Consider the following 92,967-nt stretch of genomic DNA (forward strand, 5'->3'; position numbering starts at 1 on the left):
TGCCGCTTGCGCCGCGCTTTTGCGTGAACAGGGGCTGGCGGCAGTCGCCAGGCTGGCGATTTACGCGCACAAAGACGATTGCGGTAGCCTGCTGGCGCAAATCAACCATCCGCAGGTTATTCGCCTGCTGCTGCTGGTGGCGGATAAAAACAAGCCCAGCCAGCTGCGCGTGGCAAAATATGCCAGACACTTTCCCGCCTCGACGCTGGCGGCGCTGGCAGAGCTGCTGGCGCTACCGGAGCCGCCCGCGCGTCCGGGCTATCCGCATATTGAAGCGAAAAAGCTCCCGCAGCAGCAGAAAAAACGCGCAGAGGGCTGGCGAATGCTGCTCCGGACGCTGCTGAATACGCATCCGCCGCTGGCCGAACAGGTTAGTCCCTGGCTAAGCGCGCAGGCGCGGGAACTTCTGGCGACGTTCCAACAATCGCTGCCTGCAGGCGTCACGGTGGCCGTCGATAACCCCGGCCTGCCGGAAATTCTGCTCTCGCCGCCGTGGCGCAGTAAAAAGAAAAAAGCCGCCGCGCCGCGTTTTGCGCTATCGCCGCTGAAGCTTGCGCCGCAGGAGTACTGGCAGCCTGGAGAGCGGGAGGCGCTGGCCGCCGGCAAACCGGCCTGCTTCTTTAACAACCTGCCGTTGCATGAGCGCATTAGCCGCAAAGGTGAGGTGGTATTAGAGGAGCTGGGCTTTCAGGATATGGATTATCTTTTTCATCAATATACTTTGAATGGACAGCAAGGGCATTTAGGGTCGCCGTGGCACAGCGCATACAGGACTAAAACAGGCTGGGATAAAGCCGCTATCAGAGCGCTGCACAGCGGCGATAACGAAGCGCTTCTCAAAGCCTGGCGAGACTATCTCGAAGAAAGCTATCACCCCAACGAGTGCTGGAATCTTTATCTGCTTATGCAGCTCCCCCGCAAGCAGGCGGTAACGCTCTGGCAGCGCATTAATGAAGAAAATTTCAAATTTGTCGGCGCTGAATACCTGTTGAGCATCCTCGGGACTGACGCCCTGCCCGGCCTGCTGCTGGCGCTCCGGCATCGGCCAAAAGAGATCTTTCCGCTGCTGATGCATCTCGGCGCAACGGAGCTGGCGCTGCCGGTGGCCCGCGTCTGGCGGCGCTTTCAGGCACAGAGCCATCTCGCCCGCCAGTGGCTACTGCGATGGCCGGAACACGCCGCCGCCGCGTTAATTCCGCTGGCGTTCGATAAAGCAGGCGATAGCCGCGAAGCGGCCATTAACGCCCTGCGTCTGCTGTATCAGGAAGGCCATCACGCGCAGCTGCAAACGGTGGCGCAACGCTGGCACGAACCGAGGCTATGGCCAGCGCTGGAGCAGCTGCTGACGCAAGATCCGCTGGATAATTATCCGGCCCGCACGCCGAAAGCGCCGGATTTCTGGCAGCCCGCGCTCTGGCGCAGGCCGCGGCTTCTCAGCAACGATCAGCCGCTGACCGACGATGCGCTGGAAATTCTCGGCGATATGCTGCGCTTCGCCCAGGGCGGCCACTTTTACTGCGGGCTGGATTTAGTCAAAGCCGCCTGTCAGCCCCAATCGCTGGCCGCTTTCGCCTGGGATCTCTTCAAAGCCTGGCAGAATGCCGGTGCGCCCGGCAAAGAGAACTGGGCTTTTCAGACGCTGGGGATCTTTGGCGATGAGAGCACGGTGCGTGATTTAACCCTGCTTATTCTCGCCTGGCCGCAGGAAGGGAAATCTGCCCGCGCCGCCAGCGGCCTGCATCTTCTGACCCGCATCGGCAGCGATATGTCGCTGCTGCAGCTGGACCATATTTCGCAACGGGCAAAATCCCGCCCGCTGCGCGACAGCGCGGAACGTTGTCTGCAAGAGATTGCCGAAGCGCGCGATTTGAGCGAAGAGCAGCTGCAGGATCGGCTTACGCCGACGCTGGGGCTGGATAACCCCGGTGCGCTGACCTTTGATTTCGGTACCCGCAGCTTTAGCGTGCGCTTTGATGAAAATCTGCAGCCGGTGATTTATGACCAGCAGGGAGCGCGGCAAAAGAGCCTCCCACGCCTGCGCGCCGAAGATGACCAGACAAAAGCCGCGGAAGCGCTGCTCCGGCTGAAAGGATTGAAAAAAGATGCCGCTCGCGTGGCGAAACGCCTGCTACCGCATCTGGAAAATGCCCTGCGGCTGGCGCGGCGTTGGACGCGCGCGGAGTTTCAGTCGCTGTTCGTCGACCACCCGCTGACCCACAATGTGACCCGCCGCCTGGTATGGGGAGTGTACGCCGCTAATGAGCCTCGTCGCCTGCTCGCCGCTTTTCGCATCGCGGCCGAGGGGGAGTTCTGCGACGGCCAGGATGAGCCCATCACGCTGCCGGAAGATGCACTATTCGGCATCGTTCATCCGCTGGAAATGGACGACCTGACGCGGGCGGCGTTTGAACAACTCTTTGCCGATTACCAGCTATTGCCGCCGTTCCGTCAGCTGACCCGCCATACTCTCCTGCTGCTGCCGGAAGAAACTTCAGTCAGCAAGCTAACGCGCTGGCAGGGCAAATCAACCACCTGCGGACAGCTGTTGGGGATCCGCCGCCGGGGCTGGTGGCAAGGTAGCGAAAGCTATTTCTGTTACGATGTTGCTCAGCATCGGCTGATACTGGAAATCACGCCGGGATTTGTTCACTACAGCATAGACGCTAAAGCTCCTCAGCAGTTTGGCGCGATAACGCTCTATTACGGCGAACAACCCGTTGCGTTTTCCCGGCTCGATCCTCAGGATCTCAGCGAAGCGCTAAGCACAATAGAGATTATTTCCCGCTAGTGCGACAAACGAGGTGAGTCAATTAGCAACAATATTCGACTCACCGCATGAGTCGAATATTGGCTTTTTAGCCCCACGAACCTAATGTGCCTTTTTAACTACAAGATACGCAGGAAGATGTTGCGTTAAACATAATCCGATATATCAAGCTCAGAAATAAAGCACCTCACGCAATCTGCTGCGCATAAATAAAGGTCTAACGATTACCGCTGTCTCTTTAAGGAAGAAACGATGATACAACAGGAAAAACATCTTCAGCGCCCCCCAGCCGCCGTGCTCTACGCCGATGAACTCGCGCGGCTGCAACAGAATGACCCTTTCCCCTGCCCGCCCGGCTGGCAGTTAAGCCTGCCTGCGGCGCGCGCGTTTATCCTCGGCGATAGCGCTCGCGACATCAGCCGTAAAGTGGTTATCAGCCCCGCCGCCGTCGAGCGGATGCTGGTCACGCTGGCGACCGGACGCGGCCTGATGCTGGTCGGTGAGCCGGGCACGGCAAAATCGCTGCTCTCAGAGCTGCTGGCCACCGCCGTCTGCGGCGATGCCGGGCTCACCATTCAGGGCGGTGCGTCGATTACCGAAGATCAAATCAAGTACGCCTGGAACTATGCGCTGTTGATCAACCAGGGACCCTCGACCCAGGCGCTGGTGCCCGCACCGCTGTATCAAGGCATGCGCGACGGGAAAATCGTCCGCTTCGAAGAGATAACCCGCACGCCGCTGGAGGTTCAGGACTGCCTGCTGGGGATGCTTTCCGACCGGGTAATGGCGATCCCGGAGCTGAGCGGTGAGGATAGCCTGCTCTATGCCCGCGCCGGGTTTAATATCATTGCGACCGCCAATACCCGCGATCGCGGGGTCAACGAAATGAGCGCGGCGCTCAAACGTCGCTTCGACTTCGAAACCGTCTTTCCAATCATGGATTTTCAGCAGGAGCTGGAGCTGGTGGCTAACGCGTCGGCCCGCCTGCTGGCGCATAGCGGCATTCCGCATAAAGTGCCCGATGCCGTACTGGAACTGCTGGTCCAGACCTTCCGCGATCTGCGCGCCGAGGGCGGAAAGAAAACCTCAATGGATACTCTCAACGCGATTATGTCCACCGCCGAAGCGGTTAACGTCGCCCACGCCGTCGGCGTGCGTGCCTGGTTTCTGGCCGCTCGCGCCGGAGAGCCCGCCGACCTGGTAGACTGCATCGCCGGTACAATCGTCAAAGATAACGAGGACGACCGCGCCCGCCTGCGCCGCTATTTTGAGCAGCGCGTCGGCACGCATAAAGAAGCCCACTGGCAGGCCTATTATCAGGCCCGCCACCGCCTGCCGTGAGGGAACACGCATGCCAGAGCAGCCGTTAATTATCGGCGTTCGACACCACAGCCCGGCCTGCGCCAGGCTGGTAAAAGAACGCATCGAACAAACGCGTCCGCGCTACGTTCTGATTGAAGGTCCGGTGGACTTTAATCAGCGCCTGGATGAGCTGTTTTTACCCCATCAATTGCCCATCGCCATCTACAGCTACTGCCAGTCTCAGGAGGGCGGCGCGGCGGGACGCGGTGCCTGGACGCCGTTTGCCGAATTCTCCCCCGAGTGGCAGGCGCTGCTGAGCGCCCGGGCGACGGGCGCGCATATTCGCTTTATCGATTTACCGGTCTGGGCGCAAAGAGAGGATGACAGCGATGCCTCTGACGCTCGCCGCGCCGATGACCAGCAGCGCCTGTTTGCCGCCAGCGGAATGGAGAATACCGACGCGCTGTGGGACCATCTGTTCGAAGATGAAACCCAGCGCGCCGGACTGGAGCAGGCGCTGGAAACGTACTTTATCCAGCTGCGCGGCGATAGCAGCGGCGGAGAAAACAGCCGGCAGCGGGAAGCCTGGATGGCCCGCTGGGTGGCATGGGCCATGCAGCAAAATGACGGCCCGGTCGTGGTGGTCTGCGGCGGCTGGCACGCCCCGGCGCTGGCTACCCTGTGGCGGAATTGCCGGGCGCCAGCGCAGGAACCTGAATCCCCGCCGCCACCGACGCCCGACGCCGTCACCGGCTGCTACCTCACCCCCTATAGCGAAAAACGGCTGGACGTTCTGGCGGGCTATCTTTCCGGGATGCCGGCGCCGGTCTGGCAAAATTGGTGCTGGCAGTTGGGCCTGCGTCAGGCCGGGGAACGGCTGCTGAAAACTATCCTCGCCCGCCTGCGCCAGCATCGCCTTCCCGCCTCAACGGCCGATTTCGCTGCCGCCCACCTGCGCGCAATGGCGCTGGCGCAGATACGCGGCCATACCCAGCCGCTGCGCTGCGACTGGCTTGACGCGCTGGCGGGCTCGTTAATCAAAGAAGCGCTCAATGCCCCGCTACCGTGGAGCTATCGCGGCGTGATTCATCCGCAAACCGATCCGATTCTGCTGACCATCGTGGATGCGCTGGCGGGAGCCGGTTTCGGCAAGCTCGCTCAGGGAACGCCGCTGCCGCCGCTGCCGCAGGACGTCGATCGCGAGCTGGCGCGCGTCGGGATCGCCGTACCGGCAAACCTGAACATCAATCGCTATACGCCCGAGGGATTAGCAAAAAGTCAGGTCTTACACCGGTTGGCCATCCTTGACATTCCCGGTTTCCAGCAGCAAACGGGCAGCGCGGTGACGCTTTCCGGCGATGGCGAAGAGCGCTGGCGACTATTTCCAACCCTGGAGCAGCACGCGGTCCTGATCGAGGCCTCCCGCTACGGCGCTTCCCTGGCGGAGGCCGCGCGCCAGCGGCTGGAAGCGGCTATTCTGGCCTCCGGGGGGATCAAAAGCCTGGCCGCCAGCCTGAATCAGGCCGCGCTGGCGGGTCTCTCCACCTTCAGCCAGCAGATGCTGGAACAGCTGGCGCAGCTGATTGCCGAAGAGAGCCAGTTTGCCGAAATGGGGCCAGCGCTGGAGGTGCTTTACGCCCTCTGGCAGCAAGATGAGAGCAGCGGTATGCAAAACGCCGCGGTGCTGGAAATCACGCTTTGCGCGGCGCTTGACCGGACGCTGTGGCTTTGCGAATCCAGCGGCGTTGCCGACGAGCAGCAGTTTCACGCCCATCTGCATAGCTGGCGCACCCTGTGCCACATCCTGCGCGATCTCCACAGCGGCAGCGTTTTACCGGGAGTTTCGCTCAGCGCCGCCCTGGCGCTGCTTGAACGGCGAATTCACGCCGCAGATGCCGCACCGCTCGACCGCGGCGCGGCGCTCGGCGCGCTGATTCGTCTTGAGCATCCCGCGGCAACCGCTGAAGCAGCGCTGACCCTGCTGACGCAGCTCTCTCCGCAGCGTCTGGGAGAGGCGGTCCACGGTATGCTGGCGCTGGCGCGCCATCAGCTCGCCTGTCAGCCCGCTTTTATCGCGGGATTCAGCGCGCTGCTCGCCCGGCTGGCGGACGATGAGTTTATTCTCGCGCTGCCGGATCTGCGGGCGGCGATGGCGTGGCTGCCGCCTCGGGAACGCGGCGAGCTGGCCCGCCAGGTGCTCGATCACTATCACATGTCCATGCTACCGACCTCTGCGCTACAGGCGCCGGTTGCCTGCTCGCCGGAGCAGTTAATCTATCATCAGCAGCTGGAACAGCAGGCGCTGGCCGCGCTACGCCATTGGGGAGTACGCTAATGAACAGGTTATCCGATATTCTGGCAACCCAGGAGCTCCAGCGCTGGCGGCTGATTCTGGGCGAGGCCGCCGAAAACAGCCTCGGCGGCCTTGATGAGCATGCCCGTCAGGTAGACCATGCGCTGGAGTGGCTCTACGGCCGCGATCCGGAGCGACTACGGCGAGGCGAGCGCCAGGGTGGACTGGAGGATTCCAGCCTGACGACGCCGGAATGGATCAACGCTATCCACTCGCTTTTTCCGCAGCCGGTTATCGAGCGGCTGGAGAGCGATGCGGTACTGCGCTACGGCATCGATGAGGTGGTGACCAATCTGGAAGTGCTTGAACGTATCGAGCCTTCCGAAAGCCTGCTGCGAGCGGTACTGCATACTAAACATCTGATGAATCCAGACGTGCTGAACGCCGCCCGCAAGCTGGTGCGCCAGGTGGTAGAGCAAATTATGGCCCGGCTGGCGACAGAGGTGCGCCAGGCTTTTTCCGGCGCGCGCGATCGGCGCCGCCCCTCGCGTATCCCGCTGGCGCGCAACTTCGACTTCAAGAATACCCTGCGCGCCAACCTCAAGCACTGGGACCCGCAGCGCAGCAAGCTGTACATTGAATCGCCTAAGTTTATCAGCCGTATTAAACGCCACAGCGAAAAATGGCAGCTGATTTTGCTGGTCGATCAGAGCGGTTCGATGGTGGATTCCGTTATCCATTCGGCGGTTATGGCGGCCTGCTTATGGCAGCTGCCCGGCATTCGTACGCACCTCGTGGCGTTTGATACCAGCGTGGTGGATCTCACGGACGACGTTGCCGACCCGGTAGAGCTGCTGATGAAAGTTCAGCTCGGCGGCGGGACCAATATCGCCCAGGCCGTTGAATATGCGCGACAGCTGATTGAACAACCGCAAAAAAGCGTCATCGTGCTGGTGAGCGACTTTTTCGAAGGCGGGGCGAACTCGCTACTGATTAATCAGGTCAAGCTGAGCGTGCAAAGCGGCGCTAAAGTCCTCGGGCTGGCGGCGTTAGACAGTTCGGCATCCCCCTGTTATGACCACGATATGGCCCAGGCGCTGGTTAACGTCGGGGCGCAAATCGCCGCCATGACGCCCGGCGAGCTGGCCTCCTGGCTGGCGGAGAATTTACAATCATGATGCCTTTACGCCCCGAATTACTGGAACTCACCCCGCAGGCGCTCATGGCGCTAAGCAACGCCGGATTCGTAAAACGCAGCCAGAAAGAGCTGGATAACGGCAATATCCCCGAGCTTGCGCAGGATGAAGACGGCACCCTGACCGCCGTATTTCACGACGGCACCCGCACCCGGCTGGCAAAAGGCCAGGCGCTCAAAGAATCCAGCTGTACCTGCGGCGCCAGCGGCATGTGTCGTCATCGTGTGATGCTGATCCTCAGCTACCAGCGCGCCAATACCGGTGATGAGCATCCCGAAGGGGAACCGGAGAGCGGCGAACGCTGGCATCCGGGACTGTGGCAAGCGGAACTGGCCGCTCTCCCCGAGTCCGTTCTGAAGCGGGCGCAGCAGCTTGCGGATAAAGGCGTCGCGGTGGAGCTATTCTGCCGACCTAACGAAACGCCTTCGGCAAAGCTGCCGATGAGCGATGTGCGTTTTTATTCCCGCAGCAGCATCCGTTTTGCCCGCTGCGACTGCGTCGACGGCTCGCTGTGCGAACACGTGGCGCTGGCGGTTCAGGCTTTTACCGATGCCGAAGCCCAGCAGCCTGGCTTTACGCACCTGGTCTGGCAAACGCGCAGCCGCAAGGCCGCCGCCCGCGGAGGGCCTTTTGATACCCCTGACGGCGAGGCCTGTCGACAAAGCCTCCGCCAGCTCAGCCAACTGCTGTGGCAAAGCGGCGTCAGCCAGCCGCCTATTGGCTTCGAGGCTGCGTTCACCCGGGCGCAGCGCGCGGCGCAGACGGTAAACTGGCGCTGGGTCGTCGGCGCGCTTGCTCAGCTTCGTGAAGGCGTCGAGGCCCTTCAGCAGCGCGCCAGTCATTACCATCCTGAACAGCTTCTCAGCCAGCTGGCAGGACTTAACGCCCGCCTTGAGAGCGCCGACAGAATGGCGCAGCTTGCCGATGCCGACCAGACGCCGCCCCTGCCGTGGCGCACCGTGGTGGGCCAGGGTATCGCCGGTGAAGCGCTGCTCGATCATTTGCGACTTATCTCCCTGGGAATGCGCAGCTGGCAGGATAATCACCGCTACGGTTTACGCATCTGGTTTAGCGACCCGGATACCGGCAGCATTATGCATCTGTCGCGCAGCTGGCCGCTGGCGGAACGGGCGCAAAGCCCGCTGTGGCAGCGCCGCCTGTTTAGCTTCCAGGCCGGCGCGCTGGCGGGCGGGCAGATAATTACTCAATCAGCGAGCCGCAACGCCAGCGGCGAACTGCTGCTGAGCGCGCGCCACCGCCTGAGCAGCAACATTCCGCTCAGTGAAGAGGCCTGGCTTTTGCTCAGCGCGCCGCTGCGCCAGCCGGGGGTTGCGGCGCTGCGTGAGTATCTGCGCCAGCGCCCTCCGGCGTGGGTGCGTCCGCTTAATCAGGTGGATAATCTGTTTATTTTGCCGGTGGATGCCTGTCTTGCCGTCGGATGGGACGCCGCCCGGCAAACGCTGGATGCGCAGGTTCTCAGCGGCGAAGGGCAAGACAACGTTTTGCTGCTGTCCCTTCCCGCCGCCGCCAGCGCGCCCTATGCCGTTGAGCGAATGGCGGCGCTGCTCAGCCAGGCGGACGATCCGGTAGTGATGGTGTCCGGGATGGTCACCTTTAGCCGCGGGCAGCTTAGCCTGGAGCCGCTGGTAATGATGACCCGCACCCGCGGCTGGGCGCTGAACGCGGAACCGCTTCCCGTTGGGCCGCTGCCTGCCGGCGATATCCTGCCGCCGCGGTCGCTGGCCCTGACGCTGTTGCAGCGCACCCGGGCGCTGCTGATCCAGATTATGCACAACGGCCTGCGCTATCAGCAAAAGGGCCTTTTTCGCGAAGCGATGACGCTGAGCGACGATTTAACCAACGGCGGATTTAATCATCTCGCGCGCCTGCTCCACCAGTTGGCCGAGCGCGAAACGGCGACTTCCGAGGAGACGCTCAGCGCTATCGCCCAACTCTGTATACAATTAGAGATGATGATTGATTAACAAGGAATGATAATGAAATTTAACCGCAGGATTACCGCCGCTCTGGGCGCAACGTTAATGATGGCCGCGCTCGTCGGCTGCGATAACAACAAAGATGAGGTCAAGACGTTTCACAACACGATGAACGGCGTAGACCTGACCTATACCTATCACTACAAAGACGATGTCGTTACCCGCCAGGACGCGGAGAATACTATTCCCTATACATCACTCGGGGTGAGTAACGAAGAGCAGGCGCGCAAGATCATCGATCCTATCGGCGTGGCCTACAGCAAAATCAAAGGCGTCTCCCACAGCGTCGACTATAAAGAGAGCGCCGCGCAGGAACACCTCTCCATCGACTTTAATCAGGCTAAAATCAGCGAGCTGTGTCAATTACCCGGGGCCAGCTTTACCGACTGTTCGCAAAAGTTTATTTCGCTGAGCGAGTCGGAAAAAATGTTGAAATCACAGGGTTTTAAAGAAGTGAAATAACCCAGACTGGCGCGGAGAACTCCCGGCTTACGCTACGCTTAGCCGGGCTACCCCGGTCAGGCTACAGGGCCGTACATTCGGGGAGCCTGGCTCTGGCGTTAACGCCGCAAGCCGGGGAGGCATATCAGGATTTCGCGTGTTCGCGCTCGGTCAGCCCGCGCAGGAAATAGCGCAGAAACTGGTCGCCGCATTCGCGGAAATTTTTATGCTCCGGGGCGCGCATCATGGCGGTGATTTCCGGCATCGAGACGCGGAATTTCTGCTGGGTGAGGATAGCGAGAATGTCATCCGTCTTCAGGGAAAAGGCAATACGCAGTTTTTTCAGCACGATATTATTATTCACCCGGCGTTCGACCGCCAGCGGCGGCGCCGACGCATCTTTACCGCGTTTGTCGTAAATCAGGCCGTTGAGAAAATTCGACAGCACGACATCCGGGCAGCGCACAAACCCCTCTTCGTCTTCTTTTTTCAGCCAGGGTACCAACTGTTCGGCGCTGACCGGCGCATCCGCCAGCGCAAAAATACGTACCAGGCCGCTGTTATTGGTTTTCAGGGTGTAGCGCAGGCTACGGAGAATATCGTTACTGATCATATTGCCTTCATGATGAAAAATTCTGCCGCACAGTTTATCACGATTCCGCCGTTTTACAGACCAATCGCCTCTTTCAGGCTTTTCAGATAACGGCGGCTCACCGGCACCGTTTGCCCGGCTCGCATCAGCAGCTCCGCCTGGCCGTTTTCCTCAAAGCGGATCTCCTTGAGATGGGACATGTTAACCAGGTACTGGCGATGGCAGCGCAGCAGCGGCGTTCGGCTCTCAAGGGTGCGTAAGGTGAGCTCGGTAAAACCCTCCTTTCCTTCGCGGTCGGTCACGTAAATCCCGCTCATCCGGCTGCTGACGAAGGCCACGTCTTCCATCTGCAGTAGCCAGATGCGGCTGTGGCCGGTGCAGGGAATATACTTTAGCGCCTGCTGGGTATCGTCGAGGGCGGTCATATCCTGCAGGCTGCGCTCCTGGCGCAGTCGAGCCAGCGTTTTTTCCAGCCTGGCGGACTCTATTGGCTTCAGCAAATAATCAAACGCGTGCTCTTCAAAGGCTTTCACCGCGTACTCGTCAAATGCGGTGAGAAAGACGATATAGGGCCGATGCTCCGGGTCAAGCATGCCAACCATCTCAAGACCGCTGATACGCGGCATCTGGATATCCAGAAACAGCACGTCCGGGTGCAGCTTGTGTACCGCGCCAATCGCCTCTACGGCATTTCCGCATTCGCCCACGATCTCGATATCCGGCTGGGTCTCCAGCAAAATACGCAGGTTTTCACGCGCCAGCGGCTCGTCGTCGACAATTAATACTTTTAACATGCGTTTTCCTCCAGAGGCAGTCTCAGCGTGACGCGGGTAAAACATTCCGGCTCGCAGGTGACGGTGATCCCGCAATCGGCGCCGAAGCGCGCCCGCAGACGGCGATCAACCAGATTCATGCCCAGTCCGCTGGCGCTGGGTTTGTCCTGGTATAACCCGGCGTTATCTTCAATATCCAGCTGCAGCCAGCGCTGGTACTGGCTGGCGCGAATGGTGATTTCCCCCACCCCAAGGTGCTGCGAAGTCCCGTGCTTAATGGCGTTTTCGACTATCGGCTGTAGGGTAAAAGCCGGCAGTTGATGCTGGGCCAGCGCTTCCGGCACCAGCATGTGGATCTGTAGGTTGGCCTGAAAGCGCGCTTTCTCAATCTGCAAATAGGCGTTTACATGTTCGATCTCATCCGCCAGGGTCACGATCTCCGCTGGCCGTTTCAGGTTTTTGCGGAAAAAGGTCGACAGATACTGCACCAGTTGCCCCGCCTGGTCGCTATCGCGGCGAATCACCGCTTTCAGGGTATTCAGCGCGTTGAACAGGAAGTGCGGATTCACCTGGGCGTGCAGCAGCTTGATTTCCGACTGCGTTAGCAACGCCTTTTGCCGCTCATACTGTCCGGCCAGGATCTGCGCGGATAACAGCTGGGCAATCCCCTCCCCCAGCGTGCGGTTGATGGAGCTGAACAGGCGGTTTTTCGCTTCATAAAGTTTTATCGTGCCAATCACCCGCTGATTCTCGCCGCGCAGCGGAATAACCAGCGTGGAGCCCAGCTTACAGTTAGGATGAATCGAGCAGCGGTAGGGCACCTCGTTACCGTCGGCATAGACCACCTCGCCGGTATCGATCGCCTTTTGGGTATAGAGCGAAGAAATAGGCTTACCGGGCAGATGGTGATCGTCACCGATCCCGGTAAACGCCAGCAGCTTGTCGCGATCGGTGATCGCCACCGCGCCGATATCCAGCTCCTGGATCAGTACCTGCGCGACCTTCATGCTGTTCTCTTCGTTAAACCCCTGGCGCAGGATCCCCTCCGTCGACGCCGCCACCTTCAGCGCGGTGGCCGAGAAAGCCGAGGTATATTTTTCAAACATCGCCCGCTTATCCAGCAGGATACGCATAAACAGCGCCGCCCCGACGGTATTAGTCACCATCATGGGGGCAGCGATGCTTTGTACCAGATGCAGGGCATCTTCGAACGGGCGAGCGATCAGCAAAATGATCAACATCTGCACCATTTCAGCAAAAAAGGTAATCGCACCGGCCGTGAGCGGGCTGAAGACTTTATCCGGTCGCCCGCGTTTAACCAGAATGCTGTGCACCAGCCCGCCGAGCAGTCCTTCAACGATGGTGGAAACCATACAGCTCAGCGCGGTCATGCCGCCCAGCGAGTAGCGATGAAGGCCGCCGGTCAGTCCCACCAGGCCGCCGACCACCGGCCCGCCTAGCAGGCCGCCCATCACCGCGCCGATGGCTCGCGTATTGGCGATCGAATCTTCGATATGCAGGCCAAAGTAGGTGCCGAGGATGCAGAAAATAGAGAAGGTTACGTAGCACAAGAGCTTATGCGGCAAACGGACGGTGACCTGCATTAACGGGATGAACAGACGCGTTTTGCTCATCAGCCACGCGATGACCAAAAACACGCACATCTGCTGAAGCAGCAGCAACACCAGATCAAACTCGTACATACCCGCAGACCACACTTCATTTGAAAGCGCGTAACATACACTGCTTGCTTATAACTTTCTTTGAAGCAATACATGAAAATGATAATTCATGTTCAGGATCACACTTCTTAGCGCCTCGACGATCCGTTTTTGTACAAAAAAAAGACAAAAATCTCCGCTTCGGCAAACAGCTTCTACAGTTAATAGAGGAGAACACAGCGGGAGGAGAAAATGGCGCTTTATACAATTGGCGAAGTTGCCCAGCTTTGCGATATCAATCCCGTGACGTTACGCGCCTGGCAGCGGCGCTACGGATTACTGAAACCTCAGCGTACCGACGGCGGCCACCGCCTGTTTAATGAATATGAGATAGACCGTATTCGCGAAATCAAACGCTGGATTGACTCCGGCGTGCAGGTCGGGAAAGTGAAAACGCTGCTGATGGATAATGAGCAGGAGAGGGTCGACGGCTGGCGCGATCGGCAGGAGATGCTGCTCGGCTATCTGCAAAACGGAAGTTATCATCGCCTGCGGATGTGGCTGAAGGAGCGTAACCACACCGACTCTGCGCAAACCCTGGTGAAGCACCTGGTTAACCCCTTACGCCAGCGCCTGCTCAGCCCGCAGCCAACGTTGCTGGCAATGCGGGGCATCCTGGACGGCATTCTGATTAATCATATCGCCCGATGCCTGTCCTCGACGGCAAAATATCCCGGCGACCATGCGCTGATTATGGGCTGGAATGTGAACGATATCACCCGGCTATGGCTGGAGGGCTGGATAGCCAGCGAACAGGGCTGGCGGGTGGATATTCTCGCCCATTCGCTGAACCAGATCCGACCGGAGCTTTTCCCCGACAGTACGCTAATGGTCTGGTGCGGAGAGGCGCCCTGTAGCGCCCAGGTGAATCAAATGCGTCAATGGGAGCAGCAGGGCCAGATTATCTGGCTGAATCACGCCACCGCAACGTCTCCCGGAGGCGGCGCCTGAGGCGCCTGTCCGGGCTACGGGTTACCGGCAATCTGTGGCCCGGTAGCCCGGCTAAGCGCAGCGCAAGCCGGGAAGAAGCCGCAGCAATACTACATCACGGCACATTCCCCGGGTTGCGGCGTAAACGCCTTACCCGGGCTACGGGTTATCGGCAATCTGTGGCCCGGTAGCCCGGCTAAGCGCAGCGCAAGCCGGGGGGCTGTCGTAGCTAAACCGCAATTAATGTTTCATTAACACCTGCGCTTCACCGTATAATCCTTGCGTTAACATCAGGAGCCTATTATGAAGCCAGCGAAAATTGCGGTTATTACTCTGTTCTTATTTATGGCCATCAGCGGCATCGGCGGCGTGATGCTGGCTGGCTATTCATTTATTGTTCGCGGCGGTGTCGGCTGATTAGCCGGGTCAGCCGTTCAAAGCCGCGATCGACGATAATCGCTGCCAGCGCCACCAGCAGCGCCCCCTGAATGACATAAGCGGTATTAAATCCGCTCAGGCCGATAACAATCGGCGTGCCGAGCGTATTCGCGCCGACGGTTGACGCAATGGTCGCCGTCCCCATATTCACGATGGTCGAGGTACGAATGCCAGCGAGCATCACCGGCGCCGCCAGCGGCAGCTCCACCTTTATCAATCTCTGCCAGCCGGTCATTCCCATCCCCTGAGCGATAGATAATACGCCGGACGGTACCGCCCCCAATCCCGCCAGCGTACCCTGTAAAACCGGCAATATGCCGTACAGCGCCAGCGCGATCAGCGCGGGCTGCCAGCCGAATCCCATCACCGGAACCGCAATCGCCAGCACCGCAACCGGTGGAAACGTCTGTCCCATCGCGGCGATCGTCTCTACCAGGGGGCGAAACTCATGGCCGGAAGGCCGGGTGACCGCAATCCCTGCCCCGACGCCCACCACCGTAGCCGCGAGGCTGGAGAGTGCCACCAGCCAACAGTGCGCCAGGGTCAGCGAAATAAAACTCTCCTGCTGATAAACCGGGCGCGGCAGCTCGGGAAACAGCGCGCTGAATAGCGGCGCGCTGTAGGGCAACGCCAGCAGCAGCGCGACAAACATTGCGCTCAGCCACAGCAGCGGATCACGTAGCACCTTCACGCCGGGCCTCCTCGCGCAGCAGGTCGGCAAAATGCAACGTCCCGCAGGACTCTCCCCGCTCATCCACTACCGGCAATACCTCGCAGCGATGAGCAATAAACTGCGATAGCGCCTCGCGCAGGGTCATCGCCACGTTTAACGCATCTCCCGCCAGGCGCTCATCGCGGCGCAGATAATCACTCACGCCGCGCAGCGACAGCAGGCGCACGCCCAGTTCGCTGCGGCCAAAGAAGGTCTGCACAAAGGTATTTTTTGGCTCCAGCAACATCTGCAGCGGCTCGCCCTGCTGCACTACTTCGCCGCCGTCCATCAACACCAGATGATCCGCCAGCCGCAGCGCCTCATCGATATCGTGGGTCACCAGCACAATCGTGCGTCCCAGCAGGCGATGAATGCGGATCATCTCCTGTTGCAGAGCTTCCCGCGTCACCGGATCGAGCGCGCCAAAGGGTTCGTCCATGAGCAACACCTGCGGATTCGCCGCCAGCGCGCGCGCCACGCCGACGCGCTGCTGCTGGCCGCCGGAAAGCTGATGGGGATAACGTTCGCGCAGCACCGGCTCGAGCCCCAGCAAGGCCATCAATTCATCAACCCGCGCCTGCGTTTTTTGCCGCGACCACTTTTGCAGCTGCGGAACGGTGGCAATGTTTTGCGCCACCGTCCAGTGGGGAAACAAACCGATGGACTGGATGGCGTAGCCCATTCTGCGGCGCAGTTCGAGCACCGGCTGCTGGCGGATATCCTGCCCGGCGAAACGGATCGTCCCGCTATCATGCTCCACCAGGCGATTGATCATCTTCAGCGTGGTCGATTTCCCCGAACCTGAGGTGCCAATCAGCACCGAAAATGCCCCCTCGCGCAGATGCAGATTGAGGTTTTTCACCGCAGGCTGTCCGGCAAAGGCTTTATTGACGCCGTCGAACTCAATCACGGACCTCTCCTTTGAGTAATGCGCCCCACAGCGCGAATAGCGCATCCACCACCACCGCCAGCGCGATGGTCGGGATCACCCCAAGCAGCACCAGATCCAGCGCGCTGCTGAGTAGCCCCTGGAAAACCAGCGCGCCAAAGCCGCCTGCACCAATCAGCGCTGCGACGACCGCCATACCGACGGTTTGTACGCTAACCACCCGCAGGCTGCGCAACAATACGGGCAATGCCAGCGGCAGCTGTACCTGACGAAACCGCTGTCCGCCGCTCATCCCCATCGCCACTGCGCTCTCCAGCGCTTCACGCGGAACCTGCTGCAGGCCGACCGTCACCCCGCGTACCAGCGGCAACAGCGCATACAGCACCAGCGCAATCAGCGCAGGCGTAATGCCGGTTCCGGAAACGCCGAGCTGGGCAAGCGAAGGAAACTGGCGCGCCAGCCCCGCCAGCGGCGCAATAAGCAGGCCGAACAGCGCCACGGAGGGAACGGTCTGAATCACATTGAGAACCGCAAAAACCGGCGATTGCCAGCGTGGGAAGCGCCAGAGCCAAACGCCAATGGGCAGCCCAATCAGCAGCCCCGGCAGCAGGGTACCGAGCAGCAGAGTCACATGCTGCGACAGCGCATCGTCAAACACTTCCCGGCGATTGAAATACTCTTTCAGCAGAGAGAGTTCATCGAGGCTCCCCAGTCCCAGCAGCAGCGCGGGCAGCAGCCAGATTTGCGCATTGAGCAACCAGCGCCACAGGGCACGGGAAGTCAGACGGCGAACGGCATCGCTGGCGATAAGCAGACAGAACGCCAGCGCCAGCCACAGGCCGCTGCCCGGCGAGGTACGGGCCAGCGACGAACCGTTCTGCGCCAGCTGCACCGCCGCCCCACCGGCCCCCCAAAGCAGCGCAGGCAGCAGCAGATCCGCCAGCAGGAAGATGACCAGCAGCGGGAAGCGCCCCGGCCGCCAGCACAGCAGCGCGATTAACAGCGCCGCCCCCGCCTGCACGCCCGCCAGCCATGGCCAGACCTGCCATAGCCAACGGCCCTCGCCGGATAACAGCCGGTTAGGCGCATAATTGATAAACGGCAGCGCCATCGCCAGCAGCAGTAATAATGCCAGCAGCAGCGCAACGCGGTTACAGCAACGAATCGTCACGCGAACTCTACTTCAGCAGCCCTTTTTGTTGCAGATAGTCGGCGGCGACTTTCTTCGCATCCAGGCCCTCTACCGCAATACTGGCGTTCAGCTTTTGCAGGGTCTTTTCATCCAGGCTGGCAAAGACCGGCTGTAGCCAGTCGGCTATCTGCGGGTATTCTTTCAGCACCGCTTCACGCACGACCGGGGCCGGGGCGTAAATTGGCTGCACGCCCTTCGGGTCGCTCAGGGTTTGCAGGCCCAGCGCGGCGACCGGGCCATCGGTGCCGTAGGCCATCGCCGCATTTACACCGGAGGTCTGCTGCGCCGCCGCTTTAATGGTGACCGCCGTATCGCCGCCCGCCAGCGACAGCAGCTGGTTCTGTTTGAGCGTAAAGTCGTAGGCTTTTTCAAATGCCGGCAGCGCGTCCGGCCGTTCAATAAATTCCGCCGAAGCGGCCAGCTTAAAGTCGCCGCCCTTTTGCAGATATCCGGCAAGGTCGCTTAACGAGGCGAGGTTATTTTTTTCTGCCAGATCCTGACGAACGGCGATGGTCCAGGTGTTGTTGGCCGGAGCCGGGGTAAGCCACACGAGCTTATTCTTTTCCGCGTCCAGCTTTTTGACTTTCTCGTAGCCCTGCTGCGCGTTTTTCCACGCTGGGTCGTTCTCCGCTTTAAAGAAGAAGGCGCCGTTACCGGTATATTCCGGATAGATATCCAGTTCACCGGCGGTTATCGCTCCGCGCACCACCGGCGTGGTGCCGAGCTGGATTTTATTGACGGTTTTCACTCCGTGGCTTTCCAGCACCTGCAAAATAATATTGCCGAGCAGCGCCCCTTCGGTATCGATTTTTGAGCCGACTTTAACCGGCTCCGCCGCCTGCAGCGGCAGACTTATCAGGGCCGCCAGCGCCAGCGTGCCGGACCACATACTTGCCTTTATCATTCTCGCGTCCCTCTTTAATTTGCGCTCCATTAACAGGAGCTTAAGCCAAAAGCGTAGTTCATTTGGGGCGGAGCGGAAAAAGAAAAGGCCGATAAATTGGCCTTTGGGATAAGGAATGCGTGTTCCCGTGCGGCGGCTACAGCCTTACCCGGGCGACAAAGCGCAATTACAGCAGTTCGAACTCGCCCTGCTTCACGCGGGCGGAATCGACGCCGATAAAGACGTTGAATTTGCCCGGCTCGGCGTCGTACTTCATCTGCTGGTTCCAGAACTTCAGCGCCTCAATGTCAATCGGGAAGCTGACGGTTTGCGTCTCACCCGGCTTGAGGGTCACCTTCTTAAAGCCGCGCAGCATTTTCACCGGCCGGCTCAGGGAAGCGGTGACGTCCTGCAGATAAAGCTGAATCACCGTCGCCCCTTCACGCTTGCCGGTATTGGTCACCTGCACGCTGGCGGTTACGCTACCGTCACGCTGCAGGGTCGGCGCCGACATTTTCACATCGGAAACGCTAAAGGTGGTATAGCTCAGGCCGTAGCCAAAGGGATAGAGCGGGCCGTTGGCCTCGTCAAAGTAGCGCGAGGTGTACTTGTTCGGCTTATCTGCATTGTACGGGCGACCGGTATTGAGATGGCTGTAGTAGGTTGGGATCTGTCCGACCGAACGCGGGAAGGACATCGGCAGTTTGCCCGACGGGTTGTAGTCGCCGAACAACACGTCGGCAATGGCGTTGCCGCCTTCGGTACCGGCGAACCAGGTTTCGAGTATCGCATCGGCCTGCTGATCCTCTTTCACCAGCGCCAGCGGACGGCCGTTCATCAGCACCAGCACCAGCGGTTTACCGGTCGCTTTCAGCGCGCTAATGAGGGCGCGCTGGCTCTGCGGCAGGGTGATGTCGGTGCGGCTGGAGGCTTCATGCGCCATACCCTGCGCTTCGCCCACCACGGCAACCACCACGTCGGACTGCTTCGCCGCTGCCACCGCTTCATCAATCATCTCCTGCGGCGAGCGTGGATCAACCTGCACCGCTTTCTCGTACAGATTAAGGAAGTCGACGATACCTTTATCATCAGTGACGTTGGCGCCTTTGGCATAGATGATTTTGCCCTGATCGCCCAGCGCCTTTTGCATTCCGGCCAGCACGGTGACCGACTGATCGGCCACGCCCGCCGCTGACCAGCTGCCCATCATGTCGCGCTTGCTGTCGGCCAGCGCGCCGATTACCGCGATAGTGCCCGATTTTTTCAGCGGCAGCGTGTCGAGACGGTTTTTCAGCAACACCAGGCTTTCGCGCGCCACTTCACGCGCTTCTTTACGATGCAGACGGCTTTCGGCGTTGGTATCCTGCGGATCGGAATCTTTCGGCCCCAGGTGGCTATAGGGATCGTTAAACAGCCCCATATCGTATTTGACGTTCAGCACGTGGCGGGTTGCGTCATCGAGCTCCGCCATCGTCACCTTGCCGGACTTCACCAGCCCGGGCAGATACTTACTGTAGTATTCATCGCTCATGCTCATGTTGATGCCTGACTTCAGCGCCACGCGCACCGCGTCTTCCGGGTCCGCGGCCACGCCGTGTTTGATCAACTCCTTTATGGCCCCATGGTCGGACACGGTGATGCCTTTGAAGCCCCACTGGTCGCGCAGCACGTCCTTCAGCAGCCAGGAATCCGAGGTTGCCGGAGTACCGTTAAGCGAGTTGAGCGCGACCATTACCGCGCCGCTGCCTGCGTCCAGCCCCGCTTTATACGGCGGCATATAGTCGTTAAACAGGCGCTGCGGGCTCATATCGACGGTGTTGTACTCTTTGCCGCCTTCGACCGCGCCGTAGGCGGCAAAGTGCTTAACGCTGGTCATCACCGAGTAGCGGTCCGCCGGGCTTTTGCCCTGCATGGATTTCACCATCTCTTCCCCCATGATGGTGGTGAGATAAGTGTCTTCGCCAAAGCCTTCCGAGGCGCGGCCCCAGCGCGGGTCGCGGGAGACGTCGACCATCGGCGCCCAGGTCATGTTCAGGCCATCGTCGGCCGCTTCGTAAGCTGAAATCCGCCCGACGGTATTCACCGCATCGAGGTTGAAAGAGGAAGCCAGGCCAAGAGATATCGGAAATACCGTGCGCTGGCCGTGCAGCACGTCAAAAGCGAAAAATAGCGGGATTTTCAGGCGGCTGAGCGCCATCACCTGATCCTGCATAGCGCGGATATCATGGCGGGTCACGGTGTTAAAAATCGCCCCTACCTGCCCCTCTTTTATCATTTCGCGGATGGCTTCTTTCGGGTTATCCGGACCGACGCTAATCAAGCGCAGCTGACCGATTTTTTCGTCCACCGTCATTTTCGTCAGCAGTTCGGTCACAAACGCATCCCGCGCCTGCGGCGTTAAGGGATGATTGCCGAACAATTCATCCGCCAGCGCGGGTTGCAGCGCCAGGCTCACAGCGACGCCTACAGTACAAAGCCATTTCATTTTTATCCCTCATTGTTCCAGTCGGCCAGATCGGCGAAAAGATAGCAAAAATCGAAGTCTGCCATAAACATAAACGAGACGCCTGAAGAAAGCGCGCGTTGTTCTCTGATTTTTCGAAACATTGATGCATCAAATTGTCATACAAAGGGCTATTCTTATTTTTGATAATTTTGTACCGCCACAAGGAGTGGAACATGTCATCTGCAACAACTCATAACAACGCTTTTCTGGCTGAACTCGCTCGCCTGGTTGGCTCCTCCCATCTGTTGACCGACCCGGCCAAAACTCAGCGCTATCGCAAAGGCTTCCGCTCCGGCCAGGGGGAAGCGCTGGCGGTGGTCTTTCCCGGCACGCTGCTGGAACTGTGGCGCGTGCTGAACGCCTGCGTCAACGCCGATAAAATCATTCTGATGCAGGCGGCAAATACCGGCCTGACCGAAGGCTCAACGCCGAACGGCAATGATTACGATCGCGACATCGTCATTATCAGCACCCTGCGCCTGGATAAACTGCACCTGCTGGATAAAGGCGAACAGGTACTGGCTTATCCCGGCACAACGCTCTATTCGCTGGAAAAAGCGCTGAAGCCGCTGGGTCGCGAACCGCACTCCGTCATTGGCTCATCCTGCATCGGGGCATCGGTGGTCGGCGGGATCTGCAACAACTCCGGCGGCTCGCTGGTACAGCGTGGCCCGGCGTATACCGAAATGTCGCTGTACGCGCAAATTGATGAAAACGGCAAGCTGACGCTGGTGAACCACCTCGGCATCGACCTCGGCACCACGCCGGAGCAGATCCTCAGCCGCCTCGACGACGAGCGGGTTAAAGATGAAGATGTCCGCCACGATGGCCGCCACGCTCACGATCATGATTACGTCACCCGCGTGCGCGACGTGAATGCCGATACCCCGGCGCGCTACAACGCCGACCCGGACCGCCTGTTTGAATCCTCGGGTTGCGCCGGCAAGCTGGCGGTGTTCGCCGTGCGCCTCGATACTTTCCCGGCGGAAAAACGCCAGCAGGTGTTCTACATCGGCACCAACCAGCCGGAAGTGCTGACCGAAATTCGCCGCCATATTCTCGCCGAATTCAGCCATCTGCCGGTTGCGGGCGAGTACATGCACCGCGATATTTACGACATCGCCGAGCAGTACGGAAAAGATACCTTCCTGATGATCGACAAGCTCGGCACCGATAAAATGCCGTTCTTCTTTACCATGAAGGGCCGCACCGACGCGATGCTGGAGAAAGTCTCTCTGTTTAAGCCGCACTTCACCGACCGCTTTATGCAGAAGCTGGGTCACGTCTTCCCGGCGCACCTGCCGGAGCGAATGAAAACCTGGCGCGATAAATATGAACACCATCTGCTGCTGAAAATGGCGGGCGATGGCATCGAAGAGGCCCAGGCATGGCTTGGAGAGTATTTCCAGAATGCCGAAGGGGATTTCTTCGTCTGCACCGCGGAAGAAGGCAGCAAAGCCTTCCTGCACCGCTTTGCCGCTGCGGGTGCGGCGATCCGCTATCAGGCGGTTCACGCCGATGAGGTGGAAGATATTCTGGCGCTGGATATCGCCCTGCGCCGTAACGATACCGAATGGTTTGAGCATCTTCCCGCCGATATTGACAGCCAACTGGTGCATAAGCTCTATTACGGTCACTTTATGTGTCACGTTTTCCATCAGGATTACATCGTGAAAAAAGGCGTCGATGCCCACGAACTGAAGGAGAAAATGCTGGTGCTGCTGAAGGAGCGCGGCGCTCAGTATCCCGCCGAGCATAACGTCGGCCATCTCTATGAGGCGCCGGAAAGCTTAAAACGTTTCTATCGTGAGAACGATCCAACCAACAGTATGAACCCGGGGATCGGCAAAACCAGCAAGCAAAAATACTGGGGAGAAACGCCGGATAACGCGGCAAGCCCTACCGACCCGCAATAATCCCCACGAGGGGCTGTTCAGCCGCGGGGCTTCTGTATTACGCTGCACGCCGGAGAAATCTCCTCTCCGGCAAACCCGCTTAAGGAACCCAACATGTCCGCAGTGGATAAATTACACGACGCTGACTTAGAGATCCGCGAGGCGCTGCCCGATGACGCCCACGCCATCGCCGCGCTGTACGTCTGGCACGTGCTCAATGGACGCGCCTCTTTTGAAGAGATCCCGCCGACCGTCGACGAGATGCGCAAGCGTATTAAAACCGTGCGCGATAGCGGGCTGCCGTGGCTGGTTGCCCTGTGGCGCGGAACCATCGTCGGCTACTGCTACGCCACGTTTTATCGCCCTCGCCCGGCCTACCGCTACACTCTCGAAGAGTCCATTTACGTGGAGGCGGGAATGGGCGGACGCGGCATCGGCAGCGCGCTGCTCTCCCGGTTAATAGAGAAATGCGAACAGGGACCGTGGCGACAGATGTTGGCCATTATCGGCGACGGCCACAGTAACGCCGCGTCGATTGCGATTCATAAAAAGTTCGGTTTTAGCGTGGCGGGCCAGCTGCGCAGCGTTGGTTATAAGATGGGCGACTGGCGCGACACCTTGATTATGCAGCGCCCGCTCGGCGATGGCGACTGGACGCTGCCGGAGTAACCCCTCGGGGTCGCGGGTAAGCGGTAGCCCGGACAGGCGCGCCAGCGCTGCCTCCGGGAAAATCCCCCGGCTCGCACTGCGCTTAGCCAGGCTACGGTTCAGCGCGGTTCTGTAGCCCGGATAAGGCGTTTACGCCGTAATCCGGGGAAATGGGGGTTAATCGTTCTGCGCGGTCTGCGCGCCGCCTTTCAGCATCGCATCGGCCATCTGCGCTTCGCGCTGTTTTTTATAGCTGAGCGCGGAAGCCGGAACCGGCATCACTTTCCCGGTTTCAATCCACGTTCTCAGACGGCTGGCATCGGCAAAGTGGGTATATTTGCCAAAAGCATCCATCACCACCAGCGCTACCGGGCGCTGATTAATCACCGTACGCATAATCAGGCAGTGGCCCGCAGCATTAGTAAAACCGGTTTTGGTCAGCTGAATATTCCAGTTATCACGATAGACCAGATGATTGGTGTTACGGAACGGCAGCGTGTAGGCGGGATGGGCGAAAGTCGCCATATCTTCCTTCGTGGTGCTCAGCTGGCCAATCAGCGGATACTGCTCGCTGGCGATCAGCAGCTTAGTCAGATCGCGCGCGGTGGAAACGTTATGAATCGACAGGCCAGTGGGCTCAACGTAACGGGTGCGGGTCATTCCCAGCGCCTGCGCTTTGGCGTTCATCGCGCGAATAAAGGCGTTATAGCCGCCGGGATAATGGTGCGCCAGGCTGGCGGCGGCGCGGTTTTCCGACGACATGAGCGCCAGCAGCAGCATATTGCGGCGGCTGATTTGGCTGTTCAGGCGAACGCGTGAATAGATCCCTTTCATTTCAGGCGTCTGGCTGATATCAACGGTCAGCATCTCATCAAGCGGCAGATGGGCATCCAGCACCACCATCGCGGTCATCACCTTGGTGATCGACGCCATCGGACGAACCAGATCCGGCTGGCTGGCATAGATGATCTTTTTGCTGGCAAGGTCGACGATCATCGCGCTGCCGGACGCAATATCCGGCTGGGAAGCGGACACCGCCGCGGGGGATTTAGCCATCGCCTGGGGCGCAAAAGGCACAGCCAGCAGCAACGTCAGGCTGAGCAAAGAAACTCGAAATTTGGTCATCGTGAACATTCTGAAAAGTATTTTTGCACGTTATGAACGTACGCCGCGGCGCTGGGGATAACACCGCTGGCAAAAATCATCATACCCTGTCAGAACGCGCGCTGGCTAATAAGAATCGTGAACAAATGCTGCATTGCCGACATAAAAAACTATTTATGCCGGCAATGAGTTAATCAGAAGAGTCGATAGCCGTAGCCCCAGAGGATCACGGTGATGGCGAGCAGCACTTCCAGCACCAGCACGCCAATCGCCAGGGTCGAGCTGGCGAAACTTAGCCCCTCTTCTTTATTGATGCCAAGGAAAGTCGGGATCCCGAGATACAGCAGATAGCCGGTATAGAGCAGCGCGACGGTTCCCACCAGCGCGCATAGCCACACCAGCGGATAGAGCGCCACGATCCCGCTCAGGAATAGCGGCGTGGCGACATAGCCGGCGAAAACCATACAGCGTTTAAGGGAAGGCCGCTGCGGATAGCTTCGTGCCATCCACCAGATAACCCGCCCCATCACCGCGACCCCGGCGAGCATCACGGCATAAAACAGCACCGCCAGCGCCAGGCCGGTCATCAGCGACAGTTTTATCACCGTGCCGTCGCCGAAGTTCCAGCCCAGCTGCGTGGTGCCGATAAAGGCGCAGATAACCGGAACCGCTGCCATAACCAGCACATGATGCGTGTAGTGATGCGAAACGGTTTCGTTTTCGCTTTTAATAACGCTCATCTCTTGATTAGGATGCGAGAAGAGCCCCCAGACATGGTTCATAGCGTCCCCCTTGTCACGGCGTGGTACAGCACTGATCCAAGTATAATTCACCTTGTAGATTATTTTGTGTACAGCAAGAAAAATGCGCTTCCCCGGCATTTTTATCATCAGGGTGTATGATTAAGGGACTGACGTTTTATGGAGTTTATCTTTATATGGATATCAATAACCTGATTACCCAGTACGGCTACGCGGCGCTGGTCATTGGCAGCATGGCGGAAGGCGAAACCATCACGCTGCTCGGCGGCGTGGCGGCACATCAGGGATTATTGAAGTTCTGGCTGGTGGTTATCTCGGTCGCCCTCGGGGGAATGATTGGCGATCAATTGCTTTATTTGCTCGGCAGACGCTTTGGCGGACGCATCCTGCGCCGGTTTTCCCGGCAGAAGAAGCGGATCCAGAAAGCCCAGCGCATGATCCAGCGTCGCCCCTACCTGTTTGTCATCGGCACCCGCTTTATGTACGGCTTCCGGGTTATCGGCCCGCTGCTGATTGGCGCCAGTCGACTGCCGCCGAAGGTGTTTCTGCCGCTGAATATTCTCGGCGCGATTATCTGGGCGTTAATTTTTACCACGCTCGGCTATCTCGGCGGCGAAGCGATAGGCCCGTGGCTGCACCATCTGGACGCGCATTTGAAACACTGGATCTGGCTGATTCTGGCGGTGGTGCTGGTGGTTGCGGCGCACTGGTGGCTAAAGCGCCGCGAGGCAAAGAAGAAAGAGTGATGAGAGTGCCCGGATGGCGGCATCAACACCTTATCCGGGCGACAGACCCACAGACCATGCGATCTGCAGCCCGGCTAATCGCAGCGCAAGACGGGGAAACCGAACTACTTCGCCGCCTGATGATACCCGCCGCCCAGCGCGGAGGTTAGCTGGATGCTGGCATCAAGCCACTGGCCGCGCAGACGCAGAGCGGTAATGCGCTCCTGCAAAGCGGGCAGCTTCGCCAGGCTGACGCGCGAACCGGAAATAATCCCGGCATTCATCCGCGCCTGCGCCAGAGCGACCATCCGCAGAGCATCCTTTTCAACCTGCTGCTGCTGCTGATTTTTCGCCATCAGCGTCTCAACCTGGCTGGCGGTTTTCGCCACCTGATTAACCGCATCGACCACCGCTTTGTTGTACTTCGCTATCGACAGGCCATTTTGCGCGCTGGCGATATCCAGATTCGCGTTCAGCCGACCGCTATCAAAGATCGGCAGGGTCAGCCCGGCAGTGACGCCCATCTGCTGGGCAGAGTGGCGGAACAGATCGCTGAGATGCAGAGCATCCTGTTGCAGGAAGGCCATCAGGTTGATATCCGGATAAAACGCGGCTTTCGCGGCATCAATTTCGCTTAAGGAAGCTTCGATATACCAGTGGGCGACCTGCAGATCAGGACGTCGCGCCAGCAGCTCATAGCCCAGCTCATTGGGCATTTGCGCGCTGACGGCAGGCAAATCCGCCGGATGCAGATTCAGCGCCTGGCTCTGATTGTTGGTCAGCGCCATCAGCCGCGCTTCAATCTCTTTCATACTGCCGGCAACGTCGGCAAGATGCTGATCGGTTTTACTGACGTTAATGTCGTTCTCCGCCCCTTCGGCCGAGTTGGTGATCCCACGTTGATACAGCGCAGTATCCACGGTAACGACGTTATTCTGTTCGCGCTTCATCTGCGTCAGCACGTTTTTAATGGCCGCCTCGGTCTGCCACTGCCAGTAAAGACGGGCGACGCTGCTGGCCAGCAGTTCACGGGTCTGGGCTTCTTCAGCGACCTGAGCTTTGACTTCACCGATTCGCGCTTGTAACAGCGCGCGGTTTTTACCCCACAGATCCAGGTCCCATCCGGCGGTCAGCCCGAAGGTACCGTTGGTGTACCACGGCCCGGTATTGCCGTCGGTATCGGTGGCAAACGGTCCCATCAGCCCCTCGGAAGACATTTTCTGCCGTTCAATATCGGCGGAAAAATCCAGATTCGGTCCCAGGGTGGATTGCGACATCCGCGCCTGCGCTTCCGCCAGTTTGATGCGCTGCCCGGCAATCTGCATGTCCGGCGCATTGGCTAAGGCACGCTGAATCAGGCTATTGAGCTGAGGGTCATGATAATCCTGCCACCAGTTGCTTTGCGGCCAGCCGTTTTTCACGGCGGCGGGCAGTTCCATTGCGATGTGGGATGCCGGGGTTTGCTGCTGGAGCGGATTGCCAATATCGTGCGATGGCGCGCAGCCCGCCAGCGCGATGGCCAGTGGCAGGCCAGCCAACGCGCGTTTGCTCAAAGTCAGGTTCATGAAATCGGTCAGGTGATTAAATAAGGTCGGGTATATTAAGCTAATTGCATCATAGCCGTTTAGTAAAGCGTGTGCCGTAACTATTAGCAGGCTAAAAATAAACTTCTCATGGAGTGAAAATGAGTCAGAACATCTATGACGATCCCGCTTTTTTTGCCGGATACGCCACCCTCGACCGTTCAGTTAAGGGGCTGGAAGGCGCGCCTGAGTGGCCAATCATACAGCAAATGCTTCCGCCGTTATCCGGTTTACGCGTCGTCGATCTTGGCTGCGGCTACGGCTGGTTTTGCCGCTGGGCCCGCGATCGGGGCGCCGCGCAGGTCGAGGGACTGGATCTCTCCAGCCGGATGCTGGAGCGCGCCCGCGAAATGACCCGCGGCGAAGGTATCCGCTACCGCTGTGAAAACCTGGAGAACCTGACCCTGCCCGCAAATAGCTGCGAGCTGGTCTATAGCTCGCTGGCGCTACACTATCTGCCCGATGTGGCGCCGCTGTTCGCTACCGTTTACCAGGCGCTGACGCCCGGCGGTACGCTGCTGTTCTCCGCCGAGCATCCCATCTATACCGCCCCGCCGCAGCAGAGCTGGCTGGAAGATGAGAACGGACAGAAGCGCTGGCCGGTGAGCCACTACCAGCAGGAGGGCGAACGTATCAGCAACTGGTTTGCCGACGGGGTGAAGAAGCAGCACCGCAAGCTGTCCACCTGGATAAACCTGCTGGTGGCCGCCGGTTTTATCATCGAGCATCTGGATGAATGGGGGCCAACGGCGGAGCAGATTGCCGCCCAGCCAGCGCTGGATGAAGAAAAAGAGCGGCCGATGATTTTTCTGCTGCGCGCGCGCAAGCCGGCGTAATACGCAAAATGGCCCGGAGGTTATCCGGGCCATATGGATGATGTTACTTTCGTGCTCAGGGCATTACTCTTTTAAGCTGCCGCCGTTAGTGGCAATCACCTCTTTATACCACCAGAAGCTCTTCTTGCGGCTGCGCGCCAGGGTGCCGTTGCCTTCATCATCGCGATCGACGTAGATAAAGCCATAGCGTTTGGACATCTCCGCTTTCGAAGCACTCACCAGATCGATAGGTCCCCAGCTGGTGTAGCCCATCACCTCAACGCCGTCTTCAATTGCCTCACGAACCTGCACCAGATGGTCGTTAAGGTAGCTGATCCGGTAATCGTCGTTGATGCTGCCGTCAGCTTCCACTTTATCTTTCGCGCCGAGGCCGTTTTCCACGATAAACAGCGGCTTCTGATAGCGATCCCACAGCACGTTCAGCAGCGTGCGCAGACCGAGCGGGTCAATCTGCCAGCCCCACTCCGAACTTGCCAGATGCGGGTTTGGCACCATGCTGAGAATATTGCCGCGCGATTTTTTGTTCAGCTCTTCGTCGGCGGTCACGCAGCCGGTCATATAGTAGCTAAAAGAGATAAAATCGACGGTCTCTCTCAGGGCTTCGCGATCGGCATCGGTGATCTCAAGGCTAATGCCGTTGTCGCGGAAATAGCGCAGCATATAGCCCGGATAAGCGCCGCGGCACTGGACATCGCCAAAGAACTGCCAGCTGCGGTTCTGCTGCAGCGTTTCAAAAATATCGTCCGGTTTGCAGCTCAGCGGATACATCAGGCCGCCGAGCAGCATATTGCCTATTTTGCCCTCAGGCACGATGTCATGGCAGGCTTTAACCGCCAGCGCGCTCGCCACCAGCTGATGGTGAATGGCCTGGTAAACGTCCGCTTTGCTGCTGTCAGCCGGCAGACCAACGCCGGTCATCGGCGCGTGCAGGGACATATTGATTTCATTGAAGGTCAGCCACAGCTTGACCTTCGTCTTGTAGCGCTCAAACACCGTACGGGCATAGCGTTCGAAGAAGCCAATCACTTTGCGATTGCCCCAGCCGCCGTAGTTTTTCACCAGCGCCCACGGCATCTCATAGTGCGACAGCGTCACCAGCGGAGTGATATTATGCTTCGCCATTTCGTCAAACAACTTGTCGTAAAAGGCCAGTCCGGCTTCGTTGGGCTGCGTTTCGTCGCCCTCAGGGAAAATACGCGCCCAGGCAATCGATACGCGCAGGCAGTTAAAACCCATTTCGGCAAAGAGGCTGATATCTTCCGGGTAACGATGATAGAAATCGATGGCGACGTCTTTTATGCCGCTATCGCCAGGTACGCGTTCTACCACATCGCCAAATACGCCGCGCGGTTGGACGTCAGAAGTGGTTAATCCTTTCCCCTCTTCCAGATAAGCGCCTTCGACCTGGTTTGCCGCGGTCGCGCCGCCCCATAAAAACGCCTGTGGGAATGTCTTCATTCATCTCTCTCCTGTGATTAACGGCTTACGGACAACAGCGGCTGACCGGCATCCACCGCGCTGGCGGAAACAATGTCGAGAGCACGGTAATCGTCGCTGTTGCTGATAATAATGGGCGTCGCCAGATCGTAACCGGCGTTCAGAATCGCCTGACGGTCAAACTCCAGCAGCAGATCACCCGCTTTAATTTTGTCGCCCTCTTTAACATGGGCGGTGAACGGCGCGCCATCGAGCTTGACGGTGTCGATGCCCACATGGATAAGCAGTTCAATTCCGCTATCGCTCAGCAGGCCGATAGCATGTTTCGTCTGGAAAATCGAGGCGACTTCCCCCGAGAACGGCGCAATAACTTTGCCTACTGAAGGGATAATCGCCACACCCTGGCCAAGTAAACCGCTGGCGAAGGTGCTATCTGGAACCTGATCGAGCGCCAGCACGCTGCCGGTCATCGGCGCCAGAATATCGTTTTCCGAGGCCGGGGCCACGACAACGGCCGCCTGTTCGGCGGCGCTGCGCGGCAGCCCGGCGACTAACGTGAGCACGCAGGCGATGATTAATGCGCTAATCGTTCCCAGCGCGCCGCCCCACACCGTGGCGTCAATGCCCTGCGGCGGGATCATCTGCGCCAGGGTGAAAATGTTACCGAAACCGAAAGAATAAACGTGGCTGTCGCTGAAGCCGACAATCGCGCCGCCGATAGCGCCAGCGACGCAGCCGAAGATAAAGGGACGGCGGAGCGGCAAATTCAGCCCATAAATCGCCGGCTCGGTCACGCCGAAGATCCCGGCGGATACCGCCGAGCCCGCCAGCACTTTTTGCCGGGCATCGCGAGTGCGCAGGAAAATCCCCAGCGCGGCGCCAACCTGACCCATTACCGCCGGCAACAGCATCGGCATCATCGAATCATGGCCAAGCACGGTAAGGTTGTTAATCATCAACGGTATCAGGCCCCAATGTAAACCGAAGATGACGCACACCTGCCACAGCGCGCCCATCGCCGCCCCGGCAAGCCAGGGCGCAACCTGATAGATAAGCAGATAGCCATTGGCCAGCTGCTGGCTCAGCCAGGTCGCAACCGGGCCGATAATCAGAAACGTGAGCGGGACAACCACGGCCAGGCAAATCGCCGGGGTAAAGAAGTTCTTCATCGACGAGGGCAGTATTGCGTTGCTCCGCCGCTCAATCCAGCAGCTCACCCACGAGGCGAGGATAATCGGGATGACCGACGAGCTGTAATTGATAAAGGTCACCGGAATGCCAAGGAAATATTCCGCCGCGGCGTCAGGCGCCATACTGGCTTCGAAAGATTGAATCATCAGCGGATGAGTTAACGCGCCGCCGATCACCATCGTAATAAAGGCGTTACCGCCAAATTTCTTGCCGGCGGTGTAGCCGAGAAATAGCGGGAAAAAGAAGAACAGCGCATCGCTGGCGGCAAACCAGATTTTATAGGTCGCCTGTTGCGTCGTTAACCAGCCGCAAACGACAGCCAGCGCCAGCAGTCCTTTGAGGATCCCCGAGGCCGCCAGGACGCCGATAAACGGGGTGAAAATACCGGAAACCACGTCGATAATCTGGCCGATAATCGACACTTTTTCGCCCTTCACCGCAACCGGCTCACTGTCGTCCGTCAGGCCGGCTTCGCTGCGCACCGCCAGCCAGACATCATGTACGTGGTTACCGATGACCACCTGAAACTGGCCGCCGCTTTCCACCACCATGATGACGCCAGGATTCGCCTTCAGTCCTTCGGCATCCGCCTTCTTGCTATCTTTAAGCTTAAAACGCAGCCGCGTTGCGCAGTGAACCAGACTCACAATATTCTCTTTGCCGCCTACCCGGCTAAGAATATCCTGCGCGAGTGCTTTATATTCCATGCTGTTTTTCCTTACTTCCGCTGCCCGCAGGCATCGTTAACTGAGTATTAAAAATAAAAAAACCCGAGAACAACGCCGTGTAAGCGTTGCGCTCAGGTTTTGCCTGCATAATGCAGTAACAATCCAGTTGTAGAGTGGGAGCCTGGCGCCAGGCCCGATCGGCGCTTAGCGTCCCTCTTTTCTCACCCGTTCAATATGAATGGCGAGAAACATAATTTCTTCCGTCGTCAGCGGCCGCTGGTAGCTCTTTTGCAGGTGCCGGGCGACGGTTTCCGCACACTTCCACGCTTTTGGGTAGTTATCCTTTACCGCGCTGTGCAGCGTCACATCATCATCTTCGACCACCGTTCGCGTCAGCATACGCTGGGCGAAAAACTTAAGATGCGTAACGAAACGCTGGTAGCTCAGCGACTCTTCGTCGTAGTTAAGGGTCAGCTGATATTTCACCAGCTGCAGAATCTCCTGCATGACCCGGGTAACGTGCATCACCTCCGGCATTTCGCTGTTGAGCTGCGCCGTCACCAGATGCAGGGCAATAAACCCCGCCTCATCTTCGGCCAGTTCAACGCCAAGCCGTTTGGCGATAATCGCCCGCGCTTCCTGCCCTAACTCAAACTCCTTAGGATACAGCCGTTTTATTTCCCACAGCAGCACATTACGAATGGCGAGGCCCTTCTTCTGCCGCTCGATCGCAAAGTGGCAGTGATCGGTCAGGGTAATGTACAAGCTGTCCTGTAACTTACCGAGACGACCGCGCGCCAGATCGATAATCCGATCGCAGGTGGTCATCACTTCTAACGGTATCTGACTGAGTAATTCGCCTAAACGGCCAATCAGTTCATCGCTCTGCAGCGCGAAGACTTTTTCAATTTTACTTTCATCAAGAGAGTCACCAACGCGTTTTTGAAAGGCAAGTCCTCGGCCCATGACCACCTGTTCGCGCTGCTGCTCATCGACAACCACCACTACATTATTATTAAGTACTTTGGCGATTTGCATATGAACCCCAAAAACAAAAAAACCTGACCCCGACAGATGCCAGGAAATCAGGTTTTGCCTGCCGGAGCAGTAACAATCGGTAGTGAGTATTTCACTGTCCGCCGGGTAATCTCAATGGGACAAGCAAAAAAATGTGATGCAGGTCAGATAGTTTAGCTACGCCAGTCGTTAATCGTGCGCGCAATACTGGTTGAATCCTGTAGAGTGCGCACCGCGCTGAACAGCTCAGAAGCTTCGAGGTATTCTTTACGCAAATAGCTCAACCACTGTTTGATACGCGCGACGTGATAAAGGCCGGTATCGCCCTGCTTTTCCAGACGGGTATATTTTTGCAGCAGCCCGACGACCTGGGGCCAGGGCATACGCGGTTCGTTATATTTTATTACCCGGCTTAAGTTCGGCACGTTCAGCGCGCCGCGGCCAATCATTACCGAGTCGCAGCCGGTCGCGGCCAGGCAATCCTGAGCGCTTTGCCAGTCCCAGATTTCACCGTTGGCCACCACCGGGATAGTCAGGCGCTGACGGATTTCGCCAATAGCCTGCCAGTCAATGCGCTCCGCTTTATAGCCATCCTCTTTGGTGCGGCCGTGAACCACCAGCTCGCTGGCCCCCGCCTGCTGGACCGCATCGGCTATTTCAAATCGCCGTTCGCCGCTGTCCCAGCCAAGCCGAACTTTTACCGTGACCGGTAGTTCGTCGGGAACCGCCTCGCGCATCGCTTTCGCGCCGCGATAGATAAGCTCAGGATCTTTGAGCAGCGTTGCCCCGCCGCCGCTGCCGTTCACCAGCTTTGACGGGCAGCCGCAGTTCAGGTCAACCCCCCAGGAACCGAGTTCGACCGCGCGAGCGGCGTTTTCCGCCAGCCACTGCGGATACTGCCCGAGCAGCTGCACGCGCACGCGGGTGCCGGAGGGCGTCAGGCTGTTGTTATGCAGTTCCGGGCACAGTTTGTAGAACGATTTTACCGGCAGGAGCTGATCCACCACGCGCAAGAACTCGGTGATGCAGAGATCGTAATCATTGACTTCGGTCAGCAGCTCGCGCACCAGCGAATCGAGCACGCCTTCCATCGGCGCCAGTAGTACACGCATATTGTTTATCATTGCCCGAAAAAAAGAGGCGCTATGGTAGCGCCTCTGGATGCGGGTTGAAAGGGGTGAATATCGGTTTTACCGGCGGCGCTGCTGCTTCCCGGCTTGCGCTGCGCTTAGCCCGGCGACAAAGTCGCCTCTGTCTGCGGGCCGGGAAATGCACGGCCGCTTAACGTGGTTGCAGACAGTTATCCTCTTTCCAGCCGTACAGCCACTCAATGCCGCGATAAAACTCGCTCTGGGTTTTGCCTTTCCACAGCAGATTGCGCACCTGGCGCTCAACCCCGGCAGCGTGATAGACCCGCCCCATTTCACGCGTCGACCAGACGATCCGCGCGGTACGCGGAATACGCACCGATTCATACAGCGCGAAAGCGCGGGCGGCGTCGCCGTCGCACTGGGCCAGCGCTTTACCCAGGGTCACCGCATCTTCCAGCGCCATACAGGCCCCCTGCGCCATATACTGCGCCACCGGATGCGCGGCATCACCGACCAGCGTAATACGATCGTTGCCCCATTTTTCTACCGGCTCGCGATCGGCGGTGGACCAGCGGCGCCAGGAGGTCGGTTTATCGAGCATCTGCCGGGGACGCGGGTGGATACCTTTAAAGTAGGAGAGCACCTCTTCTTTACTGCCGTCGCGCACGCCCCACTCTTCCTGCTGCCGACTATGGAAGGTCACCACCAGGTTGTACTGCTTACCGCCGCGCAGCGGATAATGCACCAGGTGGCAGTGCGGACCCGCCCACAGTACCGGCGCATTGATGCGTAAATCGTCCGGCATATCGGCGGCATCGACGACCGCGCGATAGACCACGTGGCCGGTTACCCGCGGCGAATCGCCCAGCAGGCTTTGGCGCACCACCGATTTACCGCCGTCGCAGCCGATCAGAATATCCGCCGTCCAGCTATTGCCTTTATCATCAAACACCGTCACGTCATCGGCGGTCTGGCGGATATCCACTACCTGCGTCGAAGTACGATACTCGACGGCCGGATGGGTCAGCGCCGCCTCCCAGACGGTGGCGTGGATATCCACCCGGTGGATCACCGCATACGGCCCGCCAAAATGGTCGCGGAACGCCTGTCCTGTCTCAATGTGCACGACCTCTTCGCCGTTTACCGCATCCATCATGGTGATATGGTCGGTAAAGACCGCCCGCTGACGGGCGACTTCGCCGACGCCGAGGCTGTCCAGCGCCGAGAACGCGTTTGGGCCAAGCTGGATCCCGGCGCCAATTTCGCCGATTTCATGCGCCTTTTCCAGCAGCATCACCTTGATACCCTGGCGCGCCAGCGAAAGCGCCGTGGCTGCCCCGCCAATACCGCCGCCGACAATGATTGCTCGCATCACTTTTGCCATGTTGCCTCCTAAGCCGGGATCTTATCTTGTTGGTTTTCCGGCGCGGCGGCGATAAACGCCGGCAGCCGGGTACAGGCGTCATAAACCGCCTGGCAGCGTGGATAGTGGCTGAGATCGCAGCCCATCCTCAGCGCGTTGGCCCACTGCGGCACCAGACAGCAGTCCGCCAGGGTGGGGGCATCGCCCACGCAAAAATCGCCGGATTTCGCGTGGCGCAATAGCTGTTCAACGGCGCTGAACCCCTGCTGGATCCAGTGCGCATACCAGCGTTTTTTCTCCTCTTCACTCACCTTAAGCTCGTCGCCAAGGTAGCGTAAAACGCGCATGTTATTAATGGGATGAATATCGCAGGCGATGGCGTATACGATCTCCAGCACCCGCATGCGCGCGCTGTCTTCCTCAGGCAGCAGCAGCGGCTGCGGATAGTGCCGATCCAGCCAGTCCGCTATCGCCAGCGACTGGCCGAGAGATTCACCTTCGTCGGTAATGAACGTCGGCACCAGGCCGACCGGGTTCAGCCGCCGGTACTCCAGCGCATTCTGCTGGCCGATGCGGATATTGACGCCCACGCTCTGGTAGTCGATGCCTTTCAGCGCCAGCGCGATGCGCACGCGGTAAGAGGCAGAGCTATTAAAAAAACTGTACAGCTTCATCATTCACCTCACACCACGCGCACGGCGATTGGCGTCAGTCCATCTACGTTTCCGGTGATAACATCGCCTTTCACCACCGCGCCAACGCCTTCTGGAGTCCCGGTAAAAATCAGGTCACCGGGCTGCAGCTCAAAGAAGCCGGAAAGATAGCTGATAGTTTCATTAACCGACCAGATCAGGTGGCGAATATCGCTGCGCTGATGATCTTCCCCATTCACCTGCAGCCAAATTCCCGCCTCGTTGACGTCAACCGTATCCGCTTTGTGCAGCGGCGCTATCGGCGCGGAGAGATCGAAGGCTTTGCCAATTTCCCAGGGACGGCCCATCTGGCGCATCTCCATCTGGCGATCGCGGCGGGTCATATCCAGACCGGTGGCATAGCCCCAGATATACTCATGGGCCTGCTCCAGCGGGATATCGCTTCCCCGTTTGCCAATCGCCACCACCAGCTCAATTTCATAGTGATAGTTGTCGGTTTGCGCGGGATACGGCAGGTTCCGCGTCTCTCCCGCAGCGACGGGTACCACCGCATCGGCAGGCTTGCAGAAGAAAAACGGTGGTTCGCGATCCGGATCAAAGCCCATTTCACGCGCGTGAGCGGCGTAGTTGCGGCCCACGCAGTAAACGCGGCGTACCGGAAACTGCTCATCGCTGCCGACAACCGGAACGCTAATTGGGGCCTGGGGAGCAAAAACGTATTGAGTCATGATGGAGTCCTTATTCGTATTTTTTAATAACGCGCTTCGCGGAACAGGCCGAGCGCTTCCTGCACGGGACGGTCCGAAAAGCTGAATAACACGGTATCTTCGGCGGAGATAAAAGAGACGGCGTGCCAGGTGGGCACCACGAAGATATCCTTTGCCTGGAAAGAAAATGTCTGCTCGCCGATAGTCACCTGGCCGCTGCCCTCTACCACGTGATAGATGGTGCTATCGGTGGTTTTTGCCGCTCGCGAGGTAAACCCTTTCGGCAGCAGCTGGAGAAAGGCGCCCATCGATGGCATCGGGTAGCCACCGGTGACCGGGTTGACGTAACGCATCTTATAGCCGTCCCACTCGTCGGCATCCCTCATACGCGTCAGATCGTGCATCGCTTCGCGGCTGCGGTCGTAGCGATAGTTAAAGATGGGCGAAGAGTTGCCGACCTGATGGCGCAGCGGCAGCATATTGGCGGCGTAGCGCGGCAGATAATCCCCCTCTTTGCGGGTCACCGGCTGCTGATCCTCCGGATAGTCTTCCGCGAAACCGCAGCCCAGATAGTTCACCAGCGGCAGATCGAGGCCATCCACCCAGACAACCGGCTCATTGCCCTGGTTGCCGTGGTCGTGCCAGCGCCACTGCGGCGTCAGAATAAAGTCACCGGCCCGCATTTGCGTGCGTTCGCCATCGACGGCGGTAAATGCCCCTTCACCTTCAACCACAAAGCGCAGCGCCGACTGGTTATGACGGTGGCTCGGCGCCACTTCTCCGGGCATGATCAGCTGTAAACCGGCATACAGCGATGAAGTAATCGATGACTGTCCGCGCAGCGCCGGGTTCTCCAGCACCAGTACGCGGCGTATCGCCTCTTTCGCGCCAATCAGCTCGCCGCTTTTCAGCAGCAGCGGACGAATCTCCTGATAGTTCCAGTAAGCCGGCGCACAGGTAGGGTTCGGCGTTTTCGGGACCAGATGGTGCAGCGATTCCCAAAGCGGCGTCAGGTTTTGCCCGGAAATATGCTGATAGTAGTTCTGACGATCGTTGTTGATTTCCATGGAAGATTGGGACATGAGCATTCTCCTTATTTATTCACGATGCCCGCAGAAGGCAGCGCGGCAGGTACAGATGTTGGGTTGCGAACGGCAAGCGTCAGCAGGACAAGCATCACGGCGCTAACCACAGCCGGTACTGCGATAACAAAAAACAGGGTGTCAAAAGAGAAATTCATCGCCATCATCACGCCGCCGGAGAGCGAACCAACAATGGCTCCGCAGCGGCCAATCGCGTTTGACCAGCTCACGCCGGTCGCGCGGCTTTGGGTGGGATACAGCGTCGCGGTCAGAGCATTTAGCCCCACCTGCGAGCCGCTGATGCCGATACCGGTGCCGAAAATCGCCAGCGCCATCAGCCACAGACCGTTCTCGCTCAGGCCAATCATGACGATACAGACCGACCCCAGGGCGTAACTCAGCGCCAGCACCCGGAAAGGGTTGAAACGGTCCATCAGCACACCGAGCAGCAGTGCGCCAAAGGTCCCGCCAATCTGGAAGGCCGCGGTCACCCAGGAAGCATGCTGTAAATCAATTCCACGATGGTTAAGCAGCGTCGGCATCCAGCTGGAGAGGAGATAGATAATCAGCAGGCTCATAAAGAACACGACCCACAACATCAAGGTGATGGGCAGCTGACGCCCGGCAAATAGCTGGCGGATGCTGCCTTTCGCGCCGGCGGCAGGCTCATCAAGCCAGAAATGGGTATCGGTATAGCGTTCGCCGGTTATCGCGCCAACGGTTTTGGCAATCATCGCTTGTGGCAGCTGACGACGGATCTGCCAGCGCGGAGATTCGGGAAGCAGCGGGATTAGCGCCGCCGCCAGCATCAGCGGTAGCACGCCCCCCAGCACCAGGATACCGGGCCAGCCAATCAGCGGCACCAGCTGCGCGCTGACCACGCCGCCGAACGCCGAGCCGAGGGTGAATCCACAGAACATCAGGGTCACCAGCGCCCCGCGCCGCCGGGCAGGCAGATATTCCGAAGTCATCGTAATGGTGTTAGGCATCGCGCCGCCCAATCCCAGCCCCGTCAGGAAGCGCAGGATCACCAGCGTCTCCAGGTCAGGGGAAAACGCGGAAAGCAGGCTAAACAGGCCGAATAGCGCGACGCAGAACTCGATGACCCGTTTACGGCCAAAGCGGTCGGAGAGCGGACCGCAGAGCAGCGCCCCGGCGGTTAAGCCCAGCAATCCTGCGCCAAATAACGGCGCGAGATCGCCTGCGGTTAATTGCCAGTGGTGACGAATATCCGGGGCGATAAAACCAATTGCCGCAGTATCGAAACCGTCGAGCATGACCACCAGGAAACAGCAGATAATCACGCGCCACTGCCGGGCGCCGACCGGCGCGGCATTAAGCAGTTTCTGTAGTTCGAGTCGTTGAGTCATCGTTATGCCTCAGTGCAGGTAGGGGAAGATGTTGTATTTATTTCTTTTATGTTGCGAGTTTGTAACCAAAGCAATGAAATGTACAATGGTATTTCGGGCATAGACATAACCTGGAGGTTATCGCTGATGGCAGGCTGGACGCAGAAACTGAAGCTGCACCATTTACAGATGCTGGTCGCGCTGGGGGAACAAGGCAACCTCACACAAGTGGCTAAAATGATGAATATTACTCAGCCGGCGCTCTCCAAATGGCTGAGCCAGTTTGAAGATGAAGTCGGCATGCCCCTGTTTGAACGTCACAGCAAAGGCCTGCGCCCGACAGAAGGCGGAAAGCTGCTGCTTCAACACGCCCAGCGGCTGATTAACGATATGTCGCGTTCGCAGTATGAAATCGAGCGTTTCAAACAGGGCGGACAGGTGGGGAGTCTGATGATCGGCTGTTCACCGGTGGCCACCGACTGCGTTTCGCAGGCGATCCTCGAACTGCTTAAAGAGATGCCGACCCTGCATCTTAATATCGAAGAGAAAGTCATGACGCCGCTGCTTAACGATCTGCTCGCCGGGGTGATTGATGTCGTGGTCGGGCGAGTCGGCGGGCGGGCGCTGGAGCTGCCGCTGAGCTACCGGGTGCTCTACACCGAGCCGGTCTGCTTTGTCGCCCGCCCCGATCATCCTCTGGCGCAAAAATCGCAGTTAAGCTGGGCTGACCTCTCTCCGTGGCGCTGGATTGTCTGGCCCACCGGCACACCGATTCGCCTGAGCATCGACAACGCGCTGGTGGATAACGGCGTCATGCTGCCGGAGAACACCATTGAGTCCGCCTCGATGAACGTCACCAGCAACCTGTTACAGAGTAGCGATATGGTGTCGATACTCTCACTGCGCCTGGCGCAGCGCTATGCGGCCCAGCACCAGCTGGCGATTCTTAATTTGCCGCGCATTGAACAAAAAGGTAGCGTTGGGGTTTTCTGGCGAAAAAGTGAAGCGCCGTCGCTGGCGTTGAGCCGATTTCTGCACTGTCTGTCGCTGCAATCGACACACTGATAGCCGTCCGTTTTGCTGTTCCCCGTCTCTATTGCAGGTATGCGTAGAATTCATGATGTGATCGGTAGCACATTTTTGGCTTTAATTGTATGATGAATGCGGTTCATCAAGGGTTATTACCATGAGTAAATCACTGATTATTGTCTGGCAGTATGTGCGCGCTTTCGTGCTGATCTACGCCTGCTTGTATGCGGGCATTTTTCTCTCTTCACTCCTGCCGATCGCCATTCCCGGCAGTATTATTGGCATGCTGATTTTGTTCTTTCTCCTGGCGCTGCAGATCCTGCCGCCGCAGTGGGTTAACCCCGGCTGCAATATCCTGATTCGCTATATGGCGCTGCTATTTGTGCCTATCGGCGTGGGCGTTATGCAGTATTGGGATTTACTCCGCGCGCAGTTTGGCCCGGTAGTGGTTTCCTGCGCGATAAGCACGCTGGTGGTTTTTTTAGTAGTCAGCTGGAGCTCACACCTGGTTCACGGCGAGCGCAAAGTGGTTGGTCAAAAAGGAAGTGAAAAATGATCCATGAAATCTGGTGGTCGCTGCCGCTAACCCTTATCGTCTTTTTCCTCGCCCGCATGCTGGCGGCGCGATTCAAGTTTCCGCTGCTTAATCCGTTACTGGTGGCCATGGTGGTGCTGATCCCCTTTTTGTTGATCACTGGCATCTCCTACGAGCGCTATTTTCAGGGCAGCAAAATTCTTAACGATCTGCTGCAGCCGGCGGTGGTTGCGCTGGCCTTTCCTTTATATGAGCAGCTACACCAAATCCGCGCTCGCTGGAAATCAATCATCACTATCTGCTTTATCGGCAGCGTGGTGGCGATGGTCACCGGTACCACCGTTGCCTTACTGATGGGCGCAACGCCGCAGATTGCCGCCTCTATTTTGCCGAAATCGGTCACGACCCCGATTGCGATGGCGGTGAGCAGCAGCATTGGCGGCATTCCGGCGATCAGCGCGGTATGCGTTATTTTTGTCGGCATTCTCGGCGCGGTCTTCGGCCATACGCTGTTGAATGTGATGCGCATTCGTACCAAAGCTTCGCGCGGCTTATCGATGGGTACCGCCTCACACGCACTGGGTACCGCCCGTTGCGCTGAACTCGACTATCAGGAGGGCGCGTTCAGTTCGCTGGCGCTGGTACTTTGCGGGATTATTACCTCGCTGGTTGCCCCGTTTTTGTTTCCGCTGATCCTGGCAATAGCCGGATAGTTGTGATTTGAATCACAATTTAAAATGCAACGAGATAGAATTACATTAACAATGAGATGTTAATCACATATGTCAGCTATAAGCACCCGTACACTAGATTCCCATTACATTGTTATGAGGCAACGCCATGCACCCACGTTTTCAAGCTGTTCTTCCCCAACTGGCGGCGGACCTGCAAGCGGCCATCGCCCCGATGCTGGCCGACCCGCATTTTCCGGCCCTGCTCAATGCAGATCAGGTCGCTGCGCTGCAAAGCGCGACGGGGCTGGACGAAGACGCGCTGGCCTTTGCTCTGCTGCCGCTGGCGGCGGCCTGTGCGCGTACCGACCTCTCCCACTTTAACGTCGGCGCCATTGCCCGCGGCATCAGCGGTACCTGGTACTTCGGCGGCAATATGGAATTCCTCGGCGCCACCATGCAGCAGACCGTGCACGCTGAGCAAAGCGCCATCAGCCATGCCTGGCTGCGCGGCGAAAAATCCCTGCTGGCGATTACCGTGAACTACACCCCCTGCGGCCACTGTCGTCAGTTTATGAACGAACTGAACAGCGGACTAGCGCTGCGCATCCATCTTCCGGGCCGCGAAGCCCATTCGCTGCAACACTATCTACCGGACGCTTTCGGCCCGAAAGATCTGAATATCAAAACCCTGCTGATGGATGAACAGAACCACGGCTTCCCGCTCAGCGGCGATGCGCTGGCCCAGGCGGCGATTCAGGCAGCCAACCGCTGCCATATGCCGTACAGCCATTCGCCCTCCGGCGTCGCGCTGGAGCTGAAAGACGGGACTATTTTCACCGGTAGCTATGCAGAAAATGCCGCCTATAACCCGACGCTGCCGCCGCTGCAGGGCGCGCTGAATCTGCTGAGCCTCAATGGTTACGATTACCCGGATATCCAGCGCGCTGTTCTTGCCGAGAAGGCCGACGCGGCGCTCATCCAGTGGGACGCAACCGCCGCGACGCTGAAGGCGCTGGGCTGTCATAACATCGATCGCGTCCTGTTAGGTTAGTCACATTCTGCGGGCCAAACGGCCCGCATTGTTGAAAATCCCCGCAATTAAACGACGGTTTCTTGCGCTTGCCCGGCGGGTAAAGTAGCCTGAAGCTTCCCTCGTCCACTATTGAGCCCGGTTCATGTTAAAGCGTGCGTTATACAGCCTGTTAGTCCTGTTCGGCTTGCTGCTGTTAACCGTGCTGGGGCTTGACCGCTGGATGAGCTGGAAGACCTCTCCTTATATCTACGATGAGCTACAGGACCTGCCCTATCGTCAGGTCGGCGTGGTACTCGGCACCGCTAAGTACTATCGTACCGGCGTCATCAACCAATATTATCGCTACCGAATTCAGGGCGCGCTGAACGCCTACAACAGCGGTAAGGTGAACTATCTGCTGCTCAGCGGCGATAACGCGCTGCAGAGCTATAACGAACCGATGACCATGCGCCGCGATTTAATTAAAGCTGGCGTCGATCCGGCGGATATCGTGCTGGACTATGCGGGTTTCCGTACCCTTGATTCGATTGTTCGCACCCGTAAAGTCTTCGACACGAATGATTTTATTATCATTACCCAACGCTTCCACTGCGAGCGGGCGCTGTTTATTGCCCTGCATATGGGTATTCAGGCGCAGTGCTACGCGGTGCCGTCGCCGAAGGATATGTGGAGCGTGCGCCTGCGCGAGTTTGGTGCTCGTTTCGGCGCGCTGGCCGATCTCTATATTTTTAAACGCGAACCGCGATTCCTGGGTCCGCTCATCCCGATCCCCGCGCTGCAGGAAGTCCCGGACGGCGCCCAGTCCTACCCGGCGGTCACGCCGCAGCAGCTGATGGATCTGCAGAAAAAAGAGAAGTGAAGCCGCCATAAGCGAACGTGAAAACTGGCGTCTTACCGAGCGGGAATACTTTTCTGATTACGCGAGTGAATATCGGGATACTGAGGATATATACCCTACCTGATTCAGGTTGCAGGAAGGCGGCAAATTATCATTCCGAAAAAGCAAAAGGCAGACGCCTGAACTGACGCCTGCCTTCATTCACTAATCTTATTTCTTACGCGCGTACTTCAGTGAATCCAGCGCCACGGCGAAAATAATAATGGCCCCTTTGATAATGTACTGCCAGTACGGGTTGACGCCGATATAGGTCAGACCGTAGTTAATGACGGTGAAGATAATCACCCCGGTCACCACGCCGAACACGGTGCCGACGCCGCCGCTGAACGAGACTCCGCCGACCACGCACGCGGCAATCGCATCCAGTTCATACATAAAGCCGAGGTTGTTGGTCGCCGACCCGATGCGCCCCGCCTCCAGCAGCCCGCCGAACGCGTAGAACACGCCGGAGAGCGCGTAAATCATCAGCAGGTTCAGCGCGACGTTCACCCCGGAGACCTTCGCTGCTTCCGGGTTGCCGCCGATAGCAAAGATGTTTTTACCAAAGCGGGTCTTGTTCCACAGGATCCACACGAAGAAAACGGCAATCAGCGCGTAGAAAGTGATATACGACAGACGGAACGAGCCCAGCGCTACGAACCCTTGGGCAAATTGCGAAAAGTGACTATCAAAGCCGGAAATCGGCGACGCGCCAACGAAGTCGTAATACAGCGAGTTAATACCGTAAACGATGATCATCGTACCGAGGGTGGTGATAAATGGCGTCACGTTCAGGTAGGCAATAATAATACCGTTGATAAGCCCAATCACCGCGCCGATCGCACAAACCAGCAGGATAACCAGCGGAATCGGCATCGTGGCCAGGTCCGGGAACACTTTGTTGGCGTTGTCCACCGCCTGTAGCATCGTGGCGGCGATAACCGCCGCCAGGCCGACCTGACGCCCGGCCGAAAGGTCGGTCCCCTGAGTAACGATAAGCCCGGCAACCCCGAGCGCGATGATAATACGCACCGAGGACTGGGTCAGAATATTACTTAAATTCAGCAAACTTAAGAAAGTCGGGTCCTGGAAAATAATGATGGCCAGCAATACTAAAAGAACGACGTAAATCCCACCCTCTTTCAACCAGGTGAGAAAACTCTTTTTATTTAACGCACTCATGAGAAGCCCCTGATCTTAAAGGTGCAACGACGCAAGACGGAGAATTTCGTTTTGCGTGGTAGTTTTAGTCTCAACAATTCCGGCAACAAGACCATTGCTCATCACCAGAATACGGTCGGTAATACCCAGCAGCTCCGGCATCTCGGAGGAGATAATAATGATGCCTTTATCTTTTTTGGCCAGTTCGGCGATCAGCTGATAAATTTCGAACTTGGCGCCAACGTCAATGCCGCGCGTCGGTTCATCGAGCATCAGAATTTCCGGCTGAGTTAATAGCCAGCGACCAATAATCACTTTTTGCTGGTTACCACCGGATAACGAACCAATTTGCGTATGCTGCCCCGGAGTTTTCACGCGCATTGAATCGATGACCCATTGGGTATCGCTTTTCATGCGTGAATTATCCAGCAAGCCGACCTTATTTTTGTACTTCTTAATATTGGAGATCAGCGAGTTAAAACCGATATCCAGATACGCATAAATCCCCGTCGAGCGACGCTCTTCGGTCACCAGCGCAAAACCATGGTTGATGGCTTCATTGGCGTTATGGTTATTAATCTTCTTACCGTGCAGCTTGATTGTCCCGCCAGACTTCTCGCGAATACCAAATAACGTCTCGACGATATCGGTACGTTTCGCCCCTACCAGCCCGGCGATACCGAGGATTTCGCCTTTGTGCAGGTCGAACGAGACATCGCGGATTGACGGCTGACGCAGCGAGGTTAAATTACGCACCTCAAGAATTATCTCGCCCGGCTTATTTTCCCGGGTCGGGAAGCGCTGAGTGAGGGAACGGCCCACCATCATCGCGATAATCTTATCCATATCCAGCCCTTCCAGCGGCTGGGTGGCGATCCACTGGCCGTCGCGCAGAACGGTAATTTCATCGCATAGCTGGAAGATCTCTTCCATTTTGTGGGAAATGTAGACAATGCCGCAGCCGCGCTCTTTCAGCTTGCGGATAATGGTAAACAGATGATTGACCTCTTTTTCGGTTAACGAAGACGTCGGCTCATCCATAATCACAATTTTGGCGTTATAGGAAAATGCCTTCGCAATTTCAATCATCTGCATTTGCGATACCGATAGCGTCCCGACGCGAGCGCGTGGGTCGATATCAATATCCAGCTCGTCAAAAATCGCTTTGGTATCACCATACATTTTGTCCTGATCGACAAACATACCTTTGGTGGGATAGCGCCCCAGCCACATGTTGTCCATCACCGAACGTTGCAATACCAGGTTTAATTCCTGATGAACCATTGAAATACCGTTTTCCAGGGCTTCTTTTGCCGAATGGAAATCGATCTCTTGTCCCTGAAAAAGAATACTGCCGGAATCTTTTTGATAGATCCCAAAAAGGCATTTTAATAATGTTGATTTGCCCGCACCGTTCTCCCCCATTAATGCATGAATAGAGTGGGGACGAACCTTGAGGTTCACATTATCGAGAGCCTTGACGCCAGGAAACGATTTGTTGATGTTGGTCATTTCCAACAAATATTCGCCTGACCGTTCGCTATTATTGCTGACCATAGTTATACCTGGCTGCGTGCATGCATACCCCAGCCGTCGAATTAACGACGGGCCGGGACGGATTCGGTATCAGGAATAATCGGGCGTACAGCGCGTACGCCCGCGGCTTATTAAGCTGTTACTTACCGATAAACTCGCTCAGATTATCTTTATCAACGCCCACGTACGGTACGCGGACAATCTTATTATCAATTTTCCAGTTAGTACCGGCAGCCGGTTCTTTACCATCGGCGAGGTTTTTCGCCAGATCGAAGGTCGCTTTCGCCTGGTTGTTAGCATCGTTCAGTACGGTTCCCGCCATGGCGCCGGATTTCACCAGCGCTAAGGCTTCAGGCAGAGCATCGACGCCGAATACCGGGATGCTGCTCTTATTGTGCGCTTTCAGCGCTTCTACCGCGCCCATGGCCATCGCGTCGTTATTGGCGATAACGACTTCAATTTTGTTCGCGTTCGGGCCGGAGAGCCAGGCATCCATCTTATCCTTCGCCTGCGCGGTATCCCACATGGCGGTATCTAACGCCAGCTGCTGGGTTTTCAGCCCTTTATCATTCAGCTCTTTAATCACGTAGGTGGTGCGCGCCTCGGCATCCGGATGGCCCGGCTCGCCTTTCAGCAGGACAAACTGAATCTGGCCATCTTTATTCAGGTCCCAGTTCGGGTTCGCTTTCCAGTGCTTGGCAATCAGATCGCCCTGAATTACGCCGGACTCTTTAGAATCAGTCCCGACGTAGTATGCTTTATCGTAGCTATCCAGCGCCTTGCGGGAAGGTTCTTTGTTAAAGAATACCACCGGCACATTCTGGCCACGGGCTTTATCGATTACCGTACCCGCCGCTGCGGGGTCAACCAGGTTAATCGCCAGCGCCTTCACCCCTTTTGCCAGCAGGACGTCAATCTGATCGTTCTGTTTGGACTGGTCGTTCTGCGAGTCATTCATCAGCAGCTGAACATCCGGCGCTGATTTACCGTCTTTTTCGATTGCCTTACGCACTACCGACATAAAGTTGTCGTCGTATTTATAAATCGTCACGCCGATACGCGTATCTGCGGCGTGAGCGGCGGCGCCGAATAACATGCTAGCCATTACAGCAGACAGGGTTAACACCTTCTTATTCATGGAATCTCCGGTTTTATTATGCAGGGTCTTTGGAGTGAAAACGGCTGGCGAGTGTTACATTGATGTTACCGCACAGCGACATTCACGACTGTAATTCTGTCTTCCGTGTAGGGTAACGCTCCTGAAAAACGGCTTAATTAATCGTTTAACCGCCGATTACTGTTGTAAAAGTGATTAATCACCGTGACATAGTATGTTCAGACTTGTAAACGCAGCAATCATAGTCAGCTTAATGTTAACAAACTGTGAAATCACTCACATATTGAAAGCGGTTACATCAGCCAGATAATTAGTTAGTGATCGGCCCCACAATTTGCCTCTGCGCTACCGAATGTCGACGCACCAGCGTCGGCATAAAGCAGTGGCTGGCTTCGCGATCCAGCTTCCCAGCAGCCCCCTGCAGCGCCAGCTCTGTCGCCAGTTTTGCCATCGACATGATCGGGTAGCGCACCGTGGTCAACTGCGGGTCGGTGTAGCGCGAAATGGGAATATCATCAAAACCAATCAGTGAAAGGTGCTGCGGCACGGCAATACCGTTATCTTTAAGCGTCGTTAGCGCCCCGGCCGCCATGCTGTCGTTATAGGCAAAGATCGCGGTCAGGCCGAGGTTACGCCCCAGCAGCTCTACCATCGCCGCCTCCCCGCCCTGCATATCCGGCGAACCTGAGCCTATCCAGCCGTCGGGAGCGATAATGCCCTGCTCATGTAACGCCCTGCTCCACCCTTCCCGACGTAAATCATCATCTTCAATACCGTGATTAGAAGAGAGGTAGCCGATGCGCTGGTGGCCATGATTGAGCAGCATGCGGGTCGCCATCAGCGCGCCGCTGACGTTATCCAGCCCGACGCAGCGGTGGGCGTATCCCGGCACGATGCGGTTAATCAGCACCATTCCCGGCATGTGCTCCATAAAATCCCCCAGCTCCGCATCGCTCAACGCTTTGGAGTGAACGATCAGCGCCGAACAGCGCTGGCGAATCAGTACTTCAATGGCGTTACGCTCTTTTTCCGCTTCATGATAGCTATTGCCGATAAGCACATATTTTTGATGCTGCTGGGCGACGGTATCTACCGCTTTGACCAGCGCGCCAAAAAAGGCGTCCGACACGTCCATCACGACCACGCCGATGGTATCGCTGACCTGGGTCGCCAGCGCCTGCGCGTTGGCGTTGGGCCGATAGCCCAGCAGCGTTACCGCCTTCATTACCGCTTCTCGCGTATCCGGGCTCACCAGCGCGCTGTTATTCAGCACGCGCGAAACCGTAGCCACGGAAACCCCCGCCTGACGGGCGACATCACGAATGGTGATCATGCTCACCGACCTTTAGGGAATTGCAGTACGTCACACTCACCTCCTGTGTTCAGCAAGGTGGCTATTCTGGCAGCGACGCGCCGCACGCTACGTGAGTGAAGTCACAGGGATGGAAACGGTTACATCCATTTTGTTAATGATTGTGATCCAGATCGTTATCTGGATGTATCTTTTAATGATGTCCCTGACGCACGCAGGGTTAATTGACGCCATAGCCACTCAACGGGACCCTGACGAAAATGACGTAGCCAAAGCCACGAAAAGAGAAGATTAATCGCCCACACGGCCGGTACGAAGGACAGCAGCTGTAGGCGGTCGTACTTCATAAACAGGCCGAAGCGGTAAAACAGAGTGGTGCAAATCAGGGTTTGCAGCAGATAGTTGCTCAACGCCGTGCGCCCGACGCAGGCAATGGCCCCCACCAGACGAAATTTCGCCAGCTGCGGCCAGAAGCCCCAGGCCAGCGCCGCGTAGCCGATAGTCTGCAGCGGCGCGCCCAGCTCGCGCGGCGCCTGTAGCAGAAATGCGCACCAGCGAGGATCCCAACCGAGATGCCACTGGGCGAAAATAGAGGGTAAATTAACCGCCATGCCGCCAGCGATGAGCAGCGCGCCGGTGCGCCGGTAGTGGCGAAGACTGAACTGCCCTTTCAGCCAGCCGCTGCGCATCAGCGCGGCCCCCATCAGCATCATCCCGGCCAGCTGCCAGCCGTATTGCGCGCCCAGCGCCAGCAGGTTATCCGACAGCATATCCGCACGATTACTCACCGCTTCAAAGCCGCCTTTCAGCTTCCAGTACTGTTCGTACTGTAAATTCGCCGCGTCCGGCACCCACGAACGATTAGGCGAATTGCCGGAGATTAATCCCAGCAATAGCAGTACCGCCACGCCGATGACATACAGCACCACGCCGGTATTAAATAGCGATTTAACATCGTGAGCGTCGCGTATCATCCGCCAGCCCACCAGACCTACCAGCGCATAGGCCAGCAAAATATCGCCGTCCCAGAAAAAGAGACCGTGGATAAAGCCCAGCAGCGCCAGTAGCGTCAGGCGCGACTGGATCCAGCGCTTGCCGCGCGGCAGCAAAAGCTGAAGCCCGGCGCCAAACAACAGGGCGAACAGAGTCAGGAATTTGACCTGCGCCAGCAGATCGAGAATCGCCCAGGTCCAGGCGTCGCTATCGGAGATGCTCCCGGACCACGCCGGGTTAAGGTAGGCGGCCTTCGGTAAACCGAAGGCGCTGATATTCAGTAGCAGGATACCGAGGATGGCGACGCCACGGACGAAGTCCAGCGTGACATTTCTCTCCATGTACCCTGCTCCGTTTTAGTTGTGGTGACGTACGGCGCGCAGGAACTCCTGGCGAGTATTCTGGCTGGATTTAAACAGGCCGCCCAGCGATGTGGTGGTGGTGGCGCTGGTTGCATCGCGAATACCGCGCGCTTTTACGCAGTAGTGAACCGCATCGATGGAAACCGCGACGTTGCTGGTTCCCAGCAGGGTCTGCAGCGCGGTAAGGATCTGCTGCGTCAGTCGCTCCTGCACCTGCGGGCGCTGGGAGAAGAACTGCACGATACGGTTGATTTTAGACAGACCAATCACCGAATCTTTCGGGATATAGGCCACCGTCGCTTTACCATCAATCGTAACAAAGTGGTGTTCGCAGGTGCTGGTCAGGGTGATATCACGCACGGTGACCATTTCATCAACCTGCATCTTGTTTTCGATGACGGTGATTTTAGGGAACCGGGCGTAGTCCAGGCCGGAGAAAATCTCATCGACGTACATTTTGGCGATGCGATGCGGAGTCTCCATCAGGCTGTCATCACTTAGATCAAGGTTTAACAGCTGCATAATCTCGGTCATGTGTCCGGCGATCAGACGCTTGCGAGTTTCATTATCAATTTCTTGCACTGGCGGACGCAGCGGCGTCTCCAGCCCACGAGCGACCAGCGCTTCATGAACGAGTATGGCTTCTTTACTCAGTGATGACATTTTTATTCTCCTGCAGGTGTGGCGCTCTTTGCTCTTCTGAGGGCAAAGTTTGTATTCATTGTGCGTGAGGTGACGCACAGAATCCAGTAGCCGCATCGATAATTGTTGAAATTGGCGTCACCTTTCGTTCCACGCTGCCAGACCAGCGCACTACGATGCGTCACGCAACGCCCTGCTCACCTTGCCGCAACCAACTCAATCGCCGCCGATAGCGCGATTCCGGCGCGACGACAACGTCAGCATGTTGGTTAAAAGTTGCATTAATGATGCAATACGTTCCGAAAAGGAGGAAGTGAAAGTTACTCACCAGCGCATGAAATATCTGTATTATGGAAAATTACGCCTGAGACACTTAAGGAGCCCTGCATGGAACTGCTCGAAGAGCACCGCTGTTTTGAAGGTCGGCAGCAACGCTGGCGGCACGACTCCGCCACGCTGAACTGCGCAATGACCTTCAGCATCTTTCTCCCCCCCGAGACCGCAGACGCGCCGCCGCCGGTTGTCTACTGGCTCTCCGGCCTGACCTGCAACGATGAAAACTTCACCACCAAAGCGGGCGCTCAGCGCATCGCCGCCGAGCTCGGCATTGCGCTGGTGATGCCGGACACCAGTCCGCGCGGTGATAACGTTGCCGACGATAGCGCTTACGATCTGGGCAAAGGCGCGGGCTTTTATCTCAATGCCACCCAGGCGCCGTGGTCAGCACATTTCCGCATGTACGATTACCTTCGCGACGAGCTGCCGCAGCTGATTGCCCGCGAGTTTACGCTCAGCGATCGCTGCGCCATCAGCGGGCATTCCATGGGCGGCCACGGTGCGCTGGTGATGGCGCTGAAAAATCCGGGCCGCTTCGTCAGCGTATCCGCCTTTGCGCCTATCGTTAACCCGACCCAGGTTCCCTGGGGCAAAAAAGCCTTTACCGCCTATCTGGGAGCGAATGAAGCAGACTGGCAGGCCTGGGACAGCTGCGCGTTAATGCAGGCCAGCAGCGAGTCAGATGCGATCCCAACCCTGATTGACCAGGGCGATAACGATGCATTCCTCGCCGAACAGCTGCAGCCGGCGGTGCTGGCGGAAACCGCGCGTCAGAAAAGCTGGCCGTTAACGCTACGTATTCAGCCCGGGTACGATCACAGCTACTACTTTATCGCCTCATTTATTGAGGACCACCTGCGTTTCCATGCCCGGCACCTCTTCTCCTGAACCTTCAATGCGTCGTGAAGCCCCTTCCCGGCGCATTGATACGCAAAATGCCTCAGCATCCAATAGTCATAAAAACTAATAAATACAGAGAGATAATTTATTTCCCGTCGTCGAGGGGGATGATTTTTGGCGACGCTTGAGGCTTTCGCCTCAGGGCAGGATTGAGTTTTACCGTTGTGCTGAGGCAGAAAGAAGAAAGCCCCGAAGGTAATGTAATCACCCACGAGGCTATCTGCATGCTTAGACAACATCAGGTTAGTCTCTTACCCGCCGAAAGGCAAGGAGAACAAACCATGAAGGTACCGCCCAACGTCCCGAGCTGGTGCCTGCTCATCGTGTGTATACCCGTCATACTTCAAGTTGCATGTGCGTTGGCTTTCCTCGCTCGCCCCAGTCACTTACTTAAGTAAGCTCCTGGGGACTCCCTGCGTCGCCGCCTTCCTGCAACTCGAATTATTTAGGGTATATTAGAAATACTTGCGGCAGTATTCGTGCCATTATTCGTCCCGGTAAGTAGCCACCTGAGCGCCTTTAGCGAGGGCTGGCAGGGAAATCTGCCAGCCCTCTTTTATCGCCCGGTTAGAAGCGGTAATCGACGGCCATAAAGTAGCGGCGACCTTCTTCTGTATAGCTGTAGTCGTCGCGGCTCAGATCCTTATCGCCGACGTTAAGCACCCCGGAGCGCAGCTTGACGTTTTTGGTGACGTTCCAGGCCGCGCCGATATCAAACATGGTGTAGCCGCCGGGCGTTTTGCCCGTCGTGCTGACCGAACGCTGTTCGCCGGTATAGTTGGCGGTGACGTAGAAGGACCAGTCGTCCAGCGGTTTCCAGTCGAGTGTGCCGTTAGCCGTATGGAACGGCAGCGTCTGCAGCGGTTTATCGCCGCCGTTACTCAGGTCGCGACCATCGTTATAGGTGTAGTTCACCGTCAGCTTCCATTCATCGCCAAACGGTACTTTCAATTCCGTTTCTACCCCTTTGATTCGCGCCTTATTGACGTTGAAGTAGCGGAAGACCGGCACGCGTTTCCCGTTCACCGTTTTCCAGCCGACAAAGTTCGGATAGCCCGGCGCTTCGCTGGCGCTGGAGGTACGCAGAATATCGATCATATCGTCAACGTTGTTCTGGAAGGTGGTGACGCTTCCTTCCACGCCTTCAAGCCAGCCCTCTTCGCCGCGATAGTACAAACCCAGCTCGAAGCTTTCGCTGGTTTCCGGCTTCAGATCCGGGTTACCGATAATGCTGCACGAACCGCGGCAGGAGTTGGTGGTCCAGTCCGGGTTCAGCTGCAGCAGCGATGGCGCTTTAAATGCCGTCGCCCAGCCGCCCTTCACGGTCACGGTATCGGTAGCGTTATAGACCAGATAAGCACGCGGGCTCCAGTGATCGCCATAGGTCTGGTGATCGTCCATACGGATGCCGGTGGTTAAGGCCAGAGGTTCGATTATCCGCCATTCATCTTCCAGGAACAGCGCATACTGGCTGGCGGAAGTGGATTTACCGCCGCTGCTCAGGTTGACCGGATCCTTCAACTTATCGTGGCGCCATTCGCCGCCGAAGGTCAGCAGCTGGTTAATCATTCCCAGCGGCAGAACGTATTTGCCATCCACCGCGTTACTCTCAGAAGTGATGGTGCCGGCCTGTCCGGGATTTTTATTATCCACTTTCTCGCCGTAGAATTTCAGCTCGCTATTGCCGACATCCCAGCGACCGTTGTGGCTCAGGGAGTAGTTCTGCCGTTCAAGGCGGTTGCGGTCGAGAGAGTCGGAATCACGATCCTGGCGATCAAAACCGTAGCCTGCGGTAATGTCCTGATTGTCATTGGGCGTCCAGGCGAATTCGACATTGCCGTCGCGGCTGGTGAAGCCTTCAATACGCGGCGTTTCGCCAGCTGCGTTGCTGGAAGCCTGCTGATCGTCCTTGGCGCGCTTTGCCAGGCTGCCGTAGGCCTTCATTCCGAGCACACCGTCAATCAGCGGGCCGCTGGTAAAGAACTGGCCATTGTACGTATCGCCGCGATCGCGGTGTTCCTGAATGGTGGTGTCCGCGCTGAGGGTGCCGGTCCACTGCTGGCCGACTTTTTTAGTGATGATATTCACTACGCCGCCGAGGGCGTCGGAACCATAGAGGGAAGACATCGGCCCGCGCACGACTTCGATACGCTCAATGGCATCAACCGGGATCCAGTTAAGGTCAAAATCATTGTGGCGGAAAACGGCGTTGCGCGAGTTAACGCGTTTGCCATCAACGAGGATCAGCGTATAGCCGCTGCTGAGGCCGCGAATACTCACCCCCTTGCGGTTATCCCCTTCGTTGGTGAGCTGCACGCCCGGCACTTCCCGCAGTACATCCTTCAGGTTTTGTACCGGTCTACGCTGCAGATCCTGTTGGATGATAACGCTAATACTGGCGGGCGCATCTTTGACGCTCTGTTCAGTTGCCGCAGCGGTGACGACCAGCGTTTCTTCATTAACGTCGGCCAGCGCCGGAAACGCTAAGGATACGACGGACGCACATAATCCGGCCCGGACAAAAGGGTTTAGCCTGAACATTCCATATCTCCATGAGGTGTACAACAAAACAAACAAAAAAGGTGCTGCTCACAGGTACTGTCGGCATACCGCTCTAACGGCGGCGTGCGCGCAATTTTTTACAGTAGATGTGGCTGGTCGCCCCTTGTCAGTTTGAGTGTCTGCAAGATACGGGGATTGGCTTCATCCTGAATTTGGCGAAAATGATAAAGATAATGATTACAATTATCAATACAATTATGGAGATCTGTATCAATTTGTAAGAACTGGAGACATAAAAAAACCCTCTGGTTGAGAGGGTTTTATCTGACCGAGCAAGCTAACCTTAGCCTTTGAAGCGATCCGGGAACTTCATTTCACTGTAGCGCACAAAGCGCGTTCCTTTCGCCAGCTTGTAGCCAAACCAGATCACCAGGAACAGCGGAATGCCGATATAGGTTGCCGCAACGCCGCCCCAGTCGATGGTGTCTTTGAGGAACGCTTCGTAGTTCTGCCCCAGGGTAATGATCAGACACAGGACGAACGCGAAGATCGGCCCCAGCGGGAAGAAGCCTGAACGGTACGGCAGGTTATTCAGATCGTTCCCCTGCATGACGTAGCCGCGACGGAAGCGATAGTGGCTAATGGCAATCCCCAGCCAGGCAATAAAGCCGGTCATCCCCGAGGTGTTCAGCAGCCACAGGTAAACGGTCTGGTTACCGAACATTGAGCTCAGGAAGCACAGCGCAGCAATCACCGTGGTGGCATACAGCGCATTACGCGGCACGCCGCCTTTTGACAGCTTAGAGAAAATACGCGGCGCTTTGCCATCGCAGGCCAGGGTATAGAGCATGCGGGTGGACGCGTACATCCCGGAGTTACCCGCCGACAATACCGCAGTCAGAATAACCGCGTTCATAATCGCCGCCGCCGACAACAGCCCTGCGTGCTGGAATACCAGCGTAAACGGACTGACGGAAATATCTTTCACGTCGTTACGCAGCAGGCTCGGGTCGGTATAAGGAATAATCAGACTGATGATCAGGATGGCGAACACATAGAACAGCAGGATACGCCAGAACACCTGACGCACCGCGCGCGGGATGTTCTTCTCCGGGTTTTCCGATTCGCCGGCCGCGATGCCGATAAGCTCGGTTCCCTGAAATGAGAAGCCGACAATCATCGCCACGCCAATCATCGCCGCAAAGCCGCCCGCGAACGGCGCATCGTCGACAACCCAGTTGCTCCAGCCCGCAGGCTGTGCGCCTTTGAAGATGCCGAAGATCATCATCACGCCGACAATAATGAAGATAATGACGGTGGCGACTTTGATCAGCGAAAACCAGTATTCCGCCTCGCCAAAGCCTTTTACCGAAATCCAGTTCAGCAGGAACATGATCCCGAGGAACAGCGCGCTCCAGATCCAGCCGGGCGCGTCCGGGAACCAGTAGGTCATCACCAGCTGAGCGGCAACGAGGTCAACGGCGATGGTCACCGCCCAGTTGTACCAGTAGTTCCAGCCCAGCGCGAAGCCAAAACCTTCCTCGACGTAATTTTGCCCATAGGTAGCAAAAGAGCCGGAGACCGGCATAAACGCCGCCAGCTCGCCGAGGCTGGTCATCAGGAAATAAACCATCAGGCCGATGAGAATATAGGAGAGCAGCGCCCCGCCTGGGCCTGCCTGAGAAATCGTTGCGCCAGAGGCAACAAAAAGACCTGTACCTATGGAACCGCCAATAGCGATCATGGTCAAGTGGCGCGCCTTCAGTTCACGACGTAAACCGGGCGCTTCTGTGGTTTTAGTATCCGAAACCATGTGAAAATGCTATCCATCCAAAAAACGAGGCGAGATTGTAGCAGAGAGTCTGTGATCCATCCGATACAAATGCAAAGTTATAAGAGAGCTTCATGATCGACTGCCGATTATTAGTAAAGAACAAATCCGCCATTAGCACAAATAAATGCACAAACCAGAGGGATATCGGGCAAACTTCCGCGAAATTCCACGGAAGGAACCGACGATGAAACGCAAGAACAAGCGCAAACGCCGCACCATGTCGCTCGCTGAGGGAGTCTACGCAGCTTGCTTTTGCTTCATTCTTTTTATCATTGGCTTCTATCAAAGCATCAAGATTATTGAAGAGTGGTACTTCCGTCCGGATTATATTGTCGACAGCGCCGACTCGCTCTTCTCCGGCATCCTCTTTCTCGGTCTGGCACTGCTGATGGCGCTGATTGCCGCCTGCACCGCCAGCGGTACGCCTGGCGAGCGCTACGCCACGCTCCTGTTTTTGTTCTTTATTGCGATGGGGCCGGTGTGGTCTGTCAGCCTTTATGTCCTGCAATACGTCACTATTGAGCACTATAAAAGCCCACAGTTTGGCGTGTGTATCAGCAAAGGCGGCCATGGGGCCACGTATATGTACGTCAGGAATAGCCGCTGGTGCCAGCATTTTGGCTACACCATTATCAGGCCATCGCCGGATGAGCGAGGGAGCAATTGATGCGCAAAGTGCAACCGCCGCCTCAGTATGACTGGCCGGTCTGGGTCGGCGTTTCGCTGATTTGCCCTCTGCTTGCTTTGTGCTCTCTTTACCTGGCAGGCGACTATTTCACGCTACTCAGGCTGCCACGGGCGCCGGATTTCTGTTCGCAGAATATTTTAAAAGCAAACTTTGTCTGCCTGGGGCCTGCGCTGCTGATATTGAGCATAGAGGGAAATAAAAAACTCTTTTTCCCCCAGGCTGCGCCGCTACCTTTTGCAACCCCCATCGTCAGGTCTTGCCTTTACCTGACGCCGCTATTGCTGCTCACCGCAAATACGCTGATTCTGGTTTTACATTTCACCCTTTTTAGCCCTGACCGCTATATTCGCTGCTGGGAACCTTATCCATGGGGAACATGGTATTACGCGAAAACAGCGGATATTTGCGTTCAACACGGGCTGGCGCCGGTGCAAAACCTCGCGTATCAGGTTGCGATCTCGCAATAGCTCAGGAAACGCTGTAATGCCTTGGAAATATGCTTCTGGCGGTGATGAATACGCCACAGGGTGCGGGTTAAGCGCGGCAGTGGAATCTTCAGCGCCACCAGCGATCCCACTTCAAGCTGCTCCGCAACCACGCGTCGCGACAGGCAGCTAATGCCCAGACCATGGCGCACCGCGTGCTTGATGGCTTCCGAATTACCCAGTTCCATTCCAAGATGAAATGCCGGTAGATGCGATAATAATAAATAGTCGACAATTTCCCGGGTCCCGGAGCCGTGCTCGCGTAGAATCCACGGCGCCTCCGCCAGCCGTTGCAGCGTCACCTCCCCTTCCAGCAGCGGTGAATCCGGCGCGGCAAAGACCACCAGTTCATCTTCCAGCCAGGGTTCGGCGATAATATCCGCCGCGTGGCAGGGACCTTCAATCAACCCGATATCCACCCGCAGATCGGCCACCGCGTTGATCACGTCCTGGCTATTGCCCACGCTCAGCTCCAGCGGTAAATCCGGCAGGTCGCGTCGATAGCGCGCAATGATCTCCGGCAAGATATAGTTGCCGATGGTGCTGCTGGCGTAGACGCGAATCGCGCCGTTGTCGCCGCGAAACAGCTGCTCTATCTCCAGCGCCCGCTCCAGTAGCGCCAGCGCCCGCGGATAGAGCAGCCTGCCGTGTTCGTTGACCACCAGCCTTTTCCCGACGCGGTCAAACAGCTGCACTCCCAACTGCCCTTCAAGATCGGTCAGCGCGGCGCTGACCGCCGACTGCGACAGCGCCAGCATTTGCGAGGCCTGGGTCGTCGACCCGCTTTTCAGAACTTCAGCAAAAACTTCCAGCTGCCGTAGCGTGATATGCATGATTTTTCCTGCCTTTATAGACGACCCGGCATTCGCGGCTAAGTCTTATACACATCGTGCTCACACCGCGAAACCGCTCGTTTACCACTTATTACGATTAATTATAAATATATAATCAATTTTATATTTAAACCAGCGCGTCGTATGCTTTTCCCAGACAAAGGAGAAGGTTATGACAGCACTCACTTTACCGACTAAACATCGCCCATTGCGGCACTTTGCACCTGGACTGGCGCTGACCGCCCTGCTCACCGGCGCAGCGCTGTGGGCCGGTAGTTTTCCGGCAATCGCTGGCGCGGGCTTCAGCGCCCTTACGTTGGCCATTTTGTTCGGCATGGTCATCGGTAACACGGTTTACCCGAAAATCTGGCAGCCCTGCGACGGCGGCGTACTCTTTGCCAAACAGCACCTGCTGCGCCTCGGCATCATTCTATACGGCTTTCGCCTGACGTTCGCCCAGATTGCCGACGTTGGCGTCAGCGGTATCGTGATTGATGTGCTGACGCTTTCCAGCACCTTTTTTATCGCCTGTTTTCTTGGGCAAAAGGTTTTCGGCCTCGATAAACATACCAGTTGGCTGATTGGCGCCGGTAGCAGCATTTGCGGCGCGGCAGCGGTCCTGGCGACGGAACCGGTCGTCAAAGCGGAGGCCAGCAAAGTGACGGTCGCCGTGGCTACGGTGGTGATTTTCGGTACCATTGCTATCTTCCTGTACCCGGCGGTTTATCCTTTCCTGGCGCACTGGTTTACGCCGGAGGCCTACGGCATCTATATGGGTTCGACGATGCATGAGGTTGCCCAGGTTGTCGCCGCCGGCCACGCCGTAAGTCCGGATGCGGAAAACGCGGCGGTGATTGCAAAAATGCTGCGCGTGATGATGCTGGCTCCGTTCCTGCTGTTCCTTGCCGCTCGCGTGAAGCAATTAGCCCCGGCAAACGGCGGCGAGAAAAGCAAAATCACCATTCCGTGGTTTGCGATCCTGTTTATTCTGGTGGCGGTATTTAACTCCTTCCACCTGCTGCCGAAAGCGGTAGTTGATATGCTGGTGACCCTGGATACCGTGCTGCTGGCGATGGCGATGGCGGCCCTCGGCCTGACCACCCACGTCAGCGCGCTGAAAAAAGCCGGCGCTAAACCGCTGCTGATGGCGCTGATGCTCTTTGTCTGGCTGATTGTCGGCGGCGGCGCGATTAACCTTGCTATCCACAGTCTGATGGCCTGAGTCTCCTCAATACTCAGGTTGTATTAAGGATGATGTAACTCTCCGGCTAAGCCGCTATCATTACCCTCCCCCCAGCGGCTTAACTGGAGTTTTTTTATGAAATACATTGGAGCGCACGTCAGCGCCTCCGGCGGTGTAGCCAATGCCGCCATTCGCGCAGCCGAAATCGGCGCGACCGCATTTGCCCTCTTCACCAAAAACCAGCGCCAGTGGCGCGCCGCGCCTTTGAGCGACGACACCATTGCTGAATTTAAAGCCGCCTGCGAGAAGCATCATTTCGGCCCGGGACAAATTCTGCCGCACGACAGCTATCTGATTAACCTCGGCCACCCGGTTGCGGACGCGCTGGAAAAATCCCGCGATGCCTTTATTGATGAACTCTCCCGTTGCCAGCAGCTCGGCCTGACGCTGCTCAATTTTCATCCGGGTAGTCATCTGCAGCAAATTCCAGAAGACGAATGCCTGGCGCGCATTGCCGAGTCCATTAACATCGCGCTGGCCAAAACCGAAGGCGTGACGGCGGTCATTGAAAACACCGCCGGCCAGGGCAGTAACCTGGGGTTTAAGTTTGAACATCTGGCAGCCATCATCGATGGCGTGGAAGATAAATCGCGCGTCGGCGTGTGCATTGATACCTGCCACGCCTTCGCCGCCGGCTACGACCTGCGTAGCGCCGAAGAGTGTGAAAAAACCTTCGCTGATTTTGAACGGATTGTCGGTTTTCAGTATTTGCGCGGTATGCATCTGAACGATGCGAAAAGCACGTTCGGCAGCCGCGTTGACCGCCACCACAGCCTGGGTGAAGGCAATATCGGCCACGATGCCTTCCGCTGGATAATGCAGGATAGCCGCTTTGACGGTATCCCGCTGATCCTGGAAACGATCAATCCTGATATCTGGGCGGAAGAGATCGCCTGGCTGCGGGCGCAGCAGACGGAAGAGGCCGTGGTCTGATATGAACGACAGGGAAAAGCAGATCCTCAAAATTTTGCGGCGCAATCCGCTGATTCAGCAGCATGAGATTGCCGATATTCTGCAGATTAGCCGCTCCCGCGTAGCCGCGCATATTATGGACCTCACGCGTAAGGGGGCCATCAAGGGCAAAGGCTACATCCTTACCGAGCAGGAGTATTGCGTCTCGCTGGGCGCGGTGAATATGGATATCCGCGGCATTGCCGATATTCATTATCCCCAACCGGTCTCCAACCCGGGCAATATCCAGTGCTCCGCCGGCGGAGTGGCGCGGAACATCGCGCATAATCTGGCGCTGCTGGGCCGCGATGTGCATCTGATTTCCGCCGTCGGCAGCGACTTTTACGGCGAAACGTTGCTTGAGCAGACCCGACAAGCCGGGGTTAACGTGCAAAGCTGTATCCGCCTGCACGGTCACAATACCGCCACCTATCTCTCCATCGCCAATCCGCAGGAAGAGACGGTGCTGGCGATTAACGATACGCATATCTTACAGTCGCTCACCCCGCAGCTGCTGAATCAATATCGGGATCTGCTGACCCATGCCGGCGTCATCCTGGTCGATTGTAATTTAACGGAGCCGTTGCTGGAGTGGGTATTTACGCTGGCCAACGCTATTCCGGTATTTGTTGATACCGTGTCGGAGTTTAAAGCGCACCGCATTCGCCCGTGGCTGGGAAAGATCCATACCCTCAAGCCGACGCTGCGCGAACTGCAGATCCTCTGGGGAGAACCCATTGAAAACGAGGCCGATCGCGATCGCGCGTTAGCCTGGCTGCATGAAAGGGGAACGCGGCGCGTGGTAATTTGCTCGGAAGACGATTCCGTTTTCTGTAGCGAAGCCGGCGGTGAACGTTTTCAGATGAAGCTACCGGGCCATACCACGATAGACAGCTTTGGCGCCGACGATGCGCTGATGGCCGGGCTGCTTTATAGCTATCTTGACGGCAGCGATTTCAAAGAGAGCGTCGCTTTCGCCATGGCCTGCACCGCCATTACCCGCGCCAGCGACAGCATCAACAACCCTTCTTTATCCGTTGATAACGCGCTCAATTTACTTCCCAGCCTATAGCATCGCGCACCGCAGGCGCGGTGCGCGCGCTGTTTTATGCCAGACCGATAAAGAACCCGGCAATGGTGGCGCTCATCAGGTTAGAGAGCGTGGCCGCCGCCAGAGCGCGCAGCCCAAGCTGAGCAATTTCCGGCGCGCGCTGCGGTGAAATAGCCGAAAATGCCCCGACAACCACACCTATTGAGCCAAAGTTGGCGAAACCGCACAGCGCAAACGAGATAATCGCAACGGTTTTCACGTCCAGGGTACCGCCGGTTTGCAGATAAGGCGAAAAGTTGAGGTAGGCGACGAATTCGTTTATCGCCAGCTTTTGGCCAATCAGGCTTCCCGCCAGCGTCGCATCGCTCCAGTCAACGCCCATAATCCACGCCAGAGGCGCGAGCAGGAAACCGAAAATACCCTCCAGCGTGGCGTGACCGTAGCCAAACCAGCCGCCAATGCCGCCGATAATACCGTTCAGCAACGCGATGATCGCCACAAACGCCATCACCACCGTTGCCACCCCGGCGGCAATTTTCAGCCCGGTCATCGCCCCGGATGCTGCCGCCTCGATAATGCTTTTCGGCGGCGTCTCGGTGAAGGAGAGATTATCGAAAGTGACCCGGGAGGCTTCGGTTGCCGGGCTCAGCATACGAGCAAACAGAATCCCGCCTGGAATAGCCATCAGCGAAGCGGCTAACAGATAATCGATCGGTACGCCCATGCCGGCATAGCCGATCATCATCGATCCGGCGATCGACGCCATCCCGCTACAAATGGCGGTAAACAGCTCATTGCGGTTGAGACGGTCGATAAAGGGTTTGACGATCGCCGGGATCTCATTTTGGCCAAGAAAGATGGTGGTCACGGCGACAAAGGACTCAATCTTGCTGATATTCAGCGCTTTCTGGAAGATACCGCCGAGAATCCGGATCAGCAGCCCCATCACGCCGAGGTAGTAAAGCAGGCTTATCAGCGCGGTGACAAAAATGATGGCGGGCAGCACGCGGAAGGCGAAGATAAAACCCGCGCCGTCAAACAGCACATCCATTTTCGGACCGACAAGCGATCCAAAAATAAACGCGCTTCCGGCGTCGCTGTAGGACATGACTTTATGTACCCCGAGCGCCGCCTGTTCCACCAGCCACTTGCCCGGCGGGAAATAGAGCATCACTCCGCCAATCACGATCTGCAGCAGCAGCGCGGCCCCTACGGTTCTGATACTGATGCGTTTTTTATTTACTGACAGCGCAAAGGCGATGGCCAGCAATACCACCATCCCCAAAAGACTTCTCATGATGTCCATAATGATATCCTTACCTGGTGGAAAACCCGGCGTCAGGCCAGGCTTTCGGTATATTTGATATCGGGGCGGGCAACCGCAAACAGCCCGCTACTGTCGTCAGGCGATCTGCTGATACTCTTTGGCAATCTCGCAGGCCAGCACGGCATTATTGAAGACCAGCTGAATATTGGATTTCAGGCTATCCCCGCCGGTCAGCTCCGCAACGCGGGCCAGCAGGAACGGCGTACTCTCCTTACCCACCACACCCTGCTCTTCCGCTTCCTTCACCGCCTGATCGATGGCGGCGTTGATTTTCGCTTCCGGCATCGCAAACTGTTCCGGTATCGGGTTCGCCACCACCATCCCCCCGTTCAGGCCCGACTGCCATTTCACCGCCATCGCTTTAGCGATTTCTTTAGCGCTATTCAGGCGAATACTGACGTCAAACGGACTGGTTCGACAGAAAAATGCCGGGAGCGCCGAAGTTTGATAGCCAATAAGCGGAACGCCAAACGTTTCTAAATATTCGGTTGTTAATCCAAGGTCGAGAATAGATTTTGCGCCGGCACAAACTACGGTAACATTGGTATTGGCCAGCTCCTGTAAATCGGCGGAAATATCAAAAGTATGCTCTGCTCCGCGGTGCACACCGCCAATACCGCCGGTCGCGAAGACTTTTATCCCGGCCATGGCGGCAATAATCATGGTAGAAGCCACGGTGGTCGCGCCATTTAATCCTGCGGCGACAACGAAAGGTAAATCACGGCGACTGACTTTGGTAACGTTATGTCCTTCACGACCGAGCAATTCAATTTCTTCGCGGCTCAGGCCAACTTTCATAACGCCATGAATAATCGCAATTGTTGCCGGAACCGCTCCCTGACGGCGAATCGTTTCTTCGACTTCCAGCGCGGTCTGCGCATTTTCTGGAAACGGCATTCCGTGAGAAATAATAGTCGACTCCAGCGCGACTATGGGTTGGTTATTCTTTAATGCCTGCTGAACTTCCGCAGAAACCTGTAATAATTCAGAGGAAATATTTAATTCAGACATGTTCGTTCTCCACTACCTTTTTTACGTTGGCGTAAGATAATTCAGGGTTATTGGTGAATTCCGATGAGAGCGCCAGAGAAGAGCATCCCTGAGCAAACTTCACCGCTTGCGAAAATGAACAGCCGTCGAGCCAGCAGCAGGCCAGACCGGCCATCATGGCGTCACCGGCGCCGGTGACGTTGACTACCTGGGTTTTTAACGGCGCCGACCAGCCGCGCTCGCCGTCTTTCTCGCTGAAGTAAACCCCGTCGCCCCCCATGCTCAGCACCAGGCGCCGCAGGCCACGCTGGTGAAACCAGTCGGCAACGCGCGTGACGTCATCAGTGCCGGAAAGCGCAATTCCGCTCAGCGTTTCAGCTTCAATTCGGTTCGGTTTTAGAGTGTGGATACGCCCCAGATGCTGGCTGATTTTCACGCACTTCCAGGCAGAGACCGGGTCAACAAAAATGGGCGTCGGGCCGCTATTTTCCATCAACCAGGCCAGCGCCGATTCGCTGATATTACAGTCAACGACGATGACCGCAGCGCTGCGAATAAAATCCCGGTGCTGGCTTAAAAAGGCTGGCGTAATATGCTCGGTGATACTCATATCATTAATCGCCACCAGCATTTCACCGGTATTATCGAGCAGCGATAAATAGCTCGATGTCCCCTCGCCGTGGACGATCTGACATTTACCGACATGAACGCCGGACTGAGCCGTTTGTTTTAATAGGGAGTGGCCATAGAAATCATCTCCGACAACCGACAGTAGCCAGGATGGTTTATTCAATAAAGCAATATTCTGCGCAATATTCCGCCCCACTCCACCGGGAGTGTATTTTATTTTTCCGGGGTTAGAATCAGCATAGTTCAACGATACATGGGAATAACCAGCAACATCCATATTTGCCGATCCAATAATTACAACGTAATCATTTTCAGGCATAAAAATACCCTCCAGCATACAAAAACGCTTTGGCAGTGGAATGTTTGAATATCAGTAAATAATCATACGCCCATTCAGCACCCTCTCATTAAACACATGTTTGAATGTGAACATATGTTTATGTTAAGCAGATTGGTTTTAAAGTAAAGGGGTCCGCCAGAGGGATTTCATATGAACATGAAGAGAATCACAAAATTTGGCTAGTATGGTTTTTAAACAGCTTAAAAATGCGAAGGAGAGCACATATGGCGGGTTAAGCAGAGGGCGGATACGGCATAAAAAAAGGGCAGAGAAGACTCTGCCCTTTTGCGTGTAACACCGTCGATCAGGCGACTTTTTCTTCCACCTGAACTTCAGGACGTTTCAGCACCGCGTAGGAAAGGCCTGCGACCAGCGTACCGACCACAATCGCCATCAGATATCCGAGCACCGGGGTAATCGCGCCAGGGATCAGCAGGACGAACAGACCGCCGTGCGGCGCCATCAGTTTCGCGCCAACCCACATGGACATCGCACCGGTCACCGCGCCGCCAACGATACAGCAAGGCAGGACGCGCATCGGATCGCGAGCGGCAAAAGGAATTGCTCCTTCGGTGATAAAGCACAGGCCGAGAACCAGTGCGGCTTTACCGCCTTCCTGCTGCGCTTTATCAAACTTTTTACGCGCAATCAGCGTCGCCAGGCCCAGCGCCAGCGGTGGAACCATACCTGCCGCCATAATGGCCGCCATCGGGGCATAGGTTTGGGTACTCAGAAGACCAACACCAAAGGCGTAAGCTGCTTTGTTCACCGGGCCGCCCATGTCGGTACACATCATACCGCCGAGAATTGCACCGAGCAGAACCGCGTTCGCCGTCCCCATAGTTTGTAGCCAGTGGGTCAGGCCTTCGAGGATCCCGGCAACGGGTTTACCAATCAGGTAAATCATTGCCAGACCCACGATCAGGCTGGAAACCAGCGGAATGATGAGGATCGGTTTCAGCGCTTCCATACTTTGCGGCAGTTTCAGCCTGGTACTGATCGCTTTCGCCACGTAACCGGCAAGGAAGCCGGCGATAATACCGCCGATAAAGCCAGATCCGGTGCTAACCGCCAGCATACCGCCGATAAGACCTGGCGTCAGGCCAGGGCGGTCAGCGATGGAGAAGGCAATAAAGCCCGCCAGTACCGGTACCATCAGCGCGAAGGCTGATCCCCCGCCAATTTGCATCAGCGCGGCGGCCAGAGTGTCTTTTACTTCAAAGGCTTTGATACCAAAAGCGAAGGAGAGCGCGATACACAGGCCGCCAGCTACCACCATCGGCAGCATATACGATACGCCAGTCAGCAGGTGACGATAGGCGCCCGCGGACTCTTTTTTGCCTTCTGCCGCGGCCTGGGATTTACCCGCAGGCTGATATGGTTTCGCTTCAACAACGGCTTTATCCAGCTCCTGAGCGGTTTTCTTCAGCGCCAGACCGGTAGTGGTGCGATACATCGGCTTGCCGGCAAATTTCGCCAGATCCACTTCGATATCAGCCGCGACAACCACCAGATCCGCCTGCTCAACCTCTTCAGGAGTGATGGCATTACCCGCACCCACGGAGCCGCGAGTTTCAACTTTCACCCACCAGCCGCGTTTTTTGGCTTCGGTTTCAATCGCTTCCGCCGCCATAAAGGTGTGCGCGACGCCGGTCGGGCAGGCAGTGACCGCCACAATGCGTTTCGGACCATGAGTTGCCGCCGGTAAAGCTGTAGCAGCCGGAGCGGCATATGGCGTGGCATGGCTCCTGGCTTCCCCGAGGAATAGTTCCGGGTGAGCAACGGCGCGATTAATATCGCCGAGATAAACCTTTTTGCCGTTCAGCGCGCTGTCGGCTGGCAGCGTCGCGCCCAGCACAATCGCCAGCTCAGCGTCGTTTGGGTTATCAATCAGTTCAAGTTGCGCTTTTTGCGCCGCGGTGCTTAACAGGGTCTTCGCCATATAGGCGCGGGCCTGTCCGAGCCCGGCATCAATAATCAGCAGCGTTTTCATTATGCCTCTCCTGCTGTTAATTAAAGGGTTGTAAGTCGACGCGCGCCATCATTGCGGCCAACTGGGTACGATCGGTAATACCGACATTGCTCTGACTCACCGCCAGCGCGGCGACGGCCGTTGCCAGGCGCAGCGTATGCTCGCTGGACTCACGCATCAGCAGTCCGTAAATCAGGCCGCCAACCATTGAATCGCCCGCGCCAACGGTGCTAACCACTTCCACTGAAGGCGGCTTGGCAATCCACTCGCCGGAGGCGTTAACCCACAGGGCGCCTTCTTCGCCAAGGGAGATCACCACGTGGGCAATCCCCTGCTCGCGCAGCGCATGAGCGGCCTCAATCACATCCTTCATTTCAGGTAACTTGCGACCCGCCCAGATTTCCAGCTCACGACGGTTAGGTTTAACCAGCCACGGCGCCGCTTTAAGACCGGCAACCAGCGCTTCGCGGCTGCTGTCAAAAATGATGCACGGGCACTGGCTGCGCAAGCGGGTCATCCAGTCGGTGAACGCTTCCGGACTTACGCCGGAAGGTAAGCTGCCGCTCACGCAGACCATATCGAACTGGCCCAGCCAGCTCAGGGAGTCGTTAACAAAACGCTCCCAGTCACCCGGCGTGACTTCAAAGCCGGAGAAGTTGAAGTCGGTCACTTCGCCATCTTTTTCTGTCAGCTTGACGTTAATACGGGTACGGCCCTGAACGACCTGAAAACGGTTAGCGATGCCCAGCTCACTGAACAGTTGCTGAAAGCCATCCTGATTATCTTTACCGAGAAAACCGCCCACGGTGACGTCGATACCGAGATCTTTCAGCACTTTTGCAACGTTGATCCCCTTCCCTGCGGCGTGCAAGCCGGTCGTGCGAACAAGGTTAACCTCACCGCGTTCAATTTCCGGGGTAAAACCCACCAGGTCATAGGCCGGGTTTAAAGTAATCGTTGCGACACGTCTGCTCATTTATGCGCCCTCCCCAAGGCCTGCGGCGATCGCTTCGCCAATCGCATCCAGCGCCTGCTGCGCATCTTCACCCTGCGCGGTGAAGCGCAAGCGGTGCCCTTTTTTCACGCCCAGGGCCACGACTTTCATCAGGCTGCGGCCGTTTGCCGGCTTGCCCGAACCATCGAGGTTAGTGACCGTAATGTCGCTGGAAAATTGTTTAATGGTATTTACCAGCATCGTGCCGGGACGCGCGTGCAGCCCGTGCTCGTTGCGGATAACGTATTCAGCGCTGAGAACATCTTCAGCAATCGCATCGTCGCTGGTCAGCAGCGCCAGCAGCGTTGCGCCATCGGACTTCAGCAAACGGTCAGCTTTTTTGTCCAGCAGCAAATTGCTCAGGCGATTAAGGACCGCCGTCGGCTGGTCATCGGCCATCGCCACGGTGATCAGCAGGGAAACCGGCTGCTCATCGCGAATAAAGGCGTTGGCCGCGCGGCTCACCGCAATGGCGCTACGCAGGTTGCCTTCCGGACTGTCGTTCAGCCAGATGCCCTGGCCGAGGTTCAGCGGGTTGTCATTAATCACATGGCTAACAAAGGAAGCATCGACGGCGCCCGCTTCTTTCAGCCGCGCGGCGTTGAGCGCCTGCAGGGTCAGCAGATCGCTGGCGGCCACGTCCAGGGTCAGCGTTTCGTTATCCAGCTTCAGCGCTTCGCTCTGCTTTTCACCCATCAGCAGGGCGCGCAGCTCTTCAGCGGTGGTGGCGGACTTTAGCTGTTCAGCAACCGAGTCGTCGCTCAGCACATGGGTCAGCTGACGCAGCAGCCCAAGGTGTTCATCTGAACTGGCGGCGATACCGATAGCGACGTAGGCGGTCTGCCCTTCGCCCCAGGTCACGCCCTGAGGAAACTGATAAACCTGAACGCCGGTTTTCAGCACCTGATCGCGCGTGTCGGTGGTGCCATGCGGAATCGCAATACCGTTGCCAAGGAAAGTGGAGGTTTGCTGCTCGCGAGCCAGCATCCCGTTGATGTACCCTTCAGCCACATTGCCCGCGCTAACCAGCGCGGAGGCAACCTGACGAATAGCCTCTTCTTTATTACCGGCCTGCTGACCGGGATGAATATCCTGCACAGATAACTGGAACATGGTTCTCCTCTCCTGCTGAATTGAATCGTTTCAGCTACTTTGAGAAAAAATGCGTCACCTGACTGCCGGAGAATCTCCCGATGACGCTGAAACGTTTCAAGAAGTCTGTACCTTTATTAGTCAGCGCGCAAGAAAAGTTACTCTCCCGATAACAGAAGTTAGAGATACAGCACACTTTTGCTGACGAGGTGATGACAAACCCGCCAGAACTTCAGCATTTTGCTGAAGCAAAATTTTGAAACGTCTTTTTGATTTATTCGTGCCCTGGTACTGTTCATTATCTGACTGACGGCGTAAACTCCGCGACTCCTGAAACCGATGAAAGCCGACATGCAAAACAGTAGCGCCGCCCTGCCACGACGCGGGTTCGATTTAACCTCCTCCGCCTTTCTGATCGTCGCCTTCCTGACGGGCATTGCCGGGGCGCTACAAACGCCTACCCTGAGCCTGTTCCTGACTGACGAAGTTCACGTACGACCGGCGATGGTCGGCTTCTTTTTTACCGGCAGCGCGGTGATCGGCATTCTGGTGAGCCAGTTTCTCGCCGGGCGCTCAGATCGCAAAGGCGACCGCAAGCAGCTGATCGTCTTCTGCTGCCTGATGGGCGTGCTGGCCTGCGTGCTCTTCGCGTGGAATCGTAACTACTTTATTTTGCTCTTCGTCGGCGTTTTCCTCAGCAGCTTTGGTTCCACCGCGAACCCGCAGATGTTTGCCCTCGCCCGCGAACATGCGGACAAAACGGGCCGCGAGGCGGTCATGTTCAGCTCGATCCTGCGCGCTCAGGTTTCGCTGGCATGGGTCATCGGCCCGCCGCTGGCCTACGCGCTGGCGATGGGTTTCGGCTTTACGGTGATGTACCTCAGCGCGGCGATTGCCTTCGTGGTCTGCGGCGCGATAGTCTGGTTTTTTCTCCCCAGCATGCGCAAAGAGCCGAAGGTGGTGACGGGACATCTTGAAGCGCCGCGCACCAACCGCCGCGACGCGCTGCTGCTGTTTATTATCTGTACGCTGATGTGGGGAATTAACAGCCTGTACATCATTAACATGCCGCTGTTCATTATTAATGAGCTGCATTTACCTGAAAAACTGGCGGGATTAATGATGGGCACCGCCGCCGGGCTGGAAATCCCGACCATGCTGATTGCGGGTTACTACGCCAAACGTTTCGGTAAGCGTTTCCTGATGCAGATCTCTGCGGTTGCCGGGGTGCTGTTCTATGTCGGCATGCTAACCGTACACACCCCGGGACTGCTGCTGGCCCTGCAGGTGCTGAATGCTATTTTTATCGGCATTCTGGCCGGTATCGGTATGCTCTATTTTCAGGACCTGATGCCAGGCCAGGCTGGTGCGGCCACGACCCTCTATACCAATACTATCCGCGTTGGCTGGATTATTGCCGGTTCGCTGGCGGGGGTCGTTGCGGAAGTCTGGAGCTATCACGCCGTATTCTGGATTGCGCTGGTGATGGGCCTCGCCACTCAGGCCTGCCTGTGGCGCATTAAAGACGTATAAAGGGTGTCCGTGCGGGCTTCCGACATCACGAAGTGCTCAGCTCAAGATGAAGAAGCCAGATCATGGCTTCTTCGCGATTTGTGGCGCACATCTCCGCTTCCGGCTTCAGGCTGGCGCACACTTTGGGCCTTAACGGCGAGCCAAAAATCGCGCACAGGTTATTGTCCGAAAGCTGTATACAGCGGGTATTTGCCGGTTTGCCCTGCGGCATACCCGGGATAGGGCTGGAGATAGAAGGAGCGATACAGCAAGCTCCGCATTCAGGGCGGCATTCCATAATCGACTCTTCCGATAGGCTTTTGCGGCCCAGCCTAAACGTTTTACCCGAAGATAGCAAAACACACGAATTCCGCTTGCCTGAAAGGCCCGGCGCGAGTAGTTTTACGCGATATTTTCGACCCTTTAAGTGACAGGATTACTGCAATGCCAAGAGCGAATGAAATTAAGAAAGGTATGGTGCTGAATTACAACGGCAAACTGCTGATTGTTAAAAATATTGATATTCAGTCACCGAGCGCCCGCGGCGCAGCGACGCTGTACAAAATGCGTTTCTCCGATGTGCGCACCGGCCTGAAAGTGGAAGAGCGCTTCAAAGGCGACGACATTGTCGATACCGTTACCCTGACCCGCCGCTTCGTTGACTTCTCCTATATCGATGGCAATGAATACGTCTTTATGGATAAAGAAGATTACACCCCGTATATCTTCACCAAAGAGCAAATCGAAGAAGAGCTGCTGTTTATGCCGGAAGGCGGCATGCCTGACATGCAGGTTCTGACCTGGGACGGCCAACTGCTGGCGCTGGAACTGCCGCAGACCGTGGATCTGGAAATTATTGAGACGGCGCCGGGCATCAAAGGCGCATCCGCCAGCGCCCGCAACAAACCGGCTACCCTCAGCACCGGCCTGGTCGTTCAGGTGCCGGAATACCTCAGCGCGGGCGAGCGCATTCGTATTCATATCGAAGAGAGCCGCTACATGGGCCGCGCGGACTAAATCCAGCCTTTAAAGTCAGTGCAAAATGCAAAAGACAGTCAATGGCTGTCTTTTTGCTTCTTAATGCGCGCCATACGGCTGTTGGCCCTTCATCATCGCCAGGCTATCCCCTACAAAGCCACCCAAAGTTGTCATACCAATAGCAGCGAAAATATCGCTAGTTTCCCGCCCCTGTTAGCAGGATCTTCGCTAAACAGCGCTCGATTGCTTGATCAAGCTCACACTAAGCGGATAAACAAGGCTCACCAATTTAATTTGCTGTCATATAACTTTACACTAGAGATGTTAATTATCGGTTAATCAGGTGTATTAAGAATGACTACCATTGCGACGGCCACGCTGCCGGAAAGCGTACAGCTCCCTCATTATGACCGCAGCCAGCTGCGCTCGCGTATTGTGCATTTCGGCTTTGGCGCTTTTCATCGCGCGCATCAGGCGCTACTCACCGATCGGGTGCTTAACGCCAGCGGCGGAGACTGGGGGATTTGTGAGATTAGCCTGTTCAGCGGCGATCGGCTGATGAGCCAGCTTCGCCAGCAAAACCACCTGTTTACCGTGCTGGAAAAAGGCGCTGAGGGCAGCCAGCCAATTGTTGTCGGCGCCGTGCATGAATGTCTGAACGCTAAACTCGATTCGCTCGCCGCTATTATTGAGAAATTTTGTGAACCGCAGGTGGCGATTGTCTCTCTGACCATTACCGAAAAAGGCTACTGCATCGACCCCGCCAGCGGCCTGCTGGATATGACGCAGCCGCGTATTATTCACGATCTGCAAAACCCGACTTTGCCGCAATCGGTTCCTGGAATACTGGTTGAAGCGCTGGCGCGCCGCCGTCAGCGAGGGCTGTCACCCTTTACCGTGCTCTCCTGCGACAATATCCCTGATAATGGACATGTAGTGAAAAACGCCGTGCTGGGCATGGCTGAAAAACGCGATCCGCAGCTTGCACAGTGGATTGCTGAGCACGTCAGCTTCCCCGGCACCATGGTTGATCGCATCGTACCAGCCGCCACCGAGGAGTCGCTGGCGGAAATTCGCGCTGCGTTGGGCGTAGAAGATCCCTGCGCCATCAGCTGCGAACCCTTTATTCAGTGGGTTATTGAAGATAACTTCGTGGCCGGTCGCCCGGACTGGGAAACGGCGGGCGTTCAGATGACCGACGACGTTTTACCGTGGGAGCAGATGAAGCTGCGGATGCTCAACGGTAGCCACTCGTTCCTCGCCTGGCTTGGCTACCTGGCGGGCCATGCGCATATTAGCGACTGCATGCAGGATCCGATTTTTCACAGCGCCGCATACCGGCTGATGGTTGATGAACAGGCGCCGACGCTATCCATTCAGGGCGTTGACCTGTCGGCATACGCTGACAGCCTGATCGAACGTTTCAGCAACCCGGCGCTGAAGCACCGCACCTGGCAAATCGCCATGGACGGTAGCCAGAAGCTGCCGCAACGTATGCTTGACGGAATTCGCGTCCATCTTGCGCAAGAGAGCCGCTGGCCGCTACTGGCGCTGGGCGTCGCTGGCTGGATGCGCTATGTTAGCGGCGTGGATGACGCCGGAGCCGTCATTGATATTCGCGATCCGCTGGCCGATAAAATACACCACCTCGTTGCCACCAGCGATGAGCGACAGCGCGTAGCGGCGCTGCTTACGCTTGAGGAGATCTTCGGCCGCGACCTGACGCAGAATCCGCAGTTCGTCGCTGATGTCACCGCCGCGTGGCATCAGCTCGCCGCTTTTGGCGCGCGCCAGGCCGTCGCCGCCGCGCTGAATGATTAACAATTTCTGCCTTTAAGCGGACGGAGCGCCTTTCTGTCCGCGTTAACGCTTCTCTTTTCCCCTTTTTTTCGTCAGGATAGCCTCAACTGTTACAACATTACATTTATCCTGGAGAAAAAGTGACCAAAACCAACTTGATCACGGGGTTTCTCGGCAGCGGTAAGACCACTTCCATTCTGCACCTGCTGGCCAATAAGCCCGCAAATGAAAAATGGGCCGTACTGGTCAACGAGTTTGGCGAAGTGGGCATTGACGGCGCGCTGCTGGCGGAAAGCGGCGCGCTGCTGAAAGAGATCCCCGGCGGCTGCATGTGCTGCGTTAACGGCCTGCCGATGCAGGTTGGGCTCAACACCCTGCTGCGCCAGGGCAAACCTGACCGTCTGCTGATAGAACCCACCGGACTAGGCCATCCTAAACAGATCCTCGATATGCTGACCGCCCCGGTCTACGCGCCATGGATCGATCTGCGCGCCACCCTGTGCATATTGGATCCGCGTCAGCTGCTGGACGAAAAAGTCGTGAGCAACGAAAACTTTCGCGACCAGCTGGCTGCCGCTGACGTTATTGTCAGCAATAAAGCCGACCGCTCGACGGAGGAGAGCCAGCGCGCTTTTGTCGCCTGGCGTGAGGCGTACGCCGGTGAGCGTCGCTGCGTCAGCGCTAGCCAAGGTAATATCGACCCGGCGCTGCTTGATTTGCCGCGCCGCAATCTGGCGCCGCTACCCGCAGGGGTCGGGCATGCGCACGACCACGGGCAGAAAAAAGGCCTTGCCGCGCTTAGCCTTCCCGCGCACCAGCGCTGGCGTCGTAGCCTCAATAGCGCTCAGGGCTATCACGCCTGCGGCTGGATTTTTGACGCTGAAACCGTCTTCGATACCGTCGCTCTGCTTGAATGGGCGCGCCTGGCGCCGGTTGGACGAGTTAAAGGCGTCATGCGTATTGCCGAAGGGCTGGTTCGTATCAATCGCCAGCAGCTCGATCTGCATATTGAGACGCAAAACGTTGCCCCGCCCGATAGCCGTATTGAGCTGATAGCCGATACGGAAACGGACTGGAATGCTCTTCAGGCCTCTTTGTTGAAGATTCGTTTAACTTAGGGCGGCTATGGTTGCCGTCGTTTTACACAACACGCGATAGTTATGATTAAAAATCGAATTCCCCTCATCCTGCTGTTAAACGCGGCAGGTATAGCGCTTTTCTGTTCATGGTATCTTCCGGTTAACCATGGTTTCTGGGCTCCGCTGGACGCGGCGATTTTCTATTTCTTTAACCACCTGGTCGGCGTCAACACCGCTTATACCTGGCTGTTGGCGGTTATCAACAACCGCGCGTTTGACGCCTGTTCGCTGCTGGCGATGGGCAGCCTGATGCTGAGCTTCTGGTTTAAAGAACAGAGCGCCGGACGCCGCCGGGTGATTATCATCGGCCTGGTGATGCTGCTGGCTGCCGTCATTATCAATCAGCTGGCCCAGCACCTGATGCCGGTGAAGCGAGCCAGCCCTTCGCTCTCGTTCACCGATATCACTAAAGTCAGCGATGTCATCTCCTTTCCGACTAAAGATGCGTCTAAAGACAGCTTCCCGGGCGATCACGGCATGATGCTGCTGATTTTTGCCTCTTTCATGTGGCGCTATTTTGGCCGTCGCGCCTTCGCTATTGCGCTGGTTATCTTTGTGGTGTTCGCTTTCCCGCGGGTGATGATCGGCGCGCACTGGTTTACCGATATTGCCGTCGGATCATTAACGGCCGTGCTCATTGGCGCTCCCTGGGTGTTGATGACCCCACTGAGCGATAAAGTGATTACTTTATTTGAACGTTACCTCCCCGGCGGAAGAACGAAAATTTAAAGTCATCTTTACAATTAATTAATATCATTCATAAGGGATCGTTCTGGGTCCCTTTTTTTATCATCTCACTCTTTCTCACCCGCTATCATCTTGCTGTCACATTAATCCTGTTAAAAATGAGTAAATTGCATATTTTTTACCCATCCCTGCCGCTATTTTGGCCTTTGCCGATGATTCACTTTTTGTCGCAAAAATACTTATAAGAAAATGCGCAAAACCGCTCGCCATCCCCCGTTCGATCGGGTAACCTCAATCTCGTTTTGCCTCTCCAGCAACATCAATTCAGATAATGAATAAATTTGTGCGTCAGGCCACAATTTTATGCTTACGGAATTGTCTCATTGCGACCAGGTAATTAGGCTCTAACACGTTTGGCATTTTTTATAACGACATTGTCGTTAAGGACAACAAGGGATAACACACAGCATGGTCAAATCTCAGCCGATTTTGAGATATATCTTGCGGGTCGCCCCCGCGATTGCAGTTGCGGTTCTGCTTTCCGCGTGTAGTTCAAATAGTACCGCCAGAAATATGCATTCTGAGACGCTTGCTGTGGGTAGTGGCGATTTATCATCACTGCAAGCCTCTCAGGATGAATTTGAAACCATGGTCCGCAACCTGGACGTTAAGTCCCGTTTGATGGATCAATATGCCAGCTGGAAGGGCGTGCGTTACCGCCTCGGCGGCAGCACTCGCAAAGGCATTGATTGTTCCGCCTTTGTGCAGCGTACTTTCCGTGAACAGTTTGGCCTGGAGCTGCCGCGTTCGACTTCTGAGCAGCAGGATTCCGGAAAATCCATTAGCCGTTCACAGCTGCGTACCGGTGATTTAGTACTGTTCCGTGCGGGTTCAACGGGCCGTCATGTAGGCATCTACATCGGCAACAACCAGTTTGTTCATGCTTCCACCAGCAGCGGTGTGACGATTTCCAGCATGGATGAGCCGTACTGGAAAAAGCGCTATAACGAAGCGCGACGCGTTCTGAGCCGCTCGTAATCTCTTCTGCCGTTGGTTATTCCCTTGGCCAACGGAAGAAACAAAACACTGCTGAAGCAGTGTTTTTTTTTGCTCGCCAGCCAATAAACTTCGTAAAATAGGCTATCTCTTGAAGCGACGACAGAAAAAGCATGTTTCTGTTAGCGCATTGCGCGAATCAACCACACGGACTGCCTGGAGCCTATGCCTACCCGTCACCTCTCTCCCCGGCGAAAAATCTGGCTAACCAGCATATGCGTTGGCATAGCCGTCGCCCTGCTGGCCGGTAGCATCCAGTTTATGGTGATCTATCACAACCGCGCGGAGCGTTTCGACGTTATCATCAACAATGTTCATGCTTATCTGACGGGCTATTTTCACGATTTAGACCAGACGATTGCGGGACTACAGCCGCTGGTGAGTCAGCCCTGCGAAAATATCGATTCCGGATTAACCGCCCATGCGGCATTCAGCCCAAACGTACGCGCTTTCCTGCTGGTTAAAAATGGTATTGCGTTTTGCTCCTCCGCCACCGGTGCAATGAACACACCTTTTAACCAGCTCATTCCACAGCTGGATATCACTCAAGCGGTGGATATGGCGATCCTTCCCGGTACGCCCATGATGCCGAAAAGCGCGGCGCTGGCGATGTGGGTTCGTAGCCCGCACGGCGGTAAAGACGGCGTTTTTGTCTCGATCAATGCGAATCTGACACCCTATATACTCTACTCCTCGCGGCAGAATGATTTCAGCGGCCTGGCGCTGTCCATTAAGCACACCGCTATCTCGACCTTCAGCAACAAGCTTATCGACCCGCAGACCCTGCTCTCGCCGCCTATTCGCCAGACGCAGATTGAGGGTTTACCGTTGAAAATCTATCTCTATGCTAACAGCTGGCTGGCGGAGAATACGCAGTTTGCTCTGCTGCTGGGGGTGGTGTGCGGGCTGCTGGCCGGACTGTTAAGCTATTACATTCTCACGATAAAATCAGACCCGCGAAAGGAGCTGCTGCTGGCGATCAAAAACGATCAGTTTTACCTGGTCTATCAGCCGGTGGTGAAATCGGAGACGCTGCAGATCAGCGGCGTTGAGGTACTGATGCGCTGGAAACATCCGGTGGCCGGAGAGATCCCCCCTGATGTCTTTATTAATCTTGCGGAAACCCAGCAGATCATCATTCCGCTTACTCGCCACCTCTTAAAACTGATTGCGCACGATGCGCCTGTTTTGCAGACGCTCCTGCCCGCAGGGATCAAGCTTGGGATCAATATTTCCCCCCTTCATCTGCACGCAGAGAGCTTTCAGCAGGACCTTAAGCACTTCGCCGCCGCCATGCCAGCCGACCACTTTAAGCTGGTACTGGAGATCACCGAGCGCGCGATGATCGATAAAACTCGTTCATTAGAGAACTTCGACTGGCTGCACGAGCAGGGTTTTGAAATCGCGATTGATGATTTTGGTACCGGCCATAGCGCGCTCATCTATCTGGAGCGCTTTAGCTTTGATTACCTGAAGATTGATCGCGGCTTCGTACAGGCTATCGGGACGGAGACCGTGACCTCGCCGGTGCTCGATGCCGTCATCACTCTAAGCCGCCGCCTGAAGCTCGCTACCGTTGCCGAAGGCGTGGAAACGCAGGAACAGGCGGAATGGCTGCGCGATCATGGCGTAAACTTTTTGCAGGGCTACTGGTTAAGTCGCCCGCTGACGCTGGAAGCGCTGATCGCCGCCCACGCGCAGCCGGCGAAATATTTCCCAACCCGCTAAGTGTCCTTTATTATTTGCTATCAGAGGTCAGGCTACTTCAGGCCTGTCATTGGAGGACGATACCCTGGTTATGTTTGCCCGCATCAGCCTGATACTGCTGACCTTATTTAGCCTGCACAGCCGGGCGCAAACTATTCTGACGAGCGATACGTTCGCGATTATCGGCCAGCCGAAGTACGCCGCGGGCTTTGACCACTACGATTATGCGAATCCCGCCGCGCCTAAAGGCGGCGCGATTACCCTTGCGGCTATCGGTACCTTTGATAATTTCAACCGCTACGCCCTGCGCGGTAATCCGGGTATTCGAACCGAAGCGCTATACGATACGCTGTTCACCACCTCTGACGATGAGCCCGGCAGTTACTACCCGCTGATTGCCGAGCATACGCGCTATGCCGATGATTTTTCGTGGATGGAGATTACGCTCAATCCGCACGCCCGCTATCACGACGGCAGTCCCATCACCGCCAGCGATGTCGCTTCTACCTTCCAGAAGTTTATGACCGAAGGGGTGCCGCAGTTTCGTCTCTATTATAAAGGCACTACCGTTAAAGCTATCGCCCCGCTAACCGTTCGCATTGAGTTAGCCAAACCGGGCAAAGAGAACATGCTTAGCCTGATGACGCTACCGGTGATGCCGGAAAAATTCTGGAAAAACCATAAACTCAGCGACCCGCTCTCCGCTCCACCGCTGGCCAGCGGCCCCTACCGCATTACCGCCTGGCGCATGGGCCAGTACATCACCTATTCCCGCGTGAAGGACTACTGGGCCGCCGATTTACCGGTCAACCGCGGGCGCTGGAATTTCGATACGCTACGCTACGATTATTACCTTGATGACAATGTCGCCTTCGAAGCCTTTAAGGCCGGCGCCGTCGATCGTCGGGAAGAAAACGTCGCCAAAAACTGGGCGACCCGCTACGTCGGGCGCAACTTTAGCCACGGCTATATCGTTAAAGACGAATACACCAATACCTCGGCGCAAAATACCCAGTGGCTGGCCTTTAACATTCAGCGCCCGATATTTGCCGACCGCCGGATTCGCGAGGCCATCACCCTCGCCTTTGATTTTGAATGGATGAATAAGGCGCTGTTCTATCACTCCTACAGCCGCGCCAATAGCTTCTTTCAGAATACCGAATACGCGGCGCGCGATTATCCTGATGCCGACGAGCTCGCCCTGCTGACGCCGCTGAAAAAAGAGATCCCGGCCGAAGTCTTCACGCAGATTTACCGGCCGCCGGTTTCCAGCGGCGATGGTTTTGCACGGGAGAATTTACTCAAAGCGGATGCCATCCTCAACCAGGCGGGATGGATAGTGAAAAACCAGCGACGGGTAAACGCGCAGAGCGGCAAACCGTTACGCTTTGAGCTGCTGCTCCCCTCCGGCAGCAGCGATCGCTGGGTACTGCCCTTTCAGCACAATCTTCAGCGGCTCGGCATCGTTATGGACATTCGCCAGGTCGATAACTCCCAGTACAGTAACCGCAAGCGCAGCCGGGATTACGACATGATGCCAAACGTCTGGCGCGCGTCGCCCTGGCCCGACACCGGCCTGCAAATCTCCTGGGATTCGGAATATATTAATTCCAGCTATAACGCCTCAGGGGTTCAAAGCCCGGCCGTCGACCAGCTTATTGCGCAGATCATTCGCTGGCAGGGCAACAAGGAAAAACTGCTGCCGCTGGGCCGGGCCCTCGACCGCGTGCTGACCTGGAACTATTACATGCTGCCGATGTGGTATATGGCGCAGGATCGCACCGCCTACTGGGATAAATTCTCCTTCCCGAAGACTCGCGCGATTTACTCATCCGGTTTCGAAAACTGGTGGTACGACGCCAACAAAGCGGTCAGACTTCCCGCGGACAGACGTTAAGGAATTAAGATGGGTGCATATCTGCTCCGCCGACTACTGCTCATCGTCCCCACCCTGTGGGCGATTATCACCATTAACTTTTTCATTGTGCAGATCGCTCCCGGCGGCCCGGTCGATCAAGCGATCGCGGCGATAGAGTTCGGCGATCGCGGCGCTCTGCCCGGAGCCGGAGACGGCGGGATGGCTGCCAGCCATGCGCGTACCGGCGTCAGCAACATCAGCGACGGCCACTATCGAGGTGGGCGCGGGCTGGACCCGGAAGTCATCGCCGAGATAACCCACCGCTACGGCTTTGATAAGCCTCTCCACGAGCGCTATTTTAAAATGCTCGGCGACTACCTGCGCTTTGATTTTGGCGACAGCCTGTTTCGCAGCTCATCGGTCGTGCAGCTGATCGGGGACAGCCTGCCGGTCTCTATCTCGCTGGGCTTGTGGAGCACGCTCATCATCTATCTGGTGTCGATCCCGCTGGGGATCCGCAAAGCGGTCAGCAACGGCAGCCATTTTGACGTCTGGAGCAGTACGCTGATTATTATCGGCTATGCGATCCCGGCCTTTCTGTTCGCCATTTTGTTGATCGTTATCTTTGCCGGCGGCAGCTATTTCGATCTCTTTCCGCTGCGCGGGCTGGTGTCAGCCAACTTCGACAGCCTGCCGTGGTATCAAAAAATCCTCGACTATCTCTGGCATATCACCCTACCGGTGCTGGCCACGGTGATCGGCGGTTTTGCCGCCCTCACCATGCTCACCAAAAACAGCTTTCTCGATGAAATTCGCAAGCAGTACGTCGTCACCGCCCGCGCAAAGGGCGTTAGCGAAAAGCAGATCCTGTGGGGCCACGTATTTCGCAACGCGATGCTGCTGGTGATCGCCGGTTTCCCGGCCACCTTTATCAGCATGTTTTTTACCGGCTCGCTGCTGATTGAAGTGATGTTCTCGCTGAACGGACTGGGGCTGCTGGGCTATGAAGCCACGGTATCTCGTGATTACCCGGTCATGTTCGGCACGCTGTATATTTTTACCCTGATTGGCCTGCTGCTGAATATCATCAGCGACATCAGCTATACGCTGGTCGATCCGCGTATCGATTTTGAGGGCCGCTAATGTCATTTTTCAGTCCCGTCAATCAGGCCCGCTGGGCGCGCTTTCGCCACAACCGCCGCGGCTACTGGTCGCTTTGGTTATTCTTGGTCATTTTCGCCTGCAGCCTGTGCGCCGAGCTGATTGCTAACGATAAACCGCTGCTGGTGCAGTACCGCGGCAGTCTCTACGTACCGTTATTAAAAAACTATAGCGAGAGCACCTTCGGCGGCCGCTTTGCTACTGCCGCCGACTATCAGGACCCGTGGCTGCAAAAACGGCTGGAGGATAACGGCTGGGCCCTGTGGGCGCCGGTTCGCTTCGGCGCAACGACCATTAATTTCGCCACCGAAACCCCCTTCCCTTCGCCGCCGTCAAGGCTGAACTGGCTGGGCACCGATGCCAACGGCGGCGACGTGCTGGCGCGTATTCTGTACGGCACGCGCATTTCCATTCTCTTTGGCCTGCTGCTGACCTTCTTCTCCAGCGTGCTGGGGGTGATGGCCGGCGCCGTTCAGGGATATTACGGCGGAAAGATTGACCTCTGGGGACAGCGCTTTATCGAGGTCTGGTCGGGGATGCCGACCCTGTTTCTGATTATCCTGCTTTCGAGCGTCGTGCAGGCCAATTTCTGGTGGCTGCTGGCCATTACCGTGCTGTTCGGCTGGATGACGCTGGTCGGGGTCGTCCGCGCCGAGTTTCTGCGCACCCGCAACTATGATTATATCCGCGCCGCGCAGGCGCTCGGCGTTAGCGATCGCGCCATTATTCTGCGCCATATGCTGCCTAACGCTATGGTCGCCACCCTGACCTTCCTGCCGTTTATTCTGTGCAGTTCGATTACGACTCTGACCTCGCTGGACTTCCTCGGCTTCGGCCTGCCGCTGGGCTCTCCTTCGCTGGGCGAGCTGCTGTTGCAGGGTAAAAATAATCTTCAGGCGCCGTGGCTGGGCATCGCCGCCTTTCTGTCGGTAGCACTCCTGCTGACGTTATTGATTTTTATCGGTGAAGCGGTTCGCGACGCTTTTGACCCAAGCAAGGCGGTGTAGCATGACGCAACCTCTGTTAGATATCGACAACCTTTCCATCGCCTTTCGCCAGCAGGGGGAAACCACCACCGTGGTCAGCGAGCTGTCGCTACGCATTGCGGTCGGTGAAACCCTGGCGCTGGTGGGCGAATCCGGCTCCGGTAAGAGCGTTTCCGCGCTGTCGATACTGCGGCTGCTGCCCTCGCCGCCGGTCTGCTACCCCGCAGGGGATATCCGCTTTCACGGCCAGTCGCTGCTACACGCCGATGAACATACGCTGCGCGGCGTGCGCGGCAACCGCATCGCGATCATTTTTCAGGAGCCGATGGTTTCACTCAATCCGCTGCATACCCTCGAAAAACAGCTCTACGAAGTGCTCTCTTTGCATCGCGGGATGCGTAAAGAAGCGGCGCGCGGAGAGATCCTCGACTGTCTGGATCGCGTTGGGATCCGCAATGCGCCGCGGCGTCTGGCCGACTACCCGCACCAGCTCTCCGGCGGCGAACGCCAGCGGGTAATGATCGCCATGGCGCTGTTGACTCGTCCGGAGCTGCTCATCGCCGACGAACCCACGACCGCGCTGGACGTGTCGGTACAGGCGCAAATCCTCGCGCTGCTGCGCGAACTCAAGCAAGAGTTAAATATGGGGCTGCTGTTTATCACCCATAACCTGAGCATCGTTCGTCAGCTTGCCGATCGCGTCGCGGTGATGCAGAACGGCCGATGCGTGGAGCAAAACGGCTGCCGGGCACTATTCTCCGCTGCCGAACACCCTTACACCCGCCGCCTGCTGGACAGCGAGCCGTCGGGCGATCCCGTGCCCCTCGCGCCGGATGCGCCAGAATTACTGCGGGCGGAAAACTTAAGTATCGCCTTTCCGATCCGCAAAGGGGTTCTGCGGCGGGTGGTCGATCATAATCGCGTGGTTAACGCCCTCAGCTTTCAATTGCGCGCGGGAGAAACGCTGGGTCTGGTCGGCGAATCCGGATCGGGCAAGAGTACTACAGGGCTGGCGCTGCTGCGCCTGATTCATTCTGAAGGCGCAATCGTCTTTGACGGCGAGACGCTCCAGGGGCGCAGCCGTCGGCAGATGCTGCCGCTGCGTCGACGCATGCAGGTAGTCTTTCAGGATCCCAACTCATCGCTAAACCCACGGCTTAACGTTCTGCAAATTATTGAAGAAGGATTACGCGTCCATCAGCCAACGCTCACGCCGGCCGAGCGAGAGCAGGCGGTGATTCAGGCGATGCAGGAGGTCGGTCTCGATCCGCAATCCCGGCATCGCTACCCTGCCGCTTTCTCCGGCGGACAGCGCCAGCGCATCGCTATCGCCAGGGCGCTGGTCGTCAAACCGCAGCTAATCGTGCTGGATGAGCCCACCTCTTCGTTGGATAAAACCGTGCAGGCGCAAATTCTGACGCTGCTGAAGGCGCTACAGCAAAAGCATCAGCTGGCCTATATTTTCATCAGCCATGATTTGCGCGTCGTGCGTGCGCTTTGTCATCAGGTAATGGTGCTGCGGCAGGGAGAGGTCGTCGAGCAGGGTGAGTGCGAACGCGTGTTTACCGCTCCGCAACAGGAGTATACCCGTCAGCTGCTGGCGTTAAGCTGACGGTCAGAATGGGTTGTTGCCGGAGAACGGTTCTGCAATCGCCACGCCGAAATTTTTCAGCCGGCAGGTTGCCGCGAATTCGTCCTGACGATTAACAAACAGGCACGGTTCGCCCTCGCATTCAACAACGGAACTGTCGACTTCGATGTCGCTCAGCGCCTGGCTGAGTTTATGCATAACCGGCCAGGCCTTATCGCCATCGGGGCTAAGTAATTTCAACGCCACAAGGCTATTTTCGCTCTGAGCGCCGTTTTGCGGAATCGGTTCAACTCTTGAACCTGCAAAACCGGCCAGCCAGCGATAGCTCTGCGGCAGACGGTGTACGATAGAGAGTTGCAGTGTATTCACGTGTTTTCCCCGGAAGCAAAATACTTCACAATAATTTTACAACAATACTAACACATTATTGACAATTAGTCCTGTTCCTGCACCGAAAACGCTTACACCAGCGGCATAGCCGTGTTAGTGGTTTGTAATATAAAAGTTTATAATTGTGCAGAGTGAACATCTTCGGGCTATATGTACCCGTTTCTGTGATCTAAAACAACTTTTTTATCGCAATAATGCGACTAATTGAGCGATTTGATTTTACATAAAAGAAACAAATTGCTGAACAGAGAAGCCGGTTTCGGTTGATATGTATCAAAAAAGGGGGCGATATCGCCCCCTGGAAGTCGCTTATCGTGCGGCTTTTCGCCGCCGACTGGCATAGAGGTAGAACAGAATAGAGCTGCTGGCGCAGAAGGCGATGGAAATCAGCATTGGCCAGGCCGTGGTAAAGGTCGCCATCGACAGCAGCGCGCCGACAATAGCGCCAATCCCAAAGCGGAACGTCCCAGCCAGCGAGGAGGCCGTCCCGGCCATATGCGGAAACTCATCGAGAATAACCGCCATCGCGTTGGAGGAGACCATCGAAACGCAGCCGATGAAAGCCGCCACGCCAAACACCAGCGCCCAGAAGCCGACGTCAAACAGCGCGCACACCACCATCCATACCGCCATCGCAAACTGGATCCACAGCCCCGCGCGGAACATATTCAGCGCCCCAACCCGCCGCACAAACCGGCTGTTGATCATGGTCATGACAAACAGGAAAACCACGTTCAGCGCAAAATAGTAGCCAAAGTGCTGCGGTGAAACGTGGTTGATATTGATATAGACAAACGGGCCAGCGCTCAGAAACGAGAACATCCCGGCAAAGCTAAATCCGCTTGCCAGCATATAGCTCAGCACGCGCTTATGGCGAAACAGGGTGGCGAAGTTGCCAAGCGTAGTGCGAATATGAAATTTCTGTCGCCGTTCCGGCGGCAGGGTTTCGCTAATGAAAAATGCGATCATCGCCGACGCTAACAGGGCCGCCAGCGCGAGGATCCAGAAGATCGCATGCCAGCTAAACCATACCAGCACCGCTCCGCCGACCATCGGCGCCACCAGCGGCGCAACGGTGGTGACCAGCATGACGAACGACATCATCCGCGAGAACTCTTCCTTGGGATAGATATCGCGCATCAGGGCGTTAATCACCACGCTTGCCGCTGCGGCTGCCAGGCCGTGGAAAAAGCGCATGGTAATCAGCATATCGATAGTCTGCGACAGCGCGCAGGCCACCGCCGCCGCGGCAAAAATGAGCGTCCCGCCTAGTATCACCGGTTTACGGCCAAGACTATCCGCCATCGGGCCATATAAAAGCTGGCCCAGCGCAAAGCCCAGAATATAGGTACTGAGCGTCATCTGCGCGCTGCCGTCCGGCACATTAAACTGGGCCGCAATCACCGGCAGCGCCGGAAGATACATATCAATCGACAGCGGCATTAACATGGCCAGCAGGCCAAGAATAAACACAATCCCTAATGAAGAATTCTGCTTTGCCGTCACGTTTTACTCCGCGCATGTTGGCCGCCGACGCTGGCGACTTCTTCTGCCGTCAGCGGACGATATTCACCCGGCGCCAGCGAAGCATCCAGCGCAATGTCGCCAATGCGTTCGCGATGCAGGCCAACCACATGATTCCCCACGGCGGCAAACATCCGCTTAACCTGATGGTAACGCCCTTCGCTAATGGTCAGGCGGACTTCGGTCGGTGTCACCACTTCCAGCACCGCAGGCCTGGTCAGCTCTTTCTCATTATGCAGCTGAACGCCTTTAGCAAACTGCCCGGCAGTGGAGTCATCAACCGGATTTTCCAGCGTCACCAGATAGGTTTTTTCGCAATGGTGGCGCGGAGACGTAATGCGGTGCGACCACTGACCATCGTCGGTCATCAGCACCAGACCGGTGGTGTCGATATCCAGACGACCGGCAGCATGCAGCTTGTGCGCCACCGGCTCATCGAGGAAATAGAGTACCGTCGGATGATCCGGATCGTCGGTAGAACAAACGTAACCCTGCGGCTTGTTGAGCATAAAGTAGCGCGGGCCGTTCTGCTGAACCAGCGTATTGCCGTCATACTCGACGTCATGCTCCGGCTGAAGCTTGAAGGAGGAGTCTTTTACAATTTCGCCGTCCACGGTAACGCGGCTGCCGCGGATTTCACGCCCGGCAATAGCCCGACTAACGCCAAGTTGCTGAGCGATAAACTTATCAAGTCGCATGAGATTTTTTTAGCCTGTACAAGTGCTGGAGCGGGCAACGCGCCCGAAAAAGAAGAATTTCATGGGGTAGTATAACGGGCTATTAACACCACTCAAGGGAAAAGATTCGTGGCATACTATTCGCGAGTTAATTAACCGCCATAAATTCATGACATTTACATTACGTCCCTACCAAAAAGAGGCGGTCGACGCCACGCTCGCCTGGTTTCGCCGCCATCATGAACCTGCCGCGATTGTCCTGCCAACAGGCGCAGGTAAAAGCCTGGTCATTGCTGAACTCGCACGCCTGGCGCGCGGTCGCGTGCTGGTGCTGGCGCACGTAAAAGAGCTGGTGGCGCAGAACCACGCCAAGTATTGCGCGCTCGGTCTGGAAGCGGATATTTTCGCCGCGGGCCTTAAACGGAAAGAGAGCCACGGTAAAGTGGTCTTTGGCAGCGTGCAGTCGGTAGCCCGTAACCTTGACCAGTTTCAGGGGGAGTTCTCGCTGCTGATCGTCGACGAGTGTCACCGCATCGGCGACGATAATGACAGCCAGTATCAGCAGATTATCAGCCACCTTCAGCAGGTCAATCCGCATCTGCGCCTGCTGGGGCTGACCGCAACGCCGTTTCGCCTGGGTAAAGGTTGGATTTATCAGTTTCACTATCACGGCATGGTGCGCGGTGATGAAAAAGCGCTGTTTCGCGACTGCATTTATGAACTGCCGCTGCGCTATATGATTAAGAATGGCTACCTGACGCCGCCGGAGCGGCTGGACATGCCGGTGGTTCAATACGACTTCAGCCGTTTACAGGCGCAAAGTAACGGCCTGTTCAGCGAAGCCGATCTGAATCACGAGCTGAAAAAGCAGCAGCGCGTCACGCCGCATATCGTCAGCCAAATCGTTGAATTCGCCGAAACGCGCAAAGGGGTGATGATTTTCGCCGCCACCGTTGAACACGCCCGTGAAGTGACCGGGTTGCTTCCGCAGGGCGAGGCGGCTCTTATCACCGGTGAAACGCCGGGGCCGGAGCGCGATCGCATCATCGAAGCGTTTAAAGCGCAGCAGTACCGCTATCTGGTTAACGTCGCGGTGTTGACGACCGGCTTTGATGCGCCGCATGTCGATCTGATCGCCATCCTGCGCCCGACCGAGTCGGTGAGCCTTTACCAACAGATCGTCGGCCGTGGCCTGCGCCTGGCGCCGGGTAAAACTGACTGCCTGATTCTCGATTACGCCGGCAATCCGCACGACCTTTATGCCCCTGAAGTGGGAACGCCGAAAGGAAAAAGCGACAACGTACCGGTCCAGGTTTTTTGTCCGGCATGCGGTTTCGCCAATACCTTCTGGGGAAAAACCACCGCTGACGGCACGCTGATTGAACACTTTGGCCGCCGCTGCCAGGGCTGGTTTGAGGATGACGAAGGCCATCGTGAACAGTGCGATTTTCGTTTTCGCTTTAAAAACTGCCCGCAGTGTAACGCGGAAAACGATATTGCCGCCCGCCGCTGCCGCGAGTGCGATACCATTCTGGTCGACCCCGATGACATGCTGAAAGCCGCGCTGAAGCTCAAAGATGCGCTGGTGCTGCGCTGTAGCGGTATGGTTCTTCAGCACGGTGCGGATGACAAAGGCGCCTGGTTAAAAATCACCTATTACGATGAAGATGGCGCGGATGTTAGTGAGCGCTTCCGCCTGCATACGCCCGCCCAGCGTACCGCCTTTGAGCAGCTCTTTATCCGACCGCATACCCGAACGCCGGGCGTGCCGCTGCGCTGGATAACGCCTGCCGATATCCTCGCCCAGCAGGCGCTTCTGCGCCACCCGGACTTTGTCGTTGCCCGCATGAAGGGGCAATACTGGCAGGTCCGGGAGAAAGTGTTTGATTATCAGGGGCGATTCCGCCGGGCCAACGAACTGCGCTAATCGTCCTCAGGACTGAGGTTTTGGTTGCTGCAAAAACGCAGGGCGGCTATAATGCCGCCCGCTTTTGCATTCGCGAAGCAGATAATCTGCCTGCTGCTGGGTCGCCTGTAGCAGGATTTATATATAGAGAGACATCAATGTTTACTATCAACGCAGAAGTACGTAAAGAGCAGGGTAAGGGTGCGAGCCGCCGCCTGCGTGCAGCTAACAAATTCCCGGCCATCATCTATGGCGGCGAAGCTGCGCCAGTAGCAATCGAACTGGATCACGACAAAGTGTGGAACATGCAGACCAATGCAGAGTTCTACAACGAAGTTCTGACCATCGTTGTTGATGGCAAAGAAGAGAAAGTTAAAGCTCAGGCTGTTCAGCGTCACCCGTTCAAGCCGAAGCTGACCCACATCGACTTCGTTCGCGCTTAATCGCTCGCTGAAAGTTGTATGGCAAACGCCCCGCTCCGCAAGGTTCGGGGCGTTTTGTTTATTAGGCGAGTAGCGTTGAGGCATTCAGCTCGAGATGCTGCAACAGCATAATCGTTTTCGCATCGACGATTTCTCCTTCGCGAATAGCCTGCAGCGCTTTTTCCAGCGGCCACTCCAGCACTTCGATATCTTCTCCCTCCGTCGCCAGGCCGCCACCGTCGCTGCGCCGATCGTCGGCAGAGTATTCAGCGATGAAAAAGTAAAGCTTCTCCGTCACCGAACCGGGACTCATGTAAGCGGTAAATACCGGCTCGATCCGGGTGACGCGAAAACCGGTCTCTTCTTCGGCCTCGGCAACGATGCGTTCTTCCGGAGAAGCGTCATCCAGCAGTCCTGCGGCGGCTTCGATCAAAAACCCATCATGACCGTTAATCCATACCGGAAAGCGAAACTGACGGACCAGCACTACCGTTTGCTTTTCACGATTGTAGAGCAGGATCACCGCGCCGTTGCCGCGATCGTAAGCTTCCCGACTCTGCTCCTGCCAGCGCCCGTCACGGCGCAGTAGTTCAAAGGTATATTTCTTGAGCGTGTACCAGTTGTCCGATAATAGCGTTTCGCGGATATGGCGAACGCGCGGTGCGTCAGCGTGCATGTTTTTCCCCTTTTAGGTGACAGCGAGCAACATAACATGCATAATCGTGCACAAACAAGATCACTCATGAAGGTATTTTGATGCTTGCCAGCCAGAGAAAACAGCAGATTTTGCAGATCCTCGCTGAGGAAAAACAGGTGATGTCAGGCGATCTTAGCCAGCGCTTCAGCGTCTCAGAAGACTCTATTCGCCGGGATCTGCGGGAGCTGGCAGCGGAAGGCAAACTGCAGCGCGTGCACGGCGGGGCGCTGCCGGTATCCGAAGCTATCGCGCCTATTGAAACAAGAAAGAACGTGCAGATGGCCTCAAAGCTAACTATTGCCCAGCGCGCGGTTGAGCTTATTCAGCCCGGTCAGGTGGTGATTATCGACGGAGGCACGACTACCGGAGAGATGGTGCGCCTGCTGCCCGATAACCTCGCGTGTACCGTGGTCACCCATAGCCCGGGAATTGCCGTCGCGCTGGTGGAGAAACCGCTTATCGAGGTGATTTTGATCGGCGGCCGGTTGTTTAAGCATTCGGTGGTCAGCGTCGGGGCCGCGGCCCTTGAAAGCATTTCCCGCATCAATGCCGATCTGTTTTTCATGGGCGTTACCGGCGTGCACCCGCGGGCGGGATTAACCACCGGTGATTATGAAGAAGCGGGCATCAAGCGCGCGCTTGCGGCACGGGCAGCCGAAACGGTGGTGATGGCGTCGCAAGAAAAGCTGAACTCCGCTTCGGCCTTTGCTATCGGCGAGCTGGGGGGCGTCAGTACGCTGATCGTGGATACGACTCTCGACGAGGCGCTGCGACAGCAGCTAACCCTGAATGGGGTGGAAATCCTCTACGCGCTGTAGGGCAGGTCTGACGCTAAAAAAATCCCGACTCACGTCGGGATTTTGCATTTTAATTTCCGCCAGAAGTGCGGCGCTGCAGCTGATCGCGCAGATTCGGCGGCGTGCCTTTAATGGTTAAGGTATCCGTAGCCGGATCCCAGAACACCCGCTCGCCCAGCAGCATAGCGTCAAAGTTGATAGTTAACCCGCCGCCGCTGCCGGCAAACTTGGTTAACTGACGCAAAGTGCTGCGATCCGCCGGGAAGCTCTCTTCCAGCTCGTAACCTTGCTCGGCGGTAAATTCCTGGAAGGTCTTCTCGCTGACGCCAGCCAGCTCTTTGGACAGCGATTCCAGTTCGATTTCCTCACCGGCCTGCAGCTGTTCGTTGCAGTAGCTGTATACCTGCTGACGTACGTTCTGACGTTCAGATTTGTCCAGCTGCGCATCGGCGGCGAAATCATCCAGCGCCTGCAGCAGGCCGCGATTTTGCGCTTTCGCATTCAGCCCTTCGCTGGCGCCGAGGAAGTCCATGAAGAAATCCGCCACTTTGCGCCCTACCCGCCCCTTCAGGAAGGTCAAATAGCGCGTTGACTCCGGGTTGGTTTCCCATTCGGTTAAATCAATACGCGCCACGATGTCAGCGTGATTGATATCCAGATAATGGGTAGAGCTGATATCCAGCTCTTCGTTGACGCGCATGCTGCTTAAGTTATTCAGCACCGCCACCATCAGGTATTCCACCGCCAGATAGCGATACTGGCAAAACAGCACGATCCCGCCTTCAGCAAAAGGGTATTTTGCCAGTTCGTCACGCAGGCGCCCGGTAGCGGCGCGGCTGAACGGCAGGAACTCTTCTTCGCCTTTACGCTGCCCGCGCAGCGCCTGCGCCAGCTCGCTCTCTTCAGTAAACAGGCCATAGGCTTTATTTTTTGCGCTGTAGACACGATGCAGCTCAGCCATCATCTCAACAACCGTCGCCGTCGGCTCCAGCAACGATTCGCGCAGCACCAGTTCCAGATTTTGTTCATCACGTTTGATTAACTGATGCAGGGCAATCTGGTCGATATCCAGACTCATGTTAAACTCTCCTTTTAGACCGGGCGGTATTCAACCACCGCCGGGGCGACGACGCAACCGCCGCGTGACTCTTTGCGAGCGAAGCCGCGCGCTTTTGCGTCGTGGCGAAAAAATGCGGAAAAAAAGCTTCTGCTACGGTAATATGTTGCCCTTTCACGAACAAACAGATTTTGAGTTTATGCCGCAATTATCCCGCTATAGCGATGAACACGTCGAACAGCTGCTCAGCGAGCTGACGAGCGTTCTGGAAACACATAAAGCGCCCGTTGACCTTTCACTGATGGTATTGGGCAATATGGTGACTAACCTGATTAACAGTAGCGTCGCGCCGGCGCAGCGTCAGGCCATCGCCCGTTCTTTTGCCCAGGCGCTGCAGTCATCTATCAACGACGATCCAGCGCACTAAGGATAACGAACAACAGTATATGGTGACTCTTCGTCAGCCCTACCGAGAAAAAGTCTCCCAGATGGTCAGCTGGGGACACTGGTTCGCCCTTTTCAACATGTTGTTGGCTATGGCGCTCGGCAGTCGCTATCTGTTTGTCGCCGACTGGCCAACGACGCTTGCCGGGCGCCTTTTTTCGTACGTCAGCCTCGTTGGTCACTTCAGCTTCCTGGTCTTTACCAGCTATGTGCTGATTCTTTTCCCGCTAACGTTTATCGTTGTCTCTCAGCGCTTAATGCGCTTTATCTCGGTGGTTCTCGCGACCATCGGCATGACGCTGCTGTTGATCGACAGCGAAGTATTCACCCGTTTCCACCTGCATCTTAATCCCTTTGTCTGGGAACTGGTCATTAACCCCGATCAGAACGAGATGGCGCGCGACTGGCAGCTGATGTTTATCAGCGTCCCGATCATCTTCCTTCTGGAAATGCTCTTTGCGACCTGGAGCTGGCAGAAACTGCGCAGCCTGACGCGCCGCCGCCACTATGCCCGGCCCGTTGCGTGGTTCTTCTTTATTTCTTTTATCAGTAGCCACCTGGTCTATATCTGGGCGGATGCCAATTTCTATCGCCCGATAACCATGCAGCGGGCCAATCTGCCGCTTTCCTATCCAATGACGGCGCGCCGTTTTCTGGAAAAACACGGCCTGCTCGACGCGCAGGACTATCAGCGCCGTCTGGTAGAACAAGGCGCGCCGGAAGCCGTTTCGGTGCAGTACCCGCTTAGCGAACTGCGTTACCGCGATCTCGGTACCGGTTATAACGTGCTGCTGATTACCGTCGATAATCTTAACTACTCGCGCTTTCAGCAAAACATGCCAGCGCTGACCGGCTTCGCGAAAGAAAACGTTAACTTTACCCAGCATATGAGCTCCGGTAACACTGCCGACAGCGGCATGTTTGGCCTGTTCTATGGTATTTCGCCGAGCTATATGGACGGCGTCCTGTCAGCGCGTATCCCCGCAGCGCTGATTACGTCGCTGAATCAGCAGGGCTACCAGTTGGGCCTGTTCTCTTCTGACGGTTTTAGCAGCCCGCTGTACCGCCAGGCGCTGCTGTCCGATTTCTCGCTGCCGGCGGCGAAAGCGCAAAGCGACGAGCAGACGGCAAACCAGTGGATAAACTGGCTGGACCGCTACGCCCAGGACGAAAACCGCTGGTTCTCATGGGTTGCGCTCAACGGCACCGCTCTGGATAACGGGCAGCAGCAAAACTTTGTCCGGCGCTACGCCAGCGCCGCTGGCGCGGTCGATACGCAAATTGGTCGCGTGCTGAATGCGCTGCGCGAAGCGGGCAAGCTGGACAACACGGTAGTTATCGTGACGGCGGGCCACGGTATGCCGCTGAACCCACAGCATGACGCGTTTGGCTGGTCGCGCGAAGAGCTTCAGGTTCCGTTGGTGATCCATTGGCCTGGCACCCCGGCCCAGGAGATCGCTACGCTGACCGATAATAAAGACGTGATGACGACGCTGATGCAGCGCTTACTTCACGTCTCCACACCGGCGAATGAGTATTCGCAAGGTGAAGACCTGTTTAGCGCCGCCCGCCGCCGCGCCTGGGTTACCGCAGCCAATAGCGATACGCTGGCTATTACCACGCCGAAGGTTACCGTCGTGCTCAATCACAACGGTACCTACAGAACATGGAACAGCGACGGCGAGAAAATTAAAGATCAAAAACCGCAGCTCAGCTTGCTGCTGCAGGTGCTGACCGATGAAAAACGCTTTATCGCTAACTGATTGATTATTTATAAATCAATCAGTCATTTCCCGGCTTGCATTCGCCCGGGGAACGGGTAATATTGTTCCCCACAAATCGGCACGTAGCGCAGCCTGGTAGCGCACCGTCATGGGGTGTCGGGGGTCGGAGGTTCAAATCCTCTCGTGCCGACCAAATAATCCCAGTAAAACCAGCCTTTTAAGGCTGGTTTTTTTATGCCTGTTTTTCGAGCGGGGTGAAATTGGGGTGTTTCGTTCAGCGCAGAGGCTTACAGATACTGCCGCCGTTTCAGATAGCGAACAAGCCCCCTGCTACCGGACATACATTCGTGGCATCGCGCTCCGGGCATCTGCTGAAAGATTTTCGACATATCAAGCCGATCGTTTCCCGTCAGGATGTAAATGCAGTGACGCGCCAGTTGAGAGAATGCGCTGCACGTTGTCCAGTATCGGCAGACCTGGCTGATGACTTCTTCTTTCTTTTTTATTTCTGTCCAGCGTCAGGCGCTACGATCGTGGCCGCCGCCGGGTTCATTATTCACTCACCTTCCCCGCGTCATATTCCTCTTCATCCGTGCGGCCGGCTGCCGGGACACCGGCGCTGAATATCTGCGCCGGCAGCCTGAAGTTGCGCAGTTTCAGCAGCGCCAGCGGA

General features: G+C 56.8%; 79 protein-coding genes, 1 tRNA gene and 1 pseudogene (1 of these 81 running past the window's edge). 40 read left to right on the top strand and 41 right to left on the bottom strand.

Features of this window, described 5'->3' with window-relative positions; translation table 11 throughout:
• The 6 genes from K2184_RS20545 to K2184_RS20570 form a co-directional block, all read left to right on the top strand.
• On the top strand, positions 1–2,788 hold the 3' portion of the coding sequence (locus K2184_RS20545; RefSeq protein WP_163525692.1) for a DUF4132 domain-containing protein. Its footprint begins 806 nt before the window's first position; the window shows 2,788 of its 3,594 coding nt (coding positions 807–3,594); its start codon lies off the left edge, out of view; its stop codon occupies positions 2,786–2,788.
• Between the two features lie 231 nt (positions 2,789–3,019).
• Complete coding sequence (locus K2184_RS20550; RefSeq protein ID WP_004103818.1) at positions 3,020–4,108, top strand: ATP-binding protein; 1,089 nt, start codon at positions 3,020–3,022, stop codon at positions 4,106–4,108.
• 10 nt (positions 4,109–4,118) lie between these two features.
• Positions 4,119–6,404, top strand: a complete 2,286-nt coding sequence (locus K2184_RS20555) for a DUF5682 family protein (RefSeq protein ID WP_023329872.1) — start codon at positions 4,119–4,121, stop codon at positions 6,402–6,404.
• Entirely contained in the window at positions 6,404–7,540 is a 1,137-nt protein-coding gene (locus K2184_RS20560; protein WP_016809247.1) for a vWA domain-containing protein, read from the top strand. Before K2184_RS20555 ends, K2184_RS20560 begins: the two co-directional genes overlap by 1 nt.
• A complete protein-coding gene (locus K2184_RS20565; RefSeq protein ID WP_049592929.1) occupies positions 7,537–9,543 on the top strand; it encodes an SWIM zinc finger family protein in 2,007 nt (668 codons plus the stop codon). The genes K2184_RS20560 and K2184_RS20565 overlap by 4 nt, the downstream gene beginning before the upstream one ends.
• A gap of 12 nt (positions 9,544–9,555) precedes the next feature.
• Positions 9,556–10,017 carry a YehR family lipoprotein gene (locus tag K2184_RS20570; protein WP_049592928.1) on the top strand — a complete coding sequence of 154 codons (462 nt, stop codon included), beginning with the start codon at positions 9,556–9,558 and terminating at the stop codon, positions 10,015–10,017.
• Positions 10,018–10,141: 124 nt separating this feature from the next.
• On the opposite strand, the gene K2184_RS20575 is transcribed toward K2184_RS20570, so the two are convergent.
• Genes K2184_RS20575 through K2184_RS20585 form a run of 3 tightly spaced genes read right to left on the bottom strand, consistent with a single transcriptional unit; the run spans position 10,142 to position 13,064 of the window.
• Positions 10,142–10,609 carry a DUF1456 family protein gene (locus K2184_RS20575; protein ID WP_004103827.1) on the bottom strand — a complete coding sequence of 156 codons (468 nt, stop codon included), beginning with the start codon at positions 10,607–10,609 and terminating at the stop codon, positions 10,142–10,144.
• 53 nt (positions 10,610–10,662) lie between these two features.
• The gene (btsR, locus tag K2184_RS20580; protein WP_004103829.1) at positions 10,663–11,382 is read right to left on the bottom strand and encodes a two-component system response regulator BtsR; all 720 of its coding nucleotides are present in this window, start codon (positions 11,380–11,382) and stop codon (positions 10,663–10,665) included.
• Positions 11,376–13,064 (bottom strand): sensor histidine kinase, encoded by a 1,689-nt coding sequence (locus tag K2184_RS20585; protein ID WP_004103831.1) that lies wholly within the window; start codon positions 13,062–13,064, stop codon positions 11,376–11,378. The genes btsR and K2184_RS20585 overlap by 7 nt, the downstream gene beginning before the upstream one ends.
• 210 nt (positions 13,065–13,274) lie before the next feature.
• Between K2184_RS20585 and K2184_RS20590 the strand changes: the two genes are divergently transcribed.
• Together K2184_RS20590 and K2184_RS20595 are read left to right on the top strand one after the other, a co-directional pair.
• Entirely contained in the window at positions 13,275–14,033 is a 759-nt protein-coding gene (locus K2184_RS20590) for a MerR family transcriptional regulator (protein WP_064356034.1), read from the top strand.
• 282 nt (positions 14,034–14,315) lie between these two features.
• Positions 14,316–14,429 (top strand): protein YohO, encoded by a 114-nt coding sequence (locus K2184_RS20595; protein ID WP_004103838.1) that lies wholly within the window; start codon positions 14,316–14,318, stop codon positions 14,427–14,429.
• Here the strand turns inward: K2184_RS20595 and K2184_RS20600 are convergent.
• The 5 genes from K2184_RS20600 to bglX form a co-directional block, all read right to left on the bottom strand.
• Positions 14,404–15,141: an ABC transporter permease gene (locus K2184_RS20600; protein ID WP_004103840.1), complete on the bottom strand. Its 738-nt coding sequence runs from the start codon at positions 15,139–15,141 to the stop codon at positions 14,404–14,406. The genes K2184_RS20595 and K2184_RS20600 overlap by 26 nt on opposite strands.
• A complete protein-coding gene (locus tag K2184_RS20605; protein WP_023321327.1) occupies positions 15,125–16,072 on the bottom strand; it encodes an ABC transporter ATP-binding protein in 948 nt (315 codons plus the stop codon). The genes K2184_RS20600 and K2184_RS20605 overlap by 17 nt, the downstream gene beginning before the upstream one ends.
• Complete coding sequence (locus tag K2184_RS20610) at positions 16,065–17,222, bottom strand: ABC transporter permease (RefSeq protein WP_049594111.1); 1,158 nt, start codon at positions 17,220–17,222, stop codon at positions 16,065–16,067. The genes K2184_RS20605 and K2184_RS20610 overlap by 8 nt, the downstream gene beginning before the upstream one ends.
• Positions 17,223–17,229: 7 nt before the next feature.
• A complete protein-coding gene (osmF, locus tag K2184_RS20615; protein WP_004114076.1) occupies positions 17,230–18,147 on the bottom strand; it encodes a glycine betaine ABC transporter substrate-binding protein OsmF in 918 nt (305 codons plus the stop codon).
• Positions 18,148–18,313: 166 nt separating this feature from the next.
• The gene (gene bglX / locus K2184_RS20620; RefSeq protein WP_049127883.1) at positions 18,314–20,611 is read right to left on the bottom strand and encodes a beta-glucosidase BglX; all 2,298 of its coding nucleotides are present in this window, start codon (positions 20,609–20,611) and stop codon (positions 18,314–18,316) included.
• 194 nt (positions 20,612–20,805) lie between these two features.
• Between bglX and dld the strand changes: the two genes are divergently transcribed.
• Together dld and K2184_RS20630 are read left to right on the top strand one after the other, a co-directional pair.
• Positions 20,806–22,548, top strand: a complete 1,743-nt coding sequence (dld, locus tag K2184_RS20625) for a D-lactate dehydrogenase (RefSeq protein ID WP_049127884.1) — start codon at positions 20,806–20,808, stop codon at positions 22,546–22,548.
• A 93-nt stretch (positions 22,549–22,641) separates the two neighbouring features.
• Positions 22,642–23,196 (top strand): GNAT family N-acetyltransferase, encoded by a 555-nt coding sequence (locus K2184_RS20630; protein WP_004103848.1) that lies wholly within the window; start codon positions 22,642–22,644, stop codon positions 23,194–23,196.
• 156 nt (positions 23,197–23,352) lie between these two features.
• On the opposite strand, the gene pbpG is transcribed toward K2184_RS20630, so the two are convergent.
• Positions 23,353–24,300 (bottom strand): D-alanyl-D-alanine endopeptidase, encoded by a 948-nt coding sequence (gene pbpG / locus K2184_RS20635; protein ID WP_004103849.1) that lies wholly within the window; start codon positions 24,298–24,300, stop codon positions 23,353–23,355.
• A gap of 173 nt (positions 24,301–24,473) precedes the next feature.
• Positions 24,474–25,061: a Yip1 family protein gene (locus tag K2184_RS20640; RefSeq protein ID WP_004103850.1), complete on the bottom strand. Its 588-nt coding sequence runs from the start codon at positions 25,059–25,061 to the stop codon at positions 24,474–24,476.
• A 155-nt stretch (positions 25,062–25,216) separates the two neighbouring features.
• Here K2184_RS20640 and K2184_RS20645 point away from each other — a divergent pair, with 155 nt between their 5' ends.
• Positions 25,217–25,786: a DedA family protein gene (locus K2184_RS20645; protein WP_004103851.1), complete on the top strand. Its 570-nt coding sequence runs from the start codon at positions 25,217–25,219 to the stop codon at positions 25,784–25,786.
• A 104-nt stretch (positions 25,787–25,890) separates the two neighbouring features.
• Here the strand turns inward: K2184_RS20645 and mdtQ are convergent, their stop codons facing one another.
• Positions 25,891–27,330, bottom strand: a complete 1,440-nt coding sequence (gene mdtQ, locus K2184_RS20650) for a multidrug resistance outer membrane protein MdtQ (protein ID WP_049592926.1) — start codon at positions 27,328–27,330, stop codon at positions 25,891–25,893.
• Positions 27,331–27,449: 119 nt separating this feature from the next.
• On the opposite strand from mdtQ, the gene K2184_RS20655 reads away from it, so the two are divergent.
• Positions 27,450–28,184, top strand: coding sequence for a class I SAM-dependent methyltransferase (locus tag K2184_RS20655; protein WP_049592925.1), 735 nt, complete (start codon positions 27,450–27,452; stop codon positions 28,182–28,184).
• Positions 28,185–28,247: 63 nt separating this feature from the next.
• Here the strand turns inward: K2184_RS20655 and K2184_RS20660 are convergent, their stop codons facing one another.
• The 9 genes and pseudogenes from K2184_RS20660 to mhbT form a co-directional block, all read right to left on the bottom strand.
• Positions 28,248–29,642, bottom strand: coding sequence for a glycoside hydrolase family 1 protein (locus K2184_RS20660; protein ID WP_004114081.1), 1,395 nt, complete (start codon positions 29,640–29,642; stop codon positions 28,248–28,250).
• A 17-nt stretch (positions 29,643–29,659) separates the two neighbouring features.
• Positions 29,660–31,631, bottom strand: a pseudogene (gene bglF / locus K2184_RS20665) (PTS beta-glucoside transporter subunit IIABC).
• A gap of 53 nt (positions 31,632–31,684) precedes the next feature.
• Entirely contained in the window at positions 31,685–32,518 is an 834-nt protein-coding gene (gene bglG, locus K2184_RS20670) for a transcriptional antiterminator BglG (RefSeq protein WP_004103859.1), read from the bottom strand.
• Positions 32,519–32,670: 152 nt separating this feature from the next.
• Entirely contained in the window at positions 32,671–33,609 is a 939-nt protein-coding gene (gene dusC / locus K2184_RS20675; protein WP_049593496.1) for a tRNA dihydrouridine(16) synthase DusC, read from the bottom strand.
• A gap of 169 nt (positions 33,610–33,778) precedes the next feature.
• On the bottom strand, positions 33,779–34,972 hold the full coding sequence (locus K2184_RS20680) for a 3-hydroxybenzoate 6-monooxygenase (RefSeq protein ID WP_004103863.1): 1,194 nt from the start codon (positions 34,970–34,972) through the stop codon (positions 33,779–33,781).
• An 8-nt stretch (positions 34,973–34,980) separates the two neighbouring features.
• Positions 34,981–35,625, bottom strand: coding sequence for a maleylacetoacetate isomerase (gene maiA, locus K2184_RS20685; RefSeq protein ID WP_004103865.1), 645 nt, complete (start codon positions 35,623–35,625; stop codon positions 34,981–34,983).
• A gap of 8 nt (positions 35,626–35,633) precedes the next feature.
• Positions 35,634–36,332 (bottom strand): fumarylacetoacetate hydrolase family protein, encoded by a 699-nt coding sequence (locus K2184_RS20690; protein WP_064344297.1) that lies wholly within the window; start codon positions 36,330–36,332, stop codon positions 35,634–35,636.
• A 23-nt stretch (positions 36,333–36,355) separates the two neighbouring features.
• Complete coding sequence (gene gtdA / locus K2184_RS20695) at positions 36,356–37,393, bottom strand: gentisate 1,2-dioxygenase (RefSeq protein WP_163525731.1); 1,038 nt, start codon at positions 37,391–37,393, stop codon at positions 36,356–36,358.
• An 11-nt stretch (positions 37,394–37,404) separates the two neighbouring features.
• Positions 37,405–38,763 (bottom strand): 3-hydroxybenzoate transporter MhbT, encoded by a 1,359-nt coding sequence (gene mhbT / locus K2184_RS20700; RefSeq protein ID WP_004103871.1) that lies wholly within the window; start codon positions 38,761–38,763, stop codon positions 37,405–37,407.
• 126 nt (positions 38,764–38,889) lie between these two features.
• On the opposite strand from mhbT, the gene K2184_RS20705 reads away from it, so the two are divergent.
• From K2184_RS20705 to sanA, 5 genes are all read left to right on the top strand, one after another.
• Positions 38,890–39,807: a LysR substrate-binding domain-containing protein gene (locus K2184_RS20705; RefSeq protein ID WP_004103873.1), complete on the top strand. Its 918-nt coding sequence runs from the start codon at positions 38,890–38,892 to the stop codon at positions 39,805–39,807.
• Between the two features lie 121 nt (positions 39,808–39,928).
• Positions 39,929–40,327 carry a CidA/LrgA family protein gene (locus tag K2184_RS20710; protein ID WP_004103875.1) on the top strand — a complete coding sequence of 133 codons (399 nt, stop codon included), beginning with the start codon at positions 39,929–39,931 and terminating at the stop codon, positions 40,325–40,327.
• On the top strand, positions 40,324–41,019 hold the full coding sequence (locus tag K2184_RS20715; protein WP_004103877.1) for a CidB/LrgB family autolysis modulator: 696 nt from the start codon (positions 40,324–40,326) through the stop codon (positions 41,017–41,019). Before K2184_RS20710 ends, K2184_RS20715 begins: the two co-directional genes overlap by 4 nt.
• A 127-nt stretch (positions 41,020–41,146) precedes the next feature.
• Entirely contained in the window at positions 41,147–42,031 is an 885-nt protein-coding gene (gene cdd, locus K2184_RS20720; protein ID WP_004103882.1) for a cytidine deaminase, read from the top strand.
• 124 nt (positions 42,032–42,155) lie between these two features.
• Positions 42,156–42,872 carry an outer membrane permeability protein SanA gene (gene sanA, locus K2184_RS20725; protein ID WP_004103884.1) on the top strand — a complete coding sequence of 239 codons (717 nt, stop codon included), beginning with the start codon at positions 42,156–42,158 and terminating at the stop codon, positions 42,870–42,872.
• Between the two features lie 189 nt (positions 42,873–43,061).
• On the opposite strand, the gene mglC is transcribed toward sanA, so the two are convergent.
• From mglC to folE, 6 genes are all read right to left on the bottom strand, one after another.
• Positions 43,062–44,072 (bottom strand): galactose/methyl galactoside ABC transporter permease MglC, encoded by a 1,011-nt coding sequence (gene mglC / locus K2184_RS20730; protein WP_064371117.1) that lies wholly within the window; start codon positions 44,070–44,072, stop codon positions 43,062–43,064.
• Between the two features lie 15 nt (positions 44,073–44,087).
• Positions 44,088–45,608 carry a galactose/methyl galactoside ABC transporter ATP-binding protein MglA gene (gene mglA, locus K2184_RS20735; RefSeq protein ID WP_004103886.1) on the bottom strand — a complete coding sequence of 507 codons (1,521 nt, stop codon included), beginning with the start codon at positions 45,606–45,608 and terminating at the stop codon, positions 44,088–44,090.
• Between the two features lie 118 nt (positions 45,609–45,726).
• Positions 45,727–46,725 (bottom strand): galactose/glucose ABC transporter substrate-binding protein MglB, encoded by a 999-nt coding sequence (mglB, locus tag K2184_RS20740; RefSeq protein ID WP_004103888.1) that lies wholly within the window; start codon positions 46,723–46,725, stop codon positions 45,727–45,729.
• A gap of 289 nt (positions 46,726–47,014) precedes the next feature.
• Complete coding sequence (gene galS, locus K2184_RS20745) at positions 47,015–48,037, bottom strand: HTH-type transcriptional regulator GalS (RefSeq protein ID WP_004103891.1); 1,023 nt, start codon at positions 48,035–48,037, stop codon at positions 47,015–47,017.
• Positions 48,038–48,192: 155 nt separating this feature from the next.
• The gene (yeiB, locus tag K2184_RS20750; protein ID WP_004103893.1) at positions 48,193–49,350 is read right to left on the bottom strand and encodes a DUF418 domain-containing protein YeiB; all 1,158 of its coding nucleotides are present in this window, start codon (positions 49,348–49,350) and stop codon (positions 48,193–48,195) included.
• A 15-nt stretch (positions 49,351–49,365) separates the two neighbouring features.
• A complete protein-coding gene (folE, locus tag K2184_RS20755; protein ID WP_004103895.1) occupies positions 49,366–50,034 on the bottom strand; it encodes a GTP cyclohydrolase I FolE in 669 nt (222 codons plus the stop codon).
• Between the two features lie 366 nt (positions 50,035–50,400).
• Between folE and fghA the strand changes: the two genes are divergently transcribed.
• The gene (gene fghA / locus K2184_RS20760; RefSeq protein WP_004103897.1) at positions 50,401–51,237 is read left to right on the top strand and encodes an S-formylglutathione hydrolase; all 837 of its coding nucleotides are present in this window, start codon (positions 50,401–50,403) and stop codon (positions 51,235–51,237) included.
• Positions 51,238–51,816: 579 nt separating this feature from the next.
• Here fghA and cirA read toward each other — a convergent pair.
• Both cirA and K2184_RS20770 read right to left on the bottom strand, forming a co-directional pair.
• A complete protein-coding gene (cirA, locus tag K2184_RS20765; protein WP_163525730.1) occupies positions 51,817–53,790 on the bottom strand; it encodes a catecholate siderophore receptor CirA in 1,974 nt (657 codons plus the stop codon).
• A 304-nt stretch (positions 53,791–54,094) separates the two neighbouring features.
• Positions 54,095–55,564, bottom strand: coding sequence for an amino acid permease (locus K2184_RS20770; RefSeq protein WP_004103903.1), 1,470 nt, complete (start codon positions 55,562–55,564; stop codon positions 54,095–54,097).
• A 205-nt stretch (positions 55,565–55,769) separates the two neighbouring features.
• Between K2184_RS20770 and K2184_RS20775 the strand changes: the two genes are divergently transcribed.
• Both K2184_RS20775 and K2184_RS20780 read left to right on the top strand, forming a co-directional pair.
• Positions 55,770–56,252 carry a hypothetical protein gene (locus K2184_RS20775; protein WP_047720863.1) on the top strand — a complete coding sequence of 161 codons (483 nt, stop codon included), beginning with the start codon at positions 55,770–55,772 and terminating at the stop codon, positions 56,250–56,252.
• A complete protein-coding gene (locus K2184_RS20780; RefSeq protein WP_016809573.1) occupies positions 56,252–56,740 on the top strand; it encodes a hypothetical protein in 489 nt (162 codons plus the stop codon). The genes K2184_RS20775 and K2184_RS20780 overlap by 1 nt, the downstream gene beginning before the upstream one ends.
• Here the strand turns inward: K2184_RS20780 and yieE are convergent.
• A complete protein-coding gene (yieE, locus tag K2184_RS20785; RefSeq protein WP_004103910.1) occupies positions 56,719–57,591 on the bottom strand; it encodes a DNA-binding transcriptional regulator YeiE in 873 nt (290 codons plus the stop codon). The genes K2184_RS20780 and yieE overlap by 22 nt on opposite strands.
• A gap of 172 nt (positions 57,592–57,763) precedes the next feature.
• On the opposite strand from yieE, the gene K2184_RS20790 reads away from it, so the two are divergent.
• The 3 genes from K2184_RS20790 (at position 57,764) to K2184_RS20800 (ending at position 60,857) form a co-directional block, all read left to right on the top strand.
• Positions 57,764–58,813 (top strand): YeiH family protein, encoded by a 1,050-nt coding sequence (locus tag K2184_RS20790; RefSeq protein ID WP_004103912.1) that lies wholly within the window; start codon positions 57,764–57,766, stop codon positions 58,811–58,813.
• A gap of 96 nt (positions 58,814–58,909) precedes the next feature.
• Positions 58,910–59,767, top strand: coding sequence for a deoxyribonuclease IV (gene nfo / locus K2184_RS20795; RefSeq protein WP_004103914.1), 858 nt, complete (start codon positions 58,910–58,912; stop codon positions 59,765–59,767).
• Position 59,768: 1 nt separating this feature from the next.
• Positions 59,769–60,857 (top strand): sugar kinase, encoded by a 1,089-nt coding sequence (locus K2184_RS20800; RefSeq protein ID WP_004103916.1) that lies wholly within the window; start codon positions 59,769–59,771, stop codon positions 60,855–60,857.
• Between the two features lie 34 nt (positions 60,858–60,891).
• On the opposite strand, the gene K2184_RS20805 is transcribed toward K2184_RS20800, so the two are convergent.
• The 6 genes from K2184_RS20805 to fruB all read right to left on the bottom strand — a co-directional run bounded on the left by K2184_RS20805 (position 60,892) and on the right by fruB (position 68,202).
• The gene (locus K2184_RS20805; protein ID WP_004103919.1) at positions 60,892–62,142 is read right to left on the bottom strand and encodes a NupC/NupG family nucleoside CNT transporter; all 1,251 of its coding nucleotides are present in this window, start codon (positions 62,140–62,142) and stop codon (positions 60,892–60,894) included.
• A gap of 96 nt (positions 62,143–62,238) precedes the next feature.
• On the bottom strand, positions 62,239–63,174 hold the full coding sequence (locus K2184_RS20810) for a pseudouridine-5'-phosphate glycosidase (protein ID WP_004103922.1): 936 nt from the start codon (positions 63,172–63,174) through the stop codon (positions 62,239–62,241).
• A complete protein-coding gene (locus K2184_RS20815) occupies positions 63,167–64,102 on the bottom strand; it encodes a pseudouridine kinase (protein ID WP_163525729.1) in 936 nt (311 codons plus the stop codon). Before K2184_RS20815 ends, K2184_RS20810 begins: the two co-directional genes overlap by 8 nt.
• Before the next feature lie 325 nt (positions 64,103–64,427).
• Positions 64,428–66,116, bottom strand: coding sequence for a PTS fructose transporter subunit IIBC (fruA, locus tag K2184_RS20820; protein ID WP_004114117.1), 1,689 nt, complete (start codon positions 66,114–66,116; stop codon positions 64,428–64,430).
• A gap of 16 nt (positions 66,117–66,132) precedes the next feature.
• The gene (fruK, locus tag K2184_RS20825; protein WP_004103928.1) at positions 66,133–67,071 is read right to left on the bottom strand and encodes a 1-phosphofructokinase; all 939 of its coding nucleotides are present in this window, start codon (positions 67,069–67,071) and stop codon (positions 66,133–66,135) included.
• The gene (gene fruB, locus K2184_RS20830; protein WP_004114118.1) at positions 67,072–68,202 is read right to left on the bottom strand and encodes a fused PTS fructose transporter subunit IIA/HPr protein; all 1,131 of its coding nucleotides are present in this window, start codon (positions 68,200–68,202) and stop codon (positions 67,072–67,074) included.
• A gap of 330 nt (positions 68,203–68,532) precedes the next feature.
• Here fruB and setB point away from each other — a divergent pair, with 330 nt between their 5' ends.
• The gene (setB, locus tag K2184_RS20835) at positions 68,533–69,714 is read left to right on the top strand and encodes a sugar efflux transporter SetB (protein ID WP_026056017.1); all 1,182 of its coding nucleotides are present in this window, start codon (positions 68,533–68,535) and stop codon (positions 69,712–69,714) included.
• A gap of 25 nt (positions 69,715–69,739) precedes the next feature.
• On the opposite strand, the gene K2184_RS20840 is transcribed toward setB, so the two are convergent.
• Positions 69,740–69,991, bottom strand: a complete 252-nt coding sequence (locus K2184_RS20840) for a YkgJ family cysteine cluster protein (RefSeq protein WP_004103933.1) — start codon at positions 69,989–69,991, stop codon at positions 69,740–69,742.
• Positions 69,992–70,137: 146 nt separating this feature from the next.
• Here K2184_RS20840 and yeiP point away from each other — a divergent pair, with 146 nt between their 5' ends.
• From yeiP to yejF, 10 genes are all read left to right on the top strand, one after another.
• Complete coding sequence (gene yeiP / locus K2184_RS20845; protein ID WP_004103935.1) at positions 70,138–70,710, top strand: elongation factor P-like protein YeiP; 573 nt, start codon at positions 70,138–70,140, stop codon at positions 70,708–70,710.
• A gap of 315 nt (positions 70,711–71,025) precedes the next feature.
• On the top strand, positions 71,026–72,492 hold the full coding sequence (locus K2184_RS20850) for a mannitol dehydrogenase family protein (protein WP_064396325.1): 1,467 nt from the start codon (positions 71,026–71,028) through the stop codon (positions 72,490–72,492).
• A 119-nt stretch (positions 72,493–72,611) separates the two neighbouring features.
• A complete protein-coding gene (locus tag K2184_RS20855; RefSeq protein ID WP_004103941.1) occupies positions 72,612–73,589 on the top strand; it encodes a CobW family GTP-binding protein in 978 nt (325 codons plus the stop codon).
• A 36-nt stretch (positions 73,590–73,625) separates the two neighbouring features.
• On the top strand, positions 73,626–74,339 hold the full coding sequence (locus tag K2184_RS20860; protein ID WP_024274498.1) for a phosphatase PAP2 family protein: 714 nt from the start codon (positions 73,626–73,628) through the stop codon (positions 74,337–74,339).
• Between the two features lie 426 nt (positions 74,340–74,765).
• Complete coding sequence (gene mepS / locus K2184_RS20865; protein ID WP_004103943.1) at positions 74,766–75,335, top strand: bifunctional murein DD-endopeptidase/murein LD-carboxypeptidase; 570 nt, start codon at positions 74,766–74,768, stop codon at positions 75,333–75,335.
• Positions 75,336–75,518: 183 nt separating this feature from the next.
• The gene (locus K2184_RS20870; protein WP_049591762.1) at positions 75,519–77,081 is read left to right on the top strand and encodes a cyclic di-GMP phosphodiesterase; all 1,563 of its coding nucleotides are present in this window, start codon (positions 75,519–75,521) and stop codon (positions 77,079–77,081) included.
• A 70-nt stretch (positions 77,082–77,151) separates the two neighbouring features.
• Entirely contained in the window at positions 77,152–78,957 is a 1,806-nt protein-coding gene (locus K2184_RS20875) for an extracellular solute-binding protein (RefSeq protein ID WP_163525732.1), read from the top strand.
• A 9-nt stretch (positions 78,958–78,966) separates the two neighbouring features.
• Positions 78,967–80,061: a microcin C ABC transporter permease YejB gene (locus K2184_RS20880; protein ID WP_163525728.1), complete on the top strand. Its 1,095-nt coding sequence runs from the start codon at positions 78,967–78,969 to the stop codon at positions 80,059–80,061.
• Positions 80,061–81,086, top strand: a complete 1,026-nt coding sequence (locus tag K2184_RS20885) for a microcin C ABC transporter permease (RefSeq protein ID WP_064344311.1) — start codon at positions 80,061–80,063, stop codon at positions 81,084–81,086. Before K2184_RS20880 ends, K2184_RS20885 begins: the two co-directional genes overlap by 1 nt.
• Position 81,087: 1 nt before the next feature.
• Entirely contained in the window at positions 81,088–82,677 is a 1,590-nt protein-coding gene (gene yejF, locus K2184_RS20890) for a microcin C ABC transporter ATP-binding protein YejF (protein WP_163525727.1), read from the top strand.
• 3 nt (positions 82,678–82,680) lie between these two features.
• Here yejF and K2184_RS20895 read toward each other — a convergent pair whose 3' ends face one another.
• From K2184_RS20895 to rsuA, 3 genes are all read right to left on the bottom strand, one after another.
• Positions 82,681–83,025: a YejG family protein gene (locus K2184_RS20895; protein ID WP_004103951.1), complete on the bottom strand. Its 345-nt coding sequence runs from the start codon at positions 83,023–83,025 to the stop codon at positions 82,681–82,683.
• Between the two features lie 330 nt (positions 83,026–83,355).
• A complete protein-coding gene (locus tag K2184_RS20900) occupies positions 83,356–84,552 on the bottom strand; it encodes a Bcr/CflA family multidrug efflux MFS transporter (protein WP_004103952.1) in 1,197 nt (398 codons plus the stop codon).
• Positions 84,549–85,268: a 16S rRNA pseudouridine(516) synthase RsuA gene (rsuA, locus tag K2184_RS20905; protein ID WP_004103953.1), complete on the bottom strand. Its 720-nt coding sequence runs from the start codon at positions 85,266–85,268 to the stop codon at positions 84,549–84,551. The genes K2184_RS20900 and rsuA overlap by 4 nt, the downstream gene beginning before the upstream one ends.
• Positions 85,269–85,416: 148 nt before the next feature.
• On the opposite strand from rsuA, the gene K2184_RS20910 reads away from it, so the two are divergent.
• Together K2184_RS20910 and rplY are read left to right on the top strand one after the other, a co-directional pair.
• Complete coding sequence (locus K2184_RS20910; RefSeq protein WP_004103954.1) at positions 85,417–87,174, top strand: DEAD/DEAH box helicase; 1,758 nt, start codon at positions 85,417–85,419, stop codon at positions 87,172–87,174.
• 137 nt (positions 87,175–87,311) lie between these two features.
• Complete coding sequence (gene rplY / locus K2184_RS20915; RefSeq protein ID WP_004114143.1) at positions 87,312–87,596, top strand: 50S ribosomal protein L25; 285 nt, start codon at positions 87,312–87,314, stop codon at positions 87,594–87,596.
• Positions 87,597–87,657: 61 nt separating this feature from the next.
• On the opposite strand, the gene K2184_RS20920 is transcribed toward rplY, so the two are convergent.
• Positions 87,658–88,251: an NUDIX domain-containing protein gene (locus tag K2184_RS20920; protein ID WP_163525726.1), complete on the bottom strand. Its 594-nt coding sequence runs from the start codon at positions 88,249–88,251 to the stop codon at positions 87,658–87,660.
• Between the two features lie 80 nt (positions 88,252–88,331).
• Here K2184_RS20920 and K2184_RS20925 point away from each other — a divergent pair, with 80 nt between their 5' ends.
• Entirely contained in the window at positions 88,332–89,090 is a 759-nt protein-coding gene (locus tag K2184_RS20925; RefSeq protein ID WP_004103958.1) for a DeoR/GlpR family DNA-binding transcription regulator, read from the top strand.
• Positions 89,091–89,139: 49 nt separating this feature from the next.
• Here the strand turns inward: K2184_RS20925 and yejK are convergent, their stop codons facing one another.
• Entirely contained in the window at positions 89,140–90,147 is a 1,008-nt protein-coding gene (gene yejK, locus K2184_RS20930; RefSeq protein WP_004114145.1) for a nucleoid-associated protein YejK, read from the bottom strand.
• Between the two features lie 178 nt (positions 90,148–90,325).
• Between yejK and K2184_RS20935 the strand changes: the two genes are divergently transcribed.
• From K2184_RS20935 to K2184_RS20945, 3 genes are all read left to right on the top strand, one after another.
• Positions 90,326–90,553 (top strand): YejL family protein, encoded by a 228-nt coding sequence (locus tag K2184_RS20935; protein ID WP_004133900.1) that lies wholly within the window; start codon positions 90,326–90,328, stop codon positions 90,551–90,553.
• Between the two features lie 19 nt (positions 90,554–90,572).
• Positions 90,573–92,333 carry an LPS biosynthesis-modulating metalloenzyme YejM gene (yejM, locus tag K2184_RS20940; RefSeq protein ID WP_163525725.1) on the top strand — a complete coding sequence of 587 codons (1,761 nt, stop codon included), beginning with the start codon at positions 90,573–90,575 and terminating at the stop codon, positions 92,331–92,333.
• A gap of 77 nt (positions 92,334–92,410) precedes the next feature.
• Positions 92,411–92,487: transfer RNA gene (locus tag K2184_RS20945), tRNA-Pro, on the top strand.
• Positions 92,488–92,967 lie beyond the last annotated feature (480 nt).

Source organism: Klebsiella sp. K5-306 (genome assembly GCF_051835185.1).
GTDB classification, from domain to species: Bacteria; Pseudomonadota; Gammaproteobacteria; order Enterobacterales; family Enterobacteriaceae; genus Klebsiella; species Klebsiella oxytoca.

What these genes read in the sequence shown, in the direction of transcription:
- yejM (WP_163525725.1), top strand. Translation starts at nt 90,573, where the DNA reads ATGGTGACTCTTCGTCAGCCCTACCGAGAAAAAGTCTCCCAGATGGTC.
- K2184_RS20705 (WP_004103873.1), top strand. Translation starts at nt 38,890, where the DNA reads ATGGCAGGCTGGACGCAGAAACTGAAGCTGCACCATTTACAGATGCTG.
- yeiB (WP_004103893.1), bottom strand. Translation starts at nt 49,350, where the DNA reads ATGGAGAGAAATGTCACGCTGGACTTCGTCCGTGGCGTCGCCATCCTC.
- rsuA (WP_004103953.1), bottom strand. Translation starts at nt 85,268, where the DNA reads ATGCGACTTGATAAGTTTATCGCTCAGCAACTTGGCGTTAGTCGGGCT.
- K2184_RS20850 (WP_064396325.1), top strand. Translation starts at nt 71,026, where the DNA reads ATGACTACCATTGCGACGGCCACGCTGCCGGAAAGCGTACAGCTCCCT.
- sanA (WP_004103884.1), top strand. Translation starts at nt 42,156, where the DNA reads ATGTTAAAGCGTGCGTTATACAGCCTGTTAGTCCTGTTCGGCTTGCTG.
- K2184_RS20780 (WP_016809573.1), top strand. Translation starts at nt 56,252, where the DNA reads ATGCGCAAAGTGCAACCGCCGCCTCAGTATGACTGGCCGGTCTGGGTC.
- K2184_RS20805 (WP_004103919.1), bottom strand. Translation starts at nt 62,142, where the DNA reads ATGGACATCATGAGAAGTCTTTTGGGGATGGTGGTATTGCTGGCCATC.
- K2184_RS20840 (WP_004103933.1), bottom strand. Translation starts at nt 69,991, where the DNA reads ATGGAATGCCGCCCTGAATGCGGAGCTTGCTGTATCGCTCCTTCTATC.
- K2184_RS20925 (WP_004103958.1), top strand. Translation starts at nt 88,332, where the DNA reads ATGCTTGCCAGCCAGAGAAAACAGCAGATTTTGCAGATCCTCGCTGAG.
- fruB (WP_004114118.1), bottom strand. Translation starts at nt 68,202, where the DNA reads ATGTTCCAGTTATCTGTGCAGGATATTCATCCCGGTCAGCAGGCCGGT.
- setB (WP_026056017.1), top strand. Translation starts at nt 68,533, where the DNA reads ATGCAAAACAGTAGCGCCGCCCTGCCACGACGCGGGTTCGATTTAACC.
- K2184_RS20810 (WP_004103922.1), bottom strand. Translation starts at nt 63,174, where the DNA reads ATGTCTGAATTAAATATTTCCTCTGAATTATTACAGGTTTCTGCGGAA.
- K2184_RS20790 (WP_004103912.1), top strand. Translation starts at nt 57,764, where the DNA reads ATGACAGCACTCACTTTACCGACTAAACATCGCCCATTGCGGCACTTT.
- nfo (WP_004103914.1), top strand. Translation starts at nt 58,910, where the DNA reads ATGAAATACATTGGAGCGCACGTCAGCGCCTCCGGCGGTGTAGCCAAT.
- pbpG (WP_004103849.1), bottom strand. Translation starts at nt 24,300, where the DNA reads ATGACCAAATTTCGAGTTTCTTTGCTCAGCCTGACGTTGCTGCTGGCT.
- K2184_RS20770 (WP_004103903.1), bottom strand. Translation starts at nt 55,564, where the DNA reads ATGGTTTCGGATACTAAAACCACAGAAGCGCCCGGTTTACGTCGTGAA.
- mglB (WP_004103888.1), bottom strand. Translation starts at nt 46,725, where the DNA reads ATGAATAAGAAGGTGTTAACCCTGTCTGCTGTAATGGCTAGCATGTTA.
- K2184_RS20920 (WP_163525726.1), bottom strand. Translation starts at nt 88,251, where the DNA reads ATGCACGCTGACGCACCGCGCGTTCGCCATATCCGCGAAACGCTATTA.
- K2184_RS20875 (WP_163525732.1), top strand. Translation starts at nt 77,152, where the DNA reads ATGTTTGCCCGCATCAGCCTGATACTGCTGACCTTATTTAGCCTGCAC.
- K2184_RS20555 (WP_023329872.1), top strand. Translation starts at nt 4,119, where the DNA reads ATGCCAGAGCAGCCGTTAATTATCGGCGTTCGACACCACAGCCCGGCC.
- K2184_RS20590 (WP_064356034.1), top strand. Translation starts at nt 13,275, where the DNA reads ATGGCGCTTTATACAATTGGCGAAGTTGCCCAGCTTTGCGATATCAAT.
- K2184_RS20910 (WP_004103954.1), top strand. Translation starts at nt 85,417, where the DNA reads ATGACATTTACATTACGTCCCTACCAAAAAGAGGCGGTCGACGCCACG.
- mglA (WP_004103886.1), bottom strand. Translation starts at nt 45,608, where the DNA reads ATGGTCAGCAATAATAGCGAACGGTCAGGCGAATATTTGTTGGAAATG.
- K2184_RS20880 (WP_163525728.1), top strand. Translation starts at nt 78,967, where the DNA reads ATGGGTGCATATCTGCTCCGCCGACTACTGCTCATCGTCCCCACCCTG.
- osmF (WP_004114076.1), bottom strand. Translation starts at nt 18,147, where the DNA reads ATGATAAAGGCAAGTATGTGGTCCGGCACGCTGGCGCTGGCGGCCCTG.
- maiA (WP_004103865.1), bottom strand. Translation starts at nt 35,625, where the DNA reads ATGAAGCTGTACAGTTTTTTTAATAGCTCTGCCTCTTACCGCGTGCGC.
- dusC (WP_049593496.1), bottom strand. Translation starts at nt 33,609, where the DNA reads ATGCGTGTACTACTGGCGCCGATGGAAGGCGTGCTCGATTCGCTGGTG.
- K2184_RS20585 (WP_004103831.1), bottom strand. Translation starts at nt 13,064, where the DNA reads ATGTACGAGTTTGATCTGGTGTTGCTGCTGCTTCAGCAGATGTGCGTG.
- K2184_RS20885 (WP_064344311.1), top strand. Translation starts at nt 80,061, where the DNA reads ATGTCATTTTTCAGTCCCGTCAATCAGGCCCGCTGGGCGCGCTTTCGC.
- K2184_RS20630 (WP_004103848.1), top strand. Translation starts at nt 22,642, where the DNA reads ATGTCCGCAGTGGATAAATTACACGACGCTGACTTAGAGATCCGCGAG.
- galS (WP_004103891.1), bottom strand. Translation starts at nt 48,037, where the DNA reads ATGATCACCATTCGTGATGTCGCCCGTCAGGCGGGGGTTTCCGTGGCT.
- K2184_RS20715 (WP_004103877.1), top strand. Translation starts at nt 40,324, where the DNA reads ATGATCCATGAAATCTGGTGGTCGCTGCCGCTAACCCTTATCGTCTTT.
- mdtQ (WP_049592926.1), bottom strand. Translation starts at nt 27,330, where the DNA reads ATGAACCTGACTTTGAGCAAACGCGCGTTGGCTGGCCTGCCACTGGCC.
- mglC (WP_064371117.1), bottom strand. Translation starts at nt 44,072, where the DNA reads ATGAGTGCGTTAAATAAAAAGAGTTTTCTCACCTGGTTGAAAGAGGGT.
- K2184_RS20870 (WP_049591762.1), top strand. Translation starts at nt 75,519, where the DNA reads ATGCCTACCCGTCACCTCTCTCCCCGGCGAAAAATCTGGCTAACCAGC.
- fghA (WP_004103897.1), top strand. Translation starts at nt 50,401, where the DNA reads ATGGAACTGCTCGAAGAGCACCGCTGTTTTGAAGGTCGGCAGCAACGC.
- mhbT (WP_004103871.1), bottom strand. Translation starts at nt 38,763, where the DNA reads ATGACTCAACGACTCGAACTACAGAAACTGCTTAATGCCGCGCCGGTC.
- cirA (WP_163525730.1), bottom strand. Translation starts at nt 53,790, where the DNA reads ATGTTCAGGCTAAACCCTTTTGTCCGGGCCGGATTATGTGCGTCCGTC.
- K2184_RS20935 (WP_004133900.1), top strand. Translation starts at nt 90,326, where the DNA reads ATGCCGCAATTATCCCGCTATAGCGATGAACACGTCGAACAGCTGCTC.
- mepS (WP_004103943.1), top strand. Translation starts at nt 74,766, where the DNA reads ATGGTCAAATCTCAGCCGATTTTGAGATATATCTTGCGGGTCGCCCCC.
- K2184_RS20815 (WP_163525729.1), bottom strand. Translation starts at nt 64,102, where the DNA reads ATGCCTGAAAATGATTACGTTGTAATTATTGGATCGGCAAATATGGAT.
- gtdA (WP_163525731.1), bottom strand. Translation starts at nt 37,393, where the DNA reads ATGTCCCAATCTTCCATGGAAATCAACAACGATCGTCAGAACTACTAT.
- folE (WP_004103895.1), bottom strand. Translation starts at nt 50,034, where the DNA reads ATGTCATCACTGAGTAAAGAAGCCATACTCGTTCATGAAGCGCTGGTC.
- K2184_RS20565 (WP_049592929.1), top strand. Translation starts at nt 7,537, where the DNA reads ATGATGCCTTTACGCCCCGAATTACTGGAACTCACCCCGCAGGCGCTC.
- K2184_RS20645 (WP_004103851.1), top strand. Translation starts at nt 25,217, where the DNA reads ATGGATATCAATAACCTGATTACCCAGTACGGCTACGCGGCGCTGGTC.
- K2184_RS20655 (WP_049592925.1), top strand. Translation starts at nt 27,450, where the DNA reads ATGAGTCAGAACATCTATGACGATCCCGCTTTTTTTGCCGGATACGCC.
- cdd (WP_004103882.1), top strand. Translation starts at nt 41,147, where the DNA reads ATGCACCCACGTTTTCAAGCTGTTCTTCCCCAACTGGCGGCGGACCTG.
- yejK (WP_004114145.1), bottom strand. Translation starts at nt 90,147, where the DNA reads ATGAGTCTGGATATCGACCAGATTGCCCTGCATCAGTTAATCAAACGT.
- yejF (WP_163525727.1), top strand. Translation starts at nt 81,088, where the DNA reads ATGACGCAACCTCTGTTAGATATCGACAACCTTTCCATCGCCTTTCGC.
- rplY (WP_004114143.1), top strand. Translation starts at nt 87,312, where the DNA reads ATGTTTACTATCAACGCAGAAGTACGTAAAGAGCAGGGTAAGGGTGCG.
- K2184_RS20660 (WP_004114081.1), bottom strand. Translation starts at nt 29,642, where the DNA reads ATGAAGACATTCCCACAGGCGTTTTTATGGGGCGGCGCGACCGCGGCA.
- K2184_RS20680 (WP_004103863.1), bottom strand. Translation starts at nt 34,972, where the DNA reads ATGGCAAAAGTGATGCGAGCAATCATTGTCGGCGGCGGTATTGGCGGG.
- dld (WP_049127884.1), top strand. Translation starts at nt 20,806, where the DNA reads ATGTCATCTGCAACAACTCATAACAACGCTTTTCTGGCTGAACTCGCT.
- K2184_RS20570 (WP_049592928.1), top strand. Translation starts at nt 9,556, where the DNA reads ATGAAATTTAACCGCAGGATTACCGCCGCTCTGGGCGCAACGTTAATG.
- K2184_RS20595 (WP_004103838.1), top strand. Translation starts at nt 14,316, where the DNA reads ATGAAGCCAGCGAAAATTGCGGTTATTACTCTGTTCTTATTTATGGCC.
- K2184_RS20560 (WP_016809247.1), top strand. Translation starts at nt 6,404, where the DNA reads ATGAACAGGTTATCCGATATTCTGGCAACCCAGGAGCTCCAGCGCTGG.
- fruK (WP_004103928.1), bottom strand. Translation starts at nt 67,071, where the DNA reads ATGAGCAGACGTGTCGCAACGATTACTTTAAACCCGGCCTATGACCTG.
- yieE (WP_004103910.1), bottom strand. Translation starts at nt 57,591, where the DNA reads ATGCATATCACGCTACGGCAGCTGGAAGTTTTTGCTGAAGTTCTGAAA.
- fruA (WP_004114117.1), bottom strand. Translation starts at nt 66,116, where the DNA reads ATGAAAACGCTGCTGATTATTGATGCCGGGCTCGGACAGGCCCGCGCC.
- K2184_RS20550 (WP_004103818.1), top strand. Translation starts at nt 3,020, where the DNA reads ATGATACAACAGGAAAAACATCTTCAGCGCCCCCCAGCCGCCGTGCTC.
- K2184_RS20775 (WP_047720863.1), top strand. Translation starts at nt 55,770, where the DNA reads ATGAAACGCAAGAACAAGCGCAAACGCCGCACCATGTCGCTCGCTGAG.
- K2184_RS20690 (WP_064344297.1), bottom strand. Translation starts at nt 36,332, where the DNA reads ATGACTCAATACGTTTTTGCTCCCCAGGCCCCAATTAGCGTTCCGGTT.
- yeiP (WP_004103935.1), top strand. Translation starts at nt 70,138, where the DNA reads ATGCCAAGAGCGAATGAAATTAAGAAAGGTATGGTGCTGAATTACAAC.
- K2184_RS20575 (WP_004103827.1), bottom strand. Translation starts at nt 10,609, where the DNA reads ATGATCAGTAACGATATTCTCCGTAGCCTGCGCTACACCCTGAAAACC.
- K2184_RS20640 (WP_004103850.1), bottom strand. Translation starts at nt 25,061, where the DNA reads ATGAACCATGTCTGGGGGCTCTTCTCGCATCCTAATCAAGAGATGAGC.
- K2184_RS20710 (WP_004103875.1), top strand. Translation starts at nt 39,929, where the DNA reads ATGAGTAAATCACTGATTATTGTCTGGCAGTATGTGCGCGCTTTCGTG.
- bglX (WP_049127883.1), bottom strand. Translation starts at nt 20,611, where the DNA reads ATGAAATGGCTTTGTACTGTAGGCGTCGCTGTGAGCCTGGCGCTGCAA.
- btsR (WP_004103829.1), bottom strand. Translation starts at nt 11,382, where the DNA reads ATGTTAAAAGTATTAATTGTCGACGACGAGCCGCTGGCGCGTGAAAAC.
- K2184_RS20800 (WP_004103916.1), top strand. Translation starts at nt 59,769, where the DNA reads ATGAACGACAGGGAAAAGCAGATCCTCAAAATTTTGCGGCGCAATCCG.
- bglG (WP_004103859.1), bottom strand. Translation starts at nt 32,518, where the DNA reads ATGCAAATCGCCAAAGTACTTAATAATAATGTAGTGGTGGTTGTCGAT.